The 115,343-nt window shown below is 33.5% G+C and carries 129 protein-coding genes, 1 other RNA gene and 1 pseudogene (2 of these 131 only partly in view); 121 read left to right on the forward strand and 10 right to left on the reverse strand.

What is annotated here, in order from left to right; translation table 11 throughout:
• The 9 genes from recJ to KA894_RS01360 form a co-directional block, all read left to right on the forward strand.
• On the forward strand, positions 1-1,269 hold the 3' portion of the coding sequence (gene recJ / locus KA894_RS01320) for a single-stranded-DNA-specific exonuclease RecJ (RefSeq protein ID WP_119488040.1). Its footprint begins 1,008 nt before the window's first position; 1,269 of the gene's 2,277 nt are visible here — the last part of the coding sequence; the start codon falls outside the window, past its left edge; the stop codon is at positions 1,267-1,269.
• A 15-nt stretch (positions 1,270-1,284) separates the two neighbouring features.
• Positions 1,285-1,803: an adenine phosphoribosyltransferase gene (locus KA894_RS01325; RefSeq protein WP_103373278.1), complete on the forward strand. Its 519-nt coding sequence runs from the start codon at positions 1,285-1,287 to the stop codon at positions 1,801-1,803.
• Between the two features lie 313 nt (positions 1,804-2,116).
• Positions 2,117-4,306, forward strand: coding sequence for a RelA/SpoT family protein (locus KA894_RS01330; protein WP_103373277.1), 2,190 nt, complete (start codon positions 2,117-2,119; stop codon positions 4,304-4,306).
• 13 nt (positions 4,307-4,319) lie between these two features.
• Positions 4,320-4,772, forward strand: a complete 453-nt coding sequence (dtd, locus tag KA894_RS01335) for a D-aminoacyl-tRNA deacylase (RefSeq protein WP_096809326.1) — start codon at positions 4,320-4,322, stop codon at positions 4,770-4,772.
• Positions 4,769-5,644 (forward strand): N-acetylmuramoyl-L-alanine amidase family protein, encoded by an 876-nt coding sequence (locus KA894_RS01340; protein ID WP_096823791.1) that lies wholly within the window; start codon positions 4,769-4,771, stop codon positions 5,642-5,644. The genes dtd and KA894_RS01340 overlap by 4 nt, the downstream gene beginning before the upstream one ends.
• Positions 5,645-5,978: 334 nt before the next feature.
• A complete protein-coding gene (hisS, locus tag KA894_RS01345; RefSeq protein WP_096809330.1) occupies positions 5,979-7,241 on the forward strand; it encodes a histidine--tRNA ligase in 1,263 nt (420 codons plus the stop codon).
• 12 nt (positions 7,242-7,253) lie between these two features.
• Entirely contained in the window at positions 7,254-9,020 is a 1,767-nt protein-coding gene (aspS, locus tag KA894_RS01350) for an aspartate--tRNA ligase (RefSeq protein WP_096809332.1), read from the forward strand.
• 65 nt (positions 9,021-9,085) lie between these two features.
• Positions 9,086-9,276: non-coding RNA, 6S RNA (gene ssrS / locus KA894_RS01355), on the forward strand.
• A 163-nt stretch (positions 9,277-9,439) separates the two neighbouring features.
• The gene (locus KA894_RS01360) at positions 9,440-10,210 is read left to right on the forward strand and encodes a tRNA threonylcarbamoyladenosine dehydratase (RefSeq protein ID WP_096809333.1); all 771 of its coding nucleotides are present in this window, start codon (positions 9,440-9,442) and stop codon (positions 10,208-10,210) included.
• A 78-nt stretch (positions 10,211-10,288) separates the two neighbouring features.
• Here the strand turns inward: KA894_RS01360 and KA894_RS01365 are convergent, their stop codons facing one another.
• Positions 10,289-11,569, reverse strand: a complete 1,281-nt coding sequence (locus KA894_RS01365; protein ID WP_170006942.1) for a replication-associated recombination protein A — start codon at positions 11,567-11,569, stop codon at positions 10,289-10,291.
• Between the two features lie 86 nt (positions 11,570-11,655).
• Between KA894_RS01365 and cymR the strand changes: the two genes are divergently transcribed.
• From cymR to KA894_RS01380, 3 genes are all read left to right on the forward strand, one after another.
• Positions 11,656-12,075: a cysteine metabolism transcriptional regulator CymR gene (gene cymR / locus KA894_RS01370; RefSeq protein ID WP_096809336.1), complete on the forward strand. Its 420-nt coding sequence runs from the start codon at positions 11,656-11,658 to the stop codon at positions 12,073-12,075.
• Between the two features lie 133 nt (positions 12,076-12,208).
• Complete coding sequence (locus KA894_RS01375) at positions 12,209-12,391, forward strand: CsbD family protein (protein WP_096809338.1); 183 nt, start codon at positions 12,209-12,211, stop codon at positions 12,389-12,391.
• Between the two features lie 36 nt (positions 12,392-12,427).
• Positions 12,428-12,604 (forward strand): hypothetical protein, encoded by a 177-nt coding sequence (locus tag KA894_RS01380; protein ID WP_170006813.1) that lies wholly within the window; start codon positions 12,428-12,430, stop codon positions 12,602-12,604.
• 192 nt (positions 12,605-12,796) lie between these two features.
• On the opposite strand, the gene KA894_RS01385 is transcribed toward KA894_RS01380, so the two are convergent.
• Positions 12,797-13,798, reverse strand: coding sequence for an LLM class flavin-dependent oxidoreductase (locus KA894_RS01385; RefSeq protein WP_096809340.1), 1,002 nt, complete (start codon positions 13,796-13,798; stop codon positions 12,797-12,799).
• Between the two features lie 287 nt (positions 13,799-14,085).
• On the opposite strand from KA894_RS01385, the gene sal(E) reads away from it, so the two are divergent.
• The 20 genes from sal(E) to KA894_RS01485 all read left to right on the forward strand — a co-directional run bounded on the left by sal(E) (position 14,086) and on the right by KA894_RS01485 (position 35,772).
• Positions 14,086-15,717: an ABC-F type ribosomal protection protein Sal(E) gene (sal(E), locus tag KA894_RS01390; protein ID WP_115342126.1), complete on the forward strand. Its 1,632-nt coding sequence runs from the start codon at positions 14,086-14,088 to the stop codon at positions 15,715-15,717.
• A gap of 60 nt (positions 15,718-15,777) precedes the next feature.
• Positions 15,778-16,920 carry a cysteine desulfurase family protein gene (locus KA894_RS01395; RefSeq protein WP_115342127.1) on the forward strand — a complete coding sequence of 381 codons (1,143 nt, stop codon included), beginning with the start codon at positions 15,778-15,780 and terminating at the stop codon, positions 16,918-16,920.
• Positions 16,921-18,033, forward strand: a complete 1,113-nt coding sequence (gene mnmA, locus KA894_RS01400; protein ID WP_103372671.1) for a tRNA 2-thiouridine(34) synthase MnmA — start codon at positions 16,921-16,923, stop codon at positions 18,031-18,033.
• A gap of 191 nt (positions 18,034-18,224) precedes the next feature.
• Positions 18,225-18,890 (forward strand): tetratricopeptide repeat protein, encoded by a 666-nt coding sequence (locus tag KA894_RS01405; RefSeq protein WP_103372672.1) that lies wholly within the window; start codon positions 18,225-18,227, stop codon positions 18,888-18,890.
• Positions 18,891-18,894: 4 nt separating this feature from the next.
• On the forward strand, positions 18,895-21,282 hold the full coding sequence (gene recD2, locus KA894_RS01410; RefSeq protein ID WP_096809350.1) for an SF1B family DNA helicase RecD2: 2,388 nt from the start codon (positions 18,895-18,897) through the stop codon (positions 21,280-21,282).
• A gap of 342 nt (positions 21,283-21,624) precedes the next feature.
• Entirely contained in the window at positions 21,625-24,255 is a 2,631-nt protein-coding gene (alaS, locus tag KA894_RS01415) for an alanine--tRNA ligase (protein WP_115342128.1), read from the forward strand.
• Between the two features lie 68 nt (positions 24,256-24,323).
• Entirely contained in the window at positions 24,324-24,584 is a 261-nt protein-coding gene (locus tag KA894_RS01420) for an IreB family regulatory phosphoprotein (RefSeq protein WP_096809354.1), read from the forward strand.
• 3 nt (positions 24,585-24,587) lie between these two features.
• Complete coding sequence (gene ruvX, locus KA894_RS01425; RefSeq protein WP_096809356.1) at positions 24,588-25,016, forward strand: Holliday junction resolvase RuvX; 429 nt, start codon at positions 24,588-24,590, stop codon at positions 25,014-25,016.
• Positions 25,017-25,032: 16 nt separating this feature from the next.
• A complete protein-coding gene (locus KA894_RS01430) occupies positions 25,033-25,359 on the forward strand; it encodes a DUF1292 domain-containing protein (protein ID WP_096809359.1) in 327 nt (108 codons plus the stop codon).
• Positions 25,360-25,957: 598 nt separating this feature from the next.
• Complete coding sequence (locus tag KA894_RS01435) at positions 25,958-26,599, forward strand: O-methyltransferase (protein WP_096809361.1); 642 nt, start codon at positions 25,958-25,960, stop codon at positions 26,597-26,599.
• The gene (locus tag KA894_RS01440) at positions 26,596-27,519 is read left to right on the forward strand and encodes a peptidase U32 family protein (protein ID WP_096809364.1); all 924 of its coding nucleotides are present in this window, start codon (positions 26,596-26,598) and stop codon (positions 27,517-27,519) included. The genes KA894_RS01435 and KA894_RS01440 overlap by 4 nt, the downstream gene beginning before the upstream one ends.
• A gap of 15 nt (positions 27,520-27,534) precedes the next feature.
• Positions 27,535-28,803 carry a peptidase U32 family protein gene (locus KA894_RS01445; RefSeq protein WP_096809366.1) on the forward strand — a complete coding sequence of 423 codons (1,269 nt, stop codon included), beginning with the start codon at positions 27,535-27,537 and terminating at the stop codon, positions 28,801-28,803.
• Entirely contained in the window at positions 28,803-29,426 is a 624-nt protein-coding gene (gene udk / locus KA894_RS01450; protein ID WP_096809368.1) for a uridine kinase, read from the forward strand. The genes KA894_RS01445 and udk overlap by 1 nt, the downstream gene beginning before the upstream one ends.
• A gap of 26 nt (positions 29,427-29,452) precedes the next feature.
• The gene (gene greA, locus KA894_RS01455) at positions 29,453-29,929 is read left to right on the forward strand and encodes a transcription elongation factor GreA (protein WP_096809370.1); all 477 of its coding nucleotides are present in this window, start codon (positions 29,453-29,455) and stop codon (positions 29,927-29,929) included.
• Positions 29,930-30,231: 302 nt separating this feature from the next.
• Positions 30,232-30,963 (forward strand): 5-oxoprolinase subunit PxpB, encoded by a 732-nt coding sequence (pxpB, locus tag KA894_RS01460; protein WP_096809371.1) that lies wholly within the window; start codon positions 30,232-30,234, stop codon positions 30,961-30,963.
• Entirely contained in the window at positions 30,953-31,960 is a 1,008-nt protein-coding gene (locus KA894_RS01465; RefSeq protein ID WP_096809372.1) for a 5-oxoprolinase subunit C family protein, read from the forward strand. Before pxpB ends, KA894_RS01465 begins: the two co-directional genes overlap by 11 nt.
• Complete coding sequence (locus KA894_RS01470) at positions 31,960-32,397, forward strand: acetyl-CoA carboxylase biotin carboxyl carrier protein (protein WP_107644202.1); 438 nt, start codon at positions 31,960-31,962, stop codon at positions 32,395-32,397. The genes KA894_RS01465 and KA894_RS01470 overlap by 1 nt, the downstream gene beginning before the upstream one ends.
• Positions 32,398-32,419: 22 nt before the next feature.
• Positions 32,420-33,778, forward strand: coding sequence for an acetyl-CoA carboxylase biotin carboxylase subunit (locus KA894_RS01475; protein ID WP_096809374.1), 1,359 nt, complete (start codon positions 32,420-32,422; stop codon positions 33,776-33,778).
• The gene (pxpA, locus tag KA894_RS01480) at positions 33,778-34,536 is read left to right on the forward strand and encodes a 5-oxoprolinase subunit PxpA (RefSeq protein ID WP_096809376.1); all 759 of its coding nucleotides are present in this window, start codon (positions 33,778-33,780) and stop codon (positions 34,534-34,536) included. The genes KA894_RS01475 and pxpA overlap by 1 nt, the downstream gene beginning before the upstream one ends.
• Positions 34,537-34,539: 3 nt before the next feature.
• Positions 34,540-35,772, forward strand: a complete 1,233-nt coding sequence (locus KA894_RS01485; protein WP_210133627.1) for an NRAMP family divalent metal transporter — start codon at positions 34,540-34,542, stop codon at positions 35,770-35,772.
• Between the two features lie 102 nt (positions 35,773-35,874).
• Here KA894_RS01485 and KA894_RS01490 read toward each other — a convergent pair.
• From KA894_RS01490 to KA894_RS01510, 5 genes and pseudogenes are all read right to left on the reverse strand, one after another.
• Positions 35,875-37,095, reverse strand: a pseudogene (locus KA894_RS01490) (tyrosine-type recombinase/integrase).
• A gap of 63 nt (positions 37,096-37,158) precedes the next feature.
• Positions 37,159-37,812, reverse strand: coding sequence for a DUF4352 domain-containing protein (locus tag KA894_RS01495; RefSeq protein ID WP_210133628.1), 654 nt, complete (start codon positions 37,810-37,812; stop codon positions 37,159-37,161).
• 20 nt (positions 37,813-37,832) lie between these two features.
• Positions 37,833-38,033 carry a hypothetical protein gene (locus KA894_RS01500; RefSeq protein ID WP_210133629.1) on the reverse strand — a complete coding sequence of 67 codons (201 nt, stop codon included), beginning with the start codon at positions 38,031-38,033 and terminating at the stop codon, positions 37,833-37,835.
• An 88-nt stretch (positions 38,034-38,121) separates the two neighbouring features.
• Positions 38,122-38,586 (reverse strand): ImmA/IrrE family metallo-endopeptidase, encoded by a 465-nt coding sequence (locus KA894_RS01505; protein ID WP_210133630.1) that lies wholly within the window; start codon positions 38,584-38,586, stop codon positions 38,122-38,124.
• 4 nt (positions 38,587-38,590) lie between these two features.
• Positions 38,591-38,932, reverse strand: a complete 342-nt coding sequence (locus KA894_RS01510) for a helix-turn-helix domain-containing protein (RefSeq protein ID WP_210133631.1) — start codon at positions 38,930-38,932, stop codon at positions 38,591-38,593.
• 176 nt (positions 38,933-39,108) lie between these two features.
• Here KA894_RS01510 and KA894_RS01515 point away from each other — a divergent pair, with 176 nt between their 5' ends.
• The 55 genes from KA894_RS01515 (at position 39,109) to KA894_RS01785 (ending at position 81,972) form a co-directional block, all read left to right on the forward strand.
• Positions 39,109-39,351: a helix-turn-helix domain-containing protein gene (locus KA894_RS01515; RefSeq protein ID WP_210133632.1), complete on the forward strand. Its 243-nt coding sequence runs from the start codon at positions 39,109-39,111 to the stop codon at positions 39,349-39,351.
• 11 nt (positions 39,352-39,362) lie between these two features.
• Positions 39,363-39,626: a helix-turn-helix domain-containing protein gene (locus tag KA894_RS01520; protein ID WP_210133633.1), complete on the forward strand. Its 264-nt coding sequence runs from the start codon at positions 39,363-39,365 to the stop codon at positions 39,624-39,626.
• A 12-nt stretch (positions 39,627-39,638) separates the two neighbouring features.
• Entirely contained in the window at positions 39,639-39,818 is a 180-nt protein-coding gene (locus KA894_RS01525) for a hypothetical protein (RefSeq protein ID WP_210133634.1), read from the forward strand.
• 71 nt (positions 39,819-39,889) lie between these two features.
• Positions 39,890-40,264: a hypothetical protein gene (locus KA894_RS01530; RefSeq protein WP_210133635.1), complete on the forward strand. Its 375-nt coding sequence runs from the start codon at positions 39,890-39,892 to the stop codon at positions 40,262-40,264.
• The gene (locus KA894_RS01535) at positions 40,261-41,427 is read left to right on the forward strand and encodes a DUF2800 domain-containing protein (protein WP_210133636.1); all 1,167 of its coding nucleotides are present in this window, start codon (positions 40,261-40,263) and stop codon (positions 41,425-41,427) included. Before KA894_RS01530 ends, KA894_RS01535 begins: the two co-directional genes overlap by 4 nt.
• A gap of 24 nt (positions 41,428-41,451) precedes the next feature.
• Positions 41,452-42,000: a DUF2815 family protein gene (locus tag KA894_RS01540; protein WP_210133637.1), complete on the forward strand. Its 549-nt coding sequence runs from the start codon at positions 41,452-41,454 to the stop codon at positions 41,998-42,000.
• A gap of 56 nt (positions 42,001-42,056) precedes the next feature.
• Positions 42,057-44,009: a DNA polymerase gene (locus tag KA894_RS01545; protein ID WP_210133638.1), complete on the forward strand. Its 1,953-nt coding sequence runs from the start codon at positions 42,057-42,059 to the stop codon at positions 44,007-44,009.
• A gap of 13 nt (positions 44,010-44,022) precedes the next feature.
• Positions 44,023-44,217 carry a hypothetical protein gene (locus KA894_RS01550; RefSeq protein ID WP_210133639.1) on the forward strand — a complete coding sequence of 65 codons (195 nt, stop codon included), beginning with the start codon at positions 44,023-44,025 and terminating at the stop codon, positions 44,215-44,217.
• Between the two features lie 11 nt (positions 44,218-44,228).
• Positions 44,229-44,585 (forward strand): SA1788 family PVL leukocidin-associated protein, encoded by a 357-nt coding sequence (locus tag KA894_RS01555; protein WP_210133640.1) that lies wholly within the window; start codon positions 44,229-44,231, stop codon positions 44,583-44,585.
• The gene (locus KA894_RS01560) at positions 44,586-45,266 is read left to right on the forward strand and encodes a hypothetical protein (protein ID WP_210133641.1); all 681 of its coding nucleotides are present in this window, start codon (positions 44,586-44,588) and stop codon (positions 45,264-45,266) included. It abuts the gene before it with no gap.
• 5 nt (positions 45,267-45,271) lie between these two features.
• Complete coding sequence (locus tag KA894_RS01565) at positions 45,272-45,481, forward strand: hypothetical protein (protein ID WP_245337180.1); 210 nt, start codon at positions 45,272-45,274, stop codon at positions 45,479-45,481.
• The gene (locus tag KA894_RS01570; RefSeq protein WP_210133642.1) at positions 45,478-45,678 is read left to right on the forward strand and encodes a hypothetical protein; all 201 of its coding nucleotides are present in this window, start codon (positions 45,478-45,480) and stop codon (positions 45,676-45,678) included. Before KA894_RS01565 ends, KA894_RS01570 begins: the two co-directional genes overlap by 4 nt.
• The gene (locus KA894_RS01575) at positions 45,672-46,061 is read left to right on the forward strand and encodes a hypothetical protein (RefSeq protein ID WP_119487793.1); all 390 of its coding nucleotides are present in this window, start codon (positions 45,672-45,674) and stop codon (positions 46,059-46,061) included. The genes KA894_RS01570 and KA894_RS01575 overlap by 7 nt, the downstream gene beginning before the upstream one ends.
• Positions 46,062-46,258: 197 nt before the next feature.
• A complete protein-coding gene (locus tag KA894_RS01580) occupies positions 46,259-46,447 on the forward strand; it encodes a Lar family restriction alleviation protein (protein WP_210133643.1) in 189 nt (62 codons plus the stop codon).
• A gap of 6 nt (positions 46,448-46,453) precedes the next feature.
• On the forward strand, positions 46,454-46,930 hold the full coding sequence (locus tag KA894_RS01585; RefSeq protein ID WP_182478021.1) for a hypothetical protein: 477 nt from the start codon (positions 46,454-46,456) through the stop codon (positions 46,928-46,930).
• Positions 46,931-46,984: 54 nt separating this feature from the next.
• Positions 46,985-47,212 (forward strand): hypothetical protein, encoded by a 228-nt coding sequence (locus KA894_RS01590; protein WP_210133644.1) that lies wholly within the window; start codon positions 46,985-46,987, stop codon positions 47,210-47,212.
• Between the two features lie 2 nt (positions 47,213-47,214).
• Positions 47,215-47,760: a dUTPase gene (locus KA894_RS01595; protein WP_119487789.1), complete on the forward strand. Its 546-nt coding sequence runs from the start codon at positions 47,215-47,217 to the stop codon at positions 47,758-47,760.
• A gap of 51 nt (positions 47,761-47,811) precedes the next feature.
• Positions 47,812-48,183 (forward strand): hypothetical protein, encoded by a 372-nt coding sequence (locus KA894_RS01600; protein WP_210133645.1) that lies wholly within the window; start codon positions 47,812-47,814, stop codon positions 48,181-48,183.
• Positions 48,180-48,461, forward strand: a complete 282-nt coding sequence (locus tag KA894_RS01605) for a DUF1381 domain-containing protein (RefSeq protein WP_210133646.1) — start codon at positions 48,180-48,182, stop codon at positions 48,459-48,461. Before KA894_RS01600 ends, KA894_RS01605 begins: the two co-directional genes overlap by 4 nt.
• Positions 48,455-48,622 (forward strand): hypothetical protein, encoded by a 168-nt coding sequence (locus tag KA894_RS01610; protein ID WP_210133647.1) that lies wholly within the window; start codon positions 48,455-48,457, stop codon positions 48,620-48,622. Before KA894_RS01605 ends, KA894_RS01610 begins: the two co-directional genes overlap by 7 nt.
• 11 nt (positions 48,623-48,633) lie before the next feature.
• Entirely contained in the window at positions 48,634-48,981 is a 348-nt protein-coding gene (rinB, locus tag KA894_RS01615; RefSeq protein ID WP_210133648.1) for a transcriptional activator RinB, read from the forward strand.
• A 159-nt stretch (positions 48,982-49,140) separates the two neighbouring features.
• Positions 49,141-49,323, forward strand: coding sequence for a hypothetical protein (locus KA894_RS01620; RefSeq protein ID WP_210133649.1), 183 nt, complete (start codon positions 49,141-49,143; stop codon positions 49,321-49,323).
• Between the two features lie 17 nt (positions 49,324-49,340).
• Positions 49,341-51,800 (forward strand): virulence-associated E family protein, encoded by a 2,460-nt coding sequence (locus tag KA894_RS01625; RefSeq protein ID WP_210133650.1) that lies wholly within the window; start codon positions 49,341-49,343, stop codon positions 51,798-51,800.
• Between the two features lie 364 nt (positions 51,801-52,164).
• A complete protein-coding gene (locus tag KA894_RS01630) occupies positions 52,165-52,455 on the forward strand; it encodes a VRR-NUC domain-containing protein (RefSeq protein ID WP_210133651.1) in 291 nt (96 codons plus the stop codon).
• Positions 52,445-53,803, forward strand: a complete 1,359-nt coding sequence (locus KA894_RS01635; RefSeq protein ID WP_210133652.1) for a DEAD/DEAH box helicase — start codon at positions 52,445-52,447, stop codon at positions 53,801-53,803. Before KA894_RS01630 ends, KA894_RS01635 begins: the two co-directional genes overlap by 11 nt.
• Before the next feature lie 12 nt (positions 53,804-53,815).
• Positions 53,816-54,253 carry a transcriptional regulator gene (locus tag KA894_RS01640; RefSeq protein ID WP_210133653.1) on the forward strand — a complete coding sequence of 146 codons (438 nt, stop codon included), beginning with the start codon at positions 53,816-53,818 and terminating at the stop codon, positions 54,251-54,253.
• Positions 54,254-54,518: 265 nt separating this feature from the next.
• Positions 54,519-54,857 carry an HNH endonuclease gene (locus tag KA894_RS01645; protein ID WP_481906333.1) on the forward strand — a complete coding sequence of 113 codons (339 nt, stop codon included), beginning with the start codon at positions 54,519-54,521 and terminating at the stop codon, positions 54,855-54,857.
• 152 nt (positions 54,858-55,009) lie between these two features.
• Complete coding sequence (locus KA894_RS01650) at positions 55,010-55,312, forward strand: P27 family phage terminase small subunit (RefSeq protein WP_210133655.1); 303 nt, start codon at positions 55,010-55,012, stop codon at positions 55,310-55,312.
• Positions 55,309-56,949, forward strand: coding sequence for a terminase TerL endonuclease subunit (locus tag KA894_RS01655; protein ID WP_210133656.1), 1,641 nt, complete (start codon positions 55,309-55,311; stop codon positions 56,947-56,949). The genes KA894_RS01650 and KA894_RS01655 overlap by 4 nt, the downstream gene beginning before the upstream one ends.
• Before the next feature lie 14 nt (positions 56,950-56,963).
• Positions 56,964-58,196: a phage portal protein gene (locus KA894_RS01660; protein WP_210133657.1), complete on the forward strand. Its 1,233-nt coding sequence runs from the start codon at positions 56,964-56,966 to the stop codon at positions 58,194-58,196.
• Positions 58,177-58,923 carry a head maturation protease, ClpP-related gene (locus KA894_RS01665; RefSeq protein ID WP_245337183.1) on the forward strand — a complete coding sequence of 249 codons (747 nt, stop codon included), beginning with the start codon at positions 58,177-58,179 and terminating at the stop codon, positions 58,921-58,923. The genes KA894_RS01660 and KA894_RS01665 overlap by 20 nt, the downstream gene beginning before the upstream one ends.
• Before the next feature lie 24 nt (positions 58,924-58,947).
• Positions 58,948-60,075 (forward strand): phage major capsid protein, encoded by a 1,128-nt coding sequence (locus tag KA894_RS01670; RefSeq protein ID WP_210133658.1) that lies wholly within the window; start codon positions 58,948-58,950, stop codon positions 60,073-60,075.
• A gap of 71 nt (positions 60,076-60,146) precedes the next feature.
• Positions 60,147-60,437, forward strand: a complete 291-nt coding sequence (locus tag KA894_RS01675) for a phage gp6-like head-tail connector protein (protein WP_210133659.1) — start codon at positions 60,147-60,149, stop codon at positions 60,435-60,437.
• Entirely contained in the window at positions 60,427-60,780 is a 354-nt protein-coding gene (locus KA894_RS01680; protein WP_210133660.1) for a hypothetical protein, read from the forward strand. The genes KA894_RS01675 and KA894_RS01680 overlap by 11 nt, the downstream gene beginning before the upstream one ends.
• Positions 60,780-61,187 carry a hypothetical protein gene (locus KA894_RS01685; RefSeq protein WP_210133661.1) on the forward strand — a complete coding sequence of 136 codons (408 nt, stop codon included), beginning with the start codon at positions 60,780-60,782 and terminating at the stop codon, positions 61,185-61,187. Before KA894_RS01680 ends, KA894_RS01685 begins: the two co-directional genes overlap by 1 nt.
• Positions 61,184-61,579, forward strand: coding sequence for a hypothetical protein (locus tag KA894_RS01690; RefSeq protein WP_210133662.1), 396 nt, complete (start codon positions 61,184-61,186; stop codon positions 61,577-61,579). Before KA894_RS01685 ends, KA894_RS01690 begins: the two co-directional genes overlap by 4 nt.
• A 39-nt stretch (positions 61,580-61,618) precedes the next feature.
• Entirely contained in the window at positions 61,619-62,227 is a 609-nt protein-coding gene (locus KA894_RS01695; protein WP_210133663.1) for a major tail protein, read from the forward strand.
• 94 nt (positions 62,228-62,321) lie between these two features.
• Positions 62,322-62,534, forward strand: coding sequence for a hypothetical protein (locus tag KA894_RS01700; protein ID WP_210133664.1), 213 nt, complete (start codon positions 62,322-62,324; stop codon positions 62,532-62,534).
• Positions 62,534-63,004, forward strand: a complete 471-nt coding sequence (locus KA894_RS01705; RefSeq protein ID WP_210133665.1) for an Ig-like domain-containing protein — start codon at positions 62,534-62,536, stop codon at positions 63,002-63,004. The genes KA894_RS01700 and KA894_RS01705 overlap by 1 nt, the downstream gene beginning before the upstream one ends.
• 66 nt (positions 63,005-63,070) lie before the next feature.
• Positions 63,071-63,421: a hypothetical protein gene (locus KA894_RS01710; RefSeq protein ID WP_210133666.1), complete on the forward strand. Its 351-nt coding sequence runs from the start codon at positions 63,071-63,073 to the stop codon at positions 63,419-63,421.
• A gap of 41 nt (positions 63,422-63,462) precedes the next feature.
• A complete protein-coding gene (locus tag KA894_RS01715) occupies positions 63,463-63,621 on the forward strand; it encodes a hypothetical protein (protein WP_210133667.1) in 159 nt (52 codons plus the stop codon).
• A 15-nt stretch (positions 63,622-63,636) separates the two neighbouring features.
• Positions 63,637-69,741 carry a phage tail tape measure protein gene (locus KA894_RS01720; RefSeq protein WP_210133668.1) on the forward strand — a complete coding sequence of 2,035 codons (6,105 nt, stop codon included), beginning with the start codon at positions 63,637-63,639 and terminating at the stop codon, positions 69,739-69,741.
• A 2-nt stretch (positions 69,742-69,743) separates the two neighbouring features.
• Positions 69,744-70,580 (forward strand): phage tail domain-containing protein, encoded by an 837-nt coding sequence (locus tag KA894_RS01725; protein ID WP_210133669.1) that lies wholly within the window; start codon positions 69,744-69,746, stop codon positions 70,578-70,580.
• Positions 70,581-70,589: 9 nt separating this feature from the next.
• Complete coding sequence (locus KA894_RS01730; RefSeq protein WP_210133670.1) at positions 70,590-72,179, forward strand: prophage endopeptidase tail family protein; 1,590 nt, start codon at positions 70,590-70,592, stop codon at positions 72,177-72,179.
• Positions 72,172-72,774: a hypothetical protein gene (locus KA894_RS01735; RefSeq protein WP_210133671.1), complete on the forward strand. Its 603-nt coding sequence runs from the start codon at positions 72,172-72,174 to the stop codon at positions 72,772-72,774. The genes KA894_RS01730 and KA894_RS01735 overlap by 8 nt, the downstream gene beginning before the upstream one ends.
• Positions 72,775-72,787: 13 nt before the next feature.
• Entirely contained in the window at positions 72,788-75,406 is a 2,619-nt protein-coding gene (locus KA894_RS01740) for a peptidase G2 autoproteolytic cleavage domain-containing protein (protein ID WP_210133672.1), read from the forward strand.
• 11 nt (positions 75,407-75,417) lie between these two features.
• Positions 75,418-76,908 (forward strand): BppU family phage baseplate upper protein, encoded by a 1,491-nt coding sequence (locus tag KA894_RS01745; RefSeq protein ID WP_210133673.1) that lies wholly within the window; start codon positions 75,418-75,420, stop codon positions 76,906-76,908.
• A 14-nt stretch (positions 76,909-76,922) separates the two neighbouring features.
• Positions 76,923-77,321, forward strand: coding sequence for a hypothetical protein (locus tag KA894_RS01750; protein WP_204190038.1), 399 nt, complete (start codon positions 76,923-76,925; stop codon positions 77,319-77,321).
• A 3-nt stretch (positions 77,322-77,324) separates the two neighbouring features.
• Positions 77,325-77,477, forward strand: coding sequence for an XkdX family protein (locus KA894_RS01755; RefSeq protein ID WP_207572510.1), 153 nt, complete (start codon positions 77,325-77,327; stop codon positions 77,475-77,477).
• A gap of 36 nt (positions 77,478-77,513) precedes the next feature.
• On the forward strand, positions 77,514-77,930 hold the full coding sequence (locus KA894_RS01760; RefSeq protein ID WP_245337184.1) for a hypothetical protein: 417 nt from the start codon (positions 77,514-77,516) through the stop codon (positions 77,928-77,930).
• Positions 77,914-78,309, forward strand: a complete 396-nt coding sequence (locus tag KA894_RS01765) for a hypothetical protein (RefSeq protein ID WP_210133674.1) — start codon at positions 77,914-77,916, stop codon at positions 78,307-78,309. The genes KA894_RS01760 and KA894_RS01765 overlap by 17 nt, the downstream gene beginning before the upstream one ends.
• Before the next feature lie 115 nt (positions 78,310-78,424).
• Positions 78,425-78,928, forward strand: a complete 504-nt coding sequence (locus KA894_RS01770; protein WP_210133675.1) for a phage holin — start codon at positions 78,425-78,427, stop codon at positions 78,926-78,928.
• Positions 78,909-80,348: an SH3 domain-containing protein gene (locus KA894_RS01775; protein WP_210133676.1), complete on the forward strand. Its 1,440-nt coding sequence runs from the start codon at positions 78,909-78,911 to the stop codon at positions 80,346-80,348. The genes KA894_RS01770 and KA894_RS01775 overlap by 20 nt, the downstream gene beginning before the upstream one ends.
• A gap of 1,015 nt (positions 80,349-81,363) precedes the next feature.
• Positions 81,364-81,774, forward strand: a complete 411-nt coding sequence (locus tag KA894_RS01780; protein WP_207572611.1) for a YolD-like family protein — start codon at positions 81,364-81,366, stop codon at positions 81,772-81,774.
• 15 nt (positions 81,775-81,789) lie between these two features.
• Entirely contained in the window at positions 81,790-81,972 is a 183-nt protein-coding gene (locus KA894_RS01785; protein WP_210133677.1) for a hypothetical protein, read from the forward strand.
• Between the two features lie 19 nt (positions 81,973-81,991).
• On the opposite strand, the gene KA894_RS01790 is transcribed toward KA894_RS01785, so the two are convergent.
• Complete coding sequence (locus KA894_RS01790) at positions 81,992-82,336, reverse strand: hypothetical protein (RefSeq protein WP_210133678.1); 345 nt, start codon at positions 82,334-82,336, stop codon at positions 81,992-81,994.
• 598 nt (positions 82,337-82,934) lie between these two features.
• Between KA894_RS01790 and mtnN the strand changes: the two genes are divergently transcribed.
• From mtnN to holA, 13 genes are all read left to right on the forward strand, one after another.
• Positions 82,935-83,621: a 5'-methylthioadenosine/S-adenosylhomocysteine nucleosidase gene (mtnN, locus tag KA894_RS01795; protein WP_103372726.1), complete on the forward strand. Its 687-nt coding sequence runs from the start codon at positions 82,935-82,937 to the stop codon at positions 83,619-83,621.
• A 15-nt stretch (positions 83,622-83,636) separates the two neighbouring features.
• The gene (locus KA894_RS01800; protein ID WP_096809382.1) at positions 83,637-84,164 is read left to right on the forward strand and encodes a YqeG family HAD IIIA-type phosphatase; all 528 of its coding nucleotides are present in this window, start codon (positions 83,637-83,639) and stop codon (positions 84,162-84,164) included.
• Positions 84,165-85,271, forward strand: a complete 1,107-nt coding sequence (gene yqeH, locus KA894_RS01805; RefSeq protein WP_096809383.1) for a ribosome biogenesis GTPase YqeH — start codon at positions 84,165-84,167, stop codon at positions 85,269-85,271. It begins immediately after the preceding gene.
• A gap of 12 nt (positions 85,272-85,283) precedes the next feature.
• Positions 85,284-86,081 carry a shikimate dehydrogenase gene (gene aroE, locus KA894_RS01810; protein ID WP_096809385.1) on the forward strand — a complete coding sequence of 266 codons (798 nt, stop codon included), beginning with the start codon at positions 85,284-85,286 and terminating at the stop codon, positions 86,079-86,081.
• A gap of 11 nt (positions 86,082-86,092) precedes the next feature.
• Positions 86,093-86,383 carry a ribosome assembly RNA-binding protein YhbY gene (gene yhbY / locus KA894_RS01815; protein ID WP_096809386.1) on the forward strand — a complete coding sequence of 97 codons (291 nt, stop codon included), beginning with the start codon at positions 86,093-86,095 and terminating at the stop codon, positions 86,381-86,383.
• Entirely contained in the window at positions 86,383-86,958 is a 576-nt protein-coding gene (gene nadD, locus KA894_RS01820; protein WP_096809388.1) for a nicotinate (nicotinamide) nucleotide adenylyltransferase, read from the forward strand. Before yhbY ends, nadD begins: the two co-directional genes overlap by 1 nt.
• Positions 86,945-87,529, forward strand: a complete 585-nt coding sequence (gene yqeK / locus KA894_RS01825; RefSeq protein WP_096809390.1) for a bis(5'-nucleosyl)-tetraphosphatase (symmetrical) YqeK — start codon at positions 86,945-86,947, stop codon at positions 87,527-87,529. The genes nadD and yqeK overlap by 14 nt, the downstream gene beginning before the upstream one ends.
• A complete protein-coding gene (gene rsfS, locus KA894_RS01830; protein WP_096809391.1) occupies positions 87,530-87,883 on the forward strand; it encodes a ribosome silencing factor in 354 nt (117 codons plus the stop codon).
• Between the two features lie 2 nt (positions 87,884-87,885).
• Positions 87,886-88,605 carry a class I SAM-dependent DNA methyltransferase gene (locus KA894_RS01835; RefSeq protein WP_096809393.1) on the forward strand — a complete coding sequence of 240 codons (720 nt, stop codon included), beginning with the start codon at positions 87,886-87,888 and terminating at the stop codon, positions 88,603-88,605.
• Positions 88,606-88,653: 48 nt separating this feature from the next.
• A complete protein-coding gene (locus KA894_RS01840) occupies positions 88,654-89,376 on the forward strand; it encodes a helix-hairpin-helix domain-containing protein (protein ID WP_107644204.1) in 723 nt (240 codons plus the stop codon).
• Positions 89,377-89,458: 82 nt separating this feature from the next.
• The gene (locus KA894_RS01845) at positions 89,459-89,920 is read left to right on the forward strand and encodes a ComE operon protein 2 (RefSeq protein WP_096809397.1); all 462 of its coding nucleotides are present in this window, start codon (positions 89,459-89,461) and stop codon (positions 89,918-89,920) included.
• Positions 89,921-90,015: 95 nt separating this feature from the next.
• Entirely contained in the window at positions 90,016-92,130 is a 2,115-nt protein-coding gene (locus KA894_RS01850) for a DNA internalization-related competence protein ComEC/Rec2 (RefSeq protein ID WP_232164822.1), read from the forward strand.
• Between the two features lie 67 nt (positions 92,131-92,197).
• Entirely contained in the window at positions 92,198-93,172 is a 975-nt protein-coding gene (holA, locus tag KA894_RS01855; RefSeq protein ID WP_096809399.1) for a DNA polymerase III subunit delta, read from the forward strand.
• 130 nt (positions 93,173-93,302) lie between these two features.
• Here holA and rpsT read toward each other — a convergent pair whose 3' ends face one another.
• Complete coding sequence (gene rpsT / locus KA894_RS01860; protein ID WP_096809402.1) at positions 93,303-93,554, reverse strand: 30S ribosomal protein S20; 252 nt, start codon at positions 93,552-93,554, stop codon at positions 93,303-93,305.
• A gap of 318 nt (positions 93,555-93,872) precedes the next feature.
• Here rpsT and lepA point away from each other — a divergent pair, with 318 nt between their 5' ends.
• The 19 genes from lepA to recO all read left to right on the forward strand — a co-directional run bounded on the left by lepA (position 93,873) and on the right by recO (position 112,536).
• The gene (gene lepA / locus KA894_RS01865) at positions 93,873-95,696 is read left to right on the forward strand and encodes a translation elongation factor 4 (protein WP_096809406.1); all 1,824 of its coding nucleotides are present in this window, start codon (positions 93,873-93,875) and stop codon (positions 95,694-95,696) included.
• A gap of 97 nt (positions 95,697-95,793) precedes the next feature.
• Positions 95,794-96,918 carry a radical SAM family heme chaperone HemW gene (gene hemW, locus KA894_RS01870; protein WP_115342129.1) on the forward strand — a complete coding sequence of 375 codons (1,125 nt, stop codon included), beginning with the start codon at positions 95,794-95,796 and terminating at the stop codon, positions 96,916-96,918.
• 100 nt (positions 96,919-97,018) lie between these two features.
• Positions 97,019-97,999: a heat-inducible transcriptional repressor HrcA gene (gene hrcA, locus KA894_RS01875; protein WP_096809412.1), complete on the forward strand. Its 981-nt coding sequence runs from the start codon at positions 97,019-97,021 to the stop codon at positions 97,997-97,999.
• Positions 98,000-98,025: 26 nt separating this feature from the next.
• Positions 98,026-98,652 carry a nucleotide exchange factor GrpE gene (gene grpE / locus KA894_RS01880; protein ID WP_119488172.1) on the forward strand — a complete coding sequence of 209 codons (627 nt, stop codon included), beginning with the start codon at positions 98,026-98,028 and terminating at the stop codon, positions 98,650-98,652.
• Between the two features lie 51 nt (positions 98,653-98,703).
• Entirely contained in the window at positions 98,704-100,548 is a 1,845-nt protein-coding gene (gene dnaK, locus KA894_RS01885) for a molecular chaperone DnaK (RefSeq protein WP_096809418.1), read from the forward strand.
• A gap of 145 nt (positions 100,549-100,693) precedes the next feature.
• A complete protein-coding gene (gene dnaJ, locus KA894_RS01890; RefSeq protein ID WP_096809421.1) occupies positions 100,694-101,824 on the forward strand; it encodes a molecular chaperone DnaJ in 1,131 nt (376 codons plus the stop codon).
• Positions 101,825-101,827: 3 nt separating this feature from the next.
• Positions 101,828-102,766, forward strand: coding sequence for a 50S ribosomal protein L11 methyltransferase (prmA, locus tag KA894_RS01895; protein WP_119488174.1), 939 nt, complete (start codon positions 101,828-101,830; stop codon positions 102,764-102,766).
• 3 nt (positions 102,767-102,769) lie between these two features.
• Positions 102,770-103,522, forward strand: a complete 753-nt coding sequence (locus KA894_RS01900) for a 16S rRNA (uracil(1498)-N(3))-methyltransferase (protein WP_096809426.1) — start codon at positions 102,770-102,772, stop codon at positions 103,520-103,522.
• A gap of 5 nt (positions 103,523-103,527) precedes the next feature.
• Positions 103,528-104,877, forward strand: a complete 1,350-nt coding sequence (gene mtaB, locus KA894_RS01905; RefSeq protein WP_119488175.1) for a tRNA (N(6)-L-threonylcarbamoyladenosine(37)-C(2))-methylthiotransferase MtaB — start codon at positions 103,528-103,530, stop codon at positions 104,875-104,877.
• A gap of 447 nt (positions 104,878-105,324) precedes the next feature.
• Positions 105,325-105,501, forward strand: a complete 177-nt coding sequence (gene rpsU / locus KA894_RS01910; RefSeq protein WP_002483157.1) for a 30S ribosomal protein S21 — start codon at positions 105,325-105,327, stop codon at positions 105,499-105,501.
• 253 nt (positions 105,502-105,754) lie between these two features.
• Positions 105,755-106,456 (forward strand): NfeD family protein, encoded by a 702-nt coding sequence (locus KA894_RS01915; protein ID WP_096809432.1) that lies wholly within the window; start codon positions 105,755-105,757, stop codon positions 106,454-106,456.
• Between the two features lie 12 nt (positions 106,457-106,468).
• Positions 106,469-107,452, forward strand: coding sequence for a flotillin-like protein FloA (gene floA / locus KA894_RS01920; protein WP_170006877.1), 984 nt, complete (start codon positions 106,469-106,471; stop codon positions 107,450-107,452).
• A gap of 14 nt (positions 107,453-107,466) precedes the next feature.
• Positions 107,467-108,123, forward strand: coding sequence for a hypothetical protein (locus KA894_RS01925; protein WP_103372994.1), 657 nt, complete (start codon positions 107,467-107,469; stop codon positions 108,121-108,123).
• A 470-nt stretch (positions 108,124-108,593) separates the two neighbouring features.
• Positions 108,594-109,541, forward strand: a complete 948-nt coding sequence (locus KA894_RS01930) for a PhoH family protein (protein WP_096809439.1) — start codon at positions 108,594-108,596, stop codon at positions 109,539-109,541.
• Positions 109,542-110,003 carry an rRNA maturation RNase YbeY gene (gene ybeY, locus KA894_RS01935; protein ID WP_096809440.1) on the forward strand — a complete coding sequence of 154 codons (462 nt, stop codon included), beginning with the start codon at positions 109,542-109,544 and terminating at the stop codon, positions 110,001-110,003.
• 8 nt (positions 110,004-110,011) lie between these two features.
• On the forward strand, positions 110,012-110,350 hold the full coding sequence (locus KA894_RS01940) for a diacylglycerol kinase family protein (protein ID WP_096809443.1): 339 nt from the start codon (positions 110,012-110,014) through the stop codon (positions 110,348-110,350).
• A 102-nt stretch (positions 110,351-110,452) separates the two neighbouring features.
• A complete protein-coding gene (cdd, locus tag KA894_RS01945; protein ID WP_107644049.1) occupies positions 110,453-110,857 on the forward strand; it encodes a cytidine deaminase in 405 nt (134 codons plus the stop codon).
• Positions 110,857-111,756, forward strand: a complete 900-nt coding sequence (gene era / locus KA894_RS01950; protein ID WP_096809448.1) for a GTPase Era — start codon at positions 110,857-110,859, stop codon at positions 111,754-111,756. Before cdd ends, era begins: the two co-directional genes overlap by 1 nt.
• Before the next feature lie 21 nt (positions 111,757-111,777).
• Complete coding sequence (recO, locus tag KA894_RS01955) at positions 111,778-112,536, forward strand: DNA repair protein RecO (protein ID WP_096809450.1); 759 nt, start codon at positions 111,778-111,780, stop codon at positions 112,534-112,536.
• A 193-nt stretch (positions 112,537-112,729) separates the two neighbouring features.
• On the opposite strand, the gene KA894_RS01960 is transcribed toward recO, so the two are convergent.
• Positions 112,730-114,121, reverse strand: a complete 1,392-nt coding sequence (locus KA894_RS01960; protein WP_096809453.1) for a glycine--tRNA ligase — start codon at positions 114,119-114,121, stop codon at positions 112,730-112,732.
• Positions 114,122-114,467: 346 nt separating this feature from the next.
• Between KA894_RS01960 and ccpN the strand changes: the two genes are divergently transcribed.
• Positions 114,468-115,091 (forward strand): transcriptional regulator CcpN, encoded by a 624-nt coding sequence (ccpN, locus tag KA894_RS01965; protein ID WP_096809455.1) that lies wholly within the window; start codon positions 114,468-114,470, stop codon positions 115,089-115,091.
• Between the two features lie 14 nt (positions 115,092-115,105).
• Positions 115,106-115,343, forward strand: partial view of a pyruvate, water dikinase regulatory protein gene (locus tag KA894_RS01970; protein ID WP_103372996.1) — the 5' portion only. It continues 584 nt past the right edge of the window; the window shows 238 of its 822 coding nt (coding positions 1-238); it begins with the start codon at positions 115,106-115,108; its stop codon lies off the right edge, out of view.

Consider the following 115,343-nt stretch of genomic DNA (forward strand, 5'->3'; position numbering starts at 1 on the left):
CAGGTGCAAGATGGTTCTAAGTTCTTATTGTTAGCACAACCGGACTGGCATGAAGGCGTACTCGGAATTGTAGCTTCAAAAATTGTAGAAACATACAGTCTTCCTACATTAATTTTAAACATTGATCAAGCGCAAAACCATGCGAAGGGCTCAGCTCGTAGTATTGACCAAGTTTCGATGTTTGAAATTTTAAGTGCACATTCAGAGTTAATTTCTAAATTTGGCGGTCATCATATGGCAGCGGGTGTTACGATGCCAATCGAAAATATACAAGATCTACAACATGGTTTAAACGGTTGGATGGCTCAATTAGCAGAAACGACTTCTTTAGAACCGCGGAAAAAAGTGGATGTAAAAATATTAGAAAGTGATATTACAATAAAAAATATTAAAGATATTCATAGGCTCCGTCCATTTGGAACAGATTTTTCCAGCCCTTGTTTTGAATTACAAGATATTATTGTTCAACAAGCAAAAGGTATTGGTCAAGACAAAAATCATTTAAAACTTGTATTAGGGGATAGTCAATTACAGGCTATTTTTTGGCAAAATGGCTATTTAGTTAAAGAACTAGGTGTACAACAGCCGATTAATTTAATAGGTACTTTACAAATTAATGAATGGAATGGATTTCAATCTCCACAATTTATGGTTGCAGATTTAGCGAGTAATAATTTGCAGATATTGGATTATAGAAGTAAACGTAAAGTGAGCGAGTTAAATGCTGATGCTGAAGACGTTGCTTATTTAATTCATAAAAAAAGTGAAAAATTAGGTGAGAATTATTACTATTATGGTGAGGACATTATTAATAAATATGATAAATATGTATTTAGAGATTTACCTACATCAATCACTGAATTAAAAACTACTTTAAAAACAGTTGACGTATCTCAAATTTATCTTGTGCTAAATCATGAACGTTCTATATATTTTGAAGGTATGCCAAAAATGGAGACGTTTAAACAATGTTTTAAAGCACTAGCGTCTAAGAAAGAAACAAATTTAGCTAAGGAAGGTATGCAATTAAGCCAGTTTCTTAATATTCAACCGAGTATGCTTAAATTTATCTTAAAAGTTTTCTTAGATTTAGAGTTTATTAAAGATGAAAATGGTATAATAATGCTAAACAGTGTTTCGACAAAACGTGACATTGCAACAAGTAAATATTATCAAAATCGTCTTGATAGGATAGAAGTTGAAAAGTTATTGCTTTATGAAGATTTTAATCGCTTGAAGCAATGGTTTAAGGCTGAATTGGTAGAATAATAGGAGGAAGTTTGAATGGATTTAAAACAATATGTATCTGAGGTTTCAGACTGGCCGCAACCAGGTGTTAACTTCAAAGATATTACTACTATAATGGACAATGGTGAAGCTTATGGCTATGCTACAGATCAAATTGTGGAGTATGCAAAACAAAGAGATGTAGATGTTGTGGTTGGGCCAGAAGCGAGAGGTTTTATCATTGGCTGTCCTGTAGCGTATTCAATGGGGATTGGATTTGCGCCAGTTAGAAAAGAAGGCAAACTTCCAAGAGAAGTGATTCGTTATGAATATAACTTAGAATATGGTACTAATGTACTAACAATGCATAGAGACGCAATTAAACCGGGACAACGCGTTTTAATAACAGACGATTTATTAGCAACTGGTGGCACAATAGAGGCAGCAATTAAATTAGTTGAACAATTAGGTGGTATTGTTGTAGGTATTGCTTTTATTATAGAATTGAAATATTTAAAAGGTATTGAAAAAATTAAAGATTACGATGTCATGAGTTTAATATCTTACGACGAATAAATCTCATATATAAATGAATAAGTTTAAAAAGCCAAATGAGCGCATTGGATGTGGATTCATTTGGTTTTTTATATACATTGAAATAATCTTAATAAAGTATTATATTAAAATATATTTTATTTGCATTAAAAAATTGAAATTTAGCTACATTTTTCTAATTGTTATCTGTACTCATTTATTTATTTAATAACATGTAGTATTATATAACTATTATACATAATTTGACCTAATAGCGTAAAAATACGTTACAATCGATATAAAAATAATACTGGGTATGTAATAGCGATTAATATTTAGTATAGGGGTGTCTTAAGTGAACAATGAATATCCATACAGTGTGGACGAAGTATTATCCAAAGCAAAATCATATTTATCAAAGGAAGAATATGAATATGTATTGAAAAGTTACCATCTAGCTTATGAGGCACATGAAGGTCAATTTCGAAAAAACGGTTTACCATATATTATGCATCCCATTCAAGTTGCTGGCATATTAACTGAAATGCATTTAGATGGCCCAACCATCGTAGCAGGCTTTTTACATGACGTTATTGAGGACACGCCTTATACGTTTGATGATGTAAAAGGGATGTTTAACGAAGAAATTGCGGTAATCGTAGAAGGCGTTACTAAGCTTAAAAAAGTTAAATATCGCTCTAAGGAAGAACAACAAGCTGAAAATCACCGTAAACTGTTTATAGCTATTGCAAAAGACGTTCGTGTTATCCTTGTTAAATTAGCAGATCGCTTACATAATATGAGAACATTAAAAGCGATGCCACGGGAAAAACAAATAAGAATATCTAAAGAAACGCTAGAAATCTACGCGCCTTTAGCTCACAGATTAGGGATTAATACAATCAAATGGGAGCTAGAAGATACTGCGCTTAGATATATAGATAGCGTGCAATATTTCCGTATCGTTAATCTCATGAAAAAAAAGCGCAGTGAAAGAGAAGATTATATACAAAATGCCATTAATCGGATAGATGATGAGATGGAAAAAATGCAAATAATCGGAGATATAAACGGGCGACCTAAACATATTTATAGTATTTATAGAAAAATGGTTAAACAAAAGAAACAATTCGATCAAATATTTGATTTATTAGCCATTAGAATTATTGTAAATTCGATTAATGATTGCTATGCCGTTTTAGGACTCGTACATACGTTATGGAAACCAATGCCTGGAAGGTTTAAAGATTATATTGCAATGCCGAAACAAAACATGTATCAATCCTTACATACTACTGTTGTTGGCCCTAATGGTGATCCTCTAGAAATTCAGATTAGAACTTTTGAAATGCATGAAATTGCAGAACACGGGGTTGCAGCACATTGGGCGTACAAAGAAGGCAAAAAAGTTACTGAAAAAACACAAAATTTCAATAAAAAATTAAATTGGATTAAAGAATTAGCAGAAACAGATAGTACTACAACAGATGCAGAAGAGTTTATGGAAACTTTAAAATTTGATTTGCAAAGTGATAAAGTATACGCTTTTACTCCAGAAAGTGATGTAATTGAATTACCATATGGCGCTGTCCCAATTGATTTTGCTTATGCTGTACATAGTGAAGTAGGAAATAAGATGATTGGTGCTAAAGTAAATGGAAAAATTGAACCAATTGATTACGTTTTGCAAACAGGCGATATTGTTGAGATTAGAACGAGCAAACATTCCTATGGGCCAAGTCGTGATTGGCTGAAAATTGTTAAATCTTCGAGCGCTAAGAGTAAAATTCGTAGTTTCTTTAAAAAACAAGATCGTTCTTCTAATATTGAAAAAGGTAAATTTATGGTTGAAGCAGAAATAAAAGACCAAGGTTATAGAATGGATGCTGTTTTGACTGATGATAATATTGAAGTGGTCAAAGATAAATATAATTTTTCTAATGAAGACGATTTATTTGCAGCAGTTGGGTTTGGCGGTGTAACAGCACTACAAATCGTTAATAAGTTAACTGAAAAACAGCGTATACAAGATAAACAAAAAGCATTAAATTCTGTTCAAGAAGTTCAAAAGTCAGTTCCGATTAAAAATGATATTACTACAGATAGCGGTGTATATGTTGAAGGCATCGAAAACGTATTAATTAAATTGTCAAAATGTTGTAATCCAATACCTGGCGATGATATTGTTGGTTATATCACTAAAGGGCACGGTATTAAGGTGCATCGCACAGATTGTCCCAATATCAAAAACGAAAAAGAAAGATTGATTAGTGTCGAATGGGTACGTTCGAAAGATGCAACGCAACGTTACCAGGTTGATTTAGAAGTTACTGCTTACGATAGAAATGGGTTACTAAACGAAGTATTACAAGCAGTTAATTCGACAAAAAGCAATTTAGTGAAAGTTTCTGGACGTTCAGATATTGACAAAAATGCAGTCATTAATATCGGCGTAATGGTGAAAAATGTAAATGAAGTTTATCAAGTTGTAGATAAAATTAAACAACTTGGAGATGTTTATACAGTAACAAGAGTTTGGAATTAGAGGTGAAACATACATGAAAGTAGTTGTTCAAAGAGTGAAACAAGCATCTGTTTCAAATGGATCTATCGAAAATAAGATAAACAAGGGTTATTGCTTGTTAGTAGGCGTAGGCAAATCATCAACTGAAGCGGATATCGATGTATTAGCGAAAAAAATCGTGAACGCACGTCTATTTGAAGATGAAGATGGCAAACTTAATCTCAACCTACAGCAAGTACAAGGCGAAGTCCTTTCTATCTCGCAATTTACACTTTATGCTGATGTAAAAAAAGGAAATAGACCAGGCTTTACAAATTCAATGCCTCCCGATAAAGCAAATGAATTTTATGAAAAGCTGAATGACGCGATACGCGCATACGGTATTAATGTATTAACTGGTGAATTTGGAACAGACATGCTTGTTAATATTGCCAACGATGGACCAGTGACGATTATATATGAAAGTCAGGATGGCAAAATCGTATGAAAACAGTCAATACTTGGTTAGAAAAACATAATTTGAAGAATTTGCCGACACTCATTGTTATGGTAGCGTTTGTCATTTTTATTTTTATGATTATTGCTTTTTTAAATCATAATGACGAAGAATCTAGTTCGATTTATGTTACAGAAGATACTGATTTAAGAACAGGCCCTAATGCAGTGTATCCTGCGATAAAATCAGTTGATCAAGGACAAAATTTTAATAAAATTGGGAAATCTGGTAAATGGATTGAAGTAGAATCAAGTAATCATAAAGATAAAGGTTGGGTAGCGGGTTGGCACACTAATCTTGATATTCAAGCAGATGCAGATCCTAACGCTAACCCTTTAAAAGATAAAACAATTGTACTTGACCCTGGTCACGGAGGTAGTGATCAGGGAGCATCAAGTAATACCAAAAAGCATAGTACTGAGAAAGTGTATACTTTGAAAACAGCGAAAGAACTCAAAACACTTTTAGAAAAAGAAGGTGCGACCGTAAATATGACGAGAAGCTCAGATACCTATGTTAGCTTAGATGACCGTAATATTAAAGGCGATGCCTATATCAGTATACACAACGATTCTTTAAAATCTTCTAAAGCCAATGGCACTACAGTATATTGGTTTAAAGATAATCAAAAAGTACTAGCCGAAACATTGAATGCTTACATACAAAAGAAAGCTTTATTAACAAATAAAGGTGCTAGACAAGAAAATTTCCAAGTATTGAGACAGACGGATGTACCAGCTGTTTTATTAGAGTTAGGCTATATCAGTAACCCCACCGATGAAAATATGATAACGAATCAATTGCATCGTCATATTGTAGAACAAGCAGTTGTTGATGGTTTAAGTGCATACTTTTCAGAATAAAAAGGTTGCATATTAATCGATAACTCGTTATTATTAGATATGAATTCTATATTAAAACCGATATCATTCTTGACTATTCTAGATGAAGAGACAGCATTTGCTAATGCGTAGAGACATAATTCGAGGCTGGAAAATTATGCTTAGTAATTTAGAAATTAGAACACAAGAAGAGGTGTTTTATGAAGATAAAGCCGTGTGACGAACGTTATTCGTATAAAGTGGGTTATAGATAGCTATATATATAACCAATTAGGGTGGCAACACGGAGATTCGTCCCTTGTATGACTGTTAAGGTCATACAAGGGTTTTTTTATTGTATAAAAGGAGAGATTTTATGATAAATATTCCTAGAGGAACACAAGATATTTTACCAGAAGAAACAAAAAAATGGCGATATATAGAAGCACGATTAGACCAATTAATGGAATTATATAATTATGAAGAAATTCGTACACCAATTTTTGAAAGTACAGAATTATTTGCACGGGGTGTCGGTGATTCCACTGATGTCGTTCAAAAAGAAATGTATACTTTTAAAGATAAAGGCGATCGCAGTATTACATTACGTCCAGAAGGGACTGCTGCTGTTGTACGTTCTTACATTGAAAATAAAATGCAAGGCTTACCTAATCAACCAGTAAAGTTATATTATAACGGGCCGATGTTCCGTTATGAACGAAAACAAAAAGGGCGCTATCGCCAATTTACCCAATTTGGTGTTGAAGCCATAGGCGCAGAGCATCCTAGTATTGATGCTGAAATATTAGCAATGGTCATGCACATTTATCAATCCTTTGGACTTAAACATTTGAAATTGGTTATCAATAGTATTGGTGATATTGATTCTCGTAAAGAATATAACAATGCTTTGGTAAAACATTTTGAACCGGTAATAGAAGATTTTTGTAAAGATTGCCAAGCACGCTTACACACTAATCCAATGAGAATTTTAGATTGTAAAGTTGATAAAGATAAAGAAGCTGTTAAAACAGCGCCACGTATAACAGAATACTTAAATGAAGATTCAAAAGCGTATTTTGCAGAAGTGAAACAACATTTAGACGATTTAGGTATTAAATATGAAGAAGACCCTAACTTAGTAAGAGGATTAGATTATTATACACACACAGCGTTTGAGCTCATGATTGATAACCCTAATTATGATGGCGCTATTACTACATTATGTGGTGGCGGCCGATATAACGGATTATTAGAATTACTTGATGGTCCTAGTCAAACTGGTATTGGTTTTGCGTTAAGTATTGAAAGACTCTTACTTGCTTTAGAAGAAGAAGGCATTGATTTGGATATGGGACATGAGTTTGATTTGTTTATCGTCACAATGGGAGAAGAAGCTGATCGATACGCAGTGAAAATTTTAAATGATTTACGCAGGGATGGTGTCAAAGCCGATAAAGATTATATGGAGCGTAAAGTTAAAGGTCAAATGAAACAGGCTGATAGATTAAATGCTAAATACACGGTAGTTATCGGAGATCAAGAATTAGAAGATAACAAAATAAATGTTAAAGATATGCAATCTGGTGAATCAGACCTGATTGAGTTAAGTAAACTTGTTAATTATTTTAAAAACTAAGGAGAAGATAGCATGAGTAAACGAACAACTTATTGTGGTTTAGTTACTGAATCACTATTAGAACAAGAAGTTATATTGAAAGGTTGGGTACACAACCGTAGAGATTTAGGTGGCCTTATCTTCGTAGACCTTCGTGACCGCGAAGGTTATGTACAAATCGTATTTAACCCAGATTTTTCAAAAGAAGCTTTACAAACAGCTGAAACGATCAGATCTGAATATGTGGTAGAAGTTAAAGGTATTGTGAAAAAACGTGATCCACAAACAGTTAATCCAAAGATTGCAACAGGACAAGTAGAAGTCCAAATTTCTGATATACAAATTATAAATAAAGCTGAAACGCCTCCGTTCGCATTAAATGAAGAAAATCAAAATGTAGATGAAAATATTAGATTAAAATACAGATATCTCGATTTAAGACGTCAAGAATTAGCACAAACTTTTAAAATGAGGCACCAAACAACACGTGCCATTAGACAATATTTAGATGCTGAAGGCTTTTATGATATTGAAACGCCAGTGTTGACAAAATCAACGCCAGAAGGCGCACGTGACTATTTAGTGCCCTCACGCGTACATGAAGGTGAATTTTATGCTTTGCCACAATCACCACAAATATTTAAACAATTGTTAATGATTAGTGGTTTTGATAAGTATTACCAAATTGTAAAATGTTTCCGTGATGAAGACTTACGTGCTGACCGTCAACCAGAATTCACCCAAGTTGATATTGAAATGAGTTTCGTTGACCAAGAAGATGTGATGGGTACAGGCGAAGAAATGTTACAAAAAGTAGTCAAAGATGTTAAAAATGTTGAAGTACCACGTCCATTCCCAAGAATGACTTATAATGAAGCAATGGATCGTTTTGGTTCAGATAAACCAGATACACGCTTTGGTATGGAATTAATAAATGTTTCAGAACTTGGTGAAATGATGGATTTCAAAGTCTTCAAAGATGCAGTGAATAATAATGGCCAAGTAAAAGCAATTGTGGCAGAAGGTGCTTCTGACAATTATACTAGAAAAGATATCGACGCGTTAACTGAATTTGTCAATATTTACGGTGCTAAGGGGTTAGCATGGGTTAAAGTGGTTGATGAAGGTTTAAATGGCCCTATAGCTAAATTCTTTGAACCAGAACATGTTGATAAACTAAAATCATTAACTGGTGCAAATTCAGGAGATTTAGTATTATTTGTAGCAGATAAACCAAGTGTTGTTGCTCAAAGTTTAGGCGCTTTAAGATTGAAATTAGCTAAAGAATTAGATTTGATTGATGAAAGTAAATTAAACTTCTTATGGGTAACAGACTGGCCTTTACTTGAATATGATGAAGACTTGAAACGTTATACAGCAGCACATCATCCATTTACTGCTCCCAAACAAGAAGATATTGAAAAATTAGATAATGAACCTGAAAATGCTCAAGCGAATGCATACGACATTGTGCTAAATGGTTATGAATTAGGTGGAGGATCTATTAGAATCCATAACGCTGATTTACAATCAAAAATGTTTGAAGTATTAGGGTTTACTGAAGAACAAGCTAGAGAGCAGTTTGGTTTCTTATTAGATGCATTTAAATATGGTGCGCCACCACATGGCGGTATTGCATTAGGATTAGACCGTTTAGTGATGTTGTTGACAGGTCGCACAAATTTACGTGATACAATCGCGTTCCCTAAAACAGCTTCTGCGACGTGTTTATTAACAAACGCGCCTAGTGAAGTCTCTGAAAGTCAATTAGAAGAATTATCATTAAGAATTAGACATTAATTTTTATGGACCAAGTTTTAATTCTTGCTAAATCCAAATATTATGTTATGATACTTGCATAAGGTAGTCATCTGTAGTGTTCGTAAGTTTGCTTCATATTTGGGCCTAACACTCTTTGATCCGGGAGCCCAATAGGTTTTCTTGCAGCGCACACGCCTCTTAAGGAGGACTTGCAAAACAAGAAACAGGGCACCCACCTGTTAATAGCAGGCCGAATGATCAAGCAATTTATAACTACGGCACTCACGGACTCTATCGGTACGCAAGACTTCGGTCTTGCGTATTTTTTTATAATAAAGTTGATAAGCCGCTGTAAATCCATACATGTTAATGTTTGGTTTATAAAGTGCTTTTAAAATATAAAAAGTATAGTGTTATAATATAATAATAATAGTATTTGTTTAATAAGGAGTTTAGAGATGAAACATCAATTTTCGAGAAATGAATTGGCCTATGGTCAAGAAGGATTAGATTTATTAAAGCAGAAAACAGTTGTTGTTTTAGGCGTTGGTGGTGTCGGTTCTTTCGCAGCTGAAGCATTAGCACGTACGAATATAGGACATATTATTTTAATCGACAAAGACGATGTGGATATCACAAACGTGAATCGTCAATTACATGCGCTCACATCTACGATTGGTCAAAGTAAAGTGACATTAATGGAAGAACGTATCAAGTTAATTAATCCAGACTGTAAAGTCACTTCGCTACATATGTTTTACACGGAAGAAACATACGAGGCTTTATTTAACAACTATAATATTGATTATTTTATAGACGCGAGTGACACACTTATTTACAAGGTTCATTTAATGAAAGAATGCCTTGATAGAGGTATTTCAGTTATCTCAAGTATGGGTGCAGCAAATAAAACAGACCCAACACGTTTTCAAATTGCAGATATATCCAAAACTTATATGGATCCTATGGCCAAATTGATACGTCGTAAATTGAAAAAATTAGGTGTTTATAAAGGCGTCCCTGTAGTGTTTTCAGATGAAAGCCCAATTGTCATTAGAGAAGATGTTAAAGAAACAGTAGGAGATGCCAACGCGCCAACAAGGAAAGCCCAAATGCCTCCGTCATCCAATGCATTTGTTCCTAGTGCGGTAGGATTAATTTGTGCAAGTTATGTAATTAATGACATTTTAAAAGACATACCAGTTACACGTATCAAAGATAAAAAATAAAAAAGACCTTAAAGCTTTTCACTTTATTGTGTAAGCTTTAAGGACTTTTTTTGATGAAATAATGATGTGGCATTAGGATTATTTGTTTTTCTGTTGTGCTTTATTAATATTTTCAAATATAGTTTTAAATTGTTGTTCCGTTTTAGAAGTCATTTTTGGTGTATAATAAATTTTGTTTTTTAGCTTATCGGGTAAATATTGTTGAGATATGAATCCATTCTCATAATTATGAGGATATTTATAACCTATAGCTCTTCCGAGTTCTTTGGCACCTGAATAATGACCATCTTTTAAATAATCAGGAATTTGTCCTACATGTCCTTTACGAATGTCTGATAATGCTGCATCAATGGCAGTAATACCTGAATTAGACTTAGGTGATAAACATAATTCAATAACAGCTTGACTTAATGGGATCCTTGCTTCAGGAAAACCAAGTCGTTCGGCAGATTCAATTGCTGCTAAAGTACGTTGGCCAGCACCTGGCGAAGCCAATCCGACGTCTTCATAACTGATAACCAACAATCTCCTAACAATTGTAGGTAAGTCACCAGCTTCAATTAATCGAGCTAAATAGTGTAAAGCTGCATTAACGTCACTACCTCTAATTGATTTTTGAAATGCACTCATTACGTCATAATGCATATCCCCATCTTTATCACTGACGAATGCGCCCTTTTGTAAACAATCTTTAGCATCTTCTAAAGTAATATGTCTTTGGTTATCTGTTACTTCAGAACTGAGCACAGCTAATTCTAAAGCGTTTAGAGCACTTCTCACGTCGCCTTGACTTTGAGTTGTAAAATAATTCATCGCATCTTTATCAATTATTGGATTAAATGAAGCTAAACCTCGTTCCTCGTCATTTAACGCTCTTTCTAAAGATAATTTAACATCGTCTTCATTTAATGGATATAACTCAAAAATTTGAGCTCTTGAACGAATTGCTGGGTTGATAGCATGATAGGGATTAGAAGTAGTAGCACCAATTAATACAATTTTGCCATTCTCAAGATGGGGCAGTAAGAAATCTTGTTTCGCTTTATCTAACCGATGAATTTCATCTAGCAATAAAATGACTTGCCCGGACATTTTAGCTTCTTCAACAATCAGTTGCATATCTTTTTTAGTATTTGTAACAGCATTTAGTTGGCGAAATTTAAATTGAGTACTTCCTGAAATCGCTTTGGCAATACTTGTCTTGCCGATCCCAGGAGGACCGTAAAAAATCATAGAGGATAATCTTTTAGTTTCTACCATTCGTCGAATAATGCCTTTAGTACCAACTAAATGATCTTGTGAAATAATTTCATCAATCGTATTTGGTCTCATTCTTGAAGCGAGTGGTTCGTTCGTCACAATCTTTCACACCTTTCTAATATTATCTTAACGTAAAAAATGATAGAATGTTAATATATAGTATTCGAATTAAGTGAGGTTATATAATGAAAATATCAACAAAAGGAAGATATGGATTAACATTAATGATATCTTTAGCTAAAAAGCAAGGCCAAGGATGCGTTTCATTAAAATCTATAGCAGAAGAAAATAACTTAAGTGATCTTTATCTAGAGCAACTTGTCGGTCCATTAAGAAATGCTGGTTTAATTCGAAGTGTTCGTGGTGCAAAAGGCGGTTATCAATTAAGAGTGTCAGCTGAAGAAATTACTGCTGGCGATATTATTCGTTTATTAGAAGGACCTATTACATTTGTAGAAAGCATTGATTCTGAACCTCCTGCACAGAAACAACTTTGGATTAGAATGAGAGATGCAGTAAGAGAAGTTTTAGATAATACAACGCTACAATATTTAGCAGATTACAATGATACAAATAATTTAGATGGTTATATGTTCTATATTTAAATTATTTTAAAAATCATCTTTATTAAAGTATTTCCTATGATTTTATTGTGAAATTTTAAATAATTTTGCTTTAAATGTTTATGCTTTCAGTAATGTGGTATTTAATATATACATTGCTAAGGAGGTATTATTTATGGCAGACGAAAATAAATTTGAACAAGCAAAAGGAAATGTGAAAGAAACAGTTGGTAATGTTACCGATGATAAAAATTTAGAAAAAGAAGGCAAAGAAGATAAAACTTCTGGTAAAGCTAAAGAAGCAGTAGAAAATGCAAAAGAAAAAGCAAATGATGTTATTGATAAATTCAAAAAATAATAATCATTAACTAATACTAAATAAGGTGGTTTTACTATGGCTGGAGATTTTTTAAATAAAGCAAAGGAAACTGCAAAAAATGTTTCTGATAAATTAAAAGATACTGATAACGAAAAAGCAAAACAAGCATCTGAACAAATCGATAAATTCACTGGTGGCAGTGAAGACGATAAAAAAAATGATAAAAAAGACGACAAAAAAGATAAAAAATAATTTTTATCTTTATCGTTGTTTAAACTTATTCATCTAAATATAAAATGAGCCTGGGANNTCCCAGGCTCATTTTATATTTGAAATAATAGATAACTACAAAGTAAATGTATTTATATCAAGTTTTTACGCATGTATTTCAGCACTTGCGTTTTGCTATTCGTTCTTACTAATCAACCACGCTTGTATTTAAGTTCAATTAAAAGTGGATACCACATTTTTTAATTTGTTATAAGAGTCTAGCTGTGCTTTTTGATCATAGATATAGCTGATTGCCATCAGTTCATCAATATCGCCATATTCATCAATAAAAGCTTGTAATTTACTTTTCACAGTTTCTTCTGATCCAATAAGTGAGCTTTGCATGCGTTGTTTTGCTATTTCGTATTCTGTAGGTGTTAGCAGACCTCTCAAGTCATCTGTAGGAGGTTGTACTGGCTGCATTCTTCCTCGAGTAATACTTACCATCACTTGAGCCTGAGTAGTTGCAAGGTATTCAGCTTGAGCATCTGTATCAGCAACAATAGCATTTAAACATACAATGACATATGGTTCACTTAAAAACGCTGATGGTTCGAATAGCTCTTTATAAATAGCTATTGCTTCCTTCATTTGTTGTGGTGCAAAATGTCCTGCGAATACATATGGTAAACCTTTACGAGCAGCTAAATGAGCAGAATCAGTAGAAGAACCTAATATATATAGGGGCACATTTTTTCCAACTGCTGGATAAGCGCGGACGTAAGCTTGTTGATTAGCTGGGCCAAAATAAGTTGCAAGTTGTTCCACTTCTTCAGGAAATTCATATACACCGTTATGCTGATCTCTACGAAGTGCACTTGCCGTCATCATATCCGTCCCAGGTGCTCTACCTAACCCAAGGTCAACTCTATTTGGAAAAACAGTTTCCATAGTACCAAATTGCTCTGCAACAACAAGCGGTGCATGATTAGGTAACATGATGCCACCAGAACCTACTCTGATTTTTGATGTATGCTCTAATGCGTGTTGTATTAATAACGCAGTCGCGGAACTAACAAGATTTGGCGCGTTATGATGTTCTGCAATCCAATAACGTTCATATTCTAATTCTTCTAAGTTTTGTGCTAATTTGACCATGTCATGAATCGCATCTTGGTCCGTTTGACCTTCTCTTACAGGAACCAGGTTAAGTGCAGATAATTTTATATTGCTCATTATACAGTTTCCTCCTTATGATTATTAATATATTGAAGTATAACAGTTGAATTAAAACTTGCGTAAGAAGTTGCTCACTGGTATACTATATGAAATTAAAAAGTTAGGTGGTCTTATTAAGACAATGGATAAATCTCATAAGGAACAACCAAAACAATTTATTAAATCAGAGAAAATATATGGGATATGAGTATGTCTTAATATGTAAATTAAAATATTAACACCTCACATGTATGGTGTTTCATTTATTATGGCGTGTCATATCTCCTAAGAAAGAGGGAAATGATATGTCTTTTTATTTTGCCCAAAAACCTTTTGAAATGTTTGGAAAAACACTGATTCAGTCAGTGGATTTACAATTTGAAAAGGGTGAACATATTGCTGTGATTGGTAATAATGGCGTTGGGAAAACGACTTTATTAAAAGCATTAAATAATAAGTATAAAGAAGATACTTATTTGATGGACCAAAACATGACTACCTTTGGAAACATGACGGGGATAGACTATGTAATAAGCTTAAACACAGAATTGTTTCATTTAAAACAAGCGTTAATGGATAACTATGAAAAAGTTTCAGATTATATCGCTTTAAATGGCTATGAATTTGAACAAACCATTATAACTAAAGCGAAGCAAATGGCTCTAACGGAAGCAGATCTTGACAAACCAATTAAAGTATTAAGCGGCGGCCAACAAACTAGGCTTGCTTTATTGAGAGCATTTATTTCAAACAAACCATTGATATTGCTGGACGAACCAACCAATCATTTAGACCAAGAAATGATAGACCAATTGATTAACCATATACAACAATCAAAACGCACAATCATATATGTGTCGCATCATAGAGGATTTATAGATCAGACCGCGAGTCATGTTATAGAAATAACACCCGAAAGTACAAGAAAATTTAATGGCAATTATAAGCAATACAAAGAGATAAAAGATTTAGAAAGTCAAACAGAACAACGTATATATAATAAACAACAAAAAGAAATACAAGACCTCGAACGTACGATCAAACGCGTACAAACATGGCATCATTCTGCTCAGCAAAAAGCAAGTGTACGTAATCCGATTGAACAGAAAAAGTTGAGCAAATTAGCGCAAAGGGCAAAGGTGAAGGAAAAACAATTAAACCAAAAATTACAAGAAAAACATATTCAAGAACCGAGTAAAGAAACAAAGTCATATTACTTTAGTCATCAGACTAGCCTTCCTAAACGTTTCTTAATTCGTTTTGAAGATGTTAGCGTTAATATTGATGGACAAGCTATATATAAACACGCTCATTTTGAAATGAAACAAAATGAAAATATATTACTTACTGGTCCAAATGGAAGTGGTAAATCGCTTTTCATCGCTTTGATTAGACAGCATTTATCACCAGACGAAGGTATTATAGAGATTACGCCATCGTTAAAGATAGGTTACTTTGATCAGACAAATAACAATCTAAATGAAGCAGAATCTCCATTATCAATGTTGTTAGTAAGAACTAACATAACGCGTAGCCAAGCGCAGACATTACTTGCTTCATTTAATTTTGATAAGGATCAAATCAAAAAACCAATTCGCTATTTGTCTATGGGGGAAAAAAGTCGTTTACAATTTGTATTATTATATTTTTCAGGTGCTAATTTATTAGTATTGGATGAGCCTACGAACTATTTTGATATTGTAACTCAAGATTTAATTTTAAGTATGATTCAAAGTTTTACCGGTCAAGTATTGATTGTTACACATGATTCATATTTACAATCTCAATTTAAAGCTGTACATTGGGAAATAAAAAATCAACAACTTTATAATGTATCCTTAACTCATACGCGTGAATCAAACTTAGATGAAACCCTTAAGTTACTAGGTGAATATAAATTTATAGATGAAAATGGTCATTTTGAAACAGACAACTAGAAAATTTAGTGAGTTGGTGCTATCATTGGAACATTGATAAAATTGTAAGGAGTGTCAAACATGGAAGTATATGCAGACTATGCTGCCACAACGCCAGTTAAGCAACAAGTTATAGATAAGATGATGAATATATATTCAACACATTATGGCAACCCATCTTCTATACATAGTATAGGAAGAGATGCACGTAAATATTTAGATGAATCTCGTCATATTGTAGCCAAGGAACTTAATGCAAAATCTAGCGAAGTGATATTCACAAGTGGTGCAACAGAATCAAATAACACAGCGATTAAAGGCATTGTTTATGCTCATCAGCATAAAGGGAAGCATATTATTACAAGCAAAATAGAGCATCATTCAGTACTCCATGTTTTTGAACAATTAGAGAAAGAAGGCTTTGATGTAACTTATCTTGATGTTGACGAAGAAGGTTTAGTGTCATTGAAACAGTTGCAAAATGCATTGACTGATGAAACCATACTTGTTTCAATTATGTTTGTAAACAATGAAATTGGTACAGTGCAGCCCATGTATGATATTGAAGAAGTCATTAACAATTCTAACGCATTATTCCACGTAGATGCTGTACAAGCAATAGGCCATTTAGAAGTGAATTTTCATGAATTTAATATAGACGCAATGAGTATTACAGCGCATAAATTTGGTGGCCCTAAGGGTGTTGGTGCGTTATTGTTAAAAGAAGGTACAGCGCTTAAGTTTTCTCAATTAGGTGGAGAACAAGAAACGAAAAGAAGGGCAGGTACAGAAAATGTACCCCAAATTGTCGGTTTAGCTGAAGCATTAAAGCTAGCAAATCAATATAGAGATGATAACAATGTACATTTAATGAATTTGAAAAATCAATTTCTTGTTTCATTACAAGAGCGTTCAATTCCATTTGAATTAAACGGATCAATGACAGATACGACTGGCCATATTGTCAATCTGTATTTTCCATTTATAGACGTTGAAACCATGTTAACATTGTTAGATTTATCCAATGTATATGTGTCTTCAGGATCTGCATGCACTGCTGGTTCTACAACACCTTCACATGTATTAGCGGTAATGTATAGTAACGAAGACAGAGCTCAGCATTCAGTAAGATTTAGTTTTAATGAAGCAATGACCGAACAAGAAATAAAATATATAGCTACAGAAATTCATAAAATTTATCATAAATTCAAGGAGGAAGTTTAGTTGTCAAATAAAGATACACGTGTTGTTGTCGGGATGTCAGGTGGCGTAGATAGTTCTGTAACAGCACATTTATTAAAAGAACAAGGTTACGATGTCATAGGTATTTTCATGAAGAACTGGGATGACACAGATGAAAATGGTGTTTGTACAGCAACTGAAGATTATAATGATGTCATTGCTGTTTGTAATCAAATTGGCATTCCATATTATGCAGTTAATTTTGAAAAAGAATATTGGGATAAAGTCTTTACTTATTTCTTAGATGAATATACAAAAGGACGTACGCCTAACCCTGATGTAATGTGTAATAAAGAAATTAAATTCAAAGCATTTTTAGAACATGCGCTTAAGCTAGGTGCAGATTACGTCGCAACAGGACATTATGCACGTGTACGTCGTCGTGAAGATGGTCATGTCGAAATGCTACGTGGCGTCGATAATAATAAAGACCAAACGTATTTCCTAAACCAATTGTCGCAATCTCAATTATCACGTGTGATGTTCCCGCTTGGAGATATTGATAAAAAAGAAGTTCGTAAAATTGCTGAAGAACAAGCTTTAGCAACAGCTAAGAAAAAAGATTCAACTGGTATTTGTTTTATTGGAGAACGTAATTTCAAAACGTTTTTATCTCAGTACTTACCTGCACAATCAGGTGAAATGCGTACACTAAATGGTGAAAAAATTGGTACCCATGCAGGTCTAATGTACTATACAATAGGTCAACGCCATGGTCTAGGAATTGGCGGAGATGGCGATCCTTGGTTTGTTGTAGGTAAAAATTTAAACGATAATGTATTATATGTTGAACAAGGATTCCATCACGAAGCACTTTATAGTGATTATTTGATTGCATCAGATGTTTCATTTGTAAATCCTGTTGACTTAGAAAATGGATTTGAATGTACAGCAAAATTTAGATACCGTCAAAAAGATACAAAAGTATTTGTTCAAAGAGAAAATGAAAATGCAATTCGTGTTACCTTTGACGAACCAGTTCGTGCCATTACCCCCGGTCAATCTGTTGTATTATATGATGGGGACGTTTGTTTAGGCGGCGCAACGATAGATGATGTATATAAAATATCAGGCCAACTAAGCTACGTTGTTTGATCATACGATAGATACGTTTGTAATCACGTTAACTAATAATATAAAAACCTAAGATAAGGGTTTTGTTAAGGAGTAAGCATACAAAATCAAATTTAAATTTTTTGATTTGTATCTTGCTCCTTTTTGTTGTTTATTATTCTAAAATGATACACAAATGTTATAATAAGATGCTAAGAGAGCGAGGGAATAAAATGAACCAAGAACAGATTTATAACTTGATTAAACAGGGCAATTTTGAAAAAGCATTGTCATCTTTATTTGAAAATATTGAAGCAAATCCAAAAGAGGTTGAAAATTACATCAATGCAGGTATTTTGATAGCTGAAGCGGGTGAAATAGAAAAAGCAGAGAAATTTTTCCAAAGAGCTTTAACACTTGATCCAAATAATGGTGCAATTTATTATAATTTAGCGAATGTGTATTATAATGAAGGGCGTTATAAAGAAGCCATCAAATTATACCAACAAGCGTTAAAATATCAGGTGGATATCATCGATACGAACTACATGATTGGTATGTCATTTAATCAATTAGAAGCATTTAATGAAGCATTACCATTTTTAATGACTGCTGCGGAAAAGGACAATCGACAAGATGTAGAAGTTCAATTTCAGTATGGGCTTGTTTTGTGTCATTTAGAGATGTTTGAACAAGCTATTAAGCAATTAAAGTATGTTTTAACTATAGAAAGCGACCATACAGACGCTTTATATAATTTAGGTTTAGCAACTTATATGCAAACAGAAGATACTGAGACAGCTATTCAATATTTTGAACATGCAGTTTCTATAAATCCAGAGCATTTGATGAGTCAACACGCTATCAAAACATTTAAATCTATCGCAGAGGAGGAGTAATTCAATGGATAACCCTACACTATTTAACAACTCAATGATTAAAGGTACTGTAGATGCTATCTTATTCCAGAACAAAGACAATTTTTATACTGTTTTAAAGGTAGATACGATTGAATCTAATGAAACATTTGATTCAATGCCTACAGTTGTAGGGTTCTTTCCAGAAATTGCTGAAGGCGACGTCTACACCTTTAAAGGGCAAGTTGTTTCACATCCTAAGTACGGAAAACAATTAAAGGCAGAGACCTTCGAAAAAGAATTACCGCAAACCAAAGAAGCAATCGTTAGCTATTTATCGAGTGATTTATTCAAGGGTATAGGTAAAAAAACAGCACAAAATATTGTGAATGCACTTGGAGAAAACACAATTTCAGATATTTTAAATGATCCATCTGTATTAGAAAAAGTACCAAGTTTACCTAAGAAAAAGCAAAAACAAATTGCTGAACAAATTGCCAGTAATCAAGAAACAGAACAAATTATTATTCGTTTACATGACTTAGGATTTGGTCCTAAACTTGCTATGGCCATTTATCAAGTTTATCTTGGAGATACGTTGAATGTTGTAGAAAATAAACCATATCAATTAGTATATGATGTCAAAGGTATTGGCTTTAATAAAGCTGATACGTTAGCGCGTAATGTGGGTATTCAATTTAATGATAATGAACGTTTGAAAGCTGGATTATTATATGTGTTAGAAGAAGAATGTATTAAACAAGGACATACTTATTTGCCGACTCAGAATGTATTAGAAATGACACACGATATGCTATCACAGCCACCAAGTGAAATGATTGATCGGCAACAATTAGAAGATATGGTGCAATATCTTGTTGAAGAATCGAAATTAGTTAAACAAGAAAATGAACTTGCTGTGCCAAGTTTATATTATTCAGAGTTGAAAAGTGTACAAAACTTATACCGTAATTACACATATACCAACAAATTAAAAGAAATTGAACAATCGGAATTATTGCTTGAAATTGGCGAAATTGAACAACGTAATGAGGTAACTTATGCAAATTCACAAAGAGAGGCGTTACAAACTGCAATCAATTCCAAAGTCATGCTTTTAACAGGGGGCCCTGGTACAGGGAAAACGACTGTTATTAAAGGTATTGTTGAATTATATGCAGAAATTCATGGTTTATCTCTCGATTATGATGACTATCAAAATGATGATTACCCAGTTGTATTAGCAGCACCAACTGGAAGAGCTTCAAAACGCTTGGCTGAGTCCACAGGATTAGAAGCAATGACTATACATCGTTTGATTGGATGGAACCAAGATACACAACCAGAAGATATATTAGATAATGAAATTTCGGCAAAGCTGATTATCATTGATGAAATGTCTATGGTAGATACATGGTTATTCCATCAATTTTTGAGCGCTGTCCCGATTGACGCTCAAGTTATATTAGTAGGCGATGAAGATCAATTGCCTTCAGTTGGTCCAGGGCAAGTGTTTAAAGACTTGATTGATTCTAAAGTGATACCAAGAGTCAATTTAACCGAAGTGTATAGACAACAAGATGGCTCGAGTATTATAGAACTCGCACATAGAATGAAATTAGGTGAGTCTATAGACATTACACAACGATTCCATGATCGTAACTTTATAAACTGTTCAACAGAACAAATTCCAACAGTAGTTGAAAAAGTCGTCTCAAGTGCTGTCAACAAAGGTTATGACATGAGTGATATACAAGTATTAGCTCCCATGTATAAAGGCTCTGCAGGTATTAAAAAATTAAATGCTGTATTACAAACTATTTTAAATCCTAAAGATAAAGACACACGAGAGATTGAATTTGGAGAAGTTGTTTTCAGAAAAGGAGACAAAGTATTACAACTGGTAAATAGACCGAGCGATAATATATTTAATGGTGATATAGGTGTCATTGTTGGCATATTTTGGGCAAAAGAAAACGCGTTAAATAAAGACGTTTTGGTTGTTGATTTCGATGGTAATGAGATTACATTCGTTAGAAAAGATTTATTAGAGTTGACACATGCATACTGTACATCTATTCATAAATCACAAGGTTCTGAATTTCCAATTGTAATCATGCCAATGGTTAAACAATATTATAGAATGTTACAAAAACCCATATTATATACAGGGTTAACAAGAGCAAAGCAATCGCTTGTCTTTTTGGGAGACCCAAAAGCTTTTGAAATAGGTTTGAACACACATGGCCAAGTAAGAATGACACAGTTATGTACATTTTTAAAAACGTATTTTAATAACGAAGATACTGATGAAGCGGTAGACGTTGGTGATACGTTTGATTCAACCATTGTTTTAACAGAAGAAAATATTTATAATATTAACCCGATGATTAATATGGGAGATATTTCTCCCTATGATTTTGTTGAACATTGACAACAGAGGTGAAAGTAAATACAATATAGTTGATTGTGCATAAAGATGAGTAAACTATTCTAGACATATAGAGATACACTGGTTGGTGAAAAGTGTAGATAGTATAGTTGAATGCTACTTTATGTTAATAGAAAATATACTGATTGAGTGATAAGTGATGTGAGTAATGATTTTAAAAATAGTATGCTTTTTGAGTGCAAATGTACTATAGAATCATTATGAATGCTTATAACTAGGGTGGTACCGCGAAACGTTCGTCCCTTTTGATAGGATGGGCGTTTTTTATTTTCATTTTTATCAAATAACTGATATAACTTGAGTTGAGATGGAGGAATTTTAAGTATGAAAAACTTAAAAGCAAGCGAAATTAGACAAAACTTTATAGATTATTTTGTAGAGAAAGGACATATGGTTGAACCGTCTGCGCCATTAGTCCCAATTGATGATGATTCTTTATTATGGATTAACTCCGGTGTTGCGACATTAAAAAAATATTTTGACGGTAGAGAAACGCCTAAAAAGCCACGTATTGTTAATTCTCAAAAAGCGATTAGAACAAATGATATTGAAAATGTAGGTTTTACAGCAAGACATCATACATTTTTTGAAATGTTAGGAAATTTCTCAATTGGTGATTACTTTAAAAAAGAAGCGATTGAATTTGCTTGGGAATTTTTAACAAGTGAAAAATGGATGGCGATGGACCCTAAATTATTATATGTAACGATTCATCCTGAAGATACAGAAGCATATAAAATATGGAATGAAATGATAGGTTTAGAAGAAAGTAGAATTATCCGTATCGAAGGGAATTTCTGGGATATTGGAGAAGGTCCTTCAGGCCCTAATACGGAGATTTTTTATGATCGCGGGAATCAATTTGGACAAAATGACCCAGTTGAAGAAATGTATCCAGGTGGAGAAAATGAACGTTTCTTAGAAGTTTGGAATTTAGTTTTTAGTGAGTTTAACCATAATAAAGATCATACTTATACACCATTACCAAATAAAAATATTGATACAGGTATGGGTCTTGAAAGAATGGCTTCCATTGCCCAAAATGTACGTACTAATTATGAAACAGATTTGTTTATGCCTATTATACGTGAAGTTGAGGCAGTTTCGGATAAAAAATATCTAAAGCATGATGCACATGATGTTGCATTTAAAGTGATTGCTGATCATATACGTACCATTTCATTTGCAATTGCTGATGGTGCGTTGCCTGCAAATGAAGGCAGAGGCTATGTACTACGAAGACTTTTACGTCGCGCAGTAAGATTTAGTCAATCATTAGATATTAACGAACCATTTATGTATAAATTAGTTGATATCGTCGCAGATATTATGAAGCCGTATTACCCGAATGTCCAAGAAAAAGCTGATTTTATAAAACGTGTAATTAAATCAGAAGAAGAACGTTTCCACGAAACATTAGAAGAAGGACTCGCTATATTAAATAATTTAATTGCTAAAGCACAAAATGCAACGAATGAAATAAGTGGTAAAGATGCATTTAAGTTATACGACACATATGGTTTCCCAGTTGAATTAACTGTAGAAATTGCTAATCAAGAAAATTTAACAGTTGATATGGCAACGTTCGGGGAAGAAATGCAAAAACAAAGAGATAGAGCTAGACAAGCACGTCAAAACGCACAATCAATGCAAATACAAAGCGGCGTTTTGAAGAAAATTACGACTGAAAGCAAATTTGTCGGTTATGATGTTATGGATCAAGAAACAAAAATAACTGATATTATTTTTGATGGTGAATTAGTAAATGAGGCTGAAGCTGGTGACACAATCTATTTCATTTTAGAAAAAACACCGTTCTACGCTGTTAGCGGTGGCCAAGTTGCTGATGAAGGTACGATAAGTAATGAACAATTTGAAATATATGTGGAGGAAGTTACAAAAGCGCCTAACGGTCAAAATTTACACAAAGGTGAAATACAATTTGGAACTGTCAAAGTAAATTCTGAAGTTTTGGCCAGTGTAAATCATAAAGAGCGTAGAGACATCAAAAAAAATCACAGCGCAACGCATTTATTACATGCCGCTTTAAAAGAAGTGCTTGGAGATCATGTAAACCAAGCTGGTTCACTTGTTGAGGCTGATCGTTTAAGGTTTGATTTCTCTCATTTTGGTCCTTTAACAGAGGCCGAAATAGAGCAAGTAGAGCGCAGAGTCAATGAAGAAATATGGAATAGCATAGACGTAAACATTCAAGAAATGCCAATAGAAGATGCTAAAAAGTTAGGCGCTATGGCATTATTTGGTGAAAAATATGGAGATGTCGTTCGCGTTGTAAATATGGCGCCTTTCTCTATTGAACTTTGTGGCGGTATCCATGTAAATAACACATCTGAAATAGGGTTGTTTAAAATAGTAACCGAGTCTGGAACGGGCGCAGGAGTTCGACGTATAGAAGCGTTAACTGGTAAATCAGCATTTTTATATTTAGAGACAATACAAGAACAATTTAATGCTGTCAAAGCTCAAGTCAAAGTGAAATCTGATGAACAAGTATTAGAAAAAGTTATGCAAATGCAAACAGACGAAAAAGAGTTGTCTAAACAACTTGAACAAAAAAACAAAGAGATTACTTCATTAAAAATGGGTGATGTAACGAATCAAGTTGAAGAAGTTAATGGATTTAAAGTACTTGCTACCGAAGTAGAAGTAGCAAATGCGAAAGCAATTCGAGAAACAATGGATGATTTTAAATCTAAACTTCAAGACACGATTATTATTCTAATCAGTAATATAGATGGAAAAGTATCGCTAGTTGCAACCGTACCTAAAGATTTAACAGATCGTGTTAAAGCTGGTGACATTATTAAAAATATGGCGCCAATCGTAGGTGGTAAAGGTGGTGGCCGTCCTGATATGGCTCAGGGTGGAGGAACACAACCTGAAAACATAACAGAATCATTACGTTTCATTAAAGATTACATTAAATCTCTATAAGTTCAATGCATTGTAATGTAGAATATACAATAAGAACTTTTTTACTCGAACAAAGGAGTGTTAAAAAAATGGAAAACTTTGATAAAACAATGAAATTTAATTATGATGAAATTCCAAAAGAAGATGTCAAAACAGTACTTCAAAATGTCTATAATACGCTTAATGAACGCGGTTATAATCCGGTTAACCAAATAGTCGGCTATTTACTATCAGGCGACCCAGCTTATATCCCGCGTAATAATGAAGCTAGAAACCAAATACGTCGAATTGATCGTGATGATATTATGGAAGAATTAGTTTCGAATTATTTACAAGAGAATTCCAATTAATATATGTTAAAACATAAAATATTAGGCTTAGATGTAGGAAGTAAAACTGTTGGCATTGCTGTTAGTGATCTCATGGGTTGGACAGCCCAAGGATTAGATACACTCCATATAAACGAAGATAAGAATGAATTAGGTATAGATAGATTAGTAAATATAATAGAGAAAGAGAAAGTTGGGACCGTTGTTATAGGTTTACCAAAAAATATGAACAATTCTATTGGATTTCGAGGCGAGGCTTCGTTACAATACAAGGAGCAACTTCAAGAAGCATTGCCATCTGTAGAGATTATCATGTGGGATGAGCGTTTAAGTACCATGGCCGCAGAACGTTCTTTACTTGAAGCTGATGTTTCTAGACAAAAACGAAAAAAAGTAATAGATAAAATGGCTGCCGTATTTATATTACAAGGCTATTTAGATTCTATACAATAAAAAGGAGCGTTTTATAATGACTGAACACAACCATGAATCTGAATTAGAAATCAATAACCAAGAGGAATTATTAACTTTATATGACGAAGATGGAAATGAAGTACTATATCGCAAAGTTTTAGAATTTTTCCATCCAGAATTCAAAAAAGAGTATGTTATTCTTGCTGAAGAAGGCGCAGAATCAGATGATGATGATCTCATTGAATTAGTACCAATGATTAATGATCCAGATGAAGATGGAGAAGGTGGAAAATTCTTACCTGTGGAAACAGATGAAGAATGGGATATGATTGAAGAAGTAGTTAATACCGAAATGGACGATCACGATCATAATCACGAATAATTTTTATATAGATTAAAATATTTGTATATAACTTTAAAAATACAATGTTTGGGTGTGATACCCACACTTAACATCAATGCACTTTCATTTTTGAATGAAGGTGCATTTTTTATATTCAAAGTTTCACGATTAGAAACATACTACGTGTTTGTTTCAATTATAGTTCGACTTTGTAGTAATTATAAATGTACACGCCAACTTTTATATTTTTCTAGTTATCAACAAACCTTGAGAGTAAAATTTTTCAACTTGCTCTAATTTACTGGTGTAGGTTATCAATAGAAGAATAAGTGTAAATATAATTTTTCTATCTTTTGTATTAATACCCAACTTGTTAGAAATTATAAGTGTAGGACTGTGTTAGTAAACACAATTTACACTTATAATCTATGTAGCTTTGTGGTAAAATATATAAAGTTAAAATTAAATCATAAGAAATGATTTCAAAGCATTTTATAATAAATCTATTTAGTATTTCATAATATAAAAACATAGTATGCGTTTATGAATTAAATATAATCAGTCACAGTAACCTTGACTGATTATATTTAATTTGTAAAAAACGCTTGAATCATTTTACGTTGAAGGAAGTTTTAAAATGAATAATAACCAGTCATATTTATTAGAATTGCATAAACAAAATGCTGAACCGATTGAAATGCTTAGGCAATACGCCGAAGCAAATCAAGTTCCTATTGTTGATAGGCTTACATTAGAAATGATAAAACAGCTTATTCGATTACATAAACCACAGCGCATTTTAGAAATTGGTACTGCTATTGCATATAGCAGTATGCAGTTCGCTTCTGTTTCTAATAAAATTAAAGTTACTACAATTGAGCGTAATAGTGAAATGCAATTAAAAGCTAAAGAAAACATTATAAAATTTGGATATGGAGAACAAATTGAATTGGTGGAAGAAGATGCACTAGAAGCATTTGACAACATTAAACACCTTTCATTTGATATGATTTTTATTGATGCTGCGAAAGCACAATCCAAAAAATTCTTTACGCTTTACGCCCCTTTATTGAAAGAGGGCGGCGTTATTGTCACTGATAATGTGCTGTATCATGGTTTTGTTTCAGACATTTCAGTAGTACGAAGTAGAAATGTAAAGCAGATGGTAAAAAAAGTGCAACAGTATAACGAATGGCTTATGGCTCAACCTGACTTTACTACTAATTTCTTAAATATGGATGATGGGTTAGCTATTTCAATTAAAGGAGAATCAAAATGACAGAACTATTAGTGACACCTAAATCTGTTAAACACATTGAAGTATTAATTGAAAAAGGCGCAGATGCTTTCGTCATTGGGGAACAAAAATTTGGCCTAAGGTTAGCTGGAGAATTTAAAAAAGAAGCTATGAAAGAAGCAGTAGAATTAATACATAGTCACGGAAAAAAGGTCTACGCAGCAGTTAATGGTATCTTTCACAATTACCATTTAAACGCAGTAGAAGCATATATCAACTTTTTGCATGAAATTAGAGTCGATCGTATTATTTTTGGAGATCCTGCAGTGGTTATGTATGTCAAAGAACAAGAAAACCCAATACCACTAAATTGGGATGCAGAAGCATTAGTGACGAATTATTTTCAATGTAATTATTGGGGAAGAAAAGGTGCAAAACGTGCGCAACTAGCCAGAGAACTTAGTTTAGATGAAATTTTAAATATTAAAAAACATGCCGATGTTGAAATTGAAGTTCAAGTACACGGCATGACTTGCATGTTCCAATCTAAACGCATGCTTTTAGGTAATTACTTTACTTTCCAAGAACGTCAAATGAAAATTCAAAGAAACAAAGAAGCGAATGAATTATTATTATATGATGCAGAACGTGATAATAAATATCCAGTTTTTGAAGATTATAATGGGACACATATTATGTCTCCGAATGATATATGTTTGATTGAAGAATTAGAACCCCTTTTAGCAAATGGTATAGATGCATTAAAAATCGATGGTGTATTACAAACGGAAACATATATCAATGTTTGTACAGAGCAATATAGAGAAGCTATTGATTTATACAATGAAGATCCAGAAGCTTATGAGGATGAAAAATTTATGCTTGTCGATCCTATTGAAGCGATACAACCAGAACACCGTCCATTTGATGAAGGTTTCTTATATAAACAAACTGTATATTAAGGGAGGTATATGAGGATGAAAATCTTAGAAGAAGTTGTAGAAAAAAGCAAAAATAAAATGAAAAAACCTGAGCTTCTTGCCCCCGCTGGTAATTTAGAAAAACTAAAAATAGCTGTTCATTATGGTGCTGATGCTGTATTTTTAGGTGGGCAAGCGTACGGTTTGAGATCTAACGCTGACAATTTTACCATGGAAGAAATAGTTGAAGGCGTATCATTCGCAAACCAATATGGAGCCAAAATATATGTAACTACGAATATTATTGCTCATGATGAAAATATAGAGGGATTAGATCAATATTTACAAGATTTAGAGTCAACTGGTGCTACCGGCATCATTGTAGCGGATCCGCTGATCATTGAAACATGTAAACGTGTCGCGCCTAAATTAGAAATACATCTATCTACACAACAATCACTTTCGAATTATAAAGCTGTTGAATTTTGGAAACAGGAAGGCTTGGATCGTGTTGTCTTAGCTCGTGAAACAGGTGCTATGGAAATGAGAGAAATGAAAGAGAAAGTTGATATTGAAATTGAATCTTTTATACATGGTGCAATGTGTATTGCTTATTCTGGAAGATGTACTTTAAGTAATCATATGACAGCACGTGATTCTAACAGAGGCGGGTGTTGTCAAAGTTGTCGCTGGGATTATGATTTATTAGAAGTAGATGAAGATGGCGAGTTAGATTTGTATTACGATGAGAATGAAGCCACACCATTTGCAATGAGTCCAAAAGATTTGAAATTGATTGAGTCCATCCCTAAAATGATGGATATTGGTGTAGATTCGCTTAAAATTGAAGGACGAATGAAGTCAATACATTATATCGCTACAGTAGTCTCAGTATATAGAAAAGTGATAGATGCATACGCTGAAGATCCAGATAACTTTAAAATTCAGCCTGAATGGTTAATTGAGTTAGACAAATGCGCTAATAGAGACACCGCGCCTGCATTTATAGAGGGGACGCCAGGTTATGAAGAGCAAATGTATGGTCAACAAAATAAAAAAAACGCTGCATACGATTTCTGTGGATTAGTTTTGGATTATGACAAGATTTCGAAAATAGCTACTATACAGCAACGAAATAAATTTGAACCTGGGCAAGAAATAGAGTTTTTTGGTCCTGAAATTAATACATTTAGACAAGTTGTTGAGACTATTTATGATGAAGAAGGTAATGAACTTGATGCTGCACGGCACCCATTACAAATCGTGCAAATTAAAGTTGACCATCCAATTTATACCAACAACATGATGAGAAAGGAAATTGGATAATGAAAGGTACGACAATAATTGGAATTGCTGGTGGTTCAGGTTCAGGTAAAACCTCAGTAACTAACGAAATAATGAAAAATTTAGAAGGTCATAGTGTTGCATTATTAGCGCAAGACTATTATTATAAGGACCAATCCCATTTAAGTTTTGAAGAACGTTTAGAAACGAATTATGACCATCCATTTGCTTTTGATAATGATTTATTAATTGAAAATTTAAACGATTTGAGAAACGGTAAGCAGATTGAAGTGCCCACTTATGATTATACAAATCATACTCGAAGCGATGAAACGATTGCATTTAAACCAAAAGATGTTATTATCGTAGAAGGTATATTTGCGCTTGAAAATAAAATGTTAAGAGATTTAATGGATGTTAAGATTTATGTTGATACGGACGCAGATTTACGAATCTTGCGACGCTTGCTTCGTGATACTGAAGAAAGAGGACGTACAATGGATTCGGTAATCAATCAATATCTAAATGTAGTTCGACCAATGCACAACCAATTTATCGAACCTACTAAAAGATATGCGGATATTATTATCCCAGAAGGTGGAAGTAATAAAGTGGCTATCGATATAATGACAACAAAAATCCAAACATTAGTTAGTACACAATAGTATTTTAGTAAAGGAAGATGACAAATATGGAAAACCAAAAACAATACCCAATGACTCAAGAGGGTTTTGAAAAATTAGAAAACGAATTAGAAGAATTAAAAACTGTAAAAAGACCAGAAGTCGTTGAAAAAATAAAAGTAGCACGCTCATTTGGTGATTTATCTGAGAACTCCGAGTATGATGCTGCTAAAGATGAACAAGGATTTATTGAACAAGATATACAGAGAATTGAACACATGTTACGTAATGCGCTAATCATCGAAGACACAGGAGACAATAATCAAGTACAAATTGGTAAAACCGTAACATTTGTTGAATTACCTGGTGACGACGAGGAAGAATATCAAATCGTTGGGTCAGCAGAATCTGATGCATTTAATGGTAAGATTTCAAATGAATCACCTATGGCACAAAGTTTAATTGGTAAAAAATTAAATGAAGAAGTACGTGTGCCACTACCAAATGGTGCTGAAATTAACGTAAAAATTGTAAACATTAAATAATTGTAACTAATCCCCTTAACTTATTGAGTTAGGGGGATTTTACACTTTCAATATAAAAATATATACTTATTGGCGACTATTTGATAAATTAATATCATTCAAAAAAATATCGGAAAATTAAGACTACTTTGTAAGATGACATGTGAATTAATAAGTCATTTATGATTGTAGTTTATTATCAACAATTATAACTATTTTTTATTAAACATAAATTAAGTATAAATGATATAATACTAATATTGCGTGTTTAATAATCTTTGTTTTAAGGTTTAATTGTGCGTAATATAAAAGGGGGCGCAATAGTGGAATATAAATTGATTAATGAAGAAACAATTATGATTTATTTTGAACAACAGATTGATCCTGCAACATTTAAAAAAGTTCAAAAAGTTGAAAAATATATAAAAGAACAACAGCATAAAGCAATTATTGAAATTATCCCTTCTTATTGTTCTATAATGTTACATATTGATATTACAAAGCAAAAATTAATAGATATAGTTAATCAGTTGAATTTAGAACAATTAAATCAAATTGATTTGGATGACCAACCAAAAAACATAAAAACAATCAGTTTGCCAGTTTTATACGATGGTGAATATGGGCCAGATATTCAAGAGGTAGCAACACATAATCAATTATCTGTAGAAGAAGTCATCCATTTACATACAAAAGATGCTTATTTAATTTATATGTTAGGGTTTATGCCAGGTTTCCCTTTTTTGGGTGGGCTAAATTCCCAACTACACACACCTAGACGACAAGAACCTAGAACGCATATTCCTGCTGGTTCTGTTGGTATTGCAAATAATCAAACTGGATTATACCCTAAACAATCGCCAGGAGGATGGCAAATTATAGGCCGCACACCTATTACTGTATTTGATATTTTTAGAACGCCTATGTGTTTATATAAATCTGGAGATTATATAAAGTTTTATTCTATAGATGAAACAACATTTGAACAGATTATTGCTGAACAACAAGGTGAATTTGATATTGAAAAGTGGGTGAAAGTTCAATATGAGCATTAAAATTTTAACTCCAGGTTTATTTAGTACCATTCAAGATTTAGGGAGAATTGGTTATCAAGATCAAGGTTTTTCTTCTGCAGGCGTGTTAGATAACTATGCTTATAGAATGGGTCAAATATTAATTGGGAATAGGGGACCAGCCATTGAATGTACTATTATTGGCCCAACAGTTGAATTTTTGGAAGACAATACATTTGTACTTACAGGCGCTAAATTTAAGGCGACATTAAATGATACATTCATTGATGGATCGACAGTTATAGCGGTGAAAAAAGGCGATGTTTTAAAAGTTGGACAAGTAAACGAAGGTGCACGAGGGTATTTATTATTTGGTAAACCATTAGATATATCTAAAGTTGCAGATAGTTTTTCAACACATACGCGTAGTCAAATTGGTGGCTTTAAAGGACGTGCTTTAAAATCTGGTGATTTAATTGGATGTCTTTATAATACATCATATAAGGAAAGACTAGGTATTAGTTTACCTTTTAATTTAGCAAAAAATAATAATAAACCTATTCAAATTATCGAGGGGCCACAAATTGATCATTTTAGTAAAGAGGCGCAACAAAAATTAGTATCTAAAAATTTCGAAATATCAGAAAAATCAGATCGCATGGGATATCGTTTACAAGGAGAAAACATACCACCTATAGGATCGGCTGATATTATATCGGAACCAGTTGCATTAGGAAGTATCCAAGTCCCAAACGATGGCAATCCAATTATTTTATTAAATGATAAACAAACAGTTGGTGGTTATACAAAAATCGCAACAGTTTGTGCATCAGATTTGCATAGATTAGCTCAAATGCAACCTAATGAGATAATTCGTTTTGAATGGACTACAGTCGAAACAGCAGTAACCAAATTAGAACAACAAGAAAAAGATTTTAACGACAAAATAGAAAATTTACTTAATCAACCCATATTCGATGTTGCTCAAATGAGAAACACATCAGCACGTATTAATAAATTATTGAAAGGGGAATTATGATGAACTTTGATAAACTAGAGCAATTAATTCAATTAGTAAAAGATAATGGAGTAAAGAAATTTAATTATAAAGATTATGAAAACGAAATTTCTATAGATTTCACAGATAATACTTTTAATGGCGGGCAAACGCAACAAAATGCAGTCGCAAATCATACTTCAAATTCTGATCAACAAAGTGTTTCAAATGAAGTAAAATCAAATCAAGTTGTTAAATCACCTATGGTTGGTACATTTTATTTACAGGATGAAAAAGAATTATCAGAGCCGTTAATTAAAGAAGGCGACGAAATTAAAGAAGGCGACGTCATTGGCTATATAGAAGCAATGAAAGTGATGAACGAGGTCAAAAGTGATGTGAGTGGTGTAGTAGAATCCATACTTATTAGCCACGGTTCAAGCGTGGAATACGACCAAACAATTATAACAGTAAAATAAGATTGAATAGGGGGTATTTGTATTGTACCGTTGTTTAATTGCAAATAGAGGAGAAATTGCGGTAAGAATCATTCGGGCCTGCAGAGAAATGGATATTGAAACGGTTGCAATTTACGCTTTAGGTGATGAATCAAGTCTTCATGTAAGTTTAGCTGATCAAGCGGTTTGCATTGGTGATGCAAATCCATTAGATAGTTACTTAAATCAAGAGAGGATTATTAGCGCAGCCAAAATAACTGGCGCGAATGCGATTCATCCAGGGTACGGGTTTTTATCAGAAAGTGCATCCTTTGCTAAAAACGTAGAACAAAACAATATTCATTTTATAGGGCCAACTGATACGACCATGGAATTAATGGGAGATAAAATTACAGCTCGGCAAACAGTAGACCGGGCTGGCGTGCCAATCATACCAGGTTCAACAGCTGCTGTAGAATCGGTGGAAGCAGTTAAAGAAATCGCAAATGATATTGGTTATCCACTTGTGTTAAAAGCTGCTAGCGGTGGTGGAGGAAAAGGTATAAGAATTGTTAAAACTGAAGAAAATTTGGAAAAAGCTTTTAAAGAAGCAAAGAATGAAGGTAAAAAATATTTTGATGATGATCGTGTGTATGTAGAAACATTTATACCTGTAGCTAAACACGTAGAAGTTCAAGTACTTGGAGATGGCTACGATAATTACATACATTTAGGAGAGCGTGATTGTTCAGTACAACGCAAAAATCAAAAATTAATTGAGGAATCACCTTGTGCTGCGTTATCTGAAGCAATGAGGGCTTCTATGTGTAATGATGCTGTAAAAGTAGCTAGAGCATCCAATTATAGAAGTGCAGGTACAATCGAATATTTAGTGACAGATGACGCTTATTATTTCATTGAAATGAACGCACGCATCCAAGTAGAACATACTGTTACGGAAATGAGATCAAATCGTGATTTATTACAAGCACAACTTTATTTAATGAAGCATGGTGCATTGCCATTTACGCAAGAAGATATTTTATTTGATGGTCACGTGATTGAAGCGAGAATCAATGCTGAAAACCCTCAGAAACAATTTCAACCTTCTCCAGGAAAAGTAAAAGCACTACATTTGCCACAGGGATTTAATGTTCGTATTGATAGTTTGCTTTATCAAGGTTATACTGTTTCTCCAAACTACGATTCACTAGTGGCAAAAGTGATTGTGAAAGCATCAAATCGAGCATTAGCTATTAAAAAATTGAAAGTTACATTAGATGAAATGGTTATAGATGGATTTACAACCACAGCTGACTTTTTATATGCTGTTTTATCGTATCCACTATACGCAGATGGTGATGCTAATGAAGTCGATATTAAATTCTTAGATAGACATAAGATTATCAAGGAGGAATCATAATGAAAGTCGATTTAAACTGTGATTTAGGTGAAGCTTTTGGAAATTATTCTTTTGGCGGGGATGAGCAAATCATTCCGCTAATTACCTCAGCTAATATTGCTTGTGGGTTTCATGCAGGTGATCAACATGTCATGCATCAAACTGTAAAATTAGCTAAATCAAATGAGATTGGTATAGGAGCACATCCAGGTCTGCCAGATTTACAAGGATTTGGACGCAGAAACATGGATTTATCGCCTGATGAGATTTATGATATTGTAATTTATCAGCTTGGTGCTTTAAGTGGTTTTTGTAACATTCATGAGGTTAAGATAAATCACGTAAAACCACATGGAGCACTTTACCAAATGGGGGCACGTAATAAATCAATTGCTCATGCTATTGCGCAAGCGGTATACGATTTTGATCAATCGTTAATTTATGTAGGATTATCCAATACGTTACTTATTTCAGAAGCCCAGGCCATAGGATTAACGACCGCTTCAGAAGTATTTGCTGACAGACGTTATGAAGATGATGGTCAATTAGTGAGCAGAAAGGAAAATGATGCCCTCATTACGGATACAGAAGAAGCGATTGAACAAGTTATTAAAATGGTGAAATCACAAAGCGTCATGACTAAAAATAACAAAGAAATAGATATTCAAGCAGATACGATTTGTGTTCATGGAGATGGTGAACATGCATTAGAATTTGTTACAAAAATAAGAGAGAGACTATCGAAAGAAGGCGTTTCTATAACAAAGCTGGGAGGCTAATACATGGGAGATAAATTAAAAACAGAACCAAAGGATTTTGAGTTTACAAAAAATCATAAAAGATTGTTATTAGGTTCTGTATTTTTAATGGCAACATCAGCAATAGGACCTGCGTTTTTAACGCAAACAGCAGTATTTACTGCTCAGTTTACTTCAAGTTTTGCTTTTGCAATTTTACTATCAATATTAATTGATATAGGGGCGCAAATTAATATTTGGAGAGTATTGGTAGTTACAGGTAAACGTGGTCAAGAAGTAGCGAATGAAATATTTAACGGGCTTGGCACATTTATTTCATTGCTGATTGCCATTGGTGGACTTGCATTTAATATTGGTAATATTGCTGGTGCAGGATTAGGGTTAAATGCCATTTTTGGTTTAGACGTTAAAATAGGAGCAGCTATCACAGCTGTATTAGCCATACTTATTTTTGTAAGTAAAAGTGGTCAAAAAATCATGGATGTTGTCACTATGTTTTTAGGTATACTTATGATTGTAGTAGTTGCATTAGTTATGTTTAAAGCAAATCCACCTTATGCTGAAGCGGCTAAACATCTGGTGATGCCAGAGCAACCATTAGCGCTTGTTTTACCAATTATTACATTGGTTGGTGGAACTGTAGGTGGTTATATTACATTTGCTGGCGCACATAGAATTTTAGATTCAGGCATAAAAGGTAAACATTACTTACCGTTTGTAAACAAAGCAGCTATTTCGGGGATATTAACAACTGGCGTGCTAAGAGCATTATTATTTCTAGCTGTACTTGGAGTAGTTGTAACAGGGGTAACTTTAAATTCTACAAACCCACCAGCATCTGTATTTGAACATGTGCTCGGGCCGATAGGTAAAAACATATTCGGCATTGTATTATTTGCGGCAGCGATGTCTTCTGTGATTGGATCCGCTTATACAAGCGCAACATTTTTAAAGACGATGCATAAATCTATTTACAATAAAACAAATATAATAGTAATTACATTTATCGTTGTATCCACATTGGTGTTCTTATTCTTAGGTAAACCAGTTACACTATTGATTGTTGCTGGTGCTTTAAATGGTTTAATATTACCAATAATATTAACTACCATACTAATTGCTAGTAAACGAAAATCAATCGTTGGAGATTACCATCACCCCGCCTGGATGCTCTGGTTTGGTATTTTAGCTGTTATAGTCACTGTTGTTACAGGCGTTTATTCGTTACAAGGACTCGTTCAATTGTTTGGCATGTAAGGGTTTTGAGAGTTCGCTTTAATTTTATCTTGGATTTTAGAACTGTTGTTTCTAGAATTCAAGATTTTTTATTTTAAAAAAGGGCAGAAAAAGGGCGGAAATTTAATATGGAATCTTTTCTAATTTTTGTTCTAATTGTTTATCCATTTTTTCAGTTACATGAGTGTAGATGTTAATTGTTGTTCTTTCATTTGTATGCCCAACTCTTTTCATAATTGCTTTTAATGTAATTCCCATTTCTACTAATAAAGAAATATGGGTGTGTCTAAACGTGTGGGTAGTGATATGTTTTTTAATTTTCAATTTATTTTTTGCAAATTCAACATTTTTATTGATGGTAGTTAGTAGAATAGGGTTGCCATAAATATTAGTAAATAAGAAATCTCTATCCTTATACTTAGATGACCATTGTTTTAATTTTTTGTTTTCTAACATAACTGTTTTTAATATCTTTTTAGTTCTTTGGTTTATCGTAATAGTTCTATAAGACCCACTTGTTTTCGTAGTATCTTTATAACCATATCCTTTATCATTTTTTAACCAATGAATTGTCCCTACAATATTTATTTGAGAATTTTCCATATCTATATCTTTTGTCTGAAGACTTAGTGCTTCGCCAATTCTCATCCCTGTGAGCGCTTGTAATTCGACAATATAAGCAGTTAGCATTAAGTGCCGTTTACTACTCTCGTACTTTCCATTACTCATATGGTCTAATAAACAATTTCTTATTTGTATAACTTGTTCCATTTCTAAATAGTTTTCTCTTTTTTGCTTTTCTTTTTCATAATCCTCAATTGTTTTAGGTTTTACTGGAATGGTTACATCATCAAATATTCTTGTATTATTATATTGGTAAAACTTTTCTGCATACTTTAATGATTTTTTTATAATGCTAACTACTCTTCTTAAATAGTCATAAGTTAATCCATCGTCGTTTAAATCTTCTATTAGGCTTTGTGCCATTTTCAAATCTATTTTTTCTAATATCAAATCTGAACTTGTATGTCTTTTTGCTAAGTTTACAATGTGCTTAACATTTTTAATTGTAGTTATTTTAGATCCGTTTGTTTTTTTATAATACTCGAACCATTCATCTAAAAGGGGATGGAATTTTAAATTAGCAGAGTTGTCTATTTTGCTATTCAACTTGGCGCTTATCTTTTCTTCTAATTGGAACATAGCTTCTTTCTGTGAAGCTTTAGTATCTTTGTTCATTACAACACTAACTCTACGTCATTTGTCTGTATATGGGTCTTTATACTTCTCATAGTAACGATATTTAGTTTTGCCTGTTTTATCTTTAAATTTTTCGTTCCACATTGGGCATTCCTCCTAAAAAAGATAAAAATATATAGGGCATCGTTAAATGCCCTGAAAATTAATCTATTGTATATCCGAATTTTTTATAATCCAATCTGCCTTATAGGTTTCAAATTCAGGCATGAAGTCCATTTCTGCTTTATATTCATCTGCATCAGGCACATCGTAGTACACATAGCCTGAACCTGTGTTGCCTTTATTGAGTTGATGTGAAAAACCGTCATTTGAATCATCCATACCATAGAAGTTATCTTGTGTTTCGTTGTTAATTGTTAAGTTGAAATCTGTATCATCAACTAAAACTTGTTCATCGCTATTATTTTTAAATTTATAACTTACTTTAAGTATTTTCCCGTTTTCCACATCTGCATATTCGTTATCTGGTTCAACAAATTCTGCATTTGATACTGTGACATCAACGCCCCCAACAGTTAATTTATCTCCAAGATCCAAAGTTTTCTTTTTAGAATCTTCATCTTTTTTTGAGCTGTCATTAGAGTTATCACTAGAACCTTTTTCTACTTTATAATCTTCAGACTCACTCTCAGTTGGCGTTGAGGCAACACCTCCAATAAAACATATAAGTCCAACAACAAATAAGATGATTGTAGTTATTAAAGAACCTTTAACCTTTCTTTTCCTTGAAGCTTTAACAATTGTAATAACTAGCATCACAATAAAAGCAATTGAAATTAAAAACCATAAAAACCATAACATTATAGCATTCTCCTTAATAATTATTTAAAAAAGCTCCAAAAGCTTTTAGTTGTTTTCTTATAAACTTTATTTTTAACAGCTTTTTTAGGCGATTTAACATATCCCACGCCTTTAGCTCCATAAGTAGGGTTATAAGAACTTTTAACTTTTCTTTTTGCAGCCCCTGTTGTTCTTGCTTTCAAAGATTTTTTAACACTTGGTGTTCTTATGCCGAATTTCATATACATATCAATCCTTTCATAATTTATTTATATTTTAATCAACCTATAAATTGACGCACGTGTACAAAGACACGAGTTATAAGTTGGATTATTCTAGCTTTTTGTATTCAAAAATTTGTAAAGGTTCAAATTTAATTACATACCCCTTGTGAAATAGCTTTAATCCATATTTCATTTGGTAGTGATCTAAAGCATTTAAAACATATTCTTCTGAAACATCGAAATATTGTGACATTTCATATAAGTTATGCACACCTTCATGAAAGGCAGCAATGATATCATCAAGACTGATCAATAACTCACAGCCCAAACGACGTGCTTTAAGCTCATATTTTCTGTTCATCAACACTTTTTGGTCTCGTATATCCCCATATGTAACTAAATGATGAGCGATTTCTTCCGATAAGATTTCTAATTTTCTAGTTTTTGTAAGAAACTTATCTACCAATACTGCTCCATCTGAATAGAAGCCCTCATAATTTTCTGGAAGGGCGTTAGAATCGTTAATAAGTAAATCATCATAAGCTATCATAAGATTTTCATATTTATTCATCTAATCATTCCCCTTTGTCTTCACGTTTTAATCTGTTTATTAAACCTAAAATATATTTAACATCTTCTTCATTATGCAGTTCGCCGTTTAAATGTGCTGCCATAGTTTGAGGTTGCTCTATTTCTAGTTCTTCACGTCCGCTTAATTCATCGAGAGAAATATTAAAATAATCTGCTAAAGCACTAGCGTGGTCCATAGACGGACTTGTAGTTCCTTTTTCCCATCTGTCAATAGAAGCTTTAGAAAATTTGACGTCATATCTGTTGTTGAGTCTATCACTTAATTCTTTTAACGATAAATCGTGTGACTTTCTTAATTTGTTTAAGTTTTCTGCGAATGTAGTCATTTTATATTCTCCTCGATTTGTAATTTACAAACTTATTATATAAGTTTGTTCTCAAAAATGCAACATATTTTACAAACTTTTTTCTCAAAAATGAAATTTAATCGTTGACAGCGAAAAAACAAGCGTGTATTATTCAGTGTGTAATCTCATTTGTGAGACGAAAGCGAGGTGCAAAAATGTCTAAACAGAGATACAAAGAATTGAGACTTTTGTTAGAACGAGAAGGTATCCGACATAAAGAAGTAGCTGATATGATAGGGATGAACCCTGCAAGATTCAGTCAAAAAATTAATAGAAATAAAAGTAATTTTACGATTGATGAAGCAAGTGCGATTTGTGATGCGCTGGATATTAGTATGGATGAATATTTTTTTAACAAAAACGTCTCAAAAATGAAACGAAAATTAAAAAACGGTTAGGAGGAGTGTATATGCCTAAAATTATAACGCCACCAACATCAGAAAATACTTTAACAGGTAACGAAGTATTCATAAAACCTTTATATGCGAGAGCTACTAACATTCATAAACTTTTTGATTTTAGCCAAGCCACAACTTATAACATCTTAAATGACTATAAAAAGGACGATAAAGGGATTAAAGATTTATACATTAGTTATTCAGCAACTATGTGCTTAATAGACATTGAAAAGTTTATTGAATTTTTGAAAACGAGACATAAAAAACATTTATAAGGAGGTGAGGACATGAGGAAAACGCTAATGACATTTCTTACAATACCATTTACAACTTTGCCAATAGCACTAATAACAAATGACTTTTTTATCGGTATGGTGGTTTCTGTACTTGCAAGTTTCGGTGTGTACATGTTCTGGGATGTATTTTTCGACACAATAAAAAAGACCGCTAAGCGCTCCAACGCTTAACAGTCCAACTAGGTATATTTGTTCTTCAAAATATAAAGCAAGTATACCACCAAATCTAGGAGGTAATCAATATGGGAATTTTTGAACAATTATTAGAAGAGATGAAACGTCTAAATAAAAATTTACAGGTGACTAACGTTGAGTTATCGACAGTGGATGAAACGACATTAAAGGAAGTAGTGAAAGAAACACCTATCGCAAAAGTTGAAACAACAAAAGAAGAAACTGAACAACCGGAAACAGTAACTTCACAAACAGAAGAACCTAACTATACAAAAGATGAAGTGCTGAACTTAGGAAAACAGTTTGTACAAAAAGCAGATGATAATGACAAAAAAGCTTTTAAAGCTAAATTAGAAGAACTTGGTGCAGGTAAGCTATCTAATGTTACTGAAGATCATTACACAGAAATAGTAGAATTTATGAACGCGAGATTATCTGCATGAAACTAGACCATTCAAGTAGAGCACATGCCAAGTTAAGTGCAAGTGGTGCTAATCAATGGTTAAATTGCCCACCAAGTATTAAAGCTAGTGAAGGTATTGGGGATAAAACATCAGTATTTGCAGAAGAAGGCACTTTTGCTCATGAGCTAAGTGAGTTGTATTTCAATCATATGTATAACGGTTTAACCGATTACGAGTACAACAAAGCCTTTAAGAACTATACAAAGAACCAATACTACAACGAAGAATTGAGAGAATACGTTGAACAGTATGTAGATGCAGTAGAAGAACGTGTTAATGCCGCTAAAGCAAGAGACACGGATGTGACAACACTGTTTGAAACTCGGCTTGACTTAGGTCATTATGTACCAGAATCGTTTGGTACCGGAGATGTGATTATTTACTCAGGCGGAGTACTTGAAATCATAGATCTTAAATACGGTAAAGGCGTAGAAGTTAGTGCTATAGATAACCCACAACTGAGGTTGTATGGATTAGGAGCTTATGAACTACTCAATGCACTTTACGACATCCATACAGTACGTATGACAATTATACAGCCTAGACTCGACAATTTCTCAACTGAAGAACTGCAAATTAACACACTTATTGATTGGGGGCTTAACACAGTAAGACCTAAAGCAGAGTTAGCATTTGAAGGCGAAGGTGAATTTAAGGCTGGAGCTCATTGCAAATTTTGTAAAATTAAGCATTCTTGCAGAACACGTGCTGAGTATATGCAAGATGTTCCAAATAAGCCAGCACATTTATTAAGTGATGAAGAAATTGCAGAGCTACTTCACAAACTGCCAGATATAAAAAAATGGGCAGATGAAGTAGAGAACTACGCATTAGAAGAAATGACTGAAAAGGATAAAGACTATCCAGGTTGGAAATTAGTTGAGGGACGTTCGCGTAGAGTGATGACAGATACAAATGCAATTAAAGAAGCACTAACAAAACAAGGTTACAAAGCAGAAATCATAACAGAGACAAAGTTACTTAGCATTACGAATTTAGAAAAACAAATTGGAAAAAAAGCATTTTCACAAATGGTTGGTGAATATATTGAGAAACCACGTGGCAAGTTAACACTTGCTCCAGAATCAGATAAACGCCAAGCAGTCAAGCAAAAAGCAGAAGATGACTTTGACAAACTATAAAAAATAAAAGGACGGTATTTAATTATGAAAGCAAAACAAAATGGAACTAAAGTAATCACTGGTAAAACAAGAGCATCATACGCACATATCTTTGAAGCTCATAGCATGAATGAAGATGCACCAAAGAAATTCTCAGTATCTCTTATTATTCCTAAATCTGATACTTCAACTATTGAAGCAATTGAAAAAGCAGTGGAAGAAGCTAAAGAACAAGGCAAGTCAAAATGGAATGGCAAAGTACCTAATAATTTAAAAACGCCACTACGTGACGGGGACATTGATCGTGAAGATGACCCTAACTATGAAAATGCGTATTTTATTAATGCAACAAGCCAAACACAACCTGGAGTTATTGACCAAAATAAAATTCGCTTAACAGAACCTGGAACTGTTGTGAGTGGAGATTACATTAGAGCTTCTGTTAATTTCTACGGCTATAATGCGAACGGAAACAAAGGCATCGCAGCAGGTTTAAATAACATTCAATTAGTTGAAAAAGGTGAGCCATTAAGTGGAGCAAGTAATGCTGAAGATGACTTCGATGAATTAGACTCAGATGACGACTTACTATAAGTGAATAAGCGGGGGACTTGCCCCGCTATTATTATAACTAAAATGAGGTGCAACTAATGGAAAGAGTGTTATCTGTGGACATTGAAACTTATAGTAGCGCCGACATCCGTACTACAGGTGCCTATAAATACGCTGAAGCTGATGATTTCGAAATACTTATCATTGCTTATTCACTAGATGGAAGCCCAGTTAAAGCAATAGATATGTACGATATAGATGTAGCTCTTTATCAAGAATTTGAATTGGCATTGAGAGATAGCGATGTTAAGAAATACGCTTTTAATGCTAATTTCGAAAGAACTTGTTTAGCTAAGCATTTCAAAACAGAAATGCCTCCGAATGAATGGGTTTGTACTATGGTTAACGCTACAAGAATAGGTCTTCCTGCATCTCTTGATAAAGTCGGTGAAGTGCTTAACTTGCAAGACCAAAAAGATAAATCAGGTAAGAATTTAATTAATTACTTTAGTAAGCCTTGTAAACCAACTAAAACTAACGGTGGACGTACTCGTAACTTACCGGAACATGATAAAGAAAAGTGGCAAATGTTTATTGATTATTGTATTCGAGATGTAGAAGTTGAAATGAACGTCGCATATAAAATAAAAGATTTTTATGTACCAACAATTGAGCAACGTTTTTGGACAATAGACCAAAATATTAATGACAGAGGCATTCGGCTTGCTGAAGATTTGATGGATGGTGCAAACGAGTTAGACAAAATAAGTAAATCTGAACTGTTAAAACAAGCAACTTTACTAACTGGACTAGAAAATCCAAACAGTCCAACACAGTTATTAGCTTGGTTTAATGATGAGCAAGGTATCGATATTCCAAACTTACAAAAGAAAACAGTACAAGATTACCTGGCCAAGACAACTGGTAAAGCGAAACAGATGCTAGAGATTAGGCTTCAAATGTCTAAAACCAGTGTTAAGAAATACAACAAAATGCACGACATGATGTGTAGAGATAAAAGAGTTAGAGGTTTATTCCAATTCTACGGTGCAGGCACAGGAAGATGGGCAGGACGTGGCGTACAACTTCAGAACTTAACTAAACATTATATCAGTGATAAAGAACTAGATATCGCTAGAGAACTTATCAAGCAACAAGATTTTGACGGTTTAGATCTGATTCTAGATGTACACCCACAAGATTTACTAAGTCAATTAGTTAGAACAACATTCACTGCAGAAGATGGTTTTGAGTTAGCTGTTAGTGACTTCTCTGCTATAGAAGCAAGAGTGATTGCATGGTATGCAGGAGAGCAATGGCGCTTAGACGTATTTAACACACACGGTAAAATCTACGAAGCTTCAGCTGCACAAATGTTCAATGTACCTGTGGAATCTATTACCAAAGGAGACCCACTTAGACAAAAAGGTAAAGTTGCAGAATTAGCACTTGGTTATCAAGGAGGTCCAGGCGCATTGAAATCAATGGGCGCACTTGAGATGGGTTTAGATGAAGATGAATTGAAGCCTTTGGTAGACAGTTGGAGATCTGCAAATCCTAACATTGTTAATTTTTGGAAAGGTTGTCAAGATGCGGCAATTAAAACAGTTAAGACAAGAAGTGAACATTATACACATGGTCTTAAGTTATATATTAAGAAAGGTTTTCTAATGATAGAACTACCAAGTGGACGTTCGCTTGCTTATCCAAAAGCTAAAATTGCTCAGAATAGTTGGGGCAGCGATGTAGTTGAGTTTAGAGGATTAGATTTAAACCGTAGATGGTCGGTACAGAAAACTTATGGAGGTAAGTTAGTCGAGAATATTGTACAAGCAACTGCTAGAGATTTACTAGCCTTATCATTACTTAGAATAGAAGATGCAGGATTTAAAATTGTTGGACATGTACATGATGAAGTGATTATAGAAATACCAAAAGGTTCAAATGGTTTAGAACAAATAGAAAATATTATGAGTCAACCGGTGTCATGGGCAAAAGGCTTAACACTGAATAGTGATGGCTTTACTTCACCATTTTATATGAAAGATTAGAAGGTGATCTAACATGAGAGAAGAAACGTTGAAGATTAAATACACAATTGAGTATGAGAAAACAGTAATCTTCCCAGCAGATGTGAACGAAGAAGATAGCGTCATAGAAGAAAGAATCGATAGAGATATGGATAGAGATATTAACGAATACACTGATTCAAAAATTAGAGATTATAGTGGTGTAACGATTATAGATAGAGGATTTTAGGAGGATGCAGAATGAAAACATTAATGAAGATAAACAATAAAGTGTATGAAATTTCAAAAGAAAACTATGAAATGGCAGAGAAATTAGATATTACGGATAAGTTAATTCGTAACAGACTGTTGAATCGTTGGACGTTAGCAGAAGCTTGCCAAGTACCTAAAGGGATGAAACGTGAAGATCTAGTATACATCAACTATGCAAAACAATATGAAGAAGATAACACGGAAGCAACATTAAATTATAGAGACGAAAAGCAAAGAGAAGAACGACCTTGGTTGTATGATGGAACACCACAACCACCGTATCCACGTTGTAAATATGTGGATGATTTAATGAAATACGACGTATTTCCAAAGGCGGTGCGTTAGATGAAAATAAGAGACTTGAATATAAATGATTACGTTATTGTGTATGACTTAGGTAAGAGTGAGCATAGCGAAGGAATGACGGTAGTGGGGAGAGTAGCAAGACTTAGAAATTATGTAGTGGCAGAAAATGAAAACGAAGAAGATGGTTATACTGTTGCAGTGATTGAATCAATACCAGACATTAAATATGTAATCACAGATGACAACTACTTTGATTTGTGGAGTAACTATATAGAGAGTAAGACGGAGAGCGTGAGCACGCCTAACCCAGGTAAGATATATAGTTACAGTAATTCAACAGTTGGTCCTAATGAAGAAATTATATCTCACAGCCAATCCAACGACGTACAACAACGTAAGCGTAACCTCGGTTTTGATAATGTAAAAATACCAAATAGTAACAAAACTGTTCGATGGAAAGATAATGGAAACTTAGAGGTACAGTCAAGTTATGAACTGGATATTCCGGACTATATATTACAAGATGAAAAATCGGACGTAATAGGTTATTTGAATAAACAAATAAAATGCAAAGAGAATAATGATTTCATTGAAGAAATAGTTAAGAATTACAATCCGATAGTTGCTTATTATGTTGGAAAATCAATTGATAATTTAAGAGAAAACGAAATAGATAATGCTAGAGATTTACTTAACAAAGCATTTAAACATTGGGAGTGATTTCTATGCCAAAACCTAAATATGAATACGTTATATATCGTGGTGAAGAAGTTGTATGTGGTGGTTCTAGGATAGAGTGTGCAGAAAAATTAGGTATAAATCCTGAAACTATAACTAAGATTTCATCAGACAGCTACAAAAAGCATGCAAAGGAAAATTGGTATTACGGTGAAAAAGTAAGTATTGCAGAAATAGAAGCAGAGTTGTCGCTATGATACTTTCTGACACAATTAAAACTAAGTACAAACTTGATACTAAAGGCAGAAATACTGTCGAAATGGCAAAGTTACTAAAAGATTGTGGAGTTAAAGGATTCTTAATAGCAGTAAATCCACACAGCATTGTCATGGCAGTGTTACCAGAAGATAGGAAACATAACAGGAAAGTGATGGAGGGGTTGAGTAGATGGTAAAGATTAAACGAGAAGTAAAGAAAAACTTACCACAGTTGATTGAGTGGGCGTGGAAGAACGGCATTAAAAATGAAAGGTATAAATGTTCGGATAGTATTCCATATGAATATGTTTGGATTAATGGAAGTTCTGATATTGAGTTCGATGATGACATGTGTATAAGTAAAAATGACACTTTCACAGTCGAAGTCGAGGAAGAAATTACGGAAGATACACATTTAGATTATTTGTATGTGCTTACTGATGCAAAAGACATCCATCGTTGCAATAACTTTACAATTAAAACTGCATCAATGGTTATAGGAAGAGATGACCTCACATTCTTTACTTTGATTGATAACGACCTTGTAAAAATTTGTGATAAAGGAAAGCTGGTGGAGTAAATGATAGACATAGTATCAAGTGGGACTGTGATTATCATATTCATTATATTTTTTATGATCATGACTAAAGGTGAGTAGAGGAGTGAAGGTAGATGGGTAATGAGATTAAAACAGCTTTAGGATTCATTATTTTCTGCATAGTGGTAAATCTATTAACCTATATAGTTTTCACATTTTTATAAATGGAGTGATGGCGAATGGAATTATTAAAACCCTGCCCCTTTTGTGGAGGTCGTGCAGATTTAAGATACAGTTTCGACAAAGCCTCAGTGGAATGTACAAATACAAAATGTAAACTACAACCTTCTACATGGTTACACGTTAAAACAGATAGCGTAGATAAGTTAGTTAAGATATGGAACACACGAAATTATAAGGAAGAGTGATGGCGAATGAGTAAAAAAATATATAGTCCATTAATTCAAGACCCACTAACTAAAAAGTATTACAGACAAGAATTGAAATTACATGAAGGTCTCGTTTTAACAGGACAACAACAATTTATAAGTGACTTAACCAAACAACGTGACGACTATAAAACCCAAAGAGACACACTAATCGATGATATAGCAGTCTTGCATGCCAATAATGAGAGGTTGGAAGAAGAACTTAAAAGACGAAGAGAAGAAGAGGAAAATTTAGAAGCAAAATTATCGGCACAACTGTCAATGAAAAGAGATTTAGAAAAAGAAAATGAGCAGAAAACAAAAGTTATTAGTTTATATAAAAAAGCTTATGAAAAAACTCATAAAGGTTGGTTTAAATATAGAGAATTAACCAACCACATAAGAGATATGAAGTTTGCATCACCTTATTCATATAACTATATACACTTGGTTAACTTTATTAAGGAATTGGAGGACGAGTAGAGATGAGCGAAGTAGAAACAAAACGCATTTACGATATTAATAGAAATAAATTTCATGGTGTATTCCAATCAGCAGGACCTTATACCGCTCTTAAACGCAGTACAAGAGTTAATTAATTTCTATGAGAAGAATAGAAATAACGCATTGATTCATTGTGATGTAAACATTGCACAAAATGACGATATGAGACGTTCGCATGAGCTGGAAGAAACGTTTCGTGAACATTACTTAGATATTGATATGAGATATGCAGATTTTAAACATACAGGACAAGGAGAATGAAAATGACTAACACAATTACAGTAGATCAGTTAAAAGAATTATTACAAATACAAAAGGATTTTGACGATAGAATACCGACACTAAATTTACAGGATAGCAAAGTAGCATATGTGGTTGAGTTCTTTGAATGGTTCAACACATTAGAAACATTTAAGAACTGGAAAAAGAATCCGGGTAAGCCATTAGATGTACAGTTAGATGAATTGGCAGACATGTTGGCGTTTGGATTGAGCATTGCTAATCAAACGTTAGGTTATGGCGATACGTGGACTAAGGAAGAAGAAATAGAAATCGCAACTGAATCTATAAACGAAAATGATACAACTATAGATTTTAGTTATGAAAGAGGAACAAGAAGATATTTAACGAGTATTGTAAGCACAACTTTGAGAAATGATATAGAACCGTTACAACAAGGATTAAGAGCTTTGCATATTGCTAAGTCATATTATTCGGTTGACCAACTAATCACAGCATACAAAAAGAAAATGGAGCGTAATCATGCAAGACAAGATGGAACAGCAGACAAAGACAAAGGATATATCTGATAAAGACATACTTGAACGTGTACGAATAATCTTAGGCAAGGAGTGAGTGTTGTGAAGGAAAGTGTAATGGTAACGATATTAAGACAAGATATACCAACAGGCTATGATAAGCAAATTAACTTTTATAAAAAGAATTTGGAGAATTTACTGGTAAACCCTTTTGATGAAATAGCATTAAACAAATTAATAGGAACGTTGATTCTTATGTGTCATGACCAAACAGGTAAAGATTTAAATAGGTTAATCGATGTGTATCTAGAAGAAGAAAATACAATTCAAAATGAAGTGAATGGACTAGGTTATGCTATTAACTATTTAATGGATTTAAACAGTTTTAACGAAGAACAACAAAGTAAACGTATATTATATAACTATTTGATTTTATTGAATATAGCAAAAATGCAGAAGGTGTTACGTAAATGACCCAATACCTAATACGCAAAATACACCACACAACAGACGAAGTGTTCCTGGATGCAACTAAGGCTAAGGATAATGAAACGTTTGTTGTGGTGGATGCAGAGAGTGCAGAAGAAGCTAAGGAGAAAGTGAAGGATAAGAAACAATGTCCTAGATGTGTAAGTTGGAATACTGATACTGAATATGTATATGTAGATAACGAACCGATATTAACCTTATTTCAATGCTACAACTGCGGATTTAAAGATGACTGGATGTTCAAGGAGGACGACGAATGCTAATCAATAGCATATTATTAATGGCGGTTCTTATAGCTTGGTTAATCGTAAATGATTTATTCGGCAGCAGACTTACAAAAGAAACGAAAGTGTTGGGATATACGATGATAATAATAGGTGTTATGTCTCAATTGTATATACAAATAAAAATATTATTCTTATAGGAGGACGACGAATGACTAAGTATATGATTAAAAATATAAAAGGACTCCGGAATCATATTGACCTCGGTTATGGGAGTGGTGACTTTGTAGAAATTAAGAAGTTAAAACACCCTATAAGAGTAGTTAGAAAAAAATTCGAATATAAAGATATTGATAATGACATACTGATAAGTAAAAAGTTTCTAAAGGATAACTTCACCAAAGGCACATACAAATCCGAAATACCTAAACACATACTCAAACCATTATTAATTATATGCTTATACGAACTAAGTAAAGCAATCACATACGAGATCATTGTTAGGAAACAAGCAAACGATATGGTGGATGTGCCGAGGGATTATGAGGTGAGTAAGTAATGTTCTGGATAATAGCAATTACATTAGCGCTCATGTTAATTGTATCTATCATAGCTAACTGCATACAAAGTGATGTGATATCTAAACTTAGATACGAGAAGGCACACTTGAAGAATTATATTCAGGCATACATTAATAAGAAGTAACTGGAGGTATTAGATGAGAGCTTTTGTATGGGGACTATTCGTGGTAGCAATCTACAAACTAGTATTATATGTATTTAATTTAAATATAGAAACTGAAGTTGATATGTTTTTAACCATTTCAGCATTTACATGTGGGGCTATATCAATGTTTTTGAAAACGATAAACATAACACATCAAATTAACGATAAATCTTAAGAAAGGAGGTAGCTTTAATGCTCGACAAAGTAAAAGCACCTGAACAACTAAAGCATGATCGTGACATCACTTATGCTTATGCATCTTCAAGACTTGCAAAGCATTGGACAAATCATAATATGGCATGGTCAGACTTCTTAACAAAGCTTTCCCAAACAGTTAGAACAAAAGAAAGTCTTGTCGAGTACAACAAAATGTCCAAATCTGAACAAGCTGATATCAAGGATGTCGGCGGGTTCGTTGGCGGCTATTTAAAAGAAGGACGAAGACAAGCAGGACAAGTAATGAACCGTTCAATGCTCACATTAGACTTAGACTTTGCTGCACAAGATATGACAGACATTATGGGCATGTTTTATGATTTCGCTTATGCGCTATATTCTACACACAAACATAGAGAGACAAGCCCTCGTTTACGTTTAGTTGTACCTTTAAAACGCAATGTTGACTCAGATGAGTATGAAGCTGTTGGGCGTAAGGTCGCAGATATGGTCGGCATGGATTATTTCGATGATACAACTTATCAACCACACCGGCTAATGTATTGGCCATCAACAAGTAGTGACGCAGATTTCTTTTTCGATTATGAAGATTTACCACTACTCGACCCGGATAAAGTACTTAACCAATATATCGATTGGACAGACACTCTTGAATGGCCAACATCTAGTAGAGAAGAAAGCAAAACACAAAGGCTTGCAGATAAGCAAGGAGACCCAGAGGATAAACCTGGTATTGTTGGTGCATTCTGTAGGGCTTATACAATAGAAGATGCGATTGCAGAATTCATCCCTGAACGCTATGAGTATCACAGCGAAAATCGTTACACATTTCATGAAGGATCAACTGCAGGCGGGTTAGTACTATATGAAGATGGTAAATTCGCTTATTCTCACCACAACACAGACCCAGTGAGTAGTCAACTAGTTAATAGTTTCGACCTTATCCGTATCCACTTGTTCGGGGCTCAAGATGAGGGCGTAGATGAGAAAACGCCAATTAATCGCTTGCCTAGTTATAAAGCTATGGCAGACAAAGTAAGAAAAGATAAACAAGTAGCCAAACAGCTTGTTAACGATAAAATCAATGACGCATTTGAAGACTTTGACGCCATAGAAAATGATGATATAGACATGAACGCTGAATGGAATGAAACTTTAGAGATAACAGCCAAAGGCGCTTTTAAATCAAGTATTCCAAACATTGAAATTATATTACGTAATGACCCTAACTTAAAAGGCAAAGTTGCATTTAACGCATTTACCAAACAAATTGAATGTCTAGGTAAAACGCCTTGGAACAATGAAAATAAAAAACGTCAATGGCAAGACGGGGATGACAGTAGTTTACGTAGTTATATTGAAAAAGTGTATGACATCCATCATTCAGGTAAAACAAAAGATGCCATAGTATCAGTAGCTATACAGAACCAATACCATCCAGTAAAAGACTATCTAAACGGGCTTGAATGGGACGGCCAAACAAGATTAGAGCGGGTTTTCATTAAATATTTAGGTGTAGAAGACACAGTAGTAAATCGTACGATAACTCGTAAGGCTTTAACAGCAGGTGTAGCACGTATTATGGAGCCAGGTTGTAAGTTTGATTACATGTTAACTCTTTATGGACCCCAAGGTGTTGGCAAATCAGCCTTACTTAAAAAGTTAGGTGGAGCTTGGTTTTCAGACAGTTTAGTATCAGTGACTGGTAAAGAAGCTTATGAGGCACTACAAGGCGTTTGGTTGATGGAAATGGCAGAATTAGCAGCGACACGTAAAGCAGAAGTAGAAGCAATCAAGCACTTCATATCTAAACAGATTGACCGTTTCCGTGTTGCATACGGACATTATATAGAAGATTTTCCAAGACAATGTATATTCATTGGTACCACAAATAAAGTAGATTTCCTTAGAGACGAAACTGGAGGTCGTCGTTTCTGGCCTATGACTGTGAACCCTGACAATGTAGAAGTGAAGTGGTCTAAAATAACAAAACAAGTGATAGATCAAATTTGGGCAGAAGCCGTGCACTTCTATAATAAAGGCGAAGAACTTTATTTAGAACCAGAACTTGAAGAAGAAATGAGAGAAATACAAAGTAAGCATACAGAAGAATCACCTTATGTGGGTATTATTGAGGAGTTCTTAAACACTAAAATACCTAGTAACTGGAATGAATTAAGCACGTATGATCGTCGAAGATATTATCAAGGTGATGTAGATATGTTACCAACAGGTAATGCAGATTTCATTGAAAGAGATAAAGTGTGTGCACTCGAAGTATTTGTTGAATGCTTTGGTAAAGATAAAGGTGATAGTAGAGGTTCGATGGAAATTAAAAAGATAACTAACGTATTAAGACAATTAGATAACTGGGAAGTATACGATGGAAACAAACAAGGTAAGTTAAGATTTGGTAAAACCTATGGGTTACAAACGGCATTTGTCAGAAATAGTGATTTAGATGATTTAATATAAATGCATATTAATGTATATAAATGTATTTTGTAGGTGTTACTTTACTCAGAAACAGGTGTTACTTTACAAAAACTAAAGTAACAGTAAAAGTATAATTTTACACCAGAGGTGTTACTTTAAAAAAAGTAAAGTAACAGTAAAGTAACACCTAAAGTAACACCTCTTTCCATTGGGGCTCTAAGGTTCAACCCTAAGTGTTACTAATGTTACTTTAATTTTAGTATAAAGTTATAAAAGTAATGTTAGGGAGTAAAGGGGTACATAGTCAGCCCCTAATACATTATAAGTGTTGAAACACCCCTTTTTAAAGTAACTTTGTAACACCTACCATTTTTTATAAATAATTTATGCAAGGTGTGTTTACATGAAAGAATCAAAAATTGAAATGTATTTAAAAAAAGAAATAACCAAATTAAATGGCTTATGTTTGAAATGGGTGGCACCTGGAACAAGAGGTGTACCAGATAGAATTATCATAATGCCAAAAGGCAAAACGTATTTTGTTGAGATGAAACAAGAAAACGGGAAACTACATCCGTTACAAAAATATGTACACAAGCAATTGGCTACCAGAGATCATAACGTTTATGTACTTTGGAGTAAAACAGAAGTGGATAGATTTATTAATGAGGTGGTTAAAGCAGATGACGATTAAATTTAAACCACATGAATACCAAAGCTATTCAATTAAAAAAATTATAGAAAATAATAAATATGGTCTTTTCTTAGATATGGGACTCGGCAAGACTGTTTCAACATTAACAGCATTTAGTGAATTACAATTACTCGATACAGATAAAATGTTAGTTATAGCACCACTTAATGTAGCTAAAGACACATGGGCTGATGAAATAAATAAGTGGGAGCATTTAAAACATCTTAGAGTTTCTAAAGTATTAGGAACACCAAAGCAAAGGATAGAAGCACTGAAGATAGATGCAGACATCTATATAACAAATAAAGAGAATACTAAATGGTTATGTGAATATTATAAAAAAGATTGGCCTTTCGATATGGTTGTGGTCGATGAGTTATCAACATTTAAAAACCATCAAAGCCAAAGGTTCAAAGCTTTGAAAAAGAAACTGCCATTGATGAATCGTTTTGTGGGTCTAACAGGCACACCTAGTCCTAATAGTATGATGGACTTATGGGCTCAAGTTTACCTAATAGATAGAGGAGAAAGACTTGAAACTTCATTTAGTAGATTCAGAGAAAGATATTTCAAACCAACACATCAAGTGAGCGAGCATGTATTCAATTGGGAATTAAGACACGGCTCAGAAGAAATAATATATAAACAAATAGATGATGTGTGTATTAGTATGAAAGCAAGTGATTACTTAGATATGCCTGAACGGGTAGACACAGTTCAAAGTGTAGAGCTATCAAGCAAAGAACGTAAACTCTACGATGAATTAGAACGAGACTACATTCTAGAGTCAGAAGATGATGGAGACATCGTTGCACAAAGTGGTGCTTCACTTAGTCAGAAACTACTACAACTATCTAACGGTGCAGTGTATACAGAAGAACAAGATATAAGACATGTACATGACCAAAAGTTAGATAAGTTAGAAGCGATTGTAGAAGAAGCACAAGGACAACCTATACTTTTATTTTATAACTTCAAACATGATAAAGAGAGAATACTCAGAAGGTTTAAACAAGCAGTAGTGCTAGGCAGCGATGACTATAAAAATAAATGGGATAAAGGAAACCTTGAAATCTTATTAGCACATCCAGCAAGTGCAGGTCATGGATTGAACTTACAACAAGGTGGACACATCATAGTATGGTTTGGTCTTACGTGGTCTCTGGAATTGTACCAACAAGCCAATGCTAGATTGTACAGACAAGGACAAGACCATACAACAATCATTCATCATATCATGACTGAGAATACAATAGATCAACGCGTGTATAGAGCATTACAAAATAAAGAGTTAACTCAAGATGAATTAATGAAAGCAGTTAAAGCAAGAATAGAACAGTATAAGTAATGGAGGTATTGGATGAGCCATACAAGTATAGATATAAAGCCAGGTACTTTTAAGTATATAGAGTCAGAGATATATAATCATCAAGATAATAAGAGAGAGATTAACAGATTAAGAATGGAGATACTTAACCCTACTAAAGAAGTAGATACCAATATAGTGTATGGTCCATTACAGAAAGGAGAACCTGTTAGAACAACAGAAGTGATGGCTACTCGATTACTTACTAATAAGATGCTGCGTAACCTCGAAGAAATGGTAGAAGCAATTGAGTATGTGTACAATCAACTACCTGAAGAACATAAGAAGGTTATACGTTTAAAGTATTGGAACAAAGATAGGAACTTGAAGATGGAACAGATAGGAGACGAGTGTCATATGCATCGCAATACAGTAACGACAGTGCGTAAGGCGTTTGTTAAGGCAATAGCCATACAAGTAGGTATGAAGTAACATTGTGCATTGATTGTGCAAATGGCCTACGATTCAGTGTTACTATGTTAGTATGAACAATTAGCATCAAGCACAGCAGTACTTCAAACAGCACAATACTATATTATATCTAAGCACACTGCGATAAAGGTAGTGTGCTTTACTTATGCTTATTGATATGAACACTACACATGAACTCCAATCACTAACTACTTAGTCATGATCGTAGTGTTGATATGAGTTAGCACAACTCACATGTACAACAACACACAAGAGGTGAATGCACATGGCCTTGAGTAAGACACAACGTCGCGACTTCTACAACGGAAGGCAATGGAGAGATAAACGAGAGGCAATTAAAGCTCGCGATAATTACGAGTGCCAAGAATGTAGGAGACGAGGTAAAGTAGCTATCGATATATATGAGCCTAATAAGAATGGACGTAAGAAGATTAAGCTTATAGTACACCATATTAAAGAGTTAGAATATCATCCTGAGTTAGCGCTTGAAGATGATAACTTAGAAACCTTGTGTGTCGAATGCCATAACAAAATTCACGACAGACACTTTAAAAATTGGTACAAACCGAAAAAAAATAAATGGGCTGATGATGAATTTTGGTAAAAATAAATTTAGAAAAATAAAAATAAAAATATTAATTCTTCTTCATCCCCCCGGTCAAAAACTTTTCATTTAAAAGTCGGCTGGGGAACCGGTGTAAGGGGAGACGATTCCGCAGATTTATTAAAAAACAAAATACGTTAGGGGGGTACCTGGTGGAAAATAAAGACAAAATCAAGACTTACTTGTTAAACAGAATTGAAAAAGATAATCCAGTACAAACAGAAAAAGTGTATAGATATTTGAATTTATTAGACATATTTTATGGTTTGGATGCGGATATTGAAGAAAAAGGATTAATGGTAGAAACAAAAAACGCTTCTCAATCTTTTGTTAAACCAAATCCATTAATCGCAGAAAAGAATAAAGTGAATACATCGCTTTTAGCAATAGAAAAATCATTCGGTTTTAATAAGGAACAAGACGAAGAAACAGCCCCTCGTCGTGATTTATTGTGATAAGTAATAAATATGTTGATGAGTATATACGATTATGGAAAACAGGGGAAGTGTTGTTAAACAAAGAACGTATCATGCTTATAGCTTATTTAGAAAAACATGTATTAAGCCGAGAAGATCTATATTTCGATGAAGAACAAATTGAAAACTTCATCAAATTTACAGAAAAGTGGTATTTTCCGTTACAAGGTTTTCAAAAATTTATAGTACCATTTGTATTCCTATTCGAGAAAGAAGGTAATTTCCTTTTTTACGAGCAGTTTTTTATTACGCTTGGACGAGGTGGAGGAAAAAACGGTTTAATAACTGCGCTTTCTAATTATTTTATATCTTATCTACATGGAATACCCAATTATGATATTTCAGTTGTAGCAAATTCAGAAGAACAAGCTAAAACCTCATTTGAAGAAGCATATAATATGATTGAACGTAACGAACTTGAAGATATGTTCTATTTAACTAAATTAGTTATCACTGATACTGAAACAAAATCTCGATTTAGATTTAGAACTTCAAATGCAGGAACTAAAGATGGAGGCCGTGAAGGTTGTGTCATTTATGACGAAGTGCACCGATACGAAAACAGTGAAACCGTAGATGTATTTAGTTCAGGTTTAGGTAAAGTCGAACACCCACGTGAATTCTTTATAGGAACTGACGGTTACGTACGCGAAGGATTTTTAGATAAATTAAAAGATCGTTCTATGGCTATACTAAAAGGTGAATCTCCAGATGATAGATTATTTCCATTTATTTGTAAGTTAGATGACCCTAAAGAAGTAGATAATCCTGAAATGTGGGAAAAAGCAAATCCAATGTTTAGTAAACCAATGAGTAAATATGCTAAAGGTTTATTCAGAAAAGTTAAAAACCAATACAATGAAATGACATTTAGTCCAACAAAACGTGCAGAGTTTATGACCAAACGTATGAATTTACCTGAGGAAGACTTAGAAAAGATTATAGCTACCCGAGAAGAAATTGAAGCAACCAATCGACCGTTTCCAGAACTTGAAAACAGACAATGCATTGGCGGGTTAGACTATGCCAATATTAAAGATTTTGCAGCTGTCGGGCTTCTATTCAGAGAGGGCGAAAACTATATATGGAAGTCACATTCGTTTGTAAGAAAAGGATTTCTAGACTCAGTTAAATTGAAAGTTCCTATATATGAATGGGAACAGCAGGGTTTGTTAACTATTGTAGATGAACCAACTATTAGTGAATTCTATATTGCTCAATGGTTTGATGATATGCGACAAATATATGGATTAGAAAAAGTGATTGCCGATAATTATCGAATAGATCTAATAAGACGTGCGCTAGAAGAATATGGCATCGATTACGAAGTTATAAGAAGCCCTAGAGCTATTCATGGCTTATTAGCACCTCGCATTGAGACGATGTTTGCAAATCACAATATTATTTATGATGATAATCCATTAATGCGTTGGTACACAAACAATGTTGCAGTCAAAATTAAACCAGATGGTAACAAAGAATATATTAAAAAAGATGAAATAAGAAGAAAAACAGACGGTTTTCACGCTATGCTTCATGCATTGTACCGTGCTGATGACCTATTAGAGATAGATGTTGGGGACAGTTTAGACTTTCTTAATGCTATTGACTTTTAGAAAGGAGGCAAGACATGAGTTGGCTTACAGACATACTTAGCAAAAGTAAAGAATCAAGTTGGATGTATGATTTAGAGTTTTTTCAAGATACATCAGAAAAAGCTTATATGAAACGTCTGGCGCTACAAACATGCATAGAGTTTTTAGCAAGGACGATTTCACAATCAGAATTCCGTATTACGGATAATAAAGGAAAATCCATAAAAGATACAACTTATTATAAATTAAATGTAAGACCGAATACCGATTTATCTTCAACAGACTTTTGGCAGAAAGTAATATATAAATTAATTTATGATAATGAAGTTTTGATTATCGTTACAGATACGAAAGACCTTGTGGTCGCAGACGATTATGACAGAAAAAAATTCGCTTTATATCCCGATATATTTGAACATGTAATGGTGGACGAGTATGAATTTGAACGTTCATTTAAGATGGATGAGGTGCTTTATCTATCTTATAACAATGAAAAATTAAATACTTTTACTGAAGGTCTATTTAAAGACTACGGAGAAATATTTGGTCGTATGATAGGAGCGCAAATGCGTAATTATCAAATACGAGGCATTGTTAATGTAGATACGAATATGATAAAAAATGATTTTAAGGCTGAGAACAAAACTACTGATAATAGAGTAGGAAGTTCTGAAAACAAAAAGAATAATAGTGATAAAGATAAGATGCAGAATTACGTTAATAAATTAATGAAAGCTTTTACGAACAACTCAGTGGCTATTACACCATTAACTAGAGCTTTTACATTCCAAGACGTGTCATCAGCATCTAAATCGAATAACGCACCTTTTGATGATTTGAACAAACTTCAAAAAGCTCTAATTGATACGGTTGCAAAAGCTATTGGTATTCCGCCATCTTTAATACATGGTGATTTAGCAGATTTGAATAATGCTTTAGATTCATATTACAAATTCTGTTTAAAACCTTTAATTAAAAAGATAGAAGATGAATTGAATGCAAAGCTATTTAAGCAAAATGAAGTTTTAACAGGTAAAAATATCAGGGTTGTTGGTATTAACAAAAAAGATCCATTAGAACTAGCTGACGCAGTAGACAAGTTAGTGTCATCTAGTACATTCACTCCGAACCAAGTACTTATTATGCTTGGGGAAGAACCTTCAGATGACCCACAAATGGATAAATATTTTGTTACTAAAAACTATACGACTTCAAATCAACAAGATAAGTCATTAGAAGGAGGTGAAGATGATGAGAGTAAACGTTAAAGGTGCAATTGTACCAAATAATGATAAATGGATTTACGATATGCTAGACATGGAAGCTACTTCACCAAAAGATGTAGTTGATGCGCTACCTTCTAATGAAGAAGACATAGAAGTTATCATCAATTCAGGTGGTGGAGATGTGTTCTCAGGTAGTGAAATTTATACAGCATTAAAGGAACATTCTGGTAATGTGGATGTGAAGGTAGTTGGCGTTGCAGCAAGTGCGGCTTCTGTTATAGCAATGGCAGGTAACTCAGTACAAATGAGCCCTACATCACAAATGATGATTCACAATGCAAGTTCAATTGCAATGGGCGATAACCGAGAAATGCAAACAGCTTATAATATGCTAACAACTGCTAATAAAGCAGTTGCTAATGCTTATATCGCTAAAACAGGTAAATCAGAACAAGAAATTGTTGACTTAATGAATGATGAAACCTGGTTTAGTGCTGACACTGCAGTGGAACAAGGATTTGCCGATAGTAAAATGTTTGATGAAAGTGCACCAAGATTAGTTGCTAATTCAGGTCAAATGCTATCAAATGAAGCGATTAATAAAGTAACAACGCTTATGAGTCAAACGCCTGAAATTAAAATTGATGTAGACCAAATTGCAAATAAGGTCATAGAAAAATTAGAAAATAAGCAAAGACAAGAACCTACTAACAGTAAAACTACTAAACCAAAAGTAGACAACAATGTTAAACCTAGGTTCTTTTTTTAATACAAAAACAAGGAGGGTCATTTTATGACTATTGAATTATCAAACGATTTTAAGACAGCTCGTCAAGAATTTTTAAAAGCAATTCAAGACGGAGCAACAGAAGAACAACAAGCAGAATTATATGGAAACATGATTAATGAATTATTTGAGGAGTCAAAAGCGCAAGCACAAGCAGAAGCGGAGCGCATTTCAAGTTTACCTTCATCAGATAAACAACTTACAGCTGAACAACGTAAGTTCTTTAATGAAATTAATACTGAAGTTGGTTATAAAGATGAAAAGTTACTACCAGAAGAAACGATTGATCGTATTTTTGAAGATGTAACTACAGAACACCCACTACTTTCAGAATTAGGTATTCGTAACGCAGGATTACGTCTTAAATTCTTAAAGTCTGATACATCTGGCGTAGCAGTTTGGGGTCAAATCTTCGGAGATATTAAAGGTCAATTAGATGCTGCGTTCAGTGAAGAAACAGCAATTCAAAATAAATTAACAGCTTTTGTTGTTATACCTAAAGATTTACAAGACTTTGGACCAGCGTGGATTGAGCGTTTTGTACGATTACAAATTCAAGAAGCTTTCGCAGTAGCTTTAGAAGAAGCTTTCTTAAATGGTGATGGCAAAGAAAAACCAATTGGTTTAAATCGTCAAGTACAAGAAAATGTGTCAATCACAGGTGGCGTTTATCCTAAGAAAGAATCTCAAGGTACATTAACGTTTGCAGACCCAAAAACAACAGTTGATGAGTTGACACAAGTTTTTAAATTCCACTCAACAAACGAGAAAGGAAAATCTGTAGCAGTTAAAGGTAATGTGAATATGGTAGTTAATCCATCTGATGCATTTGAAATACAAGCACAATACACACATTTAAATGCTAACGGCGTATATGTAACGGCACTTCCATACAATTTAAATATTGTAGAATCTATTTCACAAGAAGCAGGAGAAGTTCTAACTTTTGTTAAAGGTCGCTATGATGGCTATTTAGGTGGCGGTGTAGATATTAAGAAATTTGATCAAACACTAGCTTTTGATGATTTAGATGCTTACATCGCTAAAACATTTGCTTATGGTAAAGCAAAAGATAATAAAGTAGCAGCAGTATATAAATTAGACTTATCTAAGAAAATTACAGAAACACCCTAACGAGCCCCAAAACGTTGAGGTAAGTGCTAATAGTAAGTCTGTTACTATCTCAGCGGAATAGGGGTGGTTAAATGAATGATGAAATTTTAAAAGAGTTTAAAGGTCGTATGCACATCTTTCATAATGCAGAAGATGATTCTCTAAAAGCAATTTTAAACATTTCTTATGAAGTAATTAAAAATGAATGTGGTAATTTTGATATTCAAAAAGAAGCGATTGGTAAGGAACTTGTATTTGAACGTTCTCGTTATGTATATAATGAGCAATTACAGTTCTTTAACAGAAATTATTCTACATTAATTACTGAATTTGGCGTTTTAAATCAAATATACAGGTGTGAGGAGGGTACTGATGAGATATAAAAACAAAAAAGTCTTATCAGGCGACATGCGCACGCCTGTTATTTTTTATAAGTATCAAAATGAAGGTCCTTATCCAGATGAAGAAGAAGAAAAAGAGGTTTATCGCTGTTTTGCAGAAACCTATAGTCCATCAATAAAAGATAGGGAGATTCTTAATGTTAATACAGCTGTTCAAGGTCTAACAATTGTCATTAGAGACCCCTTACAGTGCTATACACCTTCTAATTCTCATGTTGTAGAAGTTCAAGACTATCGATTAGAAATTGATACTTTTGAAATCTATGATGTTCGACTAGATACACCTGAATCTGGCTTTATTACTATAGCTTTAGGTGAAAAATAATGTCGGTAGAAGTAAAAGGTTTAAAAGAATTAGAAGATAAAATAGAAAAACGCTTTGGCAAGAAAAGAATGACTGAGATTAGCAATAAGGCTTTAGAAGAAGCAACAGATTATGAAATGAAAGTTTTGAAGTCTAACTTTGAAAAATTCAAAGATACTGGTGCATCGATAGATGAGATGACAAGAACAGACCCATTTACTTCTAAAGTGAATTATCAACAAACGATCATAATCGAGTGGGTAGGGCCACATGATAGATATAGACTCATACATTTAAACGAACATGGCTATAACAGAAAAGGCGGCAAATTTATCCCAAGAGGTTTTGGGGTGATTGAAAAGACATTACAATCAGTGAAAAGAAGATATAGGCAGATTATTAAAGAAGAAATGAGGAAACGCTTATGAATGAATTGAGATATATTTATAACATCATAAAAGATGATGATTTAGTAAAAAACTTAGTTTCTAATCGAATATATTTCTATCAAGTAAGCGAGAAAACAGACACTTCAAATTCTTTAATTTTATTAAGACCTATATATGACACACCGACTGTTTATGCTTCAAATAAATATCATGCAGAGTCATTTATTGTTCAAGTTGATGTGGAAACCTGTAAAGATGAAGACACCATTCGCTTAACGAAACGTATTCGTTATCTATTAAGACAATACAATTTTTATCAGACTTCAAGTCAATTAACTGAGTATTTTAAAGAAACAAAAAAGTACGTTCGATCTAGAAGATACGAAGGCGTACCAAAAAATCAATATTATAAAGGCGAACACATCGAGTAGATGTGTTTTTATTATGCCTAAAATTAGGAGGAATTTAATATGGGTTCAGCAACTGCAGGATTTAAAAAATTACACGTAGGTGTATTCGATGATAAAGCAGAAAAAATCATTCAAAAATTCACATGGGAAGATGATCAAGGTGGTACTGTCAACATGAATATTTCTGGTTTAGCACCTGAAATGGTTGATATGTGGGCATCTAATAAACGTGTGTGGATGAAAAAGCAAGGTACAAATGAAATTAAATCAGATATTGATTTATTTAATGTTCCTACAGACGACTTAAATGTTGTTCTTGGAAGAGATAAAGATGAAAACGGCACTTCATGGGTCGGAGATGATTCAAGAGCGCCTTATGTAGCGGTTATTGGTGAATCAGAAACAATTAACGGTGACCCTATCTATTGCGCATTAGTTAAAGGTAGCTTCAGTTTAGATTCAATAGAATTTAAAACAACTGCAGAAAAAGCAGAAGCGCCTGAACCTACTAAGCTAAATGGCGACTGGATGAACCGAAAAATTGATGGTAAATCAAGAGCGATTGGTTATCATGAAGGAGAAAAAGGCTCAGATGCGTTTATGGCTAATGTATTCCCAGGTTATTCAGGTGATGATTTACCGACTGAATCAGGAGAAGAAACACCCTAACACACCCCAAAAGGTAGAGGTAACAGCTAACAGCAAGTCAGCTACTATCTCTGCTCAATAGGGGTTTTTATATTTCAAATAAGAAGGTGAAAGTATGACAGATACATTAAAATTGGGAAAAAATGAAACGATTATACCTCACACTCAACGTGGTAGAGATTCTATTATTTTAATGGAAATGATAAAGGCTGCAGTAAATGCAAGAGGAAATGAAACTGCAATATACACTTACGAAAGATTATCAGATGATATGAAGGATTTTCCTTTAGGAGAGCATCAAATTACTATTAGATGGAGTGATGTGTGATGACAGATACATTAAACCTGTATAAAGATGAAGAACTCGTTAAGAGTGAAGAATATGTTGAAGGTAAAGCATCAGTAACTGTAGACGGTTTGGAAGCTAACACAGATTATCCAGAAGGTACTTATCAAGTATCACGTAAAAATGAAAATGGAGAATCGGAAAAAGTAGATGTTCCAGCATTTAAAACAAAACCGATTGCAGTAACAGGGGTTAAGTTAAACAAAGAAAGTGCGAGTTTAGAAGTAGGTACAACTGAAACGTTAAATGCGACAGTCTCTCCTTCTACAGCTACCAATAAAAAAGTAACTTTTGTGTCCTCCAACGATACAGTAGCAACTGTAGACAGTACCGGCAAAGTCACAGCTGCTAATGCAGGTTCCACTGATATAACAGTTACTACTGAAGATGGTAGAAAGACTGCCAATTGTTCAGTAACTGTCACAGAGCCAGAACCAGATGAAACAGAATAATAACTAGTATTGAGGGCTATAAGCCCTCTTTTTATTTGCAAATAAAAATTAAAGGAGTAATTAAAAATGATTAAATTTGAAATTAAAGACAAGCAAACAGGTAAAACAGCGTCATACAAAAAAGAAGATGTGACTTTAGGCGAAGCAGAAAAATTCTACGATTACTTAGAAATGGCAGAAAAAGAAAAAGTTAAAGAAAACCCTGATGCGCGTAAAGTTAGAAAAAAAGAGCGTCAATTGTTAGAAGAACTATTCAGTGAACAAGGGCTAACAGAAGAAGATATTTTGAATAACATGTCTACAAAAACTTATTCCCGTGTGTTTGAATCTTTATTTCTCGAAGTCCAAGGAGAAGATGAAGAAACTTCAGAAGATGTATCAGAAGAAATGGGAAAGACAGAGGAACAGTCACAATAAGAGACGTTTTATCGAATATTAAAGCTATCCAAAGATTTTGTATGCAAGCCTATGGATGGACTATTACCGAAGTCAAAAACCAGCCCTATTTTGAACTCCTAAACCTACTAAATACAGATGAAGAAAAGGAAGCAGAACAAAAAACTGAAGAACCTAAAATGTATACAGGTAGTAATCTAAAACACTTATTTGGGGGCTAGAAAGGAGGTAACAATATGCAAGACAGAACAGACGGTTTGACGATTGTCAACTCCATTGATAACACTAAAGTCAATGAAGGGATGAAATCCCTTAAACGTAATCTTGGTGTAGTTAATAGTGAATTAAAGGCAAACATGTCAGCTTTTGATAAATCTGAAAAATCAATGCAAAAATATCGTACACGTATTGATGGATTAAATCAAAAAATGAAAATTCAAAAGCAAATGTTCAACCAAGCTGAGCAAGAGCTAAAGACTTTAAATGTAAATTATGAAAAAGCAAAACAAACTGTCGGAAAAGTAGAACAAGCTTATAAAAAATTAGCTGAAGCAACAAGAAAAGAAAAAACTGAGTTAGATAAATCTAACAATGCAGTTAAAGCTTCTAATACAGAATTAAAAAAAGCTCAAGACCAACAAAAGAGAACTAATACACAAAAGGAACGAGCTTATGAAAAACTAAGAAAGCTTAGACAAGCAGAAAAAGATTTGAAAAATTCTAATCAAGCTACAACTGCACAACTTAAAAAAGCTTCTGAAGCAACGAAAACACAGTCGCAAAAACACTCAGAACTTGTAGCTAAATATAAACAAGAAGGCGAACAAGTTAAGAAACTAAGAACTGAAAATAAAACATTAGCCTCATCAAATGATAAAATTAAAGCTTCTTATAATAAAACCAATACAGAGCTTAAGCAAACAGAAAAAGAATATAATAAGTTAAATGCAACGATTAAAAACCACGATCAAAACTTAGCGAAGGCTAAAAACGCTGTTAACAATGAACGTACTTCAATGAATAACCTTCAAAAAACTATAGATAAAACTAAGAATGAAATGAAGGCTTTCAACAAAGAACAGTTAATCGCGAACAGTCAATACACTAAAGCAGCTAACCATTTAGATAAAATGTCAGATCGTTTTACAAGTATAGGGCATGGTATGAGTTCCTTTGGTAGAAGTATGTCTATGTATGTTACTACACCTATTGTAGGAGCAATGGGCTATGCTAGTAAATTAGGTGTTGAATTCGATGATGGTATGCGGAAAGTTCAAGCTATTTCAGGAGCCACTGGTAAAGACCTAGATGCATTAAAAGCAAAAGCTCGTGAAATGGGAGCTACTACTAAATTTAGTGCTAGTGACAGTGCAGAAGCATTGAATTATATGGCAATGGCTGGTTGGAAATCACAAGATATGATTAAAGGTTTACCAGGCATTATGAATTTAGCTGCTGCCTCAGGTGAAGAATTAGGTCTTGTGTCAGATATTGTAACAGATGGATTGACAGCGTTTGGTCTACAAGCTAAGGATAGCGGGCATTTTGCGGATGTATTAGCTTCAGCTAGTGCAAATGCAAACACAAACGTCCAAATGATGGGCGATGGCTTTAAATACGCAGCACCGGTAGCAGGCGCGTTAGGTTATACTATTGAAGATACATCTATAGCTATTGGTTTAATGAGTAACGCAGGTATTAAAGGAGAAAAAGCTGGTACAGCACTCCGTACAATGTTTACCAATTTAGCAAAACCAACTAAAGCTATGAAAAACAAGATGGAAGAATTAGGGATATCTATAACAGATAGCAATGGAAAAATGAAACCTATGCGAGATGTTTTGGGTGACCTTAGAGAAAAATTCAGTGGTCTTACAAAAGACCAACAAGCTGCCGCAGCTGCAACAATATTCGGGAAAGAATCTATGAGTGGTGCACTTGCAGTTATCAATGCATCAGAAAAGGATTATAACAAATTAAGCAAAGCAATAGATGGCAGTGAAGGTTCAGCTAAGAAAATGTCTAAAACTATGGAAAAAGGGTTAGGCGGTAGCTTAAGAGAACTCCGTTCAGCAGCCGAAGAATTAGCATTATCAATTTTTGATACTATACAACCAGCTTTATCTGGGATGGTCAGTGGCTTAAAAGGAACAGTAGATTTCTTAAATAAATTGCCAAGTGGTGCAAAAGTTGCAGTAGCGGGAGTATTAGGTTTAACAGCTGCAATTGGGCCTTTAACTTTAGGTATAGGCCTACTTTTAAGAGCCGTAGGCGGAGCTGCTAAAGGCTACGCGATGCTTAATCGTCAAATGGCAGTTAATACTGCTGAAGCAGCAGTTAATGCAGGGGCGAACAACGCAGCGGCAGCTTCTATGGCAACAACAGGTAAGGCTGCTAAAACACAACAAGGTTTATTTGGTCGATTTGGAAACACGCTATCTATGGTTACTGGTCGATTTGGTGGATTAGGAAAAATCGCTAAAACTAGTATAAAGATGTTAGGTAAAGTGGGATTACCACTTACAATTTTAACCACAGCTTTTAGTGCAGCTTATGAAAAATTAGAATGGTTTAAACAAGGATTTAGTGACCTTGGAAGATTATGGAATCAAACTATAGGTTCAATGGACTTTTCATGGATTGGAAAAATCGGCGATGGTTTTGGTAAAGCTTGGGACAGTATAAAAACATTTGGTGCGAAAGCTTTAGAAATTACACCCCAATTTCAAGCTTTAAAATTCGGCTTTGATAAAATGCATGATGCGGTTTCTAAAGCTTCTGATACAACGGATGTATTTTCAGGTAAAGTGTCGAAAGGTACTAAAAAAGCTTTAGAATCATATACGAATCTTTCTGAAAAGGCTAAAACTAAACTAGAAGAAATACGTATCAGCCATGTAACAATTGGTAATAAGCAATACGATCAAGTTAAAGAATTGTACGGAAATATTAACACAGAAGTTAATAAACAGCTTAAAAAAAGACACAGCAGTGAAATAAAAGGATTAGAAAAGATATTCAATGACACAAGTGGTCTTTCCAAATCACAAGAAGCCAAAATTCTTGAACAAACTAAACAGAGTAATAAAAAAGAATCAGAACAAGCAGAAAAAGTAAATAAACAAATTCTTGATATTTATGCAAAAGCCCATAAAGAAAAGCGCTCACTAACTAAAAGCGAAAATGATAAAGTAGCTAAACTTCAGGAACAATTAGATGAAACAGTGGTGAAGTCTTTATCCAAAGGAGAAGTAGAACAAAAAGCTATCTTAGAAAGAATGAAACAGAATAAAGGTAAACTTTCTATGCAAGCTGCATCTAATGTGATTAAAGAAAGTGCTAAAGAGCGAGACAAAACTATCAAAGATGCTAAGAAAAAATATAAATCAACTGTAGCTGAAGCTGTTAGACAGCGTGACGAAACTGGAAACTTATCTAAATCACAAGCAGATAAAGTGATTAAAGACGCTAAAAAGCAATATGAAGAGTCCAAAACTAAAGCTAAAAAACAACATAAATCCGTCGTAAGTGAAGCTCAAAAGCAAAATAAGGGTGTTAAGAAAAATATAGATTCTCAAACAGGTCATGTTAAGTCAAAATGGGAAATTATGAAGGATTCTTCCATTGGTGGTGCTAAACGAATTGCTAAAGGTGTTAGCGGTTGGTTTGCAAGCACTAAGAAAAGTACCGATAAATTTTGGAATAAGATAGGTTCAAAAATCGGGAGTGCTTCAAATAAAGGTTATAAAGGTGCTAAAAAATGGCTTGGTAAGTTACCAGGTAACGTATCTAGTTGGTTTAAAAAAACTAAGAAAAATACTGATAGTTTTTGGAACAAAATAGGTAATAAAATAGCTAGTTCTTCTAAAAAAGGATATAACGGAGCAAAGAAATGGTTTAGTCAATTACCAGGAAGAGTCTCAGGATGGTTTAAAAAAACTAAAAAGAATACAGATAGTTTCTGGAATAAAATAGGAAGTAAAATAAGTAGTTCATCTAAAACTGGTTTAAACGGAGCGAAAAAGTGGCTGGGACAATTGCCAGGAAAAACTTCAGGTTGGTTTAAGTCGGTTAAGAAAAACACAGATAGCCAATGGAACAAAATAAGTAAGAAAATAGGTTCTACGACACAAAGTAGTTTCAAGAGCGCTAAAAAATGGTTCGGACAAACAACTAAAAATGCTAGAAATAACTTTAGTGATACTTATAAATCCGCAAAAGATAAGTTTGACAAAGTAGCAAGTAAAGCTGAAAACAAAACACATGCAGTTGCTAAATCTGCAGGCAAGTGGTTTGGTAGGACCTTTAAAAGTACTAAAGATAATCTAGGTAAAATGTGGTCGAAGGCTAAAGACATATTTGGCAAAATCGCAGGTGAAGGTGAAAACAAAGCTAAGAAAACTCATGGAAGTTGGAAAAGCTGGCTAGATAAAACACTAGGTTGGATTAAAAACATTACTGGCGCTTTTGGTAAAGCTGCATCTGAATTAGGTAAATCAGTTGCTAACAAAGCAGTAGATGGTTTGAATGGCATGATTGGTGGAATTAATAAAATTTCTAAAGCCATTACTGATAAAGACCTTATTAAACCAATACCGCATTTATCTACTGGTACTTATGATGGCAGTGCGTTAGCTACTAATAATGATGGCGGTTTGAAAAAGTCTACATTAGCTGTCGTAAACGATAAAGGTCCAGGTAACGCACCAGGGGGAGGTACTCAAGAAGTTATTGAACGTGCTGATGGTTCAGTTTACGCTCCAAAAGGTCGTAATGTTGTCGTACCTTTAAGTGTTGGAGATAGAGTACACAGCGCTAAAGATACGAAGCGCTATCAAAATATGGGTATGTTACCTCGATTCAGCAAAGGATCTAAGAAGAAAAAAGACGACATATTTAGTACTCTATCCGATACTATCAAAGATGTAAAAGGCGGAGTTAAAGAAGGAGTTTCCGAAACTGCTCACGGTATAAAAAAATCAACTGAAAAAAGTGTTGAAAAGATATCAAACCTTAAAGATAAAGGTGTAACTTGGCTAGGAAATGCTATAGGCGATGTAATGGATTGGATAGAAAAACCCGGTAAGTTAGTTAATAAAGTGTTTGATAGTTTAGGCATTTCATTTGGTAGTGGCAAACACGCTACTGTAGCAATGGCTAAGGGTGCTTTTTCAAAACTTAAAGCTTCTTTCATTGATAAAGTTAAAGAAATGTTTGATGAAGTTGGCGGTGGCGAAGGCGATGCAGGATGGCTACTAAAACATGATATCTGGCAAAGATTTGGCCCCTACACAGGGGGATTAGGATTTAATGGCGGCCAACACTATGGTATTGACTTTGGTATGACACCAGGAACAAATGTTAAAGCTGTAGCAGGGGGAAAAGTTTCTAAAGTATGGAATGACTACGGCGGTGGTAAATCAATAGAAATAGACCTTGGTAAAGGGCTAACTAACTGGTATATGCACTTAAGTAAACAATTAGTTAAACAAGGCCAACGTGTAGGTGTGGGTGATTTAATCGCTAAATCTGGTAATACAGGACATTTCACTGCAGGTTCTGGACATTTGCACTTCCAGTTAAATAAAAACGGAAAGCCTCAATCTAATGTTCTTGAATGGCTAAAAGGCTTAGGTAGCAGTAAAGGCGGTAAAGGTGAAAGCTATGCAAGAAGTGTTATTAAACAAGCCCAGAACATTTTAGGTGGTAAATACAAAGGTAGTCATATTTTAAATAATATGATGAAACTTGCTAAACGTGAATCTAATTATGACTCTAAAGCTGTCAATAATTGGGACAGTAACGCTAAAGCAGGTACGCCATCTAAAGGCTTATTCCAAATGATACAACCAACTTTCCTTGCAAACGCTAAAAAAGGATTCTCTAATTTTGGCAACCCTGTACATCAAGCAATATCTGCAATGCAATACATTCAAAGGAAATACGGTTGGGGAGGATTCCCTAGAGCTGCTGCTTATGCTTATGAAAATGGTGGCATGGTTACAAAACACCAAATTGCAGAAATTGGCGAAGGCAATAAACCAGAAATGGTCGTACCACTTACTAAACGAACGAGAGCTATTCAACTTATTGAACAGGCTATGCGTTATGTAGGAATGGAAACAGGAAGTACCAATGTAACAGTTAATAATGATAATTCAACAATTGAGAAAATGCTAAGTCAGCTTGTAAGAGTTAATGATCAAAACAATAAACTTACACAGACAATTATCAAACTGTTAAGTAATCAAAAACAAGGTTCACCTAAAGATGCAGCGAATATCATTTCTCAAATTTTAGGAGAAGATATGAGAATGGCTAGCTTTAATCAAGGAGGTTAATGATGATAGATGGCAGATGGTTAAAAATTATTGATGAAAATGGAACAAAGGATATCAATGAGTATATAAATAACTTTATTTTTCTTGATGCTAAAGCCTCTTACCCTGTATCAGTCGAAGATAGTATAACTATGAAAGGAGTAGATGGTGAGCTACCTGGTGTAGCTTCATTTGCTCCTTTTAATTTAGTAGTTAAGTTTGGTTTTGATGGTATCGATGAAATAGATATTAATTTAATGGAACAAAAACTTAGAAGTATATTTTACAAAAGAATACCTTATTATATCGTAACGTCTGACAATCCAGGTATAAAGTATAAAGTTAATAATCCAGATATGAACCCAGACTATGCAGATTTTTCGACAACTCGGTTTGAAATGACTTTTAGTGTCAAAGATGGCTATTCAGAATCATTAAAAGACACAAGTCAATTTAGTTTATCAAGTGGTGATTGGCAATTTGAAGCAGGCGTTTTATCAGATGATGAAATTAAATACACACACGATACAACAGCTTTTAAAATTTATAACGGTTCATCAGATACAATCAACCCATTATTAAGACATCAGTTTAAATTACTAATTAATATTGATGCACCTAAAGGGTTTAAACTTAATAATAAAACGACTGGAGATGTATTCGAATATAAAAAAGGTATCAAGAAAAATCAACAACTGGTTATAAACGGCGTGCATCCTTTCATTAATAACAAACGTGTAGGTATTGATACAAATTGGCAATGGCTCACATTAGCAAAAGGATTCAATGATATAGAAATTACAGGCGAGAATATAAAAGAAGTTAAAACTCAATGGATATTCCCGTTCATATATAGGTAGGTGAAGATATTGAAAGATATGATACTAAAGAACAGAAAAGGCACTTTCGGGGAAATATTAACCGATTATGACTTTGGTTCTTGGAAACTTAGTTACGAGCGTAACAATGAACGATCTATTGATTTCACTATATATAAAACGTCTATGAATTGGGATTTATTTGAATCGTTGCTTAATGAAATGTTGTTGGAATGGAAAGGACAAAATTATGTTGTGAAGTCTACAGCAATTAAATATGATGGTATGAACGTATTGAATGAAGTTACTGCTAAACATATATTTATGGAATTCCAAAATCATTATATCCAGAAAGACTTGGAAAATGAAGAACTAAACAACGAAGAAGATGAACAAGACGATAGCAAGCCTACAATGACGTTAGAACAGTATTTAGATTTTGGTTTCAAAGGTAACAAGATTGGTTTCACTTATGAAATTGTAGGTAAATTTGACCAACGTGTAGCAGTAGATGAACTAGGTAATAAAAACGGAATGGAATTCTTAACAGAAGGTGCAGAGTTATTCAACTATATCTATTTTGCAGATAATAAAAAGATTTACATCTATGATGAAGAAAGCTTTTATAAAGCATCAAACATTCCGTTGATATATAAATATAACTCTAGTGAAGTACAAGCTACGACTACCACAACTGATATTAAAACGTATATACAGGGATTTGGTAAGAAGAAAACAAAAGCTGAAACGAATAACTATAATCCTATGAAACCTAAAGACTTAAATTATTCTGGCACATTCATCAAAGACGGTACTTGGCGTACTGAAAGTGTTGGTGCTAGTTACACGAAAACATTTAACTGTAAGTGGGGTAACGAGACACTTGAATGGACATTAAAGAAAATGGCTAAAGGTGGCATATTAGACGTTTATTTAGATGATGAACATATAGGTAGATATGAATGTTATAGCAAAACTGCAACATCTGAAAAGATTATCATTGCTCAACGCTTATCAAAAGGCAATCACACATTTAAAGCAGTGTTTAGAGGTGCGAAAAGTGGTGTTGATTATAAGAAATCTAAACCATGTATGTATGTGGGAACAGAGAAATCAACAGTATTAAATGTAACAGCAGTGTTGAAAGGGACAGATGTTTATCATGTTACAGATGAATATTATTCACCACATTATGATAAAGACGACCCTAAAGTTGCACCTACATTATATGATGATAACGTGCTTGATAAAACAGAGTTAAGAGAAAGACTTATTCAAGAATTGAACGATGAGCCAACTGTGGAAGTTTCTACTAATTACTTAGGTTCTATGGAAGATAAGTATTACTTAGGTAACGATGATATTCACGAAAACAGTAAGATACGTTTTATCCATCAACCACTAGGTTATAACCTTGATTTGAAAGTAGTGAAGTTAACGTATTCACACCCACTGGTAAATGAACCAGTTGAAGTTGATTTCAGTAACTCACCTAAAGACATTATTAAAATACAACAAAATATAAACAGGAATATTAAGAGAATGAATAACCTAGTTAAAGGCGGGTCACTTGGTGGCGCGTCTTTTTCTATGCCAGAAAGCTATTCGGATATTGTGGGGGTGACATTGTTAGATGAGTAGAGAAGTTAATCACAGATATTTAAAAGATAAAGATGGAGATACCTATTTTCCTATAACACATATTAACGCAGTTGAAGGTATGGACACAGAAGATACAGAAAATCCATTCACTGATATTAATGACAAAATTAATCAAATGAACACTCTGATAACGCAAGCTAATGAAACGATAGCAGAACAACAAAAAATCATAAAAGATAACGCTAATGCTATTAAAATTTTTGATTTAGCAATGGGTGATATGGTCGGAGATACTGGTTGGATTGATTATCAAGTACATCCTAATAATGTGAAAAATTACCTAAGCAGCGCTCCTCCTTGTGCTATACGTGAAGTGCGTGTTGGCAATGATTTAGCTGGTAAATGGTTTGTATTTCGTTCGATAAGAGTGAACATTGGAAAAATTAACCATAATCAAGTTATCGCTCAGCTTCCACAAGGTTTCACAAAAGACACAGTGTCATTTGTATTGAGAAGTACAGGTGGAAAAACACCCGTCGAATTATCAATCGAGAAAGATAACAGTGTCAAGGCATATCTTAATGGAAATGACAGTGATTTATGGGCAGCAGGAGAATTTACATGGTTAGTATAAAAGGAGTGATGAAATGAAGAAATTGAAAACAGATTACCCAATTGATATAGGGCAAGAATGGCGTTATATGACGATGTTTAATTTTGAATCAATTCAAAGCTTTCATCAATATATATTAGATAAGTTAAAACATCATAAAACAAGTGAAAAACACGCACATAATGCTAAACAAATAGATTATAAATTAACCAATGTTCATAATGAATTACAGTATCAAGATGGACGAATAGAAACACTAGTAATTGGACACAATGGTGATGGTGTAGAAGAAGTAAAAGATAGCAGAACAGCGTTAGATGGTACTAACCAAAATTTATTATCACAACGTTTAAAGTATGATTTTGAAATCATTAAAAACAAGATGGAAGAAAACTTTGACTACCTTAATAAGAAGATTGAGCGTATTGTTAATGTGAATGATTACGGTGCAGACCCAACAGGTAAGGAAGATTCTACACAAGCTTTCCAAAAGGCTTCAAGAGGTGGAAACGTACATGTTCATATGACAGCAGGGACGTATAAAGTAACTGGAGTTAAATTACCTAATAATACTGTGTTGTCTGGTGAAGGTAAAGACGTTACTTTTGTTAGACTTGCAGATGAAACACCTGCTGAAAATATCGGTATTACCAATGAAGATATGTCGGGGCAAGCTCATAATATCGGTATTAAAGACTTCACGGTTAATGGTAACAAGTGGAGACAAGATAAAAAATTAAAACCTATGGGCGGTTCATTATCTTCAAACGTTAGGTTTGCAGGTGTTAAACATGGATTTGCAAGCAACATAAAATCAGTAGATGCTTTACTTCATGGGTTCGATGTTACTTATGCGAGTGATCCATACTTTTATGAAGGTGATGGTGTACGCGTAAATGAAGAATTAGAAAGTAAGTATATTCACATTGACAACTGTGAAGCTACTGGTTTTGGTGATGACGGTATTACTACTCACCATTCAAGATATTTAGTTATCACTAACAACTATTGCCACCATGCAACAGGTGGAGGTAACAATAACGGAATTGAAATCGATGATGGTTCACAACATGTAATGTTAGATAATAATATGACTGAAGAAAACTATGGTGGTGTGGAAGTTAAAGCCCATGGTAATTCATCTGCTCCTAATAACGTTATGATTTCTAATCATATGTCTATTAAAGATTCACGTGCTTATAATATTAGACACATTGGCCACCACAGAGCAGGAGACCCTATTTCTAAGACAGCTCACAGTGTCATATTAAATAATTGTTCTGCTATCACGCCATATGACAATAAAGTATATCCAGGAACAACACCACGTGCATTAGTTATTAGTGGTTACAGAAACGTACAAGTTAACGGTTATACAGCAGTTGGAGATGGAACGTATACAGCTAACATGCCAGTTGTAGCAGTGCAATTCATGTCTAATAACATTATGCTGAATAATATAAATATTACTGGATTCAAGAACTCACAAGCTGATATTAAAGTGTTTGGTGGAGGTAACAGAGGTAAGAAGATTACCATTAGTAACGTTAATATTTGGAACTCTTCTCAAAATAGAGGTATTGCAGGTGGTGGAGGTATTTACGATTTACGTATTATCAATGCCAACTTACAAGGTCAAGGTACAGGTAACGGACTAGAGTTATACAACAATACAGCAGAGATTGTTGGAGTTAATGCAGAGAATTATAATAATGCTGCATATATCACTAATAAAGCTTATAGAGTAGTTCCAACAGCAGTTAAAGGTGGATTTAGTGGTGGTTCAACAGGTGCAGCAGCAGTTGCTCAACGTTCAGCAGTAATTGCTTCTACAGGTGGTTCGTATGCTCATAGTGACCGTTCTTGGTTAGCAGGAGTAGGTGCAGGTTCTCATGCACATGGTTCTCGTAGTTCAGTCATGAACTCTTTAGAATCAGAAACGTTACCTGGTGCTTATTGTCAGACAATCGTTAACAGTCGTGGTGTTAAATCACCTGGTAACTACCATTTCTTATTAGGTTATGGTACGGATGGTGCTAAATATGAAAACACTACAATTGATATGTCCACAATTAGCGGAAACATCAAAACGAAAGGTACAGTATCATCCGGCCAGAACTTTGGTGACTACGCAGAGTACTTTGAATCACAAAGTGGTCAAGAAATTAAAAATGGTTATATAGTCACTTTAGACGGTAGATATATTCGTAAAGCTAACTCAAATGATACACCTATCGGCGTTATATCTGGAACAGCCGGAGTTATTCTTGGTGACCAAATGTTCCACCACAAAGATAAGTTCTTAAAAGATGAGTTTGGTGTAACGCAAACAGAATTACAAACAAAAGAGTGGCAAGATGACGAAGGTAATTGGTATTCAGAAGAAGTAGATGTTCCAATTCCTAACCCTGAGTACGTTGAGTATGCTGACGAATACATTGACCGTTCTAACCGTCCAGAATGGAACGTTGTAGGATTGATGGGTCAAGTTTATACACGTATTGATTCGACAGTATCGGTCAATGACTATATCAAACCTAATAAAGGTGTAGGAACAAAAGATAATAACAATGGCTTTTATAAAGTGTTAGAAATCACGACACCATACGACAACGAAAAAGAATACGGCGTAGCAGTCGTATTAGTAAAATAAGGAGTGATCATGTGGATAACGGAATAGATAAAAAAGCCTTATTTAAATTAAAGTCTGAACCATATTTAAAACCAATCTCTGATTTAGGGGTTGGTTTTTATAATTTAGATGAAAATACAGCAATACTAAGATTTCAATTAAGCAATACTAAAGGACCTTTATTAATTCACGAAAACAACCTTACAGCTTATGCTTATTTTGAGTCTACTAATGGTAGTGCTTCAGATGTAATTGAATTAGAAATCGAAGATTCTATGAATGGAATTGTAACAATTACTTTAGATAAAGAATTCTTACAAGCTAGTACTTCTACTAGTGTTAAAGGTCAAGTTTATATTGGTGTTAATAATGTTGATAATAAGCCAGAATACAACGAAGTTGCAGTATTCAGAGAATTCAACTTTGAAGTTAAAGATGCACTTATTAATAAGATTTCAGCATTTACTAAGATTGAGTATATTCGTATGTTTGACCAACTAAAAATGCGTATTGAACAACGTGTTAAAGATATCGAAGAAGCAATTGCAAACGGTGCAGATTACGTTGCAGAAATGAAATCAGTATTACAAAAAGGTATTGAAACTCTTAATGCGATTATTGCTGATGGTAAAACAGATATTCAAACATTCATTACTCAAGCTACAAATGATTTAACTAAAGTTAAAGATGATGCTACAGAAGATATAACTACTACAGCTAAGAATGCTAAGACAAGTGTTCAAGATACAGCTGATAGTGCAGTTAACAAAATAAATACTAAAGCTGAAGAAGTTACTGAGCATGTAGATAGTAAAGTAACTGAATTCAATCAAACTGTAGCAGATAACGGTTTTCTTTCTCCTGAAATGTTAGATGAACAATTAGAAGAATTAGAGTGGCAGAAGTATCAACTTACTTTGAACTCGGGCTATTTGTTATTTAAAAGTGCTCCAGACCTAGAAACTATGGAAGATTTCACAAGAACGGGTTCATGGTATATAAATAAAATAAAAAATAGTCCGGGACATCAATCTGGATATATAACTTATAAAGCCCAAAGTGCTACTGCTGGCTATGCTATATTTAGAAGTTATAACAGTTATCAACTTCATATAAATTACAAAACATCTGGAAACTGGTCTGGCTGGAAAGTAATTGGTGCTCCATCCGACACCGGTTGGATTCCTTACAACACTATAAACGGTGTGGAAAAAGATACAATGTTTAAAAATGGTACAGATAATGGTTTTGATTGTGCCTATAGAATCATTAAACAGGGAGATATAACTACTCGAAAACTAAGAGTTAATGCAAGAAATTTAACAAATGGGGTCGTGTTCGCAGAATTACCTAGTCAGTTTGCAAAGAATTATCAAAAGTTTGTAGTTGCAACACCAAGAAATAAAACTACTGGAATTGTAGATATTACACCTAACGGAGAACTGAAATTTAATTACTATTATAATACTGCTGACTGGGTAGACACAGATTACATTTATGGAGAATTCACATGGCATGATTAGGAGGGATGGAATCAATGTTTAAACAAGTATATTTATACGATGGAACACCTTATCTAGCGTTTAAAGATGAAGAAGGAGAATATCAATACCCTGAAGAAGCTTGGACTGAAACGCCACCGCCAGATGGTATTTACAGTCCTTTTTATTTTAATGGTAATGAGTGGATTGGTGCTACTCGTGAAGAATGGTTGGGAAGTTTACCGGAAAGCGACCCACATATTCCTAGTGCTAATGAAATGATGTTAGCCCAAGCACAAATGCAAGTAACCAAGACAGCTAATCAGTTAGTAAAGTCTCAAAAGGAACAAGCAGAAACTTTAAAAGAATTAACTAAGAAAGAAAAGCGTATGCAACAGTTAGAAGAACAACAAGCTCAAACAATGCTCGAAATCGCTAAATTGAAAGGGGAATAAATTATGTATCCAGGATTCGATTCAATTAAATACTTTTATGATATTAACTGCTACACAAACGAGGATATTCAAACATACGTGGAATTAGACGCGTTAACCAAAGAAGAATACAAAGAAATTACTGGTGAAGATTATCCAGAACTACCACAGGCTTAGGCTTGTGGTTTTTATTTAGATGGAAGTAGGTGGAATATGAATAAATTAACATTATCAGAAATGATAGCTAGCACCTTACTTTTTGGTACAGGATTATTTACTTGTTGGAGAGGCTTGTTTTGGACGATTGAACAAGACTCTGTATTAGGAGATTCTGCCTTTTATCAAGAATTGCATCAATTAATGCCTATTTGGATATGGGGTATATTGTTTATGTTAGCTGGTCTATTCTTAGTATGTGCAAGTTATTTACTTCCAAAGAAGAATCAAAAGAGTTATTGGTTCATTACTGTTGGTAGTTTTATATCGTTTATTATGTATTTTATAATCACAAGTGCAAGTGTGTATAACGCATTGAATTGGTTATCTCCTATTCAATTTGCCACTTTATCTGGTATTTATCTAGTAATGACATTTTTCGGAGGTTTCGAGATATATGGCAGACGAAGATAAATACGTACTCAGATATGAATGGGAAAGAGGACAAGGTAAACTACACCAACGCATAAACGATATAGATAATAAACATATGAGCTTGCACAATGATTTGAAGTTGTTAGTGACTCGTTTGAATGATAGCAACGATGCACTCATCAAAAGCCAAATGACAACTAACGAAACTTTGAACAAGATTAATGATAATCTTACAGGATTTAATGATCGTATCAAAGATGTTGAATATACATCTGACGCAACAGTCAAACGTTTAGATACGATAGAGAGTACTGTATCAGAAAGAAAAAAAGGAAATTTACAAATATGGGTTGCGATTATTACTGCAACAGCGACAGTAATTGTCGGTGCACTCGGTTTCGCAACTGTATTTTTCTAAGTCGGCACATTGTGTCGGCTTTTTATTGTGCACAACGGACAGGTAAATACATTTCTCGATGCAACACAGGGCGTTTCTCAGCGTCCTTATTTTTATTATATTTGGAGGTTTTTAGATGAAAAGTATTAACTGGAAAATACGTTTCAAAAAGAAATCATTTTGGGTGGCTATCGTTTCGGCGATAGTCCTTTTTATTAACAATGTAACACAAGCAATTGGAATAGATTACACAGGACAGTTAGAACAATTTAGCGATGGTATTAATGGATTATTAGCCGTATTAGTTACATTCGGAGTAATAAACGACCCTACTACAAAAGGGATGAAAGACAGTGGTATTGCAAAAACTTATTCAAAACCACGTGATGAAAATGAATGGCCAGTTGAGTATCAGAACAATAAACATGATGCATCGGAAAACGAAGATATTAAACAACAGGTTGGAATTATGAAACCACAAGAATATGACACATCTCAACCATTCACTGATGATACTGACGAAGTAACTTTTGATGTTGCAGATTATGAATACGATGAAGAATTACCACTAGGCGCAAGCAGATACCATGACGATGAAGTGTTGAAAGTGAGTGATGAAGATGACAGCAAATCTAACTAAAAAAGAAGCTATAACATATATCAATTCGTTAGAAGGTAAGGGTTGGGATTTTGATAATGCTTATGGTTGGCAATGCTTTGATTTAGCTAATTTCTATTGGTACAAGTTATTCGGTCATGGATTAAAAGGTGCGGGTGCGGCTGATATTCCAAACGTGAATAATTTTAAAGGCGAAGCTGATGTTTATAATAACACCCCAGAATTCAAAGCCCAAGCTGGAGATGTTGTTGTTTTCAATAGAAATTATGGTGGAGGATATGGCCATGTTGCTATTGTGACTAATGGTAACCAAGATGGTAACTATATGAAATTTGTTAGTTTAGATCAAAATTGGTATGGCGGAGGTCTAGCTAAGACTGAGGTTGCCCAACGAATTATTCACAATTACGACTTCCCTCAAATTTTCATTCGTCCCAAATTCAAGTCTGAAAATAACGCTAAGAAATCATCACAATCAGCAACGACATCAACTGCTAAAAAGAAAACGACTGCTAAGAAGAAAAAACAAACTATAACTGTATCAACTCAACGTATTAATTACACAATGGATAAAAGAGGTTATAAACCTAAATATGTAGTAATCCATAACGATGCAGGTAGTTCTAGCGGTAAGCAATATCAAAACTCTTTAGCTAACGCTGGCTATAATAGATTTGCTAACGGTATAGCACATGCTTATGCAAGCAATGGTTATGTTTGGGAAGGTATATCAGAAGATAGAGTAGCTTGGCACACAGGCGACGGCACTCATAAAGGGACAGGCAACCACGAAGCTTATGGTATTGAAGTGTGTCAGTCTATGAGTGCAAGTGATAAAGAATTTCTTAAAAACGAGCAAACAGTATTTCAATTTATAGCAGAGAAACTTCAAAAATGGGGATTGAAAGCAAACAGAAATACAATCAAATTACATGATGAGCACGTCCCAACTGCTTGTCCACATAGGAGTTATAAATTACATGCTGGTGTAGATCCAGTAACTTATGGACGTCCTAGTCAAGCACAGAGATTAAAATTAAAAGATTACTTTATTAAACAAATACGTGCTTATATGGATGGCAAAGTTCCTACTGCAACTGTAGTTAAGGGAACAAGTGCATCAAGTAATACAAAATCAACTGTAGCTGGCGCATGGAAGAAAAATAGTTATGGAACTTATTACATGAGTGAATCAGCAACATTTACAAATGGTAATCAATCAATAGTTGCTAGAACTGTTGGACCATTTAGAAGTTGCCCTTACGCTTATGACTTCCAACCTGGTGGCTGGACTGACTATGACGAAGTAATGTTACAAGACGGCCATGTATGGATTGGTTATTATTGGAACAATACAAGATATTATCTACCAATCAGAACTTACGATGGTACGCCGCCACCAAATCATTCAGTAGGTTCATTGTGGGGAACTATTAGCTAAACTAGTTAATGTATGTTAGATTATAAATAGAGTCACTTTCCATTCAATGGCTCGCCAATTCTATTATATTTTTTACGCATGAAGCACTCTTTTACAGGGTGCTTTTTTAATGTTAAATTATTAATAGTGCTATGGTCACAAAAATCTCAAAATTTTATTCCTTTATATCTTGAGACATCCTATTTAGGGTGTCTCTTTTTATGCTATAATATAAGTATAGTTAATAAGTGATTACTATGATTTCTTGGCAACACGTTATCATACCAGGGTAAGCACGTATGTGCTTGCCCTATTTTTTTATGTTATAGTATAAAAACATGCATATATAAAACTCCAAAATAATTATTTCGTTAACCATTCAAGCATGTCACTGGGTGGTTATTTATATAACAAAATATCTATAAGGGTATTAACTTGTAATAATATAGATTAGTGTTAGTGTGTAGATAGGAGTAGGAACCCGTCCTACTTCTTCTATTAAACAACAGTAAATCCAACAATTTATCCACTGTGGGAAGTGGAGTTTTATTATATTTATCAATCACATAACTTGGACATTCGTTGCTTTCCTTATTCTATAACGAATCATAGCCACTCTTCGGGGTGGTTATTTTTTTATGTTTAAATGTGGTATAATATATATATAAAATACGAGAGATACCGTGGGTAACATGGTCCCGACTGGTGACTTCTTCCAGTCCAGTATCTGATTTGTCAGAGGGGGCATACTGACGTTAATAAAACCGAGTGAGGACTTCTAACTCGATACCGTACGATTGAGTATAATATATACGATACGGACAATAAGGCATAGTGCCATGGGATATTGTTATCCTTTTTAAACAAGCTGGTTGAAACATTTACCAGCAAATTCACGGTAATCATTCCGTCACGGAGCAACTTTTTTGAGAATGCTCCCACGCAAACCACCCACACATGTCACTGGGTGGTTATTTTATGTTAATAGATTTACATACACGAACAAATGTTCTATAGTATTTATTGAGGTGATACTATGAGAATTATTAATCCGGATATGCCAGAACCTTATAAATATGAATCAGATTATCGTAACATACCTAGAGAATATCTTAATCCACGTATACCAGAAGGGCGTAAAATGGTTAAGTGGCAAGCTTTTAAAACTATGCCCGAGCAGTACGAAAGATTAGAGCAATACATACAAGACCAAAACAAAATAGATAAGCCTATATTAAGTGATGATCAGTTAAGCGAGTTGAATGATACTTTAGTATTCAAAATGTTCCATGACCCAGTGATCACTGTAAGTTATTATGAAGATGGATATATTAAAAATATAGAAGGGTACATTCACAAGGTAGATAACTATGAACGATTACTTTATTTATATGAAGAAACTATATTACGTAAAGTTAATTTAAAAGATATTGTGGAGATAAAATAAAAAGGGGAGACTTTAGTGGCTAAAGAGCAAAAGAATATAGTTGAAAATTTAGAGAAGAAGATAAGCAAAGTACAAGAAAATATAGATAGCAGGGGAGAGATAATTAGAAAGCTAATTCAAGATGGGTTGAAAGAGATAGAATTAAGAGATGAATTAATTAAGTTGAAAGAAAAAATGCAAGAAAATAAGCCCTCCTAATTTTAAAGAGGGCTTTTCGTTATTTAAGTCTATTTTCTTCCATACTAATATGGTATTGTAATTCAAATCTTATTTCATCTAATTTATGGGTGTACTTATCATAAGGGTTTTTAGCGTTTTCATACCATCTTTTACCTGATTTTGCGCTTGCTTCTTGTAAAATACTACGATAATTTCGAAAAGTTTGAGACCCAGTGTTATCAAATTTCACTTTGTCTAAATATTTCCATCTACCATGTACTTCTTCTTTAACTTGCAGAGCTTTTTTATAATCTTTTTCTTCAAGCGCTGTTCTTGTAATATCAAGTAATTTCCTTAAATCATCAAGCAATTCTGTATCAGTCATTTTTTCTAATTGTTTCATACATTCCCCACCTTCTTATTAATATCTTAATACTATCTCTTTTAAACGTTATTTTCCATCTTTAATTTTAAGGGCAAAAAAAGGGCAGATTATTTATAAAGCAATAAAAACCTATGGAACTCATAACCACTAATATACTCTAAAAGTGTTGATATAACAGTCTTTTTATAAAATGGTAGAAACCTGTAAAAATAACATAACAATTCCGCCTGGATGCTCTGGTTTGGTATTTTAGCTGTTATAGTCACTGTTGTTACAGGCGTTTATTCGTTACAAGGTTTAACACAATTAATGGGCAGTTAAAAATTATAATAGTTACTGTATAAACATTCTCTAGTTCTTAATCTAAACATTAATGGACTTGAGAATGTTTATTTGTTTAATACAAAAATTTACTTTACTAGCTTCACTTAAATAAGTGTCGAGGAAAAAGCATTAAACATACGAAGCGTAATGAGGAGTTAAAATATTAAAATGCCTCTGTATAAATCTGAAAATTGGTTTAATATTTTAGTATAATTATTATTCAATCGTCGAGGTATCGCTTTAAATGTGGTAGAATAACTAAGGTTAGGATTTTAAAATGAGGTGAATTATAATGATAGGTATTATAGGTGCTATGGAAGAGGAAGTAGCAATCCTTAAAGATAAACTCGTAAATTTAGAAGAAATTAATATTGCACATGTTTATTTTTATAAAGGCTATTTAAATGATAAAGAAGTTGTTTTAACTCAAAGTGGAATCGGTAAAGTTAATGTAGCCATTTCAACAACATTATTAATTGAAAAATTCAGACCGCGATTGATTATAAATACGGGGTCAGCAGGTGCTTTAGATAAGTCATTAAATGTAGGTGATGTCATTGTAAGTGATATGGTTGCTTATCATGACGCTGATGCTAGAGCATTTGGATATCAGTTAGGGCAAATTCCTCAAATGCCAGCACAATTTATAGCGGATAAATCATTAGTTCATAAAGCAACACAAGTGATAACTGATCAACAATTGATAGCTAAAACAGGTCTTATCGTAAGTGGTGATAGCTTTATTGGAACGAGTCGTCAACGAATGGAAATTAAGACAAACTTCCCTCAAGCAATGGCTGCCGAGATGGAAGCAACGGCAATCGCACAAACATGCTATCAATTCAATTTACCATTTATTATCACACGTGCCATATCAGATTTAGCAGATGGAGATGCTGGTATTACATTTGATGAATTTTTAGACAAAGCTGCGAAATCATCTAGTAAAACCGTAGAAGCGTTAATTAAAATGATATAAAAAGGTGAATAGATAATGGGTATGATAAAGAAATATTTTATGCCAAATGAATACGTGCAATCTATTTTTCAAATAGACATAGATAAACTTGCAGAATCTGGTGTAAAAGGTATAGTAACTGATTTAGATAATACACTTGTTGGGTGGGACGTTGCTGACCCGACAGAAGCAGTTAAAAACTGGTTTGAAGAAGCGAAACAAAGAGGTATTACCATTACAATTGTTTCTAATAACAGTGAAAAAAGAGTTGGCAGTTTTTCAAAATCTTTAAAAGTCGATTATATATTTAAAGCAAAAAAACCAAGAGGCCGTGCATTTAATCGTGCGATGACCTCTATGGATTTAAAACCATCTGAAGTTGTAGTCATAGGAGACCAAATGTTAACGGATGTGTTTGGTGGCAATCGACGTGGTCTGTTTACAATTATGGTGGTGCCTGTTAAGCAAACAGATGGTTTTATAACTAAATTTAATCGACTAATAGAGCGACGTTTATTACAGCACTTTAGAAAAAAAGGCTATATCAAGTGGGAGGAAAACTGATTGAGTGAGACGGAATTATTAAAATGTATTGGTTGCGGTGCGCCATTACAATCTGAAGATTCAGACGCGCCAGGTTATGTGCCGGAACACAATTTGTTTCGTGAAGATGTAATATGTAAACGGTGTTTTAGGTTGAAAAATTATAACGAAGTTCAAGATGTCGGATTAGATAGTGAAGATTTTTTAAATCTACTGAATGGATTAAGTGAGAAAAAAGGCATAATCGTAAATGTCGTAGATGTTTTTGACTTTGAGGGCTCTTTTATTAATGCTATAAAACGAATCGTTGGAAATAAAAAAATTATTTTAGTAGCTAACAAAATAGATTTATTACCAAAACAAATCAATAAACGTCGTGTAAAAGAATGGTTAAAAAGAACGGCGAAAAAATATGGACTTGAAGCCGAAGACGTAGTGCTCATATCTGCAGAAAAAAATGAAGGCATTGAAAATTTATTAGAGTCTATTGATCGCATTCGAAACCATGAAGATGTATATATTGTAGGCACGACAAATGTAGGGAAATCGACTTTAATTAATAAATTAATAGAACGTAGTGTAGGAGAAAAGGATGTTGTGACGACATCAAGGTTTCCTGGTACAACGTTAGATATGATTGACATACCATTAGATGAAACAACTTTCATGTATGATACACCAGGTGTAATCCAAGATCACCAAATGACGCATTTAGTTTCAGAAGATGAACTTAAAGTTGTCATACCTAAAAAAGAGATTAAGCAACGAATTTACCAACTTAACGAAGGGCAAACTTTATTTTTTGGTGGTCTTGCACGTATTGATTATATAAGTGGAGGGAAACGTCCATTAATTTGTTATTTTTCAAATGAATTAAACATTCACAGAACTAAAACAGAAAACGCTAATGAACTATGGCGCAATCAATTAGGCTCGCTCTTAGCGCCACCTCATAATCCTGAGAACTTTGACTTAAAAGATGTTAAAGCCGTAAGATTAGAAACAGGTAAAGAAAAAAGAGATGTCATGATTTCTGGTTTAGGTTTCATCACAATAGATGCAGGTGCAAAAGTGATTGTTCGAGTGCCTAAAAATGTTGATGTTATTTTAAGAAATTCAATTATGTAAGGTGTGTTAAATATGAAATTTGCAGTAATTGGCAACCCTATTGATCATTCGTTATCGCCTGCAATGCATAACGCTAATTTTAAAGCATTAGATTACCATGCAACGTACGAAGCTATTAATATCTCTGAAAAAGATTTCCATCTTATAAAGGAAATTACTTCAGAAAAAGATTTATCTGGTTTTAATGTTACCATTCCTCATAAAGAGCGTATTATACCTTTCCTAGATGAAATTGACGAACAGTCTGAAACTGTTGGCGCCGTTAATACAGTTAAAATTAGAAATGGTAAATGGATTGGCTATAATACAGATGGCATTGGCTATGTCAAAGGGTTACAGCAAGTTTATCCAGATTTAAACAATGCATATATACTAATCTTGGGAGCAGGCGGAGCAAGTAAAGGTATTGCTAATGAATTAACTAAGTATGTAAAGCCTAAACTTACTATAGCGAATAGATCGATGAATAGATTTGAACAGTGGAATTTAAATGTTAATAAAGTTCATTTATCAGAAGCTGAAGTGGCATTATCAGAATTTGATATTATTATTAATACGACGCCTGCTGGTATGAATACAAATCAAGAAATTCCAATTAGTTTAAAAAATTTAGAACCTGATACATTAATAAGTGACATTGTGTATGTCCCATTTAAGACGCCCATTTTACAACAAGCTGAAGCGCAAGGTAATCCGGTCTATAATGGCTTAGACATGTTTATTTATCAAGGAGCCGAAAGCTTTAAAATATGGACGGCCACTGAACCAAATATACAAATTATGAAACAAACAGTTTTAGAATATTTATAAAGGAGTATTTTATGTTAACAGGTAAACAAAAAAGGTTTTTAAGAAGCAAAGCACATAATATAGATCCAACTTTCCAAATCGGAAAAGCTGGTCTTGGAGATAACATGATAGATCAATTAAAAGATATTTTAGAAAATAGAGAATTAATAAAGATACATGTTTTGCAAAATAATTTTGAAGACAAAAATGACTTAGCACAGTCATTAAGCGATGCAACGCATAGTGAAATTGTTCAAGTAATCGGGTCTATGATTGTGTTGTATAAAGAATCACAAGATAACAAACAGATTCAATTACCTTAATGGCTCAATCTATTGTTTTATATGGTGGGCAGTTTAACCCGATTCATACAGCTCACATGGTTGTTGCTAGTGAAGTGAATCATGTTATTCAACCAGATATATTTTATTTTATACCAAGTTATATGTCGCCACTAAAAGCGCATACAGATTATTTAGACGCGAGATATAGGATAGATATGATTCAATGTGCGATTAATGAATTGGGGTTTGGATCAATTTGTTTAGATGAAATAGAACGCAAAGGTCAAAGTTATACGTATCATACGATAAAACATATCCTAGATAAGCATCCGAATGCTAAATTGTATTTTGTCATAGGCACTGATCAGTATAATCAATTAGAAAAGTGGTATAAAATTGAAGCATTGAAATCAATCGTCACGTTTGTAATTGTTAACAGAGAAAAATCAAATCAAGAAGTAACATCGAACATGTTAGCAATCAATATACCACGTGTAGATATTAGTTCCACGCTTATAAGGAATAGAGTGAAACAAAATAATAATATTCAAATGCTTGTTTCTCAAAGTGTAGAAAAATATATCAGAGAGGAAGGATTATATGAAAACGGATGAAGCCGTCTCCTTAGTGAAAGCAAAATTACCTGAGAAAAGATTTAATCACTCACTTAGAGTAGCAGAAACAGCTGTGAAATTAGCTGAAATATATGATGGTGATAAAGATAAAGCAGAACTTGCTGGCATTTTACATGATTACAGTAAGTATGATGATTTAGGCTCAATGTATCAAATGGTTAGACAATATGATTTAGATAGTGATTTACTCAGTTATGGTTCGGAAATTTTACATGGTCCTGTTTGTGCAGTTATAATGGAAAATCAATTTGGCGTGACTGATGAAGAAGTCTTATTGGCTATCAAAAATCATACAACTGGACGTGCTCAAATGTCCAAAACTGAAAAATTAGTTTTTATTGCAGATTATATAGAACCTGGTCGTCAGACCCCAGGCGTTGAAGAAATTAGAGATTTAGCATACAATCAAGGTAGCTTAGATAATACAATTTATGAAATTTCTAAGCGAACTGTTTTATATTTAATCACAAAAGATATTACCGTTTATAATGCCACGATTGCTTGCTTGAATTATTACAATTATAGTGACGAAAGAGTAAAGGATGATTAAATGAATTCAGATCAATTATTAAACATAGCTGTCAAAGCAACTGAAGATAAAAAGGCAGAAGATATTATTTCTTTAAATATGCAAGGTATCAGTGATATGACAGATTATTTTATAGTTTGTCATGGTAACAATGAAAGACAAGTTCAATCCATTGCACGTGCAGTTAAAGACGCTGCAAATGAAGCTGAAATTGAAGTTAAACGAATGGAAGGTTTTAACGAGGCAAGATGGATTTTAATTGACTTAGCTAATGTTGTTGTTCACGTCTTCCATAAAGATGAACGTGATTATTACAATCTTGAAAAATTATATCGAGATGCGCCTTTAGCATCTTATGGACAGGCAGTTTATTAATAATGGTTCAATATGAAGAAATGAGCTTTTACTACGATCAATTGACTTTAGACCAGCCTTACGAATCTTGGCTTAATCTTGTAGATTATTTTGCCAATAACAAAACATCTATCTTAGATATTGGTTGTGGGACAGGCAGTTTCACTTCAAAATTAGACGGATTTGATCATATAACTGGGATGGATTTAAGCGTTGATATGCTTTCTATAGCAATGCAAAAATCCAATAAAGTGAACTGGATAGAAGGAGATATGACTGAATTCGAACTTAATCGACAATTCGATGTGATTACCATTTTTTGCGATTCTTTAAATTATTTACCCGAAAAAGAAGATGTAACGGCGACGTTCCATCAAGTGTATAATCATTTAGAAACGGATAGTGGCGTGTTTATGTTTGATGTTCACACAGAACACAAAATGACAACGCTATTCAATAATGAAAGTTATATTGATGAAACTGAAAATGTATTTTTAGGTTGGGAAGCTGTTCGAGGCGAAGCCCCTTTAAGCGTATGGCATGACATGACTTTTTTTATAAAAAAGGGTGAAAATCAATATATCAGATTTGATGAATCACATTATCAAAGAACGTATACAGAAGAAATTTACACAAGCATGCTTGAAGCTTGTGGTTTTAAAAATATAACAACTTTTGTTGATTTTGAAATAGATAATCATGATAAAGATGGGGAACGTTTGTTTTTCATCGCAAAAAAATAAAGAGTAAAATCACTCCCTTATGCGTGTATAGTATAAAGGAGTGATTTTTTGTTACATCAATGGGAATTAATCAAAGACATTTGCCACAAATATCGAGCTTTAATCATAATGAGTGCGATTTCAGTTTTGCTAATTGTTTCAATATTGTTTCTTATATTTAACGCGCATAGTAACGAAAATGAGTTTAAACAAACTGATGAAAACAAATTAATTGGAACAAACACACATATGCCATCTTTATTAAAGGAGGATAATGGAACTTCATTAAATAATAAGACAAACCAAAGACAAAATAATACAAAGCATGCCACCATTTACGTAGATATTAAAGGTGCAGTGAAACATCCTAATATTTACAAAATGGCAAGCGATGATCGTATGAAACAGTTATTGGATAAAGCAGTTGTCTCAGTTAATGCAGATCTATCAAATATTAATTTATCAGAAAAATTAGTAGATCAAAAAATGGTATACATTCCTGAAAAAGGGGAGGATTTAAATACACAGAATGACAAAAAAACCAGTCATAACGTGAATTATGCAACGCATTTAGTAGAAGCAAGTAAAAATAGCAATGATGCAGCAATCAACATCAATACTGCAACAGAAAGTCAACTTATTTCTATTCCTGGAATAGGGCAAACGAAAGCTAAATCTATTATTGAATATAGGGAGCAAAACGGCGATTTCAAATCTTTAGACCAATTGAAAGAAATTAATGGAATTGGTGCTAAGACAGTTGAAAAATTAAGTTCTTATTTATCAATCTAAAATATTGTTGCATTATTAAGAAAAGCCAATTAATCTAGAATTATTCACAATAAAAATGACATACTATTGGAGGTTTAACATCATGGAACGAATCAAATGGGAAGAATATTTTATGGCTCAAAGTCATTTACTAGCGTTACGTTCTACTTGTGAAAGATTGTCAGTAGGCGCCACTATCGTCAAAGATAACAGAATAATTGCCGGAGGCTATAATGGTTCGGTATCAGGAGAAGTGCATTGTATCGATGAAGGATGTCTGTTAGAAGATGGACATTGTATTCGCACGATACATGCAGAGATGAATGCATTGCTACAATGCGCGAAACAAGGTGTGTCAACCGAGGGTGCTACGATTTATGTAACTCATTTTCCTTGTTTAAACTGTACAAAATCGATCATTCAAGCGGGTATTAAAAATATTTATTATGCAGAAGATTATCATAACCACCACTATGCTTTAGAATTGTTAGATCAGTCAGGTATTGTATATAAAAAAATCCCTTTTAACCCGAAACACGTAGCGCAATACTTAATCAATAAGTAAATTTGATTTACTATGCATTAGCTTTTTTAGCTGGTATCTTGGTTTTGTATACTAAAACTTTATCACTCATTATATTAATAGGATTAATCGTTATAATGATGCGTAAACGTTTTAGTTATTTTCATTATTTTATTATTATTATAATCCCTTTAATTAGCTTTATGGTGTTTCAAAAAGATTTGGATTCGACGATTAAAAATCGTTATTCAATGATAAATAAAAATTTTCAAGTAGAAGCGAAATTTATGAGTCACCCTTTTTTGGAACATCATCGTATTAAAGGAGAAATAATGATAAATAAAACGTTTTATAAATATATTTATCATCCAGAAAATGTTGAAACAAAGGCTATATCAAATTTTTTATGGCAAAAAAGTTGTAATGTGAATGGCCAATTTAAAGCTGTTAACCCTAATTTCAAAAGTAATCTTACCTTTTTTATTCAAAATATAGAGTTTTCAAGTTGTAAAAGCTACTCTAGCACATTAATCGATTTATTACATAGGCATAAAGCATTTATCTATAAAAAGTTACGGCAATGGGATATCAATTCACCTGAGAAAGCAATAGCATTTATAACAGGTAATACGGCACAAATGGAAAAAGATGAAATAGAAAAAATTAAAGATATCGGTATATATCATTTATTAGCTATCAGTGGTACACATATTGCTATCATTATAGGAATTGTATTTTATATGTGTAATTTATTCAAATGCCCGTTATTATTCATCAAAATGATATTATTGTTTTTATTACCTGTTTACTGTTTTTATACAAATATGTCACCAAGTGCTATTAGAGCTGTCTCAATGAGCTTGATTATATTAATATTTCCGAAATATATTATGAAAAATGCTATGGATGTGCTAGGTGGTCTATTTATCGTTTTAACTTTAATAAACCCTTCGCTAATCTACCATATTGGATTTCAATTTTCTTTTTTAATTACTTTTTTTATACTTTTTTCTAGTCCTTTACTAACAAACGTGTCACCATTTAAATCACTTATTTATATCACCTTGATTGCTCAATTAGGTTCATTTATTATAAGTGCGATTCATTTTCACCAAATTCAATGGATTGGCTTAATATCAAATTTATTTTTTGTGCCTTTTTATTCATTTATATTATTTCCACTAGTCATTATTCTTACTTGTTTTATCCATTTTCCTTTTAAAATAACCATGTTATCCATACTATATAATAATGTCGTATTTATACATGATAAGTTTGTAGAAAATTTCGAAAAAATCAATAGTTTTAAATGGTATATCCCTGTATTGAACGATCTACAAATAACTGGCATATGTATTATTTTATTTGTTAATTTATTGCTATTAGTAAATAAACATTTTAAAATGTTTATCTTTGCCCTGGTTATTTTATACATTTTTTCTACTGTAATACCTCAATCTAAGGACTATCAATTAACTATGCTAAATGTAGGACAGGGTGATGCTTTTTTATTTGAAACACAAAAACACGAGGTATTATTAATTGATACTGGAGGGCAATTCAATTCAAAACAAACAACGCCCAATCATAATATTTCTAAATATCATATACTCCCAACTTTAAAACGCCATAATATCAAAAAGATTGATTACGTGGTAATTACACACCCTCACATAGACCATATGGGTGAGTTAGAATATTTAATTCAAAAACAACCTATTGAAAATATCATTATTAATCAAAAAAGCTTTAAACCAGAGGAATTAAATCATTTGAGAGAAACTTCACAAAAGTATAATGTAAAACTTTTAGATTTTAAAAATAAACCGCGATTTTTAATGGACAAAGCTCATATTAATCTTTTAGATGCTACGATTCTCAATTCAGATAATTTAAATGAGCAATCGATTATTATACTGATACAATACAGAAAATACAAAATATTATTAATGGGCGACGCAACTATGAACAATGAATCTATATTAATGCAAAAATATAATTTATATAATGTGGATGTTTTAAAGGTAGGTCATCATGGTAGTAAAACGAGTACGAGCGAGGCACTTCTTCAAGCTACTAAACCGAAAATAGCTCTGATATCAGCGGGAAACAACAATAGGTATGGCTTACCTAATAAACTGGTTATTAACAAGTTACAATCTTTAGGAGCTAAAATATTACAAACTCATACAGATGGTGAAGTCAGTATTTTGTTTAGAGATAATATTTTATTACAAACTCATACAGATTAAATTAGTTAGAAAATATTAGACATGTTATAATTATGAAATGTGCAATAGTAATGAAAGGGTGCTAAGAATGAGTAATAATATAATAACAATATACGGAGAAGTGCCTGAACTTATTGAAAAAAAAGCTTCCGAAATGATTGATAAATATTTAGATGCGCCAAAAGACGACTTTAATTTCATAAAATATAATTTATATGAAAGTGATTTAGCTCCAATAATTGAAGAATCGCTTACTATGCCTTTCTTTTCTGATAAAAAAGTGGTTCTGGTACAAAATGCGTATGTATTTACTGGCGAGAAAGCACCTAAAGAACTTAATCATAATATCGACCAACTTATGAAATTTATAGAAAAATATGATGGTGAGACCTTAATTATATTTGAAGTGAATCATGCTAAATTAGATGAAAGAAAAAAAGTTGTTAAATCTTTGAAAAAACATGCTCAAATTATAAAGATAGAGCAAATGTCTGAAGAAGAATTGAAAAATTGGATAAAAAGTCAACTACATGAAAATTATAAAGATATTAAACAAGACGCACTTGAGTTAATTCTAGAATTGACCGGTGTAAATTTTAATGTTATTAAACAGGAAATTGAAAAATTAATACTATTTTTAGGTGAGAGAACTACAATTAACAAACAAGATGTGCATCAAATCGTTAATAGAAGTTTAGAACAAAATGTTTTTTTATTAACCGAATATATTCAAAAAAATAAAAAGACCGAAGCGATTCAATTAGTTAAAGACTTAACAGCGATGAAAGAGGAACCTATCAAATTGTTAGCATTAGTGACGAGTAATTACCGTCTGTTTTATCAAAGCAAAATATTAGGACAAAAGGGGTACAGCGGCCAACAAATAGCTAAAACGATAAATGTTCATCCTTATAGAGTCAAATTAGCTTTAAATCAAGCAAGGCATTACCAATTAGAAAGTTTGTTGAACATCATTGATAATTGTGCAGAGACTGATTATAAATTAAAGTCTTCCTATATGGATAAACAATTAATCCTTGAGTTATTTATTTTATCGCTCTAACACCGATAATTGCTGTTTTTGAATCATTTTAAGCATTAACCACTAAAATAAAAGACCATAAAAGATGATTAGGATCATCTTTACGGCCTTTTATTCATAAAAAAGTTCAAGCTAATGCTTGAACTTTTAATTATTTAGCAGCTGTCATTAAAGAAGATTTAATTCTAGCAGCTTTGTTAGAATGTATTAAGTTGCGTTGAGAAGCTTTATCTACTTTTTTCAATGCAAAGCTTACTAATTGAGATTTGTCATCAGCATTTGCTTCGATTGCTGAATGAGCTCTCTTAACAGCTGTACGCATTGCATTTTTTTGTGAAATATTACGTTCCTCAGTTACACGAGTTGAATTAACACGTTTGATTGCAGATTTAATGTTTGGCATGTCTGTCACCTCCTAAAAGTGTGATCTTCGCTATCAAAAATAATTTGATTACAACAAGAAATATTTTATCAAAACAAGCAACTTTCTGCAATCATTTATTTATAATAAGGCGCGTAAACACGCGATAAATGTTACAATAATATTTATAATAGAACAAATTCAACTTTTAAATTTGTTTGGAAGTTGAATTTAAATACTTTAATTTAAATATTACACTTGGTTATCACAAGTTTGCAATTAGTAAACAAAAACGTTATTATATCAAAGAATGTCATACATATTTACGGGCTAGAATTATGAAAGTGAGAATGATAATACATGGATAAAGAAAATCGTTTAAGTAAGCGTGAAAATATAAGAAATTTTTCTATTATCGCACATATTGACCATGGTAAATCCACGTTAGCTGATAGAATTTTAGAAAACACTAAATCCGTCGAATCACGTGAAATGCAATCACAGTTATTAGATTCCATGGATTTAGAAAGAGAACGAGGTATAACAATTAAGTTAAATGCTGTGCGTTTAAAATATGATGCAAAAGACGGGGAAACATATACATTTCATTTAATTGATACACCTGGACACGTAGATTTTACCTATGAAGTTTCTAGATCGTTAGCAGCCTGTGAAGGTGCAATTTTAATTGTAGATGCTGCTCAAGGTATAGAAGCTCAAACATTAGCTAATGTTTATTTAGCATTAGATAATGATTTGGAATTATTACCAGTTGTAAATAAAATCGATTTACCAGCAGCAGAACCTGAACGTGTGAAACAAGAGGTAGAGGATGTTATAGGTCTCGATCAAGACGATGTTGTCTTAGCAAGTGCAAAATCGAATATTGGTATTGAAGATATATTAGAAAAAATAGTAGAAGTAGTTCCTCCACCAGAAGGCGATCCGGAAGCACCGTTGAGAGCGCTAATTTTTGATTCTGAATATGATCCGTACAGAGGTGTTATATCTTCCATCAGAATTGTTGAAGGCACATTGAAAAACGGAGATCAAATAAAAATGATGGCTACAGGAAAATCTTTTGAAGTAACTGAAGTAGGTTTCAACACACCGAAACAATTACCTGTAGATGCTTTAACAGTTGGTGATGTCGGGTATGTTATCGCCAATATTAAAAATGTGGATGATTCTCGAGTTGGGGACACGATTACACATGTGCAACGTCCGGCCGCAGAACCCTTAAAAGGTTATAAAAAGATGAACCCAATGGTTTTTTGTGGTTTATTCCCAATAGATAATAAAGATTATAATGACTTGCGTGAAGCGTTAGAAAAATTACAATTAAATGATGCTTCATTGGAATTTGAGCCTGAATCATCTCAAGCGCTAGGATTTGGTTACAGAACAGGCTTCTTAGGTATGTTACATATGGAGATTATCCAAGAACGTATTGAACGTGAGTTTGGGATAGAACTTATTGCTACAGCGCCGTCAGTGATTTATGAATGTATCATGAAAAATGGCGATGAAATTTCTGTTGATAATCCTGCGCATATGCCTGAAAGAGATCAAATTGATACAATATATGAACCGTTTGTAAGAGCGACTATGATGGTACCAAATGATTACGTAGGTGCTGTTATGGAACTATGTCAACGTAAACGTGGTCAATTCATTAACATGGAATATTTAGATGATATTCGAGTTAATATTATATATGAAATCCCCTTATCAGAAGTCGTATTTGATTTCTTTGACCAACTTAAATCAAATACAAAAGGATATGCTTCATTTGATTATGAATTTATAGATAATAAAGAAAGTGATTTAGTCAAAATGGACATATTGTTAAATGGCGAGAAGGTTGATGCACTTAGCTTCATAGTTCATAAAGAATTTGCTTACGAAAGAGGTAAGGCGTTAGTCGAAAAATTAAAAACCCTAATACCAAGACAGCAATTTGAAGTACCTGTTCAAGCAGCAGTTGGTCAAAAAATCATAGCGCGTACAAACATTAAGTCGATGGGTAAAAATGTATTGTCGAAATGCTATGGTGGCGACATCAGCCGTAAAAGAAAATTATTAGAAAAACAAAAAGCCGGTAAAGCAAAAATGAAAGCGGTAGGGAACGTAGAAATTCCTCAAGATGCTTTCTTAGCAGTGCTTAAAATGGACGAAGATTAATATAAATTTAACATTGGGGCCTTAAATCCATTCGATTTATGCCCCAGTTTTTTGTTATATTCATTAAATTTTATTTATGAAAGAAGGTGATCGCAAAATGGAAGTGAAAAGCGCATATATTCATATCCCTTTCTGTGTGAGAATTTGTACTTATTGCGATTTCAATAAATACTTTATACAAAACCAGCCAGTCGACCAATACTTAGATTGTTTGATTACGGAAATGAACCAAAGTGAAGTTAGAACATTAGATACAGTTTTTGTTGGCGGGGGAACGCCTACTGCATTGTCACATGAGCAGTTAGAAAAACTATTAGTCGCTATCACTGATATATTTGAGATTAAAGGTGAATTTAGTTTTGAAGCTAATCCAGACGAATTGACGCTAGATAAAGTTCAACTTCTGAAAGATTATGGTGTTAATAGACTTTCTATGGGTGTTCAAACATTTAAACCTGAATTACTAGAAATTTTAGGTAGATCACATCAAACTGAAGATATCTATAATGCGGTAACTAATGCTAGAAAAGTTGGTATTCCTTCAATAAGTTTAGATTTAATGTATCACTTACCAAAACAAACTTTAGAAGACTTTAAAGATAGTTTAGAAAAAGCGCTATCTATGGACATTGATCATATTTCTAGTTACGGGTTGATTTTAGAGCCTAAAACACAGTTTTATAATATGTATCGCAAGGGACAGTTAAAAATTCCAAATGAAGATATCGGGGAAGAAATGTATGAGTATTTATTAAATAGAATGAACCAATCTGAATTGCATCAATATGAAATTTCAAACTTTGGTAAAGCAGGACACGAATCTGAACATAATAAAGTTTATTGGAAAAACGAAGGATATTACGGATTTGGCGCAGGAGCGAGCGGTTATGTTAATGGAGAACGTTATAATAATGTAAACCCAGTAAACCATTATATTAAAAAAATACAAAATAATGAAAGACCTATCCTAGATTCAACTTACCCTACAGAAAATGAACAAATGGAAGAAGAAATGTTTCTAGGATTAAGAATGAACCAAGGTGTTAACCGAGAACGTTTTTATCAAAAATTTAATAAAACGGTGGACGATGTATATAGTGAAGCAATACAAGATTTACTTCAACGTGAACTTATTCTCGATAATGGTGGGTATATCTCATTGACAGAAAGAGGAAAGGTAATAGGGAATCTAGTGTTTGAATCATTTTTATTAAATGTTTAATTTTTTTGAAAAACTGAGCCTTTAACGTTGACTTACTTTGACCAATTTGATAAATTATAATTAGCACTTGAAACAGAAGAGTGCTAATGAGGTGAATAACATGATTAGTGATAGGCAATTGAGCATTTTAAATGCAATTGTTGAAGATTATGTTGATTTAGGTCAACCAATTGGTTCAAAAACACTGATTGAACGACATAAATTAAATGTTAGTCCTGCTACTATTAGAAATGAGATGAAACAACTAGAAGAACTTCGTTTAATAGAGAAAACACATACTTCATCAGGACGTTCTCCATCAGAGTCAGGCATCAGATACTATGTGAATCAATTATTGCAGCAAACATCTCATCATCGACACAAAAAAATGCAACGTTTAAGAGAATTGTTGGTGGAAAACCATTATGATATTTCCTCAGCTTTGAGCGAATTTGCAAATGAACTTTCAATCGCTTCTCAATATACAACGTTGGTAATGCGTCCAAATCACAAAAAAGATATTATTAATAACATTCACTTGATTCGAGCAAATGCTTATTTGGTCATTATGGTTGTTGTTTTTACTTCAGGTCATGTGGAAAATTTGCATTTGGTATCTAAGGTGCCCTTATCGAGTGATGAATTGACGAATATAGCTAACTTTGTGACTGCGACCTATAATGAATTAAACAACCAGCGCTTTGAAAATGAACTTAATGCTTTTGTAAAATCAGACTTTGAAAAAGATTTTATAAAAGATATGCTAGATACGATAGAAGTTCATTTTGATAATCAAAGTAATGGCATTTATATGGGTGGAAAGGTTAAACTAATTGATGCGTTAAATGAATCAAACGTGGCATCTATTCAACCTATATTGCAGTATATCGAATCAAATAAGATTACTCAGTTGCTTGATGAAATGTCAAATTCATCAATAAATGTTAAGATTGGACACGAAATTGAATCAAGTTTAAGTGACATTTCTATCGTCACAACGCAATATCACATTGACGATAGACTTAAAGGTCAAATCGCTGTTATCGGACCAACAGCAATGAATTATCAGAATGTAATACGATTACTAAATACGATTTGGTAATTAAGAATTGTATTGGAGGGCAGACAATGGCAGAAAAAAATGAATCAGTATTCGAAGAAAACGAAAAAACTGAAGATATGCAACAAGAATCTAGCGAAGACCAAATTACTTCAGTTGAAGATACTGAGGAAATGACAGACGAATCACAAGAAAATCTGCAGGAGGAGAATTCTGAAGAAACTGAAACAGAAATCGATCCTAAAGATGAAGAAATTCAACAGTTAAAAAACAATGTTCAAGAACAAGAAGAAAAATATTTGAGATTGTATGCTGAATTTGAAAATTACAAGCGTAGAATCCAAAAAGAAAATCAAACGATGAAAGAATATAAAGCACAAGATGTTTTAAATGATATTTTACCTACTATAGATAATATTGAACGTGCTTTACAAATTGAAGGCGAAGATGAGCAATTTAAATCACTACAAAAAGGTGTAGATATGGTTTATGAAAGCTTATTGAGCGCCCTAAAAAACAACGGTTTAGAAAAAATTGAAGCTGAAGGTCAACAATTTGATCCGAATGTACACCAAGCTGTAGTTCAAGATGATAACCCAGATTTTGAATCAGGAGAAATCACGCAAGAATTACAAACTGGTTACAAGTTGAAGGATCGAGTATTAAGACCTTCAATGGTTAAAGTAAATCAATAATTTTTATTGATGAAAACACCAAATTTTTAAACAAACAGGAGGAAATTATTTATGAGTAAAGTAATAGGTATTGACTTAGGTACAACAAATTCATGTGTAGCAATCTTAGAAGGTGACGAACCTAAAGTAGTTCAAAACCCTGAAGGCGCAAGAACAACACCATCTGTTGTTGCATTTAAAAATGATGAAACACAAGTAGGTGAAGTTGCTAAACGTCAAGCAATCACAAACCCTAATACAATCCAATCTATTAAACGTCATATGGGTACAGATTATAAAGTTGACGTGGAAGGTAAATCATACACACCTCAAGAAATTTCAGCTATGGTTTTACAAAACTTAAAAGGTACAGCTGAAGATTATTTGGGTGAAAAAGTTGAAAAAGCAGTTATTACTGTGCCTGCATACTTTAATGACAGTGAACGTCAAGCAACAAAAGATGCTGGTAAAATTGCTGGTTTAGAAGTTGAACGTATCATTAACGAACCAACAGCAGCAGCTTTAGCTTATGGTTTAGACAAAACTGAACAAGATCAAAAAGTTTTAGTCTTTGACCTTGGTGGGGGTACTTTTGACGTATCTATCCTTGAATTAGGCGACGGTGTGTTTGAAGTACTTTCTACAGCAGGCGATAATAAACTAGGTGGGGATGACTTTGACCAAGTTATTATCGACTATTTAGTTGCAGAATTCAAAAAAGAAAATGGTGTGGATTTATCTCAAGATAAAATGGCATTACAACGTCTAAAAGACGCTGCAGAAAAAGCTAAAAAAGACTTGTCAGGTGTATCTCAAACACAAATTTCCCTACCATTTATTTCTGCTGGCGAAAGTGGCCCGTTACACTTAGAATTAAGCTTAACACGTTCTAAATTTGAAGAATTATCTGATTCATTAATTAGAAGAACTATGGATCCAACTCGTCAAGCTATGAAAGATGCTGGTTTATCAAGTTCTGATATTGACGAAGTTATTTTAGTTGGTGGTTCAACAAGAATTCCAGCAGTTCAAGAAGCTGTAAAAAAAGAAGTAGGCAAAGATCCTCATAAAGGCGTTAACCCAGACGAAGTAGTAGCAATGGGTGCTGCAATTCAAGGTGGCGTTATCACAGGCGATGTTAAAGACGTAGTGCTATTAGATGTGACACCATTATCATTAGGTATTGAAATTATGGGTGGACGTATGAATACGCTTATCGAAAGAAATACAACAATCCCAACATCTAAATCACAAGTTTATTCAACAGCAGCAGACAATCAACCAGCAGTTGATATCCATGTGTTACAAGGTGAACGTCCAATGGCTTCTGACAACAAAACTCTTGGCAGATTCCAATTAACTGATATTCCACCAGCTCCACGTGGCGTACCTCAAATTGAAGTAACTTTCGATATTGATAAAAACGGTATTGTAAATGTTACTGCAAAAGATTTAGGTACAAATAAAGAACAAAACATTACAATTCAATCAAGCTCTTCACTTTCAGATGAAGAAATTGATCGTATGGTTAAAGATGCTGAAGAAAATGAAGAAGCAGACAAAAAACGTCGTGAAGAAAGTGATTTAAGAAACGAAGCAGACAGCTTAGTATTCCAAGTTGAAAAAACAATCACTGACTTAGGTGAAAATATCAGCGAAGAAGATAAAAATAATGCAGAAGAGAAAAAAGAAGCTCTAAAATCTGCTCTTGAAGGCGAAGATATGGACGACATTAAAGCTAAAAAAGAAGAGTTAGAAAAAGTAGTTCAAGATTTATCTGCTAAAGTTTACGAACAAGCTGCTCAAGCGCAACAACAAGCACAAGGTGAACAAGCAAGTGATTCAAATGATAGCAATGTTGAAGACGCTGATTTCACAGAAGTAAACGATGATGATAACCAAGACGACAAAAAATAAGTTTAGTCATTATCTAATTAATTGTTATTGATAGTAAAATATGACACAATTGCTTAGCCAAATTAAGTCAAAGTCAATTGAACATTGGCTTTGACTTTTTCCTTTTTAATAAGTGATTTAATAAAATGTAAAAGGAGAGATAAAAGTGGCCAAAAGAGATTATTATGAAGTCTTAGGTGTTAGTAAAGACGCTTCTAAAGATGAAATAAAAAAGGCTTACCGTAAATTATCAAAAAAATATCATCCAGATATTAATAAAGAAGAAGGCGCAGATGCAAAATTCAAGGAAATATCAGAAGCTTATGAAGTTTTAAGTGATGAAAACAAACGTGCCAATTACGACCAATTTGGTCATGACGGACCACAAGGTGGTTTTGGTGGCCAAGGATTTGGCGGTCAAGATTTTGGTGGTTTCGGCGGCGGCTTCGAAGATATATTCAGCTCATTCTTTGGAGGCGGACGTCAACGTGACCCGAATGCTCCTAGAAAAGGTGATGACCTACAGTACACAATGACGGTAACGTTTGAAGAAGCTGTGTTTGGTACAGATAAAGAGATTTCCATACGTAAAGACGTAACTTGTCACACTTGTGATGGCGAAGGTGCTAAACCAGGAACTAAAAAGAAAACATGTCACTATTGTAATGGTTCGGGCCATGTAGCAGTTGAACAAAATACTATTTTAGGTCGAGTGAGAACTGAAAAAGTTTGTCCAGTATGTAGCGGTTCAGGTCAAGAATTTGAAGAACCTTGTCCAACTTGCCATGGTAAAGGAACTGAAAATAAAACAGTTAAAATTAACGTGACTGTACCTGAAGGTGTAGACAATGAGCAACAAATTAGATTAGCTGGCGAAGGTGCACCAGGAGAAAACGGTGGACCGCAAGGTGATTTATACATTGTATTTAGAGTTAAACCTTCAGAAACTTTTGAAAGAGATGGCGATGATATCTATTTCTTACAAAGTATTAGTATCGCGCAAGCAACGCTTGGTGATGAAGTGAAGGTGCCTACATTAAAAGGACATGTTATGTTAGCAATACCTGCTGGTACGCAGTCTGGAAAACAATTCCGTCTTAAAGAAAAAGGTATCAAAAATGTTCATGGTTATGGTTATGGTGACTTGTTCGTTAATGTGAAAGTAGTTACACCAACTAAAATTAATGAACGCCAAAAAGAATTATTACGAGAATTTGCTGAAATTGATGGTGAATCATTAAGTGAACAACCTTCAAATTTTAAAGATAAAGCAAAAAGATTCTTTAAAGGAGAATAAAATATGAACTGGACCGAAATTTCAATCACTGCAAATCATCAAGCAGTACCAATCATTTCCAATATTTTGGAAGAATTCGGATCAAATGGCGTTGTAATTGAAGATTCTCAAGATCTTCAAAATGGACTGACAGACAAATTTGGTGAGATTTATGAATTAAATCCTGAAGATTATCCAGCTAATGGTGTTAGAGTTAAAGCATATTTTAATAAAATTAAATATACTCAAGATTTTGAACATAAATTAATTCGTAAAATAAAAAGTATTGAAGTATTAGATGCTAAATTGTTTGAATATGAACAACAAACGATTCAAGAACATGATTGGGAAAATGAATGGAAAAATTATTTTCACCCATTTCGAGCTTCTGAAAAATTTACAATTGTCCCAAGTTGGGAAACGTACCAAAAAGAAGACGCAAACGAAATGTGTATTGAATTAGACCCTGGAATGGCTTTTGGTACAGGTGATCATCCTACTACAAGTATGTGTCTAAAAGCGATTGAGAAATTTGTTAAACCAGAGGATTCAGTGATTGATGTTGGAACAGGTTCAGGTATATTAAGCATTGCATCTCATTTATTAGGCGTAAAACGTATCAAAGCTTTAGATGTTGATGAAATGGCAATTAAAGTAGCAAAAGAAAATTTTGAAAAAAATCATTGCGAAGCAGCGATTGAGGCTGTGCCGGGAAATTTACTCACAGAAGAAACAGAAAAATTTGATGTCGTTATTGCTAATATTCTAGCTCATATTATTGAAGAAATGATAGAAGATGCTTATAATACGTTAAATAAAGAGGGTTATTTTATAACTTCAGGTATTATTGTTGAGAAACATGAAGCAATTTTAAATCAAATGAAGCGCATAGGTTTTAAAATCAATTCTATTAATCATGACAACGGTTGGGTATGTATCGTTGGACAGAAAGTGAGCGAATAAGCAATGCAGAGATATTTTATTGACCAAAACGCTGATATACATCAGCGTTTTTTTATTACAGATTCAAATGATATTCACCACATCACTAATGTAATGCGATATCAAAAAAATGATAAGATTATAATTACTTTTGCAGATCAAAAAGTTTATAAATGTCAAATTGAAGTGATAGAGCCAAATCGTATTGGGATAAATTTAATTGAAGCAGTTGATATAAATACAGAACTGCCACAACATATAACACTCTGTAGTGGGTTAATTAAGGCTGATAAATATGAATGGATGATCCAAAAATCTACAGAATTAGGAGCAAGTCAATTTATTGCTGTAGGTATGCAAAGGTCAGTTGTAAAACTAAACGATAGTAAAATAACAAAGAAATTAGAACGTTGGCAAAAAATTATAAAAGAGGCTGCTGAACAAAGTTATCGATTAATCATCCCAGAAATAGAGTACAAGTCGAATTTAAAAGAAATCTATGGTATTATTGATGAATATGATTATGTATTGATTGCCTATGAAGAATCTGCTAAGTGTGGGGAATTAAGTAATTTTAAAGCAGTTGTTCAGAGATTTAAACCTGGTGATCGCGTATTAATCATTTTCGGACCAGAAGGTGGTTTTGCTGAAGAAGAAATTAAGTTATTTGAAAATTCAGCATATCAGATTGGTCTTGGTCCTAGAATATTAAGAGCTGAAACAGCACCTTTATATACTTTAAGTGCGGTAAGCTTTCAAAAAGATTTATTGGGGTGATATTTATGTCAACAGTTGCATTTCATACATTAGGTTGTAAAGTGAATCACTATGAGACCGAAGCAATTTGGCAATTATTTAAAGAAGCAGATTACGAACGTGTTGATTTTGAAACAAACGCCGATGTGTTTGTTATTAATACGTGTACTGTAACAAATACGGGTGATAAAAAAAGTAGACAAGTGATTAGACGGGCTATTAGACAAAACCCGGAAGCAGTAGTTTGCGTCACTGGTTGTTACGCACAAACATCTCCTGCAGAAATAATGGAAATTCCTGGTGTAGATGTGGTAGTTGGAACACAAGACCGAACAAAACTGATTGGGTATATTGAAGTATTTAAAAAAGAAAGACAACCGATTAACGGTGTAGGAAACATCATGAAAAATCGTACATATGAAGAGCTAGAAGTACCTTATTTTACGGATAGAACACGAGCATCATTAAAAATACAGGAAGGCTGCAATAACTTCTGTACATTTTGTATTATTCCATGGGCTCGTGGGTTAATGCGTTCAAGAGATCCGGAAAAAGTAATTGAACAAGCAATAAAGCTTGTTGATTCGGGTTACAAAGAAATTGTTTTAACTGGTATTCATACTGGTGGATACGGTCAAGATTTGAAAGATTATAATTTAGCCCAATTATTACGAGACTTAGAAACAGTAAACGGCTTAGAAAGAATTAGAATTTCATCAATTGAAGCTAGTCAGCTAACAGATGAAGTTATCAGTGTAATTGAACGATCAGAAAAGGTTGTTCGTCATCTTCATATACCATTACAATCTGGTTCAGATTCTGTTTTAAAAAGAATGAGAAGAAAGTATACGATGGCGCATTTTTCAGAACGTTTAACGCGTTTACATGAAGCGTTACCTGGATTAGCCGTTACAAGCGATGTTATTGTTGGTTTCCCAGGTGAAACTGAAGAAGAATTCCAAGAAACTTATGATTTTATCGTAGATCATCAATTTTCAGAATTACACGTCTTCCCTTATTCTTCAAGAATCGGCACGCCAGCTGCAAGAATGGATAACCAAGTAGATGAAAATATTAAAAACGAGCGTGTTCATCGTCTAATTAATTTAAGTGATCAGCTTGCTAAGGCTTATGCTTCTAAATTTAACCATGAAGTGCTCGAAGTGATACCAGAAGAAGCTGGTAGCACACCTGGGACGTTGGTAGGCTTTGCAGATAATTATATGAAAGTCGAATTTGAAGGCGACGAATCATTGATTGGCGAACTAGTAAAAGTTAAGATTATTCAACCTGATTATCCAATTAATAAAGGTGAGGTACTTAGAGTAGTGAGCCATGCAACTAATACTACTGAACATGTGGTAACAACATCATAATGGATGAGTGACAGAGAGATATTAAATATTTCTGAATTATTCCTGGATGAGAATGAACTTAAGCCAAGTGTGTGGCTTGTGTTTTGTCTAGTGTGTAAACGCTATTACTCTTTATAGTAGGACTTTATAAGTTTGATATTAGCGCATATTTCCATGTCAATTAATCATTGCCTATGTCATATTTCTGATGGGACACGATTCTGTTTCACTCTCATTTCTACCCTTGTGGCGTATTCATGTGTCTTACATCTAACATGTAAGTTTAATAGTATTTTAAGTATAACTACTGCAAAAGCATGGATTTGCAGTAGTAGTGTAAAATGAATCAAGAAATTGGAATTTTAGTAATTGACCACATTAATCAGATATATTATACTAATAAATACATGGTAATTACCGTGTAATGATTATAAAGTTTCGTTGATATTTGGAGGGAGGGAAATACACATGTCTAAAACAGTAGTCAAAAAGAACGAATCACTTGAAGATGCGTTACGTCGTTTCAAACGTACGGTTTCTAAAAGCGGTACAATTCAAGAAGTACGTAAACGTGAATTTTACGAAAAACCTAGCGTTAAACGTAAAAAGAAATCAGAAGCTGCACGTAAACGTAAATTCAAATAATTAATTGTTTCGTTGACTCCCTCAACACCAACATTAATTATAAACCATAATAGCCTTAGTTGTAGTTTTCAGCTAAGGCTATTATTTTTTTATATTGAAGCTATTTAAAAGCAATTTATTCTAAATTACAATAGAAATTAAACTCCAAACAATTTATTTATAATAATTTGAATTTTATTGTGTAAACGCTATAATCATATATTCATTTCATGTATAATTAAATGGAGAGCGAGGTGATAAATTGATTCCTTCGATGAGTAGCATACATACAAACGTTTCATCCAAACTTGTTGAAAATGGAACTTGGGTAGACAGTATTTCTGATTTTATTGTTAGCCCAATAGGTGCTTTGATATTAACTTGTATTATCTTTTTAGGATTCTTGTACCAATTATACTCAAATAGGATAAATATTGTTGGTATTATATCCACATTAGCGTTATTCATTTTCTTTTTAGGATTCTTTATAAAAGGGGATGTCAATTTCTATTCCGTTGTACTATTTGGTATTGGTGTTATATTTGTAATCATAGAATTATTTGTAGTTGGTGCAATTATTGGAATTATAGGAATGGCACTAATTGTTTTTAGTATTATTACTTTAGGCGACAATTTAGTTTATATGATTGCTAGCGTTGTCGTAGCTTTAATATTATCAATCATAGAATGGGTGATACTTGTGAAGTTTTTCAAACGCAAAATTCCGTTTTTAGATAAAGTTGTATTGAAGGATTCTACAAATGCAGAAGCAGGTTATACATCACACGAAGATCGCTCTCATTTAGTTGGAGAAATTGCAACAACATCAACGGATTTAAGACCAGCAGGAATAATTACTTACAACAATGAGCGTATTGATGCAGTTTCAGATGGTTCTTTTATATTGCGAAATAAAAAAGTGACTATTCTTGAAGTAGAAGGTACACGCGTGGTTGTTAGAGAAATCGAATCATAAAGGAGAATTAGTATGATCGGAGTATTAATTATAGCAGTTATCGTCGTAATTGCATTATTATTATTATTTTCATTTGTACCAGTAGGATTGTGGATTTCAGCAATCGCTGCAGGTGTTAAAGTGGGAATTGGTACATTGGTGGGTATGAGACTACGTAGAGTTTCTCCTCGTAAAGTTATCGCCCCGTTAATCAAAGCGCATAAAGCAGGGTTGAACTTAACAACAAATCAACTTGAATCACACTATTTAGCTGGTGGTAATGTTGATCGTGTAGTTGATGCGAATATCGCAGCTCAAAGGGCGGATATCAATTTACCATTCGAACGTGGCGCAGCTATTGACTTAGCGGGCCGTGATGTTTTAGAAGCAGTTCAAATGTCCGTAAATCCAAAAGTGATTGAAACACCATTTATAGCTGGTGTTGCGATGAATGGTATTGAAGTTAAAGCAAAAGCAAGAATTACTGTGCGTGCTAATATTGCTAGATTAGTTGGTGGTGCTGGTGAAGAAACAATCATCGCACGTGTGGGTGAAGGTATTGTATCGACAATCGGTTCAAGCGAACATCATACACAAGTACTTGAAAATCCAGACAACATCTCTAAAACAGTTTTAAGTAAAGGACTAGATTCTGGTACAGCATTTGAAATTTTATCAATTGACATTGCAGACGTAGATATTAGCAAGAACATTGGTGCAGATTTACAAACTGAACAAGCGCTTGCTGATAAAAATATCGCACAAGCTAAAGCAGAAGAACGTAGAGCAATGGCTGTTGCTCAAGAACAAGAAATGAAAGCGAAAGTTCAAGAAATGCGTTCTAAAGTTGTTGAAGCTGAAGCTGAAGTACCATTAGCTATGGCAGAAGCATTACGTTCAGGAAATCTTGGTGTCAAAGATTATTATAACCTTAAAAATGTAGAAGCAGACACTGGTATGAGAAACTCAATTAACCAACGAACTAAACAAGAAGATGATGAATCACCGGAACAATAAATAGGGGTGATTAAATGAATATAGGTATTATTATCTTTGTAGTATCTGTCATTTTTACAATAATTGGTGCTATTAATGATGATAGTCATAAAAAGCGCAAAAACCAAAAGCCACCAATCAATAAGCAACCTAATCAATCTGAAGCTCAACCTAAGAAACGCGGTTTTCTTGAAGAAATCGGTAAAACTTTTTCAGATCTTGAAAAACAATTAAATGAAGGGCCATTTTCAGAAGAAAAACGTTCGCCACAACAAGACAAACCTGTTGAAACCCGTGCTGAGAAGATGGAAAATCAAACCACCCAACAAGATAGCCCATCGACACAGAACCATAGAGAAACTGAAGCAGATAAATTAAAACGTGAGCAAAAACAACAAGATGACAAAATTCAAAAAGAGCTTGAAGATGAGTTAATGGGTAGAATACAAAATGTGCGTAATGAAATCGATCGTGAAACTGAAAATAAGATACAACGAACTGAGAAACAAGCACGTGCTATTATTTCTGATAAATATTTATCAGAAAGAACAAAACGTTACCGCTTAAAACAATTAATGAATGCCCATTCAGTTCAAAGTTCTGGCACGAATGCCCAGTATAGGTTTGCAGAAGATGAAGTGGTTAATGGTATCATTTGGTCTGAAGTATTGGAAAGACCTAAAAAACTATAGTTTTTCGAATAAACATCTTATAAAGTTAGAAATTTTGACTTTATAAGATGTTTTTACTTTTGCTTTGAATTTTGATTTGAAAATGAGTTGGTATCTTTATACTTGGGTCCATATTTTAGGAACCCTTAAAATGTGTAGTTGTTATCTAAATAAGGAATACATTTATATTCATTTAATGTCAAATCTAGTCCATTTCTCTAGGTGTGTTAAAATGAATGTTTATTTGAAAAATAGATTTATTTGTATGATTACAACCAAAATTTAACAATTACGATTAATTTTTAATTCACTTTAAAATAATATATGAATATTTCATGCTATAATAGCAGTGAAGATGCGAAATGGTTTATTTACATGGTTACTTATCAAATATTGTATAACTCATTTCTAGCATAATAATTAATTTTTGTAACTTAAAATCTAATAGGATAAAATAAAAGAAACGAATATATTTGTAAAGGAGTAACTATATGCCTGGAATTATTCAAATAGATGACATCAATGAAGCACAAGCACTCATCGGTAATAACGATGAAAATCTTAAATCAATAGAAGAAGGATTTGATGTCATAGTACATGCTCGAGGACAAGAAATAGCTGTAAGAGGTGAAAAAGTTGAGCATGTAGAACAAGCAGAATCAGTGCTTATCAATTTATTAAAAGTGATACAACAAGGTGTTACTATATCACTCAAAGATGTAGAAGCTGCTGTTAAAATGGCTAAAAACGGCACGGTTCAATACTTATTAGATTTATATGAAGATGAAATTACTAAAGACGCATTCGGCAAAATAATCCGTGCTAAAACAATGGGACAAAGATTATACGTCAATGCCATGTATCATAACGATTTAGTGTTTGGTGTTGGGCCTGCCGGTACAGGTAAAACTTTTTTAGCGGTGGTTTATGCAGCTAAACAATTACGAAAAGGCAATGTTAAACGTATCGTTTTAACGAGACCAGCAGTTGAAGCGGGTGAATCATTAGGCTTCTTACCCGGAGATTTAAAAGAAAAGGTTGATCCTTATTTACGCCCACTTTATGATGGTTTAAATACCGTCTTAGGTCGAGAGCAAACTGCTAGATTTATCGAACGCGGTATTATCGAAATAGCGCCACTAGCTTATATGAGAGGAAGAACACTGGATGATGCGTTTGTCATTTTAGATGAAGCACAAAATACAACGCATGCCCAAATGAAAATGTTCTTAACGAGATTAGGTTTCGGTTCGAAAATGGTAGTTACAGGTGATAAAACACAAATTGATTTACCCAAAGGCGTTAAAAGTGGTCTTAAAGAAGCGATTGCTAAACTTCAAAACGTTAAAGGTTTAAGTATTCATCATTTAGATCAAAGCGATGTTGTCCGTCATCCACTTGTAAGTAAAATAATCGATCGTTATGAGGGAGAAGAGTAAATGTTTACAATAGATTTTAATGACCATACAGGATTAGTTGATAATAGTTGGTTCGAGCAAATTGATAAACTACTCACATTTGCAAAAGAACAAGAAGGCATAGATAGTGAAGCAGAGTTATCTGTAACTTTTGTAGATAAAGAAGAAATTCAACAAATGAATAAAATGTATCGTGATAAAGATAAAGTAACAGATGTGATTTCATTTGCATTAGAAGAAGAAGAACCTGAAATCATCGGCTTAGATATTCCACGTGTTTTGGGTGACATTATCATATGTACAGATGTCGCACGAGAACAAGCAGAGACATTCGGGCATTCTTTTGATAGAGAACTTGGTTTCCTTGCACTTCACGGATTTCTTCATTTATTAGGTTACGATCATATGACTGAAACTGATGAGAAGCAAATGTTCGGTCGTCAAGATGAAATCTTAAATGCATATGGTTTACCAAGAGAATAGAGGCAGTTATGAAACGATTCAATTATGCTTTTCAAGGATTATTTGTACTCTTTAGTAAAGATAGTAAATTTTTAATCCATTCTATATTTGCGATTATTGCAATTATATTAGGACTTATATTAGGTATAACCGCTATTGAATGGCTTTTGATTATTATTGCTATTGGTTTAGTGTTAGCATTTGAAGCAATGAATACTGCAGTCGAATTTGTAGTAGATTTAATTACAAAGGATTATCATGAATTAGCCAAAAAAGCTAAAGATACAGCAGCTTCTAGTGTAGTACTTGCTTCGATTGTAGCGTTAGCAATTGGGGTTATTGTTTTTTTACCATATTTAATAAAATAAGTAGTGCATTTTTTGCAATTTGTATATACTAAGATAGCATTAAATTTAAATGGTTTTAATAACTATTAAAAAAAATTAAGCTTTGAATAGGAGAGATGAACTATGGCTTACCAACCTCATTATTATACTGAAGTAAGAAAAGCACAAGAGAATGCATATGCCCCATATAGTCAATTTAAAGTTGGCGCATATTTGATTACAAAAGACGGTAAAACATACCGCGGTGGGAATGTAGAGAACGCTGCCTATCCTTTAGGTATTTGTGCAGAAAGATCAAGTCTTGTTGCGGCAATTGCAGATGGATATCGTCCTGGTGATTTTGAATCTATCACGGTAACAGTGGATGCTGATGAACCTTCTTCCCCTTGTGGTGCCTGCAGGCAAGTATTAAAGGAACTTTGTGATGACGATATGCCAGTTTATATGACGAATCATAAAGAGGATATGATTCAATCAACAGTAAGTGATTTACTACCATTAGGATTTTCTGGAAAGGATTTAAATTAATGACAGAACATAAATCAGGATTTGTAACAATAATAGGTAGACCCAATGTAGGAAAGTCTACATTCGTCAATCGTGTTATCGGACATAAAATTGCAATCATGTCTGATAAAGCACAAACGACAAGAAATAAAATACAAGGTGTTATGACTCAAGAAGATGCGCAAATTATTTTCTTAGACACACCTGGCATACACAAACCGAAACATAAATTAGGCGATTATATGATGCGTGTTGCTACCAATACACTATCAGAAATTGATGCCATTATGTTTATGGTCAACGTCAATGAAGATATTGGCCGTGGCGATGAATATATTATGGAAATGTTGAAGACAGTTAAAACCCCTGTGTTTTTAGTATTAAATAAAATTGATTTAGTACACCCAGATGAACTCATGCCTAAAATTGAGAAGTATAAAAAACATATGGATTTCACTGAAGTCGTGCCTATTTCAGCATTAGAAGGTCTCAATGTAGAACATTTTATTGACGTAATTAAATCTTATTTACCTGCTGGGCCTAAATACTATCCAGATGATCAGATATCTGATCATCCTGAACAATTTGTAGTAAGTGAGTTAATACGTGAGAAAATATTACATCTTACAAGTGAAGAAATTCCGCATGCTATCGGAGTAAATGTTGACCGCATGATTAAAGAAGATGAAGATCGAGTAAGAATTGAAGCTACTATTTTTGTTGAACGTGACTCACAAAAAGGTATTGTCATAGGTAAAGGTGGCAAAAAACTTAAAGAAGTAGGTAAACGCGCACGTCAAGATATTGAAAGATTGCTAGGTTCAAAAGTTTATTTAGAACTGTGGGTAAAAGTTCAAAGAGATTGGCGTAATAAAGTTAATTTTATTCGTCAAATGGGTTATTTAGAAGATCAAGATTAATTCGGGAGTCGGTGAGCTAATGTGTTAATCAAACAAAAAGGTATCATTATAAAAACAGTTGATTATGGCGAATCCGATAAAATTATCACAATTTTAAATGAATACGGTGCAAAAGTCCCACTAATGGTACGTCGCGCAAAAAAAAGCAAGAGTGGTTTACAAGCTAATACACAATTATTTGTATTTGGCTTGTTTATTTATTCTAAATGGAAAGGTATGGGGACTTTAAGTTCTGTGGATGTTATTGAACAAAATTATCATCTACGCTTAGATATTTATGAAAGTAGCTATGCTAGCCTATGTGCTGAAACCATAGATCGTTCAATTGAAAATGATGAAATATCTCAATTTAGCTATAAACTACTACATTTTGTACTAGATAAAATTAAAGATGGTGTGTCTGCGCAATTGATGTCAGTTGTCGTACTTATCAAGTGTATGACAACATTTGGATTTAATGCAGTTTTTAATCAATGTGTCATTACTGGAGATCGTGATCAATCTAAGTTGATTGGCTATAGCTTTAAATTTGATGGCGCGATATCAAATCATGCAAAATATCAAGACACGAACGCTTTAATACTTTCTAATAAAACACTTTACTTATTAGATATTTTACAAAAATTACCTATAAGTAAAATGAATGCATTGACAATTCATCACGATATTGTAGATGAGATGTCACAATTGATGATTATGTTATATAGTGAGTATGCTGGTATGTATTTTAAAAGTCAAAAGCTTATTAACCAATTGCGAAGATTAGATAACCCAAATTAAATACAAAAACAGGATAGAAAAAGCATTTTTTAAATGATTTCTATCCTGTACTGACAACGCAAATACTATTAATGACTACGTAAGTTTGATTCATCCAGTCCTATGCCATATTTAAAGCCGAGACATTATATATGTCTCGGCTTTTTTGCTAATTAAACTAAAATGAGTGAATTAGCGTTTATATTGTAAAGCATTAAAATTTAACTTTTTCAGCTAAGAAACTTTCTAATTCAGCAATTGGCATACGTACTTGTTCCATTGTATCTCTATCACGTACAGTTACTTGTTGGTCTTCTAATGAATCAAAGTCAAAAGTAATACAATACGGTGTACCAATCTCGTCTTGACGACGATAACGTTTACCAATGGATTGTGACTCATCAAAATCAATTGAGAAGTTTGCACTTAATTGTTCAAATATTTTAATTGCATCACCTGATAGTTTTTTGCTTAAAGGTAATACTGCCGCTTTATAAGGTGCTAACGCAGGGTGGAAATGTAATACAGTTCTTGAATCTTTACTGCCTTCAACACCTTCTTCTGCATAAGCATCACAAAGGAATGCTAGAGTTACACGATCAGCGCCAAGCGAAGGTTCGATACAGTATGGTAAATATTTTTCACCAGTCTCTTGATCATGATACTGGAAGTCTTCACCAGAATGCTCACTATGTTGTTTCAAATCATAATCTGTACGGCTTGCAATACCCCAGAGTTCTCCCCAACCAAATGGGAAACGGTATTCAATATCAGTTGTGGCATTTGAATAGTGAGATAATTCGTCTGCATCATGATCACGTAAACGTGTTGCTTCTTCACTTAAGTTTAAATCTTTTAACCATTGACTAGCAAAAGTTTTCCAGTAATTTTGCCATTCGATTTCTTCACCTGGTTTACAGAAAAATTCTAATTCCATCTGCTCAAATTCGCGTGTTCTAAAGATAAAGTTACCTGGTGTAATTTCGTTACGGAAGGATTTACCAACTTGACCAATACCAAATGGTAATTTTTTACGCATCGTACGTTGTACATTTTTGTAATTTACGAAAATACCTTGTGCAGTTTCAGGACGTAAGAAAATTTCATTCGTTGAATCTTCTGTAACGCCTTGGAAAGTTTTAAACATTAAATTAAATTGACGAATATCTGTCCAATTAGCAGTTCCACTTACAGGACACACGATGCCTTCTTCATCGATAATACGTTTCATTTCATCAAAACTTAAACCATCAGCTACAAAATTTTCATCACCTTTTTCATTAGCCATGTAATCTTCAATGATTTTATCGGCACGGTAACGAATTTTACTGTCTTTGTTATCAATCATTGGATCGTTAAAGTTACCTAAATGGCCAGAAGCTTCCCAAGTTTTAGGATTCATAAGAATTGCGGCGTCAATCCCAACGTTGTACGGTGATTGCGTAATAAATTTTTGCCACCATGCTTTTTTAATATTATTTTTTAATTCAACACCTAATGGGCCGTAATCCCATGTATTTGATAAACCACCATAAATATCACTACCTGGGAATACAAACCCCCTGTGTTTTGCTAACTGTACTATTGTTTCCATATCTTTTGCCATAAAAAATACACTCCTTTTAACATAAAAACGCCCCAAGACAAAGAAAAAGCTTAAAAAACTTAATCAATGTCTTGGGACGAGTTAATCATTTTTAATCACATATGTAATATGTGTTTTTTTAATAAATCATTATTAACCCGCGGTTCCACCCAAATTAGTGTGTGCACTCGCTTTTGAAAGTCATTTAAAATTGTAGCCAATAATTTTGTTAAGCTCTCACCAACCTTAACTCGCTTTAAATACAATTTTAATGTATTGGTTGATTATTAGCAAGTAAATATATGTATTTGTAGCAATTTATGATTCAATGTATAATTATAGGTAATGAGTGAAGGGGTGAAGTCTTATAGAACTGAGTAAAAGACAACAACAAATCGTTGAAATTGTCAAAAATAATGGACCTATTACTGGTGAACATATAGCGGAACAACTAAGTCTTACTAGAGCAACACTGAGACCAGATTTAGCTATACTTACAATGTCTGGCATTTTAGAAGCGCGCCCACGTGTAGGCTACTACTATTCTGGAAAACCCAAGAATAAATTAATCGCTGATCAATTAAAACAATATATTGTTAAAGATTACGCGTCACACCCTGTAGTAGTAAAAAACGAGATGTCAGTTTACGATGCGATTTGCACAATCTTCTTAGAAGATGTTAGTACATTATTTGTCATAAATGATAATGGAGATTTTATGGGGGTGTGTTCGCGTAAAGATTTATTACGTGCTTCGATGATAGGTAAAGATATACATACCATGCCTGTAGATATTATCATGACACGCATGCCTAATTTAAGTTTTGTCCTTGAAGACGAGCGAGTGATATTCGCAGCAAACTTGATGATTGAAAAAGAAATTGATTCCTTACCAATTGTTATTAAAAAAGAAAACGGCAAGTATGAAGTGAAAGGACGTATCTCTAAAACAACGATCACAAAAATTTTTGTATCTTTACTAAATGAATAGGTGGTATGAATTAAATGGAAAATATTAAAATTATTGTTGCTTCTGATTCAGTAGGTGAAACTGCTGAACTAGTAGCAAGAGCCTGTATTTCACAATTTAATCCAAATCAATGTGAAAGTGAAATTAACAGATATCCATATATAGAAGCTTTAGAAAATGTCGATGAAGTCATTTCAGTCGCTAAAGATACTGAAGCGATAGTGGTTTATACACTAGTTAAACCAGAAATAAGGAAATATATGGAATCAAAAA

The organism is Staphylococcus sp. GDY8P131P, from assembly GCF_017891975.1.
Classification (GTDB): domain Bacteria; phylum Bacillota; class Bacilli; order Staphylococcales; family Staphylococcaceae; genus Staphylococcus; species Staphylococcus nepalensis.

Excerpts from the sequence above, each read along its gene's own strand:
- pxpA (WP_096809376.1), top strand. The coding sequence starts at position 33,778 with ATGAAAGTCGATTTAAACTGTGATTTAGGTGAAGCTTTTGGAAATTAT.
- yhbY (WP_096809386.1), top strand. The coding sequence starts at position 86,093 with ATGTTAACAGGTAAACAAAAAAGGTTTTTAAGAAGCAAAGCACATAAT.
- aroE (WP_096809385.1), top strand. The coding sequence starts at position 85,284 with ATGAAATTTGCAGTAATTGGCAACCCTATTGATCATTCGTTATCGCCT.
- KA894_RS01495 (WP_210133628.1), bottom strand. The coding sequence starts at position 37,812 with ATGTTATGGTTTTTATGGTTTTTAATTTCAATTGCTTTTATTGTGATG.
- KA894_RS01520 (WP_210133633.1), top strand. The coding sequence starts at position 39,363 with ATGCCTAAAATTATAACGCCACCAACATCAGAAAATACTTTAACAGGT.
- KA894_RS01700 (WP_210133664.1), top strand. The coding sequence starts at position 62,322 with ATGACAGATACATTAAAATTGGGAAAAAATGAAACGATTATACCTCAC.
- lepA (WP_096809406.1), top strand. The coding sequence starts at position 93,873 with ATGGATAAAGAAAATCGTTTAAGTAAGCGTGAAAATATAAGAAATTTT.
- KA894_RS01550 (WP_210133639.1), top strand. The coding sequence starts at position 44,023 with ATGAGAGAAGAAACGTTGAAGATTAAATACACAATTGAGTATGAGAAA.
- mtaB (WP_119488175.1), top strand. The coding sequence starts at position 103,528 with ATGTCAACAGTTGCATTTCATACATTAGGTTGTAAAGTGAATCACTAT.
- grpE (WP_119488172.1), top strand. The coding sequence starts at position 98,026 with ATGGCAGAAAAAAATGAATCAGTATTCGAAGAAAACGAAAAAACTGAA.
- holA (WP_096809399.1), top strand. The coding sequence starts at position 92,198 with ATGAGTAATAATATAATAACAATATACGGAGAAGTGCCTGAACTTATT.
- alaS (WP_115342128.1), top strand. The coding sequence starts at position 21,625 with ATGAAAAACTTAAAAGCAAGCGAAATTAGACAAAACTTTATAGATTAT.
- KA894_RS01720 (WP_210133668.1), top strand. The coding sequence starts at position 63,637 with ATGCAAGACAGAACAGACGGTTTGACGATTGTCAACTCCATTGATAAC.
- KA894_RS01630 (WP_210133651.1), top strand. The coding sequence starts at position 52,165 with ATGAAAGAATCAAAAATTGAAATGTATTTAAAAAAAGAAATAACCAAA.
- KA894_RS01940 (WP_096809443.1), top strand. The coding sequence starts at position 110,012 with ATGAAACGATTCAATTATGCTTTTCAAGGATTATTTGTACTCTTTAGT.
- KA894_RS01680 (WP_210133660.1), top strand. The coding sequence starts at position 60,427 with ATGAGATATAAAAACAAAAAAGTCTTATCAGGCGACATGCGCACGCCT.
- KA894_RS01780 (WP_207572611.1), top strand. The coding sequence starts at position 81,364 with ATGAGAATTATTAATCCGGATATGCCAGAACCTTATAAATATGAATCA.
- KA894_RS01500 (WP_210133629.1), bottom strand. The coding sequence starts at position 38,033 with ATGAAATTCGGCATAAGAACACCAAGTGTTAAAAAATCTTTGAAAGCA.
- KA894_RS01710 (WP_210133666.1), top strand. The coding sequence starts at position 63,071 with ATGATTAAATTTGAAATTAAAGACAAGCAAACAGGTAAAACAGCGTCA.
- KA894_RS01605 (WP_210133646.1), top strand. The coding sequence starts at position 48,180 with ATGACCCAATACCTAATACGCAAAATACACCACACAACAGACGAAGTG.
- KA894_RS01645 (WP_481906333.1), top strand. The coding sequence starts at position 54,519 with ATGGCCTTGAGTAAGACACAACGTCGCGACTTCTACAACGGAAGGCAA.
- KA894_RS01515 (WP_210133632.1), top strand. The coding sequence starts at position 39,109 with ATGTCTAAACAGAGATACAAAGAATTGAGACTTTTGTTAGAACGAGAA.
- KA894_RS01660 (WP_210133657.1), top strand. The coding sequence starts at position 56,964 with ATGAGTTGGCTTACAGACATACTTAGCAAAAGTAAAGAATCAAGTTGG.
- KA894_RS01705 (WP_210133665.1), top strand. The coding sequence starts at position 62,534 with ATGACAGATACATTAAACCTGTATAAAGATGAAGAACTCGTTAAGAGT.
- yqeK (WP_096809390.1), top strand. The coding sequence starts at position 86,945 with ATGAAAACGGATGAAGCCGTCTCCTTAGTGAAAGCAAAATTACCTGAG.
- hisS (WP_096809330.1), top strand. The coding sequence starts at position 5,979 with ATGATAAATATTCCTAGAGGAACACAAGATATTTTACCAGAAGAAACA.
- KA894_RS01610 (WP_210133647.1), top strand. The coding sequence starts at position 48,455 with ATGCTAATCAATAGCATATTATTAATGGCGGTTCTTATAGCTTGGTTA.
- dtd (WP_096809326.1), top strand. The coding sequence starts at position 4,320 with ATGAAAGTAGTTGTTCAAAGAGTGAAACAAGCATCTGTTTCAAATGGA.
- KA894_RS01540 (WP_210133637.1), top strand. The coding sequence starts at position 41,452 with ATGAAAGCAAAACAAAATGGAACTAAAGTAATCACTGGTAAAACAAGA.
- KA894_RS01445 (WP_096809366.1), top strand. The coding sequence starts at position 27,535 with ATGAAAATCTTAGAAGAAGTTGTAGAAAAAAGCAAAAATAAAATGAAA.
- KA894_RS01685 (WP_210133661.1), top strand. The coding sequence starts at position 60,780 with ATGTCGGTAGAAGTAAAAGGTTTAAAAGAATTAGAAGATAAAATAGAA.
- KA894_RS01510 (WP_210133631.1), bottom strand. The coding sequence starts at position 38,932 with ATGACTACATTCGCAGAAAACTTAAACAAATTAAGAAAGTCACACGAT.
- KA894_RS01340 (WP_096823791.1), top strand. The coding sequence starts at position 4,769 with ATGAAAACAGTCAATACTTGGTTAGAAAAACATAATTTGAAGAATTTG.
- ybeY (WP_096809440.1), top strand. The coding sequence starts at position 109,542 with ATGTTTACAATAGATTTTAATGACCATACAGGATTAGTTGATAATAGT.
- era (WP_096809448.1), top strand. The coding sequence starts at position 110,857 with ATGACAGAACATAAATCAGGATTTGTAACAATAATAGGTAGACCCAAT.
- floA (WP_170006877.1), top strand. The coding sequence starts at position 106,469 with ATGATCGGAGTATTAATTATAGCAGTTATCGTCGTAATTGCATTATTA.
- KA894_RS01790 (WP_210133678.1), bottom strand. The coding sequence starts at position 82,336 with ATGAAACAATTAGAAAAAATGACTGATACAGAATTGCTTGATGATTTA.
- KA894_RS01530 (WP_210133635.1), top strand. The coding sequence starts at position 39,890 with ATGGGAATTTTTGAACAATTATTAGAAGAGATGAAACGTCTAAATAAA.
- KA894_RS01625 (WP_210133650.1), top strand. The coding sequence starts at position 49,341 with ATGCTCGACAAAGTAAAAGCACCTGAACAACTAAAGCATGATCGTGAC.
- KA894_RS01360 (WP_096809333.1), top strand. The coding sequence starts at position 9,440 with ATGAAACATCAATTTTCGAGAAATGAATTGGCCTATGGTCAAGAAGGA.
- KA894_RS01775 (WP_210133676.1), top strand. The coding sequence starts at position 78,909 with ATGACAGCAAATCTAACTAAAAAAGAAGCTATAACATATATCAATTCG.
- KA894_RS01635 (WP_210133652.1), top strand. The coding sequence starts at position 52,445 with ATGACGATTAAATTTAAACCACATGAATACCAAAGCTATTCAATTAAA.
- KA894_RS01430 (WP_096809359.1), top strand. The coding sequence starts at position 25,033 with ATGACTGAACACAACCATGAATCTGAATTAGAAATCAATAACCAAGAG.
- KA894_RS01850 (WP_232164822.1), top strand. The coding sequence starts at position 90,016 with ATGATGCGTAAACGTTTTAGTTATTTTCATTATTTTATTATTATTATA.
- KA894_RS01380 (WP_170006813.1), top strand. The coding sequence starts at position 12,428 with ATGGCTGGAGATTTTTTAAATAAAGCAAAGGAAACTGCAAAAAATGTT.
- KA894_RS01640 (WP_210133653.1), top strand. The coding sequence starts at position 53,816 with ATGAGCCATACAAGTATAGATATAAAGCCAGGTACTTTTAAGTATATA.
- dnaK (WP_096809418.1), top strand. The coding sequence starts at position 98,704 with ATGAGTAAAGTAATAGGTATTGACTTAGGTACAACAAATTCATGTGTA.
- KA894_RS01675 (WP_210133659.1), top strand. The coding sequence starts at position 60,147 with ATGAATGATGAAATTTTAAAAGAGTTTAAAGGTCGTATGCACATCTTT.
- prmA (WP_119488174.1), top strand. The coding sequence starts at position 101,828 with ATGAACTGGACCGAAATTTCAATCACTGCAAATCATCAAGCAGTACCA.
- nadD (WP_096809388.1), top strand. The coding sequence starts at position 86,383 with ATGGCTCAATCTATTGTTTTATATGGTGGGCAGTTTAACCCGATTCAT.
- mtnN (WP_103372726.1), top strand. The coding sequence starts at position 82,935 with ATGATAGGTATTATAGGTGCTATGGAAGAGGAAGTAGCAATCCTTAAA.
- KA894_RS01375 (WP_096809338.1), top strand. The coding sequence starts at position 12,209 with ATGGCAGACGAAAATAAATTTGAACAAGCAAAAGGAAATGTGAAAGAA.
- KA894_RS01580 (WP_210133643.1), top strand. The coding sequence starts at position 46,259 with ATGGAATTATTAAAACCCTGCCCCTTTTGTGGAGGTCGTGCAGATTTA.
- KA894_RS01620 (WP_210133649.1), top strand. The coding sequence starts at position 49,141 with ATGAGAGCTTTTGTATGGGGACTATTCGTGGTAGCAATCTACAAACTA.
- KA894_RS01485 (WP_210133627.1), top strand. The coding sequence starts at position 34,540 with ATGGGAGATAAATTAAAAACAGAACCAAAGGATTTTGAGTTTACAAAA.
- KA894_RS01570 (WP_210133642.1), top strand. The coding sequence starts at position 45,478 with ATGATACTTTCTGACACAATTAAAACTAAGTACAAACTTGATACTAAA.
- KA894_RS01535 (WP_210133636.1), top strand. The coding sequence starts at position 40,261 with ATGAAACTAGACCATTCAAGTAGAGCACATGCCAAGTTAAGTGCAAGT.
- cymR (WP_096809336.1), top strand. The coding sequence starts at position 11,656 with ATGAAAATATCAACAAAAGGAAGATATGGATTAACATTAATGATATCT.
- hrcA (WP_096809412.1), top strand. The coding sequence starts at position 97,019 with ATGATTAGTGATAGGCAATTGAGCATTTTAAATGCAATTGTTGAAGAT.
- KA894_RS01765 (WP_210133674.1), top strand. The coding sequence starts at position 77,914 with ATGGCAGACGAAGATAAATACGTACTCAGATATGAATGGGAAAGAGGA.
- KA894_RS01470 (WP_107644202.1), top strand. The coding sequence starts at position 31,960 with ATGAACTTTGATAAACTAGAGCAATTAATTCAATTAGTAAAAGATAAT.
- KA894_RS01835 (WP_096809393.1), top strand. The coding sequence starts at position 87,886 with ATGGTTCAATATGAAGAAATGAGCTTTTACTACGATCAATTGACTTTA.
- KA894_RS01760 (WP_245337184.1), top strand. The coding sequence starts at position 77,514 with ATGAATAAATTAACATTATCAGAAATGATAGCTAGCACCTTACTTTTT.
- KA894_RS01590 (WP_210133644.1), top strand. The coding sequence starts at position 46,985 with ATGGTGTATTCCAATCAGCAGGACCTTATACCGCTCTTAAACGCAGTA.
- KA894_RS01695 (WP_210133663.1), top strand. The coding sequence starts at position 61,619 with ATGGGTTCAGCAACTGCAGGATTTAAAAAATTACACGTAGGTGTATTC.
- cdd (WP_107644049.1), top strand. The coding sequence starts at position 110,453 with ATGGCTTACCAACCTCATTATTATACTGAAGTAAGAAAAGCACAAGAG.
- KA894_RS01565 (WP_245337180.1), top strand. The coding sequence starts at position 45,272 with ATGCCAAAACCTAAATATGAATACGTTATATATCGTGGTGAAGAAGTT.
- ruvX (WP_096809356.1), top strand. The coding sequence starts at position 24,588 with ATGTTAAAACATAAAATATTAGGCTTAGATGTAGGAAGTAAAACTGTT.
- KA894_RS01690 (WP_210133662.1), top strand. The coding sequence starts at position 61,184 with ATGAATGAATTGAGATATATTTATAACATCATAAAAGATGATGATTTA.
- KA894_RS01930 (WP_096809439.1), top strand. The coding sequence starts at position 108,594 with ATGCCTGGAATTATTCAAATAGATGACATCAATGAAGCACAAGCACTC.
- KA894_RS01845 (WP_096809397.1), top strand. The coding sequence starts at position 89,459 with ATGGAACGAATCAAATGGGAAGAATATTTTATGGCTCAAAGTCATTTA.
- KA894_RS01960 (WP_096809453.1), bottom strand. The coding sequence starts at position 114,121 with ATGGCAAAAGATATGGAAACAATAGTACAGTTAGCAAAACACAGGGGG.
- greA (WP_096809370.1), top strand. The coding sequence starts at position 29,453 with ATGGAAAACCAAAAACAATACCCAATGACTCAAGAGGGTTTTGAAAAA.
- udk (WP_096809368.1), top strand. The coding sequence starts at position 28,803 with ATGAAAGGTACGACAATAATTGGAATTGCTGGTGGTTCAGGTTCAGGT.
- KA894_RS01900 (WP_096809426.1), top strand. The coding sequence starts at position 102,770 with ATGCAGAGATATTTTATTGACCAAAACGCTGATATACATCAGCGTTTT.
- rinB (WP_210133648.1), top strand. The coding sequence starts at position 48,634 with ATGACTAAGTATATGATTAAAAATATAAAAGGACTCCGGAATCATATT.
- KA894_RS01420 (WP_096809354.1), top strand. The coding sequence starts at position 24,324 with ATGGAAAACTTTGATAAAACAATGAAATTTAATTATGATGAAATTCCA.
- KA894_RS01725 (WP_210133669.1), top strand. The coding sequence starts at position 69,744 with ATGATAGATGGCAGATGGTTAAAAATTATTGATGAAAATGGAACAAAG.
- KA894_RS01735 (WP_210133671.1), top strand. The coding sequence starts at position 72,172 with ATGAGTAGAGAAGTTAATCACAGATATTTAAAAGATAAAGATGGAGAT.
- KA894_RS01435 (WP_096809361.1), top strand. The coding sequence starts at position 25,958 with ATGAATAATAACCAGTCATATTTATTAGAATTGCATAAACAAAATGCT.
- rsfS (WP_096809391.1), top strand. The coding sequence starts at position 87,530 with ATGAATTCAGATCAATTATTAAACATAGCTGTCAAAGCAACTGAAGAT.
- aspS (WP_096809332.1), top strand. The coding sequence starts at position 7,254 with ATGAGTAAACGAACAACTTATTGTGGTTTAGTTACTGAATCACTATTA.
- KA894_RS01505 (WP_210133630.1), bottom strand. The coding sequence starts at position 38,586 with ATGAATAAATATGAAAATCTTATGATAGCTTATGATGATTTACTTATT.
- KA894_RS01585 (WP_182478021.1), top strand. The coding sequence starts at position 46,454 with ATGAGTAAAAAAATATATAGTCCATTAATTCAAGACCCACTAACTAAA.
- rpsT (WP_096809402.1), bottom strand. The coding sequence starts at position 93,554 with ATGCCAAACATTAAATCTGCAATCAAACGTGTTAATTCAACTCGTGTA.
- KA894_RS01915 (WP_096809432.1), top strand. The coding sequence starts at position 105,755 with ATGAGTAGCATACATACAAACGTTTCATCCAAACTTGTTGAAAATGGA.
- KA894_RS01670 (WP_210133658.1), top strand. The coding sequence starts at position 58,948 with ATGACTATTGAATTATCAAACGATTTTAAGACAGCTCGTCAAGAATTT.
- KA894_RS01740 (WP_210133672.1), top strand. The coding sequence starts at position 72,788 with ATGAAGAAATTGAAAACAGATTACCCAATTGATATAGGGCAAGAATGG.
- KA894_RS01770 (WP_210133675.1), top strand. The coding sequence starts at position 78,425 with ATGAAAAGTATTAACTGGAAAATACGTTTCAAAAAGAAATCATTTTGG.
- rpsU (WP_002483157.1), top strand. The coding sequence starts at position 105,325 with ATGTCTAAAACAGTAGTCAAAAAGAACGAATCACTTGAAGATGCGTTA.
- KA894_RS01385 (WP_096809340.1), bottom strand. The coding sequence starts at position 13,798 with ATGAGCAATATAAAATTATCTGCACTTAACCTGGTTCCTGTAAGAGAA.
- KA894_RS01465 (WP_096809372.1), top strand. The coding sequence starts at position 30,953 with ATGAGCATTAAAATTTTAACTCCAGGTTTATTTAGTACCATTCAAGAT.
- KA894_RS01595 (WP_119487789.1), top strand. The coding sequence starts at position 47,215 with ATGACTAACACAATTACAGTAGATCAGTTAAAAGAATTATTACAAATA.
- KA894_RS01665 (WP_245337183.1), top strand. The coding sequence starts at position 58,177 with ATGATGAGAGTAAACGTTAAAGGTGCAATTGTACCAAATAATGATAAA.
- KA894_RS01525 (WP_210133634.1), top strand. The coding sequence starts at position 39,639 with ATGAGGAAAACGCTAATGACATTTCTTACAATACCATTTACAACTTTG.
- recD2 (WP_096809350.1), top strand. The coding sequence starts at position 18,895 with ATGGATAACCCTACACTATTTAACAACTCAATGATTAAAGGTACTGTA.
- KA894_RS01395 (WP_115342127.1), top strand. The coding sequence starts at position 15,778 with ATGGAAGTATATGCAGACTATGCTGCCACAACGCCAGTTAAGCAACAA.
- KA894_RS01800 (WP_096809382.1), top strand. The coding sequence starts at position 83,637 with ATGGGTATGATAAAGAAATATTTTATGCCAAATGAATACGTGCAATCT.
- KA894_RS01560 (WP_210133641.1), top strand. The coding sequence starts at position 44,586 with ATGAAAATAAGAGACTTGAATATAAATGATTACGTTATTGTGTATGAC.
- KA894_RS01325 (WP_103373278.1), top strand. The coding sequence starts at position 1,285 with ATGGATTTAAAACAATATGTATCTGAGGTTTCAGACTGGCCGCAACCA.
- hemW (WP_115342129.1), top strand. The coding sequence starts at position 95,794 with ATGGAAGTGAAAAGCGCATATATTCATATCCCTTTCTGTGTGAGAATT.
- KA894_RS01545 (WP_210133638.1), top strand. The coding sequence starts at position 42,057 with ATGGAAAGAGTGTTATCTGTGGACATTGAAACTTATAGTAGCGCCGAC.
- KA894_RS01715 (WP_210133667.1), top strand. The coding sequence starts at position 63,463 with ATGCAAGCCTATGGATGGACTATTACCGAAGTCAAAAACCAGCCCTAT.
- KA894_RS01405 (WP_103372672.1), top strand. The coding sequence starts at position 18,225 with ATGAACCAAGAACAGATTTATAACTTGATTAAACAGGGCAATTTTGAA.
- KA894_RS01555 (WP_210133640.1), top strand. The coding sequence starts at position 44,229 with ATGAAAACATTAATGAAGATAAACAATAAAGTGTATGAAATTTCAAAA.
- KA894_RS01750 (WP_204190038.1), top strand. The coding sequence starts at position 76,923 with ATGTTTAAACAAGTATATTTATACGATGGAACACCTTATCTAGCGTTT.
- KA894_RS01755 (WP_207572510.1), top strand. The coding sequence starts at position 77,325 with ATGTATCCAGGATTCGATTCAATTAAATACTTTTATGATATTAACTGC.
- KA894_RS01440 (WP_096809364.1), top strand. The coding sequence starts at position 26,596 with ATGACAGAACTATTAGTGACACCTAAATCTGTTAAACACATTGAAGTA.
- KA894_RS01575 (WP_119487793.1), top strand. The coding sequence starts at position 45,672 with ATGGTAAAGATTAAACGAGAAGTAAAGAAAAACTTACCACAGTTGATT.
- KA894_RS01925 (WP_103372994.1), top strand. The coding sequence starts at position 107,467 with ATGAATATAGGTATTATTATCTTTGTAGTATCTGTCATTTTTACAATA.